The sequence below is a fragment of the Streptomyces sp. NPDC014623 genome (assembly GCF_043088245.1).
In the GTDB taxonomy this organism is placed as follows: Bacteria; Actinomycetota; Actinomycetes; order Streptomycetales; family Streptomycetaceae; genus Streptomyces.
On sequence record NZ_JBIBZU010000005.1, the window covers coordinates 1 to 115343 of the forward strand.

At 71.6% G+C, this 115343-nt stretch carries 71 protein-coding genes, 1 tRNA gene, 4 pseudogenes and 1 other annotated feature; of the genes and pseudogenes, 37 read left to right on the plus strand and 39 right to left on the minus strand.

Going from position 1 to position 115343, the window contains the following annotated elements:
• The 6 genes from ACF1FZ_RS10615 to ACF1FZ_RS10640 all read right to left on the minus strand — a co-directional run.
• On the minus strand, positions 1-8645 hold an 8645-nt coding region (locus tag ACF1FZ_RS10615), incomplete at its 3' end, for an amino acid adenylation domain-containing protein (protein ID WP_391772991.1).
• On the minus strand, positions 8645-15043 hold the full coding sequence (locus ACF1FZ_RS10620; protein WP_391772992.1) for an amino acid adenylation domain-containing protein: 6399 nt from the start codon (positions 15041-15043) through the stop codon (positions 8645-8647). The genes ACF1FZ_RS10615 and ACF1FZ_RS10620, both read right to left, overlap by 1 nt.
• Positions 15040-33843 carry an amino acid adenylation domain-containing protein gene (locus tag ACF1FZ_RS10625; protein ID WP_391772993.1) on the minus strand — a complete coding sequence of 6268 codons (18804 nt, stop codon included), beginning with the start codon at positions 33841-33843 and terminating at the stop codon, positions 15040-15042. The genes ACF1FZ_RS10620 and ACF1FZ_RS10625 overlap by 4 nt, the downstream gene beginning before the upstream one ends.
• Before the next feature lie 117 nt (positions 33844-33960).
• Complete coding sequence (locus tag ACF1FZ_RS10630) at positions 33961-34227, minus strand: acyl carrier protein (RefSeq protein WP_391772994.1); 267 nt, start codon at positions 34225-34227, stop codon at positions 33961-33963.
• Positions 34228-34387: 160 nt separating this feature from the next.
• The gene (locus ACF1FZ_RS10635) at positions 34388-36184 is read right to left on the minus strand and encodes a fatty acyl-AMP ligase (protein ID WP_391772995.1); all 1797 of its coding nucleotides are present in this window, start codon (positions 36182-36184) and stop codon (positions 34388-34390) included.
• A 617-nt stretch (positions 36185-36801) separates the two neighbouring features.
• Positions 36802-36957, minus strand: a complete 156-nt coding sequence (locus tag ACF1FZ_RS10640; protein WP_391772996.1) for a hypothetical protein — start codon at positions 36955-36957, stop codon at positions 36802-36804.
• Between the two features lie 443 nt (positions 36958-37400).
• Between ACF1FZ_RS10640 and ACF1FZ_RS10645 the strand changes: the two genes are divergently transcribed.
• Complete coding sequence (locus tag ACF1FZ_RS10645; RefSeq protein ID WP_391772997.1) at positions 37401-37523, plus strand: transposase; 123 nt, start codon at positions 37401-37403, stop codon at positions 37521-37523.
• Between the two features lie 197 nt (positions 37524-37720).
• On the opposite strand, the pseudogene ACF1FZ_RS10650 reads toward ACF1FZ_RS10645, so the two are convergent.
• Positions 37721-38215, minus strand: a pseudogene (locus ACF1FZ_RS10650) (IS3 family transposase); the annotation flags it as partial.
• A gap of 306 nt (positions 38216-38521) precedes the next feature.
• Between ACF1FZ_RS10650 and ACF1FZ_RS10655 the strand changes: the two are divergent.
• Both ACF1FZ_RS10655 and ACF1FZ_RS10660 read left to right on the plus strand, forming a co-directional pair.
• Positions 38522-38860 carry an inner-membrane translocator gene (locus tag ACF1FZ_RS10655; protein WP_391772998.1) on the plus strand — a complete coding sequence of 113 codons (339 nt, stop codon included), beginning with the start codon at positions 38522-38524 and terminating at the stop codon, positions 38858-38860.
• Positions 38861-38979: 119 nt separating this feature from the next.
• On the plus strand, positions 38980-39759 hold the full coding sequence (locus tag ACF1FZ_RS10660) for a hypothetical protein (protein ID WP_391772999.1): 780 nt from the start codon (positions 38980-38982) through the stop codon (positions 39757-39759).
• A gap of 61 nt (positions 39760-39820) precedes the next feature.
• Here the strand turns inward: ACF1FZ_RS10660 and ACF1FZ_RS10665 are convergent, their stop codons facing one another.
• Positions 39821-40564, minus strand: coding sequence for a dienelactone hydrolase family protein (locus ACF1FZ_RS10665; protein ID WP_391773000.1), 744 nt, complete (start codon positions 40562-40564; stop codon positions 39821-39823).
• Between the two features lie 203 nt (positions 40565-40767).
• On the opposite strand from ACF1FZ_RS10665, the pseudogene ACF1FZ_RS10670 reads away from it, so the two are divergent.
• Together ACF1FZ_RS10670 and ACF1FZ_RS10675 are read left to right on the plus strand one after the other, a co-directional pair.
• Positions 40768-42012, plus strand: a pseudogene (locus ACF1FZ_RS10670) (IS3 family transposase).
• Positions 41049-41177, plus strand: a sequence feature (AL1L pseudoknot). It overlaps the preceding pseudogene by 129 nt.
• Before the next feature lie 249 nt (positions 42013-42261).
• A complete protein-coding gene (locus ACF1FZ_RS10675) occupies positions 42262-43419 on the plus strand; it encodes a YncE family protein (protein WP_391773001.1) in 1158 nt (385 codons plus the stop codon).
• Between the two features lie 112 nt (positions 43420-43531).
• On the opposite strand, the gene ACF1FZ_RS10680 is transcribed toward ACF1FZ_RS10675, so the two are convergent.
• Positions 43532-43660 carry a hypothetical protein gene (locus tag ACF1FZ_RS10680; RefSeq protein WP_391773002.1) on the minus strand — a complete coding sequence of 43 codons (129 nt, stop codon included), beginning with the start codon at positions 43658-43660 and terminating at the stop codon, positions 43532-43534.
• A 282-nt stretch (positions 43661-43942) separates the two neighbouring features.
• Between ACF1FZ_RS10680 and ACF1FZ_RS10685 the strand changes: the two genes are divergently transcribed.
• Positions 43943-44443 carry a hypothetical protein gene (locus tag ACF1FZ_RS10685; protein WP_391773003.1) on the plus strand — a complete coding sequence of 167 codons (501 nt, stop codon included), beginning with the start codon at positions 43943-43945 and terminating at the stop codon, positions 44441-44443.
• 677 nt (positions 44444-45120) lie between these two features.
• On the opposite strand, the gene ACF1FZ_RS10690 is transcribed toward ACF1FZ_RS10685, so the two are convergent.
• Entirely contained in the window at positions 45121-46188 is a 1068-nt protein-coding gene (locus ACF1FZ_RS10690) for a bacteriocin fulvocin C-related protein (protein WP_391773004.1), read from the minus strand.
• Between the two features lie 493 nt (positions 46189-46681).
• Between ACF1FZ_RS10690 and ACF1FZ_RS10695 the strand changes: the two genes are divergently transcribed.
• The 5 genes from ACF1FZ_RS10695 to ACF1FZ_RS10715 are packed head-to-tail and all read left to right on the plus strand — an operon-like array spanning position 46682 to position 59656.
• Positions 46682-47542: a DUF4132 domain-containing protein gene (locus ACF1FZ_RS10695; protein ID WP_391773005.1), complete on the plus strand. Its 861-nt coding sequence runs from the start codon at positions 46682-46684 to the stop codon at positions 47540-47542.
• Positions 47539-52713 (plus strand): hypothetical protein, encoded by a 5175-nt coding sequence (locus ACF1FZ_RS10700; protein ID WP_391773006.1) that lies wholly within the window; start codon positions 47539-47541, stop codon positions 52711-52713. Before ACF1FZ_RS10695 ends, ACF1FZ_RS10700 begins: the two co-directional genes overlap by 4 nt.
• Entirely contained in the window at positions 52713-53948 is a 1236-nt protein-coding gene (locus tag ACF1FZ_RS10705; RefSeq protein ID WP_391773007.1) for an AAA family ATPase, read from the plus strand. Before ACF1FZ_RS10700 ends, ACF1FZ_RS10705 begins: the two co-directional genes overlap by 1 nt.
• Before the next feature lie 3 nt (positions 53949-53951).
• Complete coding sequence (locus tag ACF1FZ_RS10710) at positions 53952-57788, plus strand: DUF5682 family protein (RefSeq protein ID WP_391773008.1); 3837 nt, start codon at positions 53952-53954, stop codon at positions 57786-57788.
• Positions 57785-59656 (plus strand): hypothetical protein, encoded by a 1872-nt coding sequence (locus ACF1FZ_RS10715; protein WP_391773009.1) that lies wholly within the window; start codon positions 57785-57787, stop codon positions 59654-59656. Before ACF1FZ_RS10710 ends, ACF1FZ_RS10715 begins: the two co-directional genes overlap by 4 nt.
• A 485-nt stretch (positions 59657-60141) precedes the next feature.
• On the opposite strand, the gene ACF1FZ_RS10720 is transcribed toward ACF1FZ_RS10715, so the two are convergent.
• Positions 60142-60996 carry an alpha/beta hydrolase gene (locus ACF1FZ_RS10720; protein ID WP_391773010.1) on the minus strand — a complete coding sequence of 285 codons (855 nt, stop codon included), beginning with the start codon at positions 60994-60996 and terminating at the stop codon, positions 60142-60144.
• 344 nt (positions 60997-61340) lie between these two features.
• Positions 61341-62117: an amidohydrolase family protein gene (locus tag ACF1FZ_RS10725; protein ID WP_391773011.1), complete on the minus strand. Its 777-nt coding sequence runs from the start codon at positions 62115-62117 to the stop codon at positions 61341-61343.
• Positions 62118-62203: 86 nt separating this feature from the next.
• Here ACF1FZ_RS10725 and ACF1FZ_RS10730 point away from each other — a divergent pair, with 86 nt between their 5' ends.
• Complete coding sequence (locus tag ACF1FZ_RS10730) at positions 62204-62806, plus strand: TetR/AcrR family transcriptional regulator (protein ID WP_391773012.1); 603 nt, start codon at positions 62204-62206, stop codon at positions 62804-62806.
• 1004 nt (positions 62807-63810) lie between these two features.
• Here the strand turns inward: ACF1FZ_RS10730 and ACF1FZ_RS10735 are convergent.
• The 3 genes and pseudogenes from ACF1FZ_RS10735 to ACF1FZ_RS10745 form a co-directional block, all read right to left on the minus strand.
• A complete protein-coding gene (locus tag ACF1FZ_RS10735; RefSeq protein ID WP_391773013.1) occupies positions 63811-65337 on the minus strand; it encodes a hypothetical protein in 1527 nt (508 codons plus the stop codon).
• A gap of 621 nt (positions 65338-65958) precedes the next feature.
• Positions 65959-66865, minus strand: a pseudogene (locus ACF1FZ_RS10740) (beta-galactosidase); the annotation flags it as partial.
• Positions 66866-67215: 350 nt separating this feature from the next.
• Positions 67216-67386, minus strand: coding sequence for a hypothetical protein (locus tag ACF1FZ_RS10745; RefSeq protein WP_325745611.1), 171 nt, complete (start codon positions 67384-67386; stop codon positions 67216-67218).
• A 577-nt stretch (positions 67387-67963) separates the two neighbouring features.
• Between ACF1FZ_RS10745 and ACF1FZ_RS10750 the strand changes: the two genes are divergently transcribed.
• Positions 67964-68362, plus strand: coding sequence for a VOC family protein (locus ACF1FZ_RS10750; RefSeq protein ID WP_391773014.1), 399 nt, complete (start codon positions 67964-67966; stop codon positions 68360-68362).
• Positions 68363-68468: 106 nt separating this feature from the next.
• Here ACF1FZ_RS10750 and ACF1FZ_RS10755 read toward each other — a convergent pair whose 3' ends face one another.
• The gene (locus tag ACF1FZ_RS10755; RefSeq protein WP_391773015.1) at positions 68469-69020 is read right to left on the minus strand and encodes a DoxX family protein; all 552 of its coding nucleotides are present in this window, start codon (positions 69018-69020) and stop codon (positions 68469-68471) included.
• Positions 69021-69302: 282 nt separating this feature from the next.
• Between ACF1FZ_RS10755 and ACF1FZ_RS10760 the strand changes: the two genes are divergently transcribed.
• The gene (locus ACF1FZ_RS10760; protein ID WP_391773016.1) at positions 69303-71534 is read left to right on the plus strand and encodes an FUSC family protein; all 2232 of its coding nucleotides are present in this window, start codon (positions 69303-69305) and stop codon (positions 71532-71534) included.
• Between the two features lie 169 nt (positions 71535-71703).
• On the opposite strand, the gene ACF1FZ_RS10765 is transcribed toward ACF1FZ_RS10760, so the two are convergent.
• The gene (locus ACF1FZ_RS10765) at positions 71704-72120 is read right to left on the minus strand and encodes a hypothetical protein (RefSeq protein ID WP_391773017.1); all 417 of its coding nucleotides are present in this window, start codon (positions 72118-72120) and stop codon (positions 71704-71706) included.
• Between the two features lie 483 nt (positions 72121-72603).
• Between ACF1FZ_RS10765 and thpR the strand changes: the two genes are divergently transcribed.
• The gene (gene thpR, locus ACF1FZ_RS10770) at positions 72604-73200 is read left to right on the plus strand and encodes an RNA 2',3'-cyclic phosphodiesterase (protein ID WP_391773018.1); all 597 of its coding nucleotides are present in this window, start codon (positions 72604-72606) and stop codon (positions 73198-73200) included.
• Between the two features lie 274 nt (positions 73201-73474).
• Here the strand turns inward: thpR and ACF1FZ_RS10775 are convergent, their stop codons facing one another.
• Positions 73475-73924 (minus strand): spore-associated protein, encoded by a 450-nt coding sequence (locus ACF1FZ_RS10775; protein WP_391773019.1) that lies wholly within the window; start codon positions 73922-73924, stop codon positions 73475-73477.
• 653 nt (positions 73925-74577) lie between these two features.
• On the opposite strand from ACF1FZ_RS10775, the gene ACF1FZ_RS10780 reads away from it, so the two are divergent.
• Positions 74578-75126, plus strand: coding sequence for a tellurite resistance TerB family protein (locus ACF1FZ_RS10780; RefSeq protein ID WP_391773020.1), 549 nt, complete (start codon positions 74578-74580; stop codon positions 75124-75126).
• A gap of 262 nt (positions 75127-75388) precedes the next feature.
• Here ACF1FZ_RS10780 and ACF1FZ_RS10785 read toward each other — a convergent pair whose 3' ends face one another.
• Positions 75389-75805 carry a thiol-disulfide oxidoreductase DCC family protein gene (locus tag ACF1FZ_RS10785; protein ID WP_391773021.1) on the minus strand — a complete coding sequence of 139 codons (417 nt, stop codon included), beginning with the start codon at positions 75803-75805 and terminating at the stop codon, positions 75389-75391.
• A gap of 695 nt (positions 75806-76500) precedes the next feature.
• Here ACF1FZ_RS10785 and ACF1FZ_RS10790 point away from each other — a divergent pair.
• Positions 76501-77598 (plus strand): YncE family protein, encoded by a 1098-nt coding sequence (locus tag ACF1FZ_RS10790; RefSeq protein WP_391773022.1) that lies wholly within the window; start codon positions 76501-76503, stop codon positions 77596-77598.
• 304 nt (positions 77599-77902) lie between these two features.
• Entirely contained in the window at positions 77903-78862 is a 960-nt protein-coding gene (gene bla, locus ACF1FZ_RS10795; RefSeq protein WP_391773023.1) for a class A beta-lactamase, read from the plus strand.
• On the opposite strand, the gene ACF1FZ_RS10800 is transcribed toward bla, so the two are convergent.
• Positions 78850-79236, minus strand: coding sequence for a VOC family protein (locus tag ACF1FZ_RS10800; protein ID WP_391773024.1), 387 nt, complete (start codon positions 79234-79236; stop codon positions 78850-78852). The two genes, bla and ACF1FZ_RS10800, sit on opposite strands and share 13 nt — an antisense overlap.
• A 368-nt stretch (positions 79237-79604) precedes the next feature.
• Positions 79605-80540, minus strand: a complete 936-nt coding sequence (gene hemC, locus ACF1FZ_RS10805) for a hydroxymethylbilane synthase (protein ID WP_391773025.1) — start codon at positions 80538-80540, stop codon at positions 79605-79607.
• 394 nt (positions 80541-80934) lie between these two features.
• On the opposite strand from hemC, the gene ACF1FZ_RS10810 reads away from it, so the two are divergent.
• Entirely contained in the window at positions 80935-81750 is an 816-nt protein-coding gene (locus tag ACF1FZ_RS10810; RefSeq protein ID WP_391773026.1) for an SAM-dependent methyltransferase, read from the plus strand.
• A 500-nt stretch (positions 81751-82250) separates the two neighbouring features.
• Here ACF1FZ_RS10810 and ACF1FZ_RS10815 read toward each other — a convergent pair whose 3' ends face one another.
• The gene (locus ACF1FZ_RS10815) at positions 82251-83192 is read right to left on the minus strand and encodes a helix-turn-helix domain-containing protein (protein WP_391773027.1); all 942 of its coding nucleotides are present in this window, start codon (positions 83190-83192) and stop codon (positions 82251-82253) included.
• A gap of 107 nt (positions 83193-83299) precedes the next feature.
• Positions 83300-83536, minus strand: coding sequence for a DUF397 domain-containing protein (locus ACF1FZ_RS10820; RefSeq protein ID WP_391773028.1), 237 nt, complete (start codon positions 83534-83536; stop codon positions 83300-83302).
• 201 nt (positions 83537-83737) lie between these two features.
• On the opposite strand from ACF1FZ_RS10820, the pseudogene ACF1FZ_RS10825 reads away from it, so the two are divergent.
• Positions 83738-84220, plus strand: a pseudogene (locus ACF1FZ_RS10825) (ATP-binding protein); the annotation flags it as partial.
• Between the two features lie 38 nt (positions 84221-84258).
• On the opposite strand, the gene ACF1FZ_RS10830 reads toward ACF1FZ_RS10825, so the two are convergent.
• Entirely contained in the window at positions 84259-84891 is a 633-nt protein-coding gene (locus ACF1FZ_RS10830; protein ID WP_391773029.1) for an SGNH/GDSL hydrolase family protein, read from the minus strand.
• Between the two features lie 107 nt (positions 84892-84998).
• Positions 84999-85160 carry a hypothetical protein gene (locus ACF1FZ_RS10835; protein ID WP_391773030.1) on the minus strand — a complete coding sequence of 54 codons (162 nt, stop codon included), beginning with the start codon at positions 85158-85160 and terminating at the stop codon, positions 84999-85001.
• 172 nt (positions 85161-85332) lie between these two features.
• On the opposite strand from ACF1FZ_RS10835, the gene ACF1FZ_RS10840 reads away from it, so the two are divergent.
• Positions 85333-85390, plus strand: a tRNA-Trp gene (locus ACF1FZ_RS10840).
• 49 nt (positions 85391-85439) lie between these two features.
• Here the strand turns inward: ACF1FZ_RS10840 and ACF1FZ_RS10845 are convergent.
• Positions 85440-85850 carry an organic hydroperoxide resistance protein gene (locus ACF1FZ_RS10845; RefSeq protein ID WP_391773031.1) on the minus strand — a complete coding sequence of 137 codons (411 nt, stop codon included), beginning with the start codon at positions 85848-85850 and terminating at the stop codon, positions 85440-85442.
• Positions 85851-85959: 109 nt separating this feature from the next.
• Between ACF1FZ_RS10845 and ACF1FZ_RS10850 the strand changes: the two genes are divergently transcribed.
• From ACF1FZ_RS10850 to ACF1FZ_RS10860, 3 genes are all read left to right on the plus strand, one after another.
• Positions 85960-86439 (plus strand): MarR family winged helix-turn-helix transcriptional regulator, encoded by a 480-nt coding sequence (locus ACF1FZ_RS10850; RefSeq protein ID WP_391773032.1) that lies wholly within the window; start codon positions 85960-85962, stop codon positions 86437-86439.
• A gap of 103 nt (positions 86440-86542) precedes the next feature.
• Entirely contained in the window at positions 86543-87376 is an 834-nt protein-coding gene (locus ACF1FZ_RS10855) for a PP2C family protein-serine/threonine phosphatase (protein ID WP_391773033.1), read from the plus strand.
• A 63-nt stretch (positions 87377-87439) separates the two neighbouring features.
• Positions 87440-88429 carry an MASE1 domain-containing protein gene (locus tag ACF1FZ_RS10860; RefSeq protein ID WP_391773034.1) on the plus strand — a complete coding sequence of 330 codons (990 nt, stop codon included), beginning with the start codon at positions 87440-87442 and terminating at the stop codon, positions 88427-88429.
• Positions 88430-88433: 4 nt separating this feature from the next.
• On the opposite strand, the gene ACF1FZ_RS10865 is transcribed toward ACF1FZ_RS10860, so the two are convergent.
• Positions 88434-89723: an FAD-binding protein gene (locus ACF1FZ_RS10865; protein WP_391773035.1), complete on the minus strand. Its 1290-nt coding sequence runs from the start codon at positions 89721-89723 to the stop codon at positions 88434-88436.
• Positions 89724-90144: 421 nt separating this feature from the next.
• Between ACF1FZ_RS10865 and ACF1FZ_RS10870 the strand changes: the two genes are divergently transcribed.
• The 3 genes from ACF1FZ_RS10870 to ACF1FZ_RS10880 all read left to right on the plus strand — a co-directional run bounded on the left by ACF1FZ_RS10870 (position 90145) and on the right by ACF1FZ_RS10880 (position 92936).
• Positions 90145-90339, plus strand: coding sequence for an antitoxin (locus ACF1FZ_RS10870; protein WP_391773036.1), 195 nt, complete (start codon positions 90145-90147; stop codon positions 90337-90339).
• A 202-nt stretch (positions 90340-90541) separates the two neighbouring features.
• Positions 90542-92128: a sigma-70 family RNA polymerase sigma factor gene (locus ACF1FZ_RS10875; protein WP_391773037.1), complete on the plus strand. Its 1587-nt coding sequence runs from the start codon at positions 90542-90544 to the stop codon at positions 92126-92128.
• A 421-nt stretch (positions 92129-92549) separates the two neighbouring features.
• A complete protein-coding gene (locus ACF1FZ_RS10880; RefSeq protein ID WP_391773038.1) occupies positions 92550-92936 on the plus strand; it encodes a VOC family protein in 387 nt (128 codons plus the stop codon).
• Positions 92937-92975: 39 nt separating this feature from the next.
• Here the strand turns inward: ACF1FZ_RS10880 and ACF1FZ_RS10885 are convergent, their stop codons facing one another.
• The 3 genes from ACF1FZ_RS10885 to ACF1FZ_RS10895 form a co-directional block, all read right to left on the minus strand.
• A complete protein-coding gene (locus ACF1FZ_RS10885) occupies positions 92976-93317 on the minus strand; it encodes a hypothetical protein (RefSeq protein WP_391773039.1) in 342 nt (113 codons plus the stop codon).
• Positions 93318-93352: 35 nt separating this feature from the next.
• Positions 93353-94057, minus strand: a complete 705-nt coding sequence (locus tag ACF1FZ_RS10890) for a cbb3-type cytochrome c oxidase subunit I (RefSeq protein WP_391773040.1) — start codon at positions 94055-94057, stop codon at positions 93353-93355.
• A gap of 182 nt (positions 94058-94239) precedes the next feature.
• Positions 94240-94791 (minus strand): GH25 family lysozyme, encoded by a 552-nt coding sequence (locus tag ACF1FZ_RS10895; protein WP_391773041.1) that lies wholly within the window; start codon positions 94789-94791, stop codon positions 94240-94242.
• 135 nt (positions 94792-94926) lie between these two features.
• Here ACF1FZ_RS10895 and ACF1FZ_RS10900 point away from each other — a divergent pair, with 135 nt between their 5' ends.
• The 7 genes from ACF1FZ_RS10900 (at position 94927) to ACF1FZ_RS10930 (ending at position 103869) form a co-directional block, all read left to right on the plus strand.
• On the plus strand, positions 94927-95637 hold the full coding sequence (locus ACF1FZ_RS10900) for an NADPH-dependent F420 reductase (protein WP_391773042.1): 711 nt from the start codon (positions 94927-94929) through the stop codon (positions 95635-95637).
• Positions 95638-95887: 250 nt separating this feature from the next.
• On the plus strand, positions 95888-96433 hold the full coding sequence (locus ACF1FZ_RS10905) for an SRPBCC family protein (RefSeq protein ID WP_391773043.1): 546 nt from the start codon (positions 95888-95890) through the stop codon (positions 96431-96433).
• Between the two features lie 818 nt (positions 96434-97251).
• On the plus strand, positions 97252-97731 hold the full coding sequence (locus ACF1FZ_RS10910) for a hypothetical protein (protein WP_391773044.1): 480 nt from the start codon (positions 97252-97254) through the stop codon (positions 97729-97731).
• Between the two features lie 85 nt (positions 97732-97816).
• A complete protein-coding gene (locus ACF1FZ_RS10915; RefSeq protein WP_391773045.1) occupies positions 97817-98044 on the plus strand; it encodes a hypothetical protein in 228 nt (75 codons plus the stop codon).
• 976 nt (positions 98045-99020) lie between these two features.
• The gene (gene rhaI / locus ACF1FZ_RS10920; protein ID WP_391773046.1) at positions 99021-100187 is read left to right on the plus strand and encodes an L-rhamnose isomerase; all 1167 of its coding nucleotides are present in this window, start codon (positions 99021-99023) and stop codon (positions 100185-100187) included.
• A gap of 69 nt (positions 100188-100256) precedes the next feature.
• Complete coding sequence (locus tag ACF1FZ_RS10925) at positions 100257-102302, plus strand: bifunctional aldolase/short-chain dehydrogenase (protein WP_391773047.1); 2046 nt, start codon at positions 100257-100259, stop codon at positions 102300-102302.
• Between the two features lie 85 nt (positions 102303-102387).
• A complete protein-coding gene (locus ACF1FZ_RS10930; protein WP_391773048.1) occupies positions 102388-103869 on the plus strand; it encodes a rhamnulokinase family protein in 1482 nt (493 codons plus the stop codon).
• Between the two features lie 63 nt (positions 103870-103932).
• On the opposite strand, the gene ACF1FZ_RS10935 is transcribed toward ACF1FZ_RS10930, so the two are convergent.
• A complete protein-coding gene (locus ACF1FZ_RS10935) occupies positions 103933-104991 on the minus strand; it encodes an enoyl-CoA hydratase/isomerase family protein (RefSeq protein ID WP_391773049.1) in 1059 nt (352 codons plus the stop codon).
• 179 nt (positions 104992-105170) lie between these two features.
• On the opposite strand from ACF1FZ_RS10935, the gene ACF1FZ_RS10940 reads away from it, so the two are divergent.
• Positions 105171-107264 (plus strand): SpoIIE family protein phosphatase, encoded by a 2094-nt coding sequence (locus ACF1FZ_RS10940; RefSeq protein WP_391773050.1) that lies wholly within the window; start codon positions 105171-105173, stop codon positions 107262-107264.
• Positions 107265-107395: 131 nt separating this feature from the next.
• On the opposite strand, the gene ACF1FZ_RS10945 is transcribed toward ACF1FZ_RS10940, so the two are convergent.
• The 4 genes from ACF1FZ_RS10945 to ACF1FZ_RS10960 form a co-directional block, all read right to left on the minus strand.
• Entirely contained in the window at positions 107396-108028 is a 633-nt protein-coding gene (locus tag ACF1FZ_RS10945) for an LAETG motif-containing sortase-dependent surface protein (protein WP_391773051.1), read from the minus strand.
• Between the two features lie 198 nt (positions 108029-108226).
• A complete protein-coding gene (locus ACF1FZ_RS10950) occupies positions 108227-108721 on the minus strand; it encodes a GNAT family N-acetyltransferase (protein ID WP_391773052.1) in 495 nt (164 codons plus the stop codon).
• A gap of 41 nt (positions 108722-108762) precedes the next feature.
• Positions 108763-109734: a DUF6397 family protein gene (locus ACF1FZ_RS10955; RefSeq protein ID WP_391773053.1), complete on the minus strand. Its 972-nt coding sequence runs from the start codon at positions 109732-109734 to the stop codon at positions 108763-108765.
• Positions 109735-109841: 107 nt separating this feature from the next.
• Positions 109842-110252 carry a roadblock/LC7 domain-containing protein gene (locus ACF1FZ_RS10960; protein ID WP_391773054.1) on the minus strand — a complete coding sequence of 137 codons (411 nt, stop codon included), beginning with the start codon at positions 110250-110252 and terminating at the stop codon, positions 109842-109844.
• Between the two features lie 328 nt (positions 110253-110580).
• Between ACF1FZ_RS10960 and ACF1FZ_RS10965 the strand changes: the two genes are divergently transcribed.
• Positions 110581-111180, plus strand: a complete 600-nt coding sequence (locus ACF1FZ_RS10965) for a class I SAM-dependent methyltransferase (RefSeq protein ID WP_391773055.1) — start codon at positions 110581-110583, stop codon at positions 111178-111180.
• 52 nt (positions 111181-111232) lie between these two features.
• On the opposite strand, the gene ACF1FZ_RS10970 is transcribed toward ACF1FZ_RS10965, so the two are convergent.
• The gene (locus tag ACF1FZ_RS10970) at positions 111233-112156 is read right to left on the minus strand and encodes an oxygenase MpaB family protein (RefSeq protein ID WP_391773257.1); all 924 of its coding nucleotides are present in this window, start codon (positions 112154-112156) and stop codon (positions 111233-111235) included.
• Positions 112157-112361: 205 nt separating this feature from the next.
• Between ACF1FZ_RS10970 and ACF1FZ_RS10975 the strand changes: the two genes are divergently transcribed.
• Positions 112362-113249: a hypothetical protein gene (locus ACF1FZ_RS10975; RefSeq protein ID WP_391773056.1), complete on the plus strand. Its 888-nt coding sequence runs from the start codon at positions 112362-112364 to the stop codon at positions 113247-113249.
• A 53-nt stretch (positions 113250-113302) separates the two neighbouring features.
• On the opposite strand, the gene ACF1FZ_RS10980 is transcribed toward ACF1FZ_RS10975, so the two are convergent.
• From ACF1FZ_RS10980 to ACF1FZ_RS10990, 3 genes are all read right to left on the minus strand, one after another.
• Positions 113303-113845, minus strand: coding sequence for an MOSC domain-containing protein (locus ACF1FZ_RS10980; RefSeq protein ID WP_391773057.1), 543 nt, complete (start codon positions 113843-113845; stop codon positions 113303-113305).
• Positions 113842-114024, minus strand: coding sequence for a hypothetical protein (locus tag ACF1FZ_RS10985; protein ID WP_028442276.1), 183 nt, complete (start codon positions 114022-114024; stop codon positions 113842-113844). Before ACF1FZ_RS10985 ends, ACF1FZ_RS10980 begins: the two co-directional genes overlap by 4 nt.
• A 96-nt stretch (positions 114025-114120) precedes the next feature.
• Entirely contained in the window at positions 114121-115185 is a 1065-nt protein-coding gene (locus ACF1FZ_RS10990) for a fatty acid desaturase family protein (protein ID WP_391773058.1), read from the minus strand.
• Between the last annotated feature and the right edge of the window lie 158 nt (positions 115186-115343).

Here is a 115343-nt window from a genome sequence, read left to right on the forward strand (position 1 = left end):
GTCAGCAGCGCCGCCAACGCCGCGTGCACCACCATGAACGGCGTCGCCCGGAACTCCCGCGCCAACTCCACCACCCGCCCGTGCAACCACGGCGGAACGGTGAAGGCGACGCGGCCGCCCCGGTACGAGGGGACGGCGGGTCGGGGCCGGTCGGCGGCCGGCGCCGACTCCTGCGGCAGTCCGCCCAGGGTCTGGCGCCAGTACCGCAGTTGCGCGGCGATGGGACTGTCCGGGTCGTCCTCGGAGCCCAGCTCCTCGTGCTGCCACAGGGTGTAGTCGGCGTACTGGACGGGCAGTTCGGGCAGGTCGGGGGAGTTTCCGCAGCGGCGGGCCGCGTAGGCGGACGCCAGGTCGCGCACCAGGGGGCGAACCGACCAGCCGTCCATCGCGATGTGGTGGACCGCCAGCAGCAGGACGTGGGTGTGTTCGCCGAGGACGAAGAGGCGGGCGTGCACCGGCGGCGCCTGGCCGAGGTCGAAGGGGCGGGCGGCCTCGGCCTCCAGGTCGGCCCTGAGGCGGTCCTCCGTGGTGGGGACCGCCTTCAGGCCGGGCTCGGTGTACCGGGGTGCGAGGACGATCTGGTGCGGGCCGTGCTCGTCCTCGGCGAAGACGGTACGCAGGCTCTCGTGCCGGGCGACCACGTCCCCCAGCGCGGCCCGCAGCGCGGCCACGTCCAGCGGACCGGTCAGGCGCAGCGCCAGCGGGATGGTGTAGGTGGCGCTCGGCCCCTCGATCTGGTGGAGGAACCACAGGCGGCGCTGGGCGTAGGAGAGCGGGAGGCGTCCGGGGCGTGGCACCGCCGGACGCACCGCGCCGTGGCCGCGTCCGGGCCCGTCGAGCTGGGCGGCCAGCCGGGCCACCGTGGGGGCCTCGAAGAGCGCGTCGATGGCCACGTCCACGTCGAGCAGGGCCCTGATCCGGCTGATCACGACGATGGCCAGCAGGGAGTGGCCGCCCAGGGCGAAGAAGTCGTCGTCCACGCCGACCGCGGGCACGCCCAGCACGTCGGCGAAGAGCCCGCACAGGATCTCCTCGCGCGGGCCGCGCGGCGCCCGGACCGCGGGGCGGGCCGGCTCCGCCGCCGGCGCCGGCAGCGCGCTTCGGTCGACCTTGCCGTTGACCGTCAGCGGCAGTCCTTCCTCCAGCACCACCAGCGCCGAGGGGACCATGTACTCGGGCAGCACCGTCCGCACCGCGTCCGACACCGCCTCCTTGTCGAGTGCGCCGCTTCCGGCGGCCGGTACGAGGTAGCCGACCAGGCGCTGGTCGCCCGGCTGGTCCTCGCGCAGCACCACCACCGCGCCGCCGACGGAGGGACAGGCCTCCAGGGCGCGGGCGACCTCCGCGGTCTCGATGCGGAATCCGCGCAGTTTGACCTGGTCGTCGCTTCGGCCGACGTACTCCAGTTGGCCGTCGGACCGCCAGCGGACGAGGTCGCCGGTGCGGTACATCCGCTCCCCCGGCTCCCCGAAGGGGCAGGCCACGAACCGCTCGGCGGTCAGCCCCGGCCGGCCCAGATAGCCCCGGGCCACCCCCGTGCCGGAGACGTACAGTTCGCCGACCGCGCCCCCGGCGGGGACCGGACGCAGGCCGGGGCCGAGCACGTGGACCCGTACCCCGGTGAACGGGCGGCCGATGGGCACCGGTCCTTCGCCGGCCGGTTCTCCCTTCGGCAGCCGGTACTCGGTGCAGTTGACCGTGAGTTCCGTCGGCCCGTAGGCGTTGACGACCTGGGTGTCGGGGTGCAGTTCGAGCCAGGGGCGCAGCCGCCCGCCGGTCAGCGCCTCGCCGCCGAGGATCAGGGTGCCCCCGTCCTTCAGGACCCCGGGCAGCTCGCTCAGCAGGGGCAGGTGGGAGGGCGTCGCCTTGACCAGGGTGGCCCCGGCGGCTCGGGCGGACTCGTCCAGTTCGCCCAGGCGCACGGCGCCGCCTGCGGTGAGCGGGGTGAGCAGGGTGGTGACGGTGAGGTCGAAGGCGAGCGAAGTGTGGGCCAGCGAGGTCCCGGCCGCGTCGGGGTAGCGGCGGCGCGCGCCGCCGACGTACGCGCCCAGGGCGCTGTGGTCGATCACCACGCCCTTGGGGCGGCCGGTGGACCCTGAGGTGTAGAGGGCGTACGCGGCTCCGCCGGGCGTCAGGGGGCGTATCCGCTCGGCGTCGGCCGGGGCCTGGGCACCGTGTGCGGCGAGGGCGGCCGGGTCCACGGGGAGCACCGTCGTGCCGGTCTCCCGCGCGGCACCGCTCCTGGCGCCCGTCGGGGCCACCACGAGCGCGGGGCGGCAGTCCTCCAGGACCGTGCGGAGGCGTTCGGTCGGCCACTGCTCGTCCAGGGGGACGTAGGCGGCCCCCGACTTGAGGACACCGAGCAGGACGGCGAGCACTTCGGGGCGGCGGGGGGCGAGCACGCCGACGTAGGTCTCGGCGCCGCCGACGGATTCGGCGCGGTCGGCCAGCCACCGGGCGACGCCGTTCGCCTGCCGGTCCAGCTCGGCGTAGGTGAGGACGCCGTCGGGCGAGATGACCGCCGGGGCGTCGGGGGTACGGGTGGCCTGCTCCTCGAACAGCTCGACGCAGGTGCGCGGGGCGTCCTCCGGTTCGGCGCCGGTGCCCCACTCCAGCAGTCGGGCGCGCTCCTCGGTCCCGAGCAGGTCGAGCGTGCCGGCGGGGGCGAAGGGGCGGTCGACGGCCTCGGTCAGGGCGGCGATCACCCTCTCGCCCAGGGAGCGGGCCCAGTCCTCGCCGAAGAGGTCGGGGCGGTAGTCGATACGGACGGTCAGTTCGGTCCCGCGCATGGCTCCGACCAGGGTGAGCGGGTAGTGGTTGCGGCTGTAACCGGCCGTGCCCGACGCGCGGAAGGGCGCCTGCCGGGCGGTGATCTCCGCCGGGTAGTTCTCGAACACCATGGTGGTGTCGAAGAGTTCGGGCAGGCCGCTCCAGCGGTGCAGGGTGGTGAGCGGGACGTGCTGGTGCTCCAGGAGTTCGAGCTGTTCCTTCTCCAGCCGCCGGATCAGTTCCATGAGGGGTTCGGCCGGGCGGAGACGGACGCGCAGCGGGATCTTGTTCACCAGCATGCCGACGAGGTCCTCGGTCCCGGAGAGTTCCGCCGGGCGGCCCGAGACCGTGATGCCGAACGTGACGTCCGAGCGGCCGGTCTCCTGGGCGAGGACGAGCGCCCAGACGGCCTGGACCACGGAGTTGAGGGTGATCCCGGCCTCGCGGGCGCGGGTCCTCAGCCGTGCGGAGACCTCCTCGGGCAGGTTCAGCCGCACCGACTCGGGGACTTCTCCGACGCGCGGCGCGCCGGGGGCGAGCAGGGTCGGCCCGTCCGTGTCCGCCAGCGCCCGCGTCCATGCCTCGCGCGCCGCCACGAGGTCGCGTGCGGCCAGCCAGTCGGCGTGGAGGCGGTGGCCGGGGGCCGGGGGCAGCGGGTCTCCGCTGTAGAGCGCGAGCAGTTCGCGCAGCAGGATGGGGATGGACCAGCCGTCCACGATCGTGTGGTGGGTGGTGATCACGAACTGGTACTGCTCGGGGGCGGTGCGGACCAGGAGGAAGCGGACGAGCGGCGGGCTGGTGAGGTCGAACCGCTCGGTGCGTTCGGCCGCGGCCAGCTCCTCCAGCCGCCGCGCGGACCCGGCGTCCGCGGGGCCGCCGTACGGGTCGAGCAGGTCGTGGAAGCGCCACGGCAGCTCCACCGACCGGGCCACGGCCTGCACCCACTGGCCCGATTCCCGTTGGTGGAAGCCCGTCCGCAGGCTGGTGTGGCGGGCGAGCAGCGCGGCCGCGGCCGTCCGCAGGGCGTCCGGGTCGATCTCTCCGTCCAGGCGGAAGGCGAGCTGCCCGACGTAGACGTCCAGGGCGCGCCGGTCGTACACGCTGTGGAAGAGCAGGCCCTCCTGGAGGGGGGCGGCCGGCAGGATGTCCTCCAGGGCGGTGCCGGAGCGGCGTTCGAGCTGTTCGATCTCGGCCTGGCCGAGGGCGGGGACGGCCACGTCGGAGGGGGTGAGGCCGCCCGCTCCGGCGGCGGTGGCGTGGTCGACGACGGCGTGCAGCGCCAGCGACCAGGACCGTGTGAGGCGGCGCACCTCCTCCTCGGTGAGCAGGCCGGTGGCGTAGGTCCACCGGGTGATCAGCCGGGGCCCGTCCGGGCCCTCGGCCGTGACGACGTTGACCTCGATCTCGTGGTCGAGCGGGGTGTTCGGGTGGTGGCCCGCGGGGCCGCTGCCGAGCAGCGGCCAGCCGTCCTCGCCCGCGCCCTGCTCGGCGGCGAACCGGCCGAGGTAGTTGAAGCCGAAGCGCGCGCGGGCGAGGCCGTGGAGGCGGGGGGCGGTGTCGGGGTTCAGGTGGCGCAGCAGGCCGTATCCCAGCCCTCCGTCGGGGACGGCGCGCAGTTGCTCCTTGATCCGCTTGATCGCGTCGCCAACGGCCGGGGCGCGCTCGGCGAGGTCGGCGGCGGTGACCCTCCCGGCGGCGAGCCGCACCGGGTGGACGGTGGTCAACCAGCCGACGGTTCGGGACAGGTCGGCCCCCGGAACCAGTTCCTCGGTCCGGCCGTGGCCCTCCAGGTCCACCAGGACCGGTCCGTCCTCCTCGCCCCGCCAGTGGGCGACGGCGAGGGCGAAGGCGGTCAGCAGCAGGTCGTTCACCCCGGCGCGGAAGGCCGCCGGGGCGGGGCCGAGCAGGGCGCTGGTGAGGGAGGCGGGCAGTTCGCCGCTGAGGACGGCGGAGGTGGCCACGGTGTCCCGGGCCCCGTCCAGCGGGCGGCTGCCCGGTGCGGGGCCGTCGTCGGCGAGCGTGGCCGTCCAGTGGTCCAGTTGGGCGGTGACGGCCGGGTCGGTGGCCCGTTCGGTGAGCCGGGTGGCCCAGGTGCGCAGCGAGGTGCCCGTACGGGGGAGTTCGGGGCGGCGGCCGGCGCGCAGCGCCCGCCATGCCTCGCGGAGGTCGCCGAGCAGGATGCGCCAGGAGACGCCGTCGACGGCGAGGTGGTGGATCACCAGTACGAGCCGGCCCGGCTGGTCGCCCCGGTCGAACCAGACAGCGGCGACGAGGGCCCCGGCGAGGGGGTCGAGGGACGCGCGCGCGGTGACGGCCTCGGCGGCCCCGGCCTGCGCCAGTTCCTCGTCGGACATCCCGGTCGCGTCGATCCGGCGCAGGCACCGCTCGGCCGCGACCGTGCCGGCCCCCTCCACCCGCAGGTCCCAGAGGCGGCCGGGGTCGGCCGCCGGGGCGGCGTGGACGCGCAGCCCGTCGTGCCGGTCGAGGAGGGCCTGGAGCGCGTCGCGTACGTCGTCGGGTGCGGCGTCCGGCGGGGACGCGAGGACGACCGACTGGTTGTACGCGTGGACCGGCCCGCCGGCCGCGAGGGTCTCGACGACCACGGGGAGCGGCGGCAGCGGTCCGACTGCGAGGGCGGGTTCCTCGTCGCGTGCGGCGTCGGTCCTGCGGGCGGCGGCGGCCAGGGCCGCGGGGGTCCGCAGCTCGAAGACCTGCCGGACGGTGAACTCCAGGCCCGCCCGGCGGGCGCTGCCCACCAGCTGGATGGAGAGGATGCTGTCGCCGCCCCGGCCGAAGAAGTCGTCGTCGATGCCGACGCTCCCGGCGCCGAGGACGTCCGCGAACAGCGCGCACAGCTCCCGTTCCAGGGCGGTGCGCGGTCGCCGGCCGGCAGGGAAGTCCGCGGGGTCGGGGGCCGGGAGCGCGGCCCGGTCCAGTTTGCCGCTGGCGTTGACGGGCAGTTCGCCGATGCGTACGAACGCCGACGGCACCAGGTGGTCGGGCAGTCGGTCGCGCAGGCGTGCCAGCACCTCGGCGGGCCGGAGGAGGTCGTCGTCGGCGTCGGGGGCCCCGACGACGTACCCCACCAGTCTGCGCGTTCCGGGGATGTCCTCGCGGACGGTCACGGCGGCCGCCGTGACACCCTCCAGCTCCCGCAGGGCGGCCTCCACCTCGCCGGGCTCAATGCGGAACCCTCGGATCTTGACCTGTTCGTCGCCGCGTCCGACGCAGACCAGGTGGCCGTCTGGGAGCCACCGCGCCAGGTCTCCGGTGCGGTACATCCGCTCCCCCGGCCCTCCGAACGGGCAGGCCACGAACCGCTCGGCGGTCAGGGCGCGCTGCCCCAGGTAGCCGCGGGCGACCCCGGGTCCGGCGATGTACAGCTCGCCCAGCACGCCGGGCGGGACCGGCTGCAGTCCCGCGTCGAGGACGTAGGCCCGCCAGCGGGGCACGGGCCGGCCGATCGTGCCCGGGGGCAGGTCGCCCAGTACGGTCACCACGGCGTCGACGGCGGTCTCGGTGGGGCCGTAGGTGTTCATCGCGGTCACGCGGGGGGCGGCCGCCCGCAGCCGCTCCCACAGCTCGCCGTCCATCGCCTCGCCGCCCAGCGCGAGCAGCGACGGGCAGGGGGCGCCCTCCTCCAGCAGCCCGGCGTCGAGCAGGCTGCGGAAGTAGGTGGGGGTGAGGTCGACGTAGTCGATGCGGCGGTCGCGGAAGTAGGCCACCACGCCCGGCGGGTCGAACCTCAGGTCCTCGTCGATCATGTGCAGTTCGTGGCCTGCGACCATCGCGAGCAGCGGGTCCCACGAGGCGTCGAAGGAGAAGGAGGAGACGTGGGCGGCGCGGCCGGGGCCGCCGGCGGAGGGACGGATGCGGGAGAAGGTGACCCGGCGGTGCGCCTGGAGCAGCCGCGTCAGGCCCTGGTGGTCCACCACGACCCCCTTGGGCCGGCCGGTGGAGCCCGAGGTGTGGATGACGTACGCCGCGTGCCCGGGCAGGAGGGGGGCGGTGCGGTCGGCGTCGGTGACCGGGCCCGGTTCCCGGGCGTCGATCGCGGCTTGGGTGCTCGGGTCGTCCAGGACGAGGACGGGGGCGGCGAGTTCGGCGACCGCGGCCTCGGTGGCGTGTTCGGCGAGGACGAGGAGGGGGGCGACGCCGCGTTCGACGGCGGCCAGGCGCTCATGCGGGGAGCGCGGGTCCAGCGGTACGTAGACCGCGCCGCTGCGCAGCACCGCCAGTACGGTCGTCGGCCACAGGGCGCCGCGGTCCAGGCAGACGGCGACGCGGACCTCGGGGCCGGCGCCTCGGGAGATCAGCAGCCGGGCCAGCCGGGAGACGCGAGCGTCGGCCTCGGCGAAGGTGAGTGCGACCGGACCGCCGACGAGGGCCAGGGCCTCGGGGGTGGCTGCCGCCTGGCGGGCGAAGGTGTCGCACACCGCCTCCAGCCCCTCGTCGGCCGCGCCGGCCGGGAGCTCACCGGCTGCGGCTTCAACGGCTGCGGGTCCGGTGGCGAACTCCTGCAGCACGCGCCGCCGTTCGTCGGCGGAGAGCAGGTCGATCGAGAGCAGCCGCGCCTCGGGGTCGGCGGTCCCGGCCTCCAGGAGGCGGACGAGGCGTTCCCCGAGCCCGCGGACAGTGGCGGCGTCGAAGACGTCGGTGGAGTACTCGACGGTGCCGGCGATGCCGCCCGGGCGGCCGTCGGGGCCGCGCTTCTCCAGGAGGTCCAGGGACAGGTCGAACTTGGCCGCCCGCCATCCCGTGTCCAGGGGGGCGATCTCCAAGCCGTCCAGGAGGGTGGTGTGGTCGGTGGCGTGCTGAAGGCTCAGGCTCACCTGGAAGAGGGGGTGGCGGGCCAGGGAGCGCTCGGGAGCGAGTGCCTCCACCAGCCGCTCGAACGGCACGTCCTGGTGGGCGTAGGCGTCCAGAGCGCATGCGCGGGCCCGTTCGACCAGTTCGTCGAAGGTGGGGTTCCCCGAGGTGTCCGTGCGCAGCACCAGGGTGTTGACGAAGAAGCCGATCAGCCCCTCCAGCGCTTCGTCGGTGCGTCCGGCCACCGGGGTGCCCAGGGGGATGTCGGTGCCCGCGCCGAGCCGGGACAGCAGGCCGGCCAGGGCCGCCTGCACCACCATGAAGGTGCTCGCGCCGTGGCGGGCGGCGAGCGCGGCGACCCGCTCGTGGGTCCGGGGCGGGAGGGTGAAGGGGACGGTGTCGCCGCGGTGGCCGGCGATCGGCGGGCGGGGACGGTCCAAGGGCAGTTCGATGGCGTCCGGCAGGCCCGCGAGCCGTTGCTTCCAGTACGCCGTCTGGCGGCTGAGCAGGCTCTCGGAGTCGTCCTCTGAGCCGAGGAGTTCGCGCTGCCAGAGGGTGTAGTCGCCGTACTGGACGGGGAGTTCCTCCCACCCCGGGGCGTGCCCGGCGCTGCGGGCGGCGTAGGCGGTGGCGAGGTCGCGGGCGAGCGGGGTGCGCGACCAGCCGTCGCTGGCGATGTGGTGGATCACCAGGCAGAGCACGTGCTCCTGCTCGGCGAGTGTGAACAGCTTCGCTCTGATGGGGACTTCGCGGGCCAGGTCGAAGGCGTGGCCGGCCTCGTGGGCCAGGGCGGCGGGCAGCTCGTCCTCGGTGGACCGGGTGACGGCCAGCTCGACGACGGTCCCGGCGGCGGGCAGGACGTGCTGCCGGGCACCGTCGCCGGTGTCGGGGAAGACGGTGCGGAGCGTCTCGTGGCGCCGTACGACGTCGCGCAGGGCCTCGCCCAGCGCGGCGACGTCCAGCGCGCCGGTCATCCGCAGCGCCGTGGGGATGTTGTACGTGGAGCTGGGGCCGTCCATCGTGTGGAGGAACCACAGCCGCTGCTGGGCGAGGGAGAGGGGAAGCATCACAAGTCCTCCGACCGCGACATCCGTCGCAACGCGGGGCGGGTGTCAGGGCGGCCGGTCCGCAGCCGGGCCGCCAGCGCGGCGACCGTTCGGGCTTCGAACACGGTCCGTACGTCCAGTTCTTCGGCGCGTTCGGCCCGGATGCGGTTGACCAGCCGGGTGGCGAGCAGAGAGTGGCCGCCGAGTGCGAAGAAGTCGTCCTCGGTACCGACCTCGGGCAGGCCCAGCACGTCGGCGTAGATCCGGCACAGGTCCCGCTCGCGCTCGTCGCGCGGCGGGCGGCCGCCCCGCGAGCGGTGGGCTGGGGTGGGGAGCGCGCGCCGGTCGAGCTTTCCGTGGGGCGTGGTGGGCAGTTCGTCGAGGACCACGACGGCGGAGGGCACCATGTAGTCGGGCAGGGTGCGGGCCACCGCGCCGCGCAGTTCGTCCTCGTACGGGCGGGCTCCCGCCGCCGGGACCACGTAGCCGGTCAGCCGCCGGTCGCCCGGACGGTCCTCCCGTACGACGGCGACCGCGCGGGCGACCGACTCCTCGGCGGCCAGGGCGCGCGCCACCTCGGACAGTTCTATCCGGAAGCCCCGCAGCTTCACCTGCTCGTCCGTTCGGCCCACGTACTCCAGTTCGCCACCGGGAAGGCGGCGGACGAGGTCGCCGGTGCGGTACATCCGCTCCCCCGGCTCCCCGAACGGGCAGGCCACGAACCGCTCGGCGGTCAGGGCGCGCTGCCCCAGGTAGCCGCGGGCCACTCCGGGCCCGGCAACGTACAGCTCCCCGGCCACGCCCGGGGGCGCGGGGGCCAGTCCCGTGTCGAGCACCATCGCGCGGACACCGGCGAACGGACGGCCGATCGGCACCGGCCCGTCCGGCACCGGGTCGCCGGGGGCGATGCGGTGCTCGGCGCAGTTGACGGTCAGCTCCGTGGGCCCGTAGGCGTTGATGACCTCGGCGTGCGGGTGGGCGGCCCGCCAGTCGCGCAGAGCCCGTCCGTCGAGCGCTTCACCGCCCAGTACGAGGGTGCCGTTCTCCCCGAGCAGTCCGGGACGCCGTTCCAGCAGCGGCAGGTGGGACGGCGTCGCCTTGACGAAGCCCACCAGGTGGGCCTCCGCCGCACGGTCCACCTCCCCCAGTACGACGCAGCCGCCCGAGGCGAGTGGGGTGAACAGGGCGGTGGCGCTGAGGTCGAAGGTCAGCGGCGAGTGGAGCAGGGCCGTCGCCGCCGCGTCCTGGTAGCGATGCACGGCCCCTTCCACGTAGTGCGCCAGTGCCCGGCGCTCCACGCCCACGCCCTTGGGGCGCCCGGTGGAGCCGGAGGTGTAGATGACGTACGCCAGTGAACGCGGGTGGCCCCGCCCGGCCGGAAGGGCCGGACCGCCGGTGGCGTGGAAGGCCGGGTCCATGAGGCCGAGGACTTCGGTGTCCGGGCCGCAGGAGGGACCGAAGGCGGTCCGGGCGGTGCCGGTGTCCCCTGCCGCCAGGAGCAGGCGCGCCCCGGCGTCGGCGGTCACCTGCCGACGCCGTTCGAGCGGCCACGCCTCGTCGATCGGGAGGTACACGGCGCCGGACTTGAGCACCCCGAGGAGTGCGGCCACCACGTCCGGGTCGCGCGGGGCGACGACCGCGACCACGTCCTCGGGCCCGATGGAGCGCCCGATGAGCACGCGGGCCACCGCGTCCGCCTTCCGGTCCAGCTCGGCGTAGGTCAGCCGGCCGCCGTCCCACCGCAGGGCGGGGGCGTCGGGGGCGGTCGCCGCCCACTTCTCGAAGCGTGCCAGCGGTTCGTCCGCGTCTCCCGCCGCGCCCGGTCCGCGGCTGTGCTCCAGCTCGCGCCGCGCCTCGCCGGGCAGGAGCACGTCCACCCGCCCCACGGGGGTGGCGGGGGCGGCGAGCACCTGGTCCAGCACCCGCAGCAGCCGGTCCACGAGCCCCTGCGCGGTCGCGCGGTCGAAGAGGTCGGCGCTGTAGGTGAGGACTCCGGGCATGTCGCCGCCCTCCGGTCCGCTCGGGGCCAGCACGAAGGACAGGTCGACCTTCGCGCCGTCGCGCCGGGTACGGACCGCCTCGGCGCGCAGCCCGGGCAGTCCGTCCACCGGCGCCGCCGCCTCGTCGAGGTTCTGCAGGACGAGGGAGACCTGGAAGAGGGGGTGGCGGGCCAGGGAGCGCTCGGGGGCGAGCACCTCGACCAGCCGCTCGAAGGGCACGTCCTGGTGGGCATAGGCGTCCAGGGCGGTGGCGCGGACCCGGCCCAGGAGTTGGGCGAAGGTGGGCGAGCCACTCAGGTCCGTGCGCAGGACCAGGGTGTTGACGAAGAGTCCGACGACCCCCTCGACCGCGCTGTCGGTGCGCCCGGCGACCGGGGTGCCCAACGGGATGTCGGCCCCCGCCCCCATGCGGTGCAGCAGTACCGCCAGCGCGGCCTGGAGGACCATGAAGGGCGTGGCGCCGGTGGTTCCCGCCAGCTCCCTGATCCGTGCGGTCACGGCGGCGGGGACGGTGAAGTCCACGTCCTCACCCCGGTGGGAGGAGGCGGCCGGGCGCGGCCGGTCGGCCGGCAGCGCGATCTCCTGCGGCAGGCCGGCCAACTTCCGCTGCCAGTGGGCGAGCTGGGCGCCGAGCGGGCCGTCCTCCGCGTCGGGGCCGCCGAGCACCCGGTGCTGCCACAGGGTGTGGTCGACGTAGTCGACGGGGGTCGGGGCGGGCGCGAAGTCCTCGCCGCGCACACGGGCGGTGTACGCGGCGGCCACGTCCCGCGCGATGATCCGCAGCGACCATCCGTCGGCCGCGATGTGGTGCACCACCAGCAGGAACAGATGTTCTTCCGGCTCCTGACCCGCGCGCGGGTCCGCCGGGTCCACGGACCGGGTGAACAGCCTGCACCGCAGGGGTGGTCCAGCCGTCAGGTCGAAGGGCTCGGCCACCGCCTCCTCCGCCGCCCGCAGCGGGTCCTCGACCGGCTCCGGGACCAGGGTGATCAGCCGGGCGGCAGCCGAGGCGTCCTGAACGACCTGGCGGACGCCTTCGGCGTCCTCGTCGAAGACGGTGCGCAGGCTCCCGTGCCGGGCGACCGCGTCGGCGATCGCGCCGCGCAGCGCGGCCGTGTCGAGGCATCCGGTGAGGCGGAGCGCGAGCGGGACGTGGTAGGCGGCGCTGTGGCCCTGGAGGCGGTGGAGGAACCACAGCCGCCGCTGGGCGAACGAGAGGGGGACGCGGTCGGGCCGCTCGTGGACGCGGGAGACCGGCGGCCGGGCCGCCCCAGCACGGGCGATCCTCGCGTACAGAGCGGCCACCGTGGGGTGTTCGAAGAGGTCCCGCACCGCCAGTTCGGCTCCGAGGGTGGTGCGCACCCGGCTGACCAGGCGGGTGGCGAGCAGCGAGTGGCCGCCCAGTGCGAAGAAGTCGTCGTCGATGCCGGCCGGGCGTACGCCGAGCACTTCGGCGAACAGGCCGAGCAGGATCGTCTCGTGCGGGCCTCGGGGGGCGCGCGCCCGCGTGGTGTCGCTCCGGTCGGGCGGAGGCGGCAGCGCGGCGCGGTCCCGTTTGCCGTTGACGGTCAGCGGCAGCTCGTCCAGCACCACGAGCGCCGAGGGCACCATGTAGGGGGGCACCTCGCCTCGCACGTGGTCCAGGACCGCGGCCGTGCCGGGCGTCGTGCCGCTGGGGACGACGTAGCCCACCAAGCGCGGTCCGGCGGGTCCGCCGTCGTGCACGGCGGCGGCCGCCTGCAGGACGTCCGGGTGGGAGGCCAGCGCGGCCTCCACCTCTCCCAGCTCGACCCGGTGGCCGCGCACCTTCACCTGGCCGTCGGCCCGGCCGGCCAGGTCGATCTCCCCGTCGGGGCGGAGCCGCCCGAGGTCGCCGCTGCGGTACATGCGGGTGCCGGGTGCGCCAAAGGGGTCGGCGACGTAGCGTTCGGCCGTCGTGTCCGGGCGCTGCCAGTAGCCGCGGGTGACGTGGTCCCCGGCGATGTACAGCTCCCCCACGACTCCGTCCGGCACGGGGCGGAGCCAGGGGTCGAGGATGTGGATGCGCACGCCGGGCAGCGGGCGGCCGATGGGGGGCGCGCCGTCGTCGGTTTCGTCCAGGAACCGGGCGGTGACGAAGACGGTCGTCTCGGTCGGGCCGTAGAGGTTGGCCACGCGGGCCCGCGGGAACGCGGCGCGCAGGGCTTGGGCCAGCGGGGCGGGGAAGGGTTCGCCGGCGCAGAGGAAGGTGTGGACGGCGAGCGGCTCGCCGCGCTCCAGCAGCGCCTGCAGGGCCGAGGGGACGGCGTTCAGGAGGGAGGGTTCGCCGCCGGCCCGGTCGGCGACGGCCAGGGTGTTCTCCACGATCTCGATGCGGCCGCCGGTGAGCAGCGGGACGAGGGTGTCGAAGACCGACACGTCGAAGCTCTCCGAGGTGGAGGTCACGGTCCGGTGCAGCCGGTCGGCTCCGACGCCGGTGACGGCCCAGGACAGCAGGGCGGTCACCTGGGCGTGTTCGACCGCGACCCCCTTGGGCCGGCCGCTGGAGCCGGAGGTGTGGAGGATGTAGGCGAGGTGGCCGGGGAGCAGCGGCCCGGCCCGTTCGGCGTCGGTCGGTGCGGCCGGGTCGTACGGGGCCAGGAGTGTTCCGGACAAGACGACGCGCTCGACGCCGCCAGGCACGGTCTCGGGTCGGTCGTACCCCGTGGGGGCGGTGCGCCGGGCCCGGACGGCCTCGGCGTCGGGGTCGGTGAGCAGGCAGACCGGTGCGGTCTCGCGGAGGATGCGGGCGGCGCGCTCCTGCGGCAGCGCTGCGCCCACGGGGACGTAGCAGCCGCCCGCCTTGAGGATGCCGAGGACGGCGACGGGCAGCCAGGCGTTCCGGGAGACGGTGAGGGCGACCCGGCTCTCGGGTCCGACCCCTCGCTCCAGAAGCAGGCGCGCCAGCCGGTTCGCGCGGGCGTCGAGTTCGGCGTAGGTCAGCTCCTCACCACAGGCGAGGACGGCGGGGGCCTCGGGGGTCGCACGCGCCCGCGCCTCGAACGCGTCCACGATCGTGACCGGGGCGCTCGGCGGGGCGGCGCGGGGTGCCGGCGGGCGTGCCGCCCGTGCCGTCGCGGGGGTGGCGGCGAGCGCGACGGTCGGGGTGGCGGGGGCGCTGTGGACGGCGGTCAGGGCGCGTTCCATCAGGTCCGCCGCGTGGCGTGCGGTGACGCCGTCCACGGCGTCGGGGCGGTGGTCCAGGCGCAGGCGGAGCGCCGGGCCGGGGAGCGCGTAGAGGGAGAGGGGAAAGTGGTTGGTGGTGCGGCCGGTGCCTCCCTCGATGCGCAGGCCCGCGTGGTCGGCGGAGCTGACGGCGGACAGGTCGTCGGCGGGGTAGTTCTCGAACGCGGTGGAGGTGTCGAAGAGCACGGTCCGGTCGGACCAGCGCTGGACGTCGGAGAGCCTGACGTGCTGGTGCTCCATGAGGGCGGTCTGCTCGCGCTGGATCCGGACGACGAGGTCGCCGACCGGCTCGGCCGGCCGCATCCGCACGCGCGTCGGCACGGTGTTGATGAAGAACCCGACCATCCCCTCGGCGCCGGGCAGCTCCGGCGGCCGCCCCGAGACGGTCGTCCCGAAGACGACGTCGTCGCGGCCGGTGAGGCGGCCGATCACGGTCGCCCAGGCGGCCTGCACCGCCGAGTTCACCGTCACGCCGCGGGCACGCGCCCACGCACTGAGGGCGCGGGTGTCCCGCTCGCCGAGCCGGGTCCACACCGACCTGGGGGGCGGGCCGTTGCGGTCGGCGTCCGGGGCGATCAGGGTGGGGCCGGGCAGTCCCGCCAGCGCCTGCCGCCAGGCGCGGGCGCTCTGCTCGGGCGGGCGGCGGGCCAGCCAGTCGAGGTGGTCGCGGTGCGGGCGGACGGGCGGGAGCGCGGAGGGGTCGCCGCCGCTGCCGTAAAGCGCGGCCAGTTCCCGCATCAGGATGGGCATGGACCAGCCGTCGAGGACGAGGTGGTGGTAGGTCACGGCCAACTGGTGGCGGTCCTCGCCGGTCCTGGCCAGCAGGAAGCGCAGCAGGGGCGGTCGGCCGAGGTCGAATCCGGTGCGGTGGTGCTCGTCCAGGAGCGCCTCCAGGTGCTTGTCCGCCTCCGCCGGGCTCCCCACGGGCCGCAGGTCCAGCTCCTGCCAGGGCACCGCGGGGCGGGTGGCGACCAGTTGGAACCACTCCCCCGAGCGCCGCTGGCGGAAGGCCGAGCGCAGCGCCGGGTGGCGTGCCACCAGCGCCTGGGCGGCCCGTCGCAGCCGGTCGGCGTCCAGCTCTCCGGAGAGGGCCAGGACCAGTCGGCTGACGTAGGCGTCGGGGACGTTCTCGTCGAAGACCGCGTGGAAGAGCAACCCCTCCTGGAGCGGGGTGACCGCGAGGACCTCCTCAACCATGCGCTGCGGACCGCTCACTGCATCTCCTCCCAGTCCGCGCCGAGCTCGTCCTCCAGCTCGGCGAGTTCATCGACGCTGATGGGCTGCGGGGCGGTGGCGCCGGGGCCCGGCGGGCCGCCGGTCGGTTCGCCCTCCGGTTCCCTGCCCTCCAGGGCCGCCGCGAGCGAGGCCGCAGTGTGGTGCTCGAAGACGTCGCGGGTGGTCAGCGGCAGCCCGTGTTCGCGGGCGCGGCTGACGAGGCGGACTGACAGGACGCTGTCACCCCCCAGGCCGAAGAAGCTGTCCTGGACTCCGACCCGGCCCAGGCCCAGCAGGTCGGCGAAGAGCGTGCAGAGCAGCTTCTCCCGAGGCGTGTGCGGCGGGCGGCCGGCGCCCGTGCCCGCCGGGTCGGGGTCGGGCAGCGCGTTCCGGTCCACCTTCCCGTTGGCGGTCAGCGGGAGGGCGTCGAGGACGACGACGGCCGAGGGGACCATGTAGTCCGGCAGCCGTTCGGCCAGGTGGGACCGGAGGCGGGCAGCCAGTTCGCGGTGGTGCGACCCGGCGGACGGGTCGTTCGTCTCCGGCCGGTCCGCGTCCGGTTCGCCAGGCCACAGCTCGGCCGGCGGCGCCACCGGCGCCGCGCCGTCCCCACCCGCCGGGGCCAGCACGAGGTCCACGGTGTCCGGCAGGCCCTCGGCCGACCATGTCACCCAGGCGGTGCGTCCGGCGGCGGCCGCGGCGCCGTACAGGTCCTCCGGATCCACTCCGTCGGCGGATCCCTCCAGCAGCCGCCGCACCTCGGTGACCGGTCGCCCGTCCACCAGGGCGGCGAGTGCGGCGGTCTCGCGCCGCACTCGGGCGTTGGGGATCGCGGTGACGCGCAGCGCGCCGGGGTGCGCCTCGCAGATCTCGGCCAGCCGCCCGGCGTCGCCGACCTCCCGCGTCCAGCGCAGTTCGGTGGCCGGGGGCATGGCGGGAGGCGCGGTTCCGGTCTCCTGTTTGGCCAGCAGGACGTCGTAGCGGTAGCGCGTCAGCTCGTTGTACGGCCTTCCACGCCGGACGCGCACGTCCAGGAGGAGCGGTTCGCCGGCTTCCCGCCGCAGCCGCGCGAAGTAGTCGGGGGCGATGACGAGTTCGTTCTCCGCGGCCGTCCTGCGGTCGGCGGCGGCCAGCACCGCGGCGGGGGTTTCGGAGACGGCGCTGTTGCCGGTCTCCACCGAGGCGCGGAAGGCGCGCAGCAGTGCCAGGCTGCGGACGTCGCCGACGAAGAGCCGCCCGCCGGGGGCTAGCAGGTCGAGCGCGCCGCGCAGCACGCGGGTGAGGTAGTCGGCGTCGGGGAAATACTGGACGACGGAGTTGAGCACGACGGTGTCGTAGAAGCCCCGGCGCAGGCCGCTGAAGTCGTGTGCCGGGCGGACGTGCAGCTCGACCTTCTCCTTCAGCGCGGGTTCCGCGCCGACCTGTTCGCGCAGCGTCTCGATCGCCCGTGCGGACAGGTCGGTCCCGTGGTACGCGGTGCAGTCCTCCGCCAGCTCCGAGAGCAGCAGCCCGGTGCCGACCCCGATCTCCAGCAGCCGCGCGGGCCGCAGCGCCCGGACGCGGTCCACCGTGGCCGCCCGCCACTGGAGCATCTCGTCCAGGGGGAGGGGCTGCCCGTCGTGACTGCTCCGCCAGATCCCGAAGTCGTGGCCGAGGGGGGCGGGCGCGGAACCGCCGTAGAGGGTGTCGTACGCCTCCCGCCACTCGTCGAGCCGGTTCTGCTCCCGGCTGTCGTCGGGGGCGGCGTGGTGGGGCTCGGGGACCACGTAGGCCACCAGTCGCCGCGGGGCCGGGTCGTCCGGCACGGGGGCCGCGCCGGACGCCGCGCGAGCGACCACGACCGCCCCGGCGACGTGCGGGTGCGCGCCGAGGGCCGTCTCGATCTCGCCCAGCTCGATGCGGAAGCCCCGTACCTTGACCTGGTGGTCGGTGCGTCCGAGGAATTCCAGCTCCCCGTCCGCGCGGCGGCGGGCCAGGTCGCCCGTGCGGTACATGCGGCTGCCCGGCGCGCCGAAGGGGTCGGCGGTGAAGCGCTCCGCGGTCAGGCCGCCGCGCCCCAGGTAGCCGCGGGCCACGCCGGCGCCGGCCAGGTACAGCTCGCCGGGTACGCCTTCGGGGCGCGGGTTCAGCCACTCGTCCAGCACGTAGGCGCGGGTGCCGCGCAGCGCCCGGCCGATGGGCGGGGCGCTCCCGGTGACCCGGTCGAGGTGGGCGGCGGTGGACCAGATGGTGGTCTCGGTGGGCCCGTAGACGTTGACGAGTTCGCCGCCCAGGTCGCGCAGTCGGGAGGCCAGGGAAGCGGGGAGGGCTTCGCCGCCGACCAGCTTGCGCAGCCCGCGCAGGACGTCGGGGGCTGTGTCGGCCAGCAACTGCCAGGTGGTCGGGGTGGCCTGGAGGATGGTGGCACCGCTCGCGGTGAGCAGCGCGGCCAGTGCCTCGGGGTCCCGTGCGGCGCCGCGGTCGGCCAGGACCAGTCCGGCGCCGCTGACCAGCGGGAGGAAGAGTTCCAGCGCGGCGATGTCGAAGCTGACCGTGGTGACGGCGACCAACCGGTCGTCGGCGCTGGGGCGCAGCCGGTCCCGCATGTCGGCCAGGAGGTTGGCGAGGTTGCCCCGGCTGACGACGACGCCCTTGGGGCGTCCGGTGGAGCCCGAGGTGTGCAGGACGTACGCGGCCTGGCCGGGCAGCGCGGCGGGGGCCTCGGGCACGGGTCCCGCGCCGTGTGCGGCGTCGGCCGCGAGGAGAACGGCTCCGCCGGCGGCGGTCGCGGCCCCGGTGATCGCGGGGCGGCAGTCCGCCGTGGTGAGCAGCGCCGCCGGGCGGGTGTCGGCCAGGATCGCGGCGATGCGCTCGTCCGGGTACCCCGGGTCCAGCGGTACGTAGGCGGCGCCGGCCCGCAGGACGCCGAGCAGCCCGACCACCAGGTCGGCGGTGCGCGGCAGGCACACCGCGACCCGGCTCTCGGGGCCGGCGCCGTGCCCGGCGAGGGCCGCCGCGACCCGTCCGGCCCGCTCGTCGAGCTGGGCGTAGGTAAGGCTGTCCCCGGCGCTGCGGACCGCCACCGCGTCGGGCGTCTCGGCGGCGCGGGCGCGGAAGAGGCCGACCAGGTCCTCGGCCGGGGCCGCGGCGGCGGCGTCCCATTCGGCCGTGAGTCCGACGCGTTCCGCCGCGTTGAGCACGGGCATCCGGCTGAGCCGTGTCGTGGGCTCCTCGACGGCGGCCAGGAGCAGGTCGTGGTAGCGCTCGGTCAGTCGGGCGACGGTGCGGGCGTCGAAGAGGTCGGTGGCGTACTCGACCGCGCCCTCGACGGCGGTCACTCCGTCGTCCTCGTTCCGGGACTCCACGAGGTTGACGAAGAGGTCGTACTTGGCCGCCGCCTGGGCGGGGCGTTCGACGGTGACCTCCAGGCCCGGCATGACGGCTTCACCGCGCTCGTTGTTCTGGAGGGCCAGCAGCACCTGGAAGACGGGGTGCCTGGAGAGGGAGCGGGTGGGGTTGAGCGCCTCCACCAGTTGCTCGAACGGGATGTCCTGGTGGGCGAAGGCTGACAGGTCGGCGTCCCTGACGCGGTCGAGCAGTTCCTCGAAGGTGGGGTCGCCGCCGAGGTCGGTGCGGAGTGCCAGGGTGTTGACGAAGAAGCCGACGAGGTCGTCGGCCGCCTCGTCGCCGCGGCCGGCGACCGGGGTGCCGAGGACGATGTCCCGTCCGGCCCCCAGTGTGGCGAACAGCGCGGCGAGTCCGGCCTGCAGGGCCATGAAGAGGGTCGCTCGCCGGGAGTGCGCCAGGGCACGCAACCGGTCGCGCAGCGGGGCGGGGAGGGTGAAGCGGTGGATCGCGCCGTGGTGGCTCTCCATCGCGGGGCGCGGCCGGTCTGTGGGCAGCTCGATCTGTTCCGGCGCGCCCTCCAGCGCTTCGCGCCAGAAGGCGAGTTGGCGGGCGGAGAGGCTGTCGGGGTCGTCCGCCGCGCCGAGCAGCTCCTGCTTCCAGAGGGTGTAGTCGGCGTACTGCACCGGCAGGGGCCGCCACTGCGGGGCCCGGCCCTCCCGCCGTGCGGTGTAGGCGGTGCTCAGGTCGCGGGCGAGCGGGGCCAGCGACCAGCCGTCGCCTGCGATGTGGTGGAGGACGAGGGAGAGCACGTGGTCGGCGGGCCCGGTGCGCAGCAGTGCGGCCCGCAGCGGAAGGTCCTCGGTGAGTGTGAACGCGTATCCGCAGGCCTCGGCGAGGGCGGCGGGCAGCTCCTTCTCGGTGACGTCCACGACGTCGAGGGCGGGCGCGGCCTGTCCGGGCGCGACCACGTGCTGGTGGGGGGCGCCGTTCTCGGCCGGGAAGACGGTGCGCAGGGCCTCGTGCCGGCCGACCACGTCGGCCAGGGCGGTGCGCAGGGCGTCGACGTCGAGAGGGCCGCGCAGGCGCAGGGCGAGCGGGATGTTGTAGGTGGCGCTCGGTCCTTCCAGCTCTCCGAGGAACCACAGCCGGCGCTGGGCGGAGGAGAGCGGGACGCGGTCCGGTCGCCGGCGCGGGAGGAGGCGGGGCCGTCCGGTCCCGGCCGTGTCCAGCCGCCGGGACAGCGCGGCGGGCGTGGGCGCCTCGAAGAGCGTGCGGATGCCGATCTCCACGCCGAGCGCCGACCTGATCCGGCTGATGAGCCGGACCGCCGAAAGGGAGTGGCCGCCCAGGGTGAAGAAGTCGGCGTCGCGGCTGACCTCCTGGACGCCGAGGACCTCGGCGAAGGCGGCGCAGAGCGCTTCCTCGCGCGGTCCGGCCGGGGCGCCGCCCGTGGCCCACTCCGCCCGGTCGGGGGCGGGCAGCGCCGCTCGGTCCAGCTTGCCGTTGGGGGTCAGCGGCAGGGCGGTCAGCAGCACCACGGCGGCGGGGACCATGTACGGCGGCAGGGCGGCCGCCAGGTGGGCGCGCACCTCGTGCGGGTCGGGGTCGGCGTCGGCCGTCGGCACCGCGTAGCAGACCAGGTACCGGTCGTCCGGTCCTTCGCCGTGCACGGCGGCGGCCGCCTGGGCGATGTCCGGGTGGCGGCGGGCGGCGGCCTCGATCTCGCCGGGCTCGATGCGGTAGCCGCGCAGCTTCACCTGGGAGTCGGACCGGCCGACGTAGTGGAGGCCGCCGTCCCGGGTGCGCCGGACGAGGTCGCCGGTCCGGTACATCCGGCCGCCGGCGTCGAACGGGTCGGCGACGAAACGGGTGGCGCTCAGGCCGGGGCGGCGGCGGTAGCCGCGGGCCAGGCCGGGGCCGGCGACGTACAGCTCGCCCACGACGCCCACCGGCACGGGAAGCAGCCCCTGGTCGAGCACGTGGGCGCGCAGGTCGTTCAGGGGCGTGCCGATCGGGCTGCCACCGCGCTCCACGGCGGCGTCGTCCAGCTCCAGGTGGGTGACGTGGACGGTCGTCTCGGTGATCCCGTACATGTTGACCAGGCGGACCGGGCGGCCCCGCCAGGGGGCGAGTTGGGCGGTGTCCAGCGCTTCCCCGCCGAAGACGACGTAGCGCAGCGCGGCGGTGGTCCGCGGGGGGACGCCGAGGTCGGACTCCGCCCGCAGGAGCTGGATGAAGGCTGAGGGCGTCTGGCTGAGCACCGTGACGCGCTCGCGGCCCAGCAGCCCCAGGAGGTCGCCGGGTGATCTGGCCACGTCGTGCGGGACGACGACCAGCCGGCCGCCGTGCGCCAGGGGCCCCCACATCTCCCACACCGAGAAGTCGAAGGCGCTGGAGTGGAAGAGCGTCCAGACGTCGTCGGGCCCGAATTCCATGGCCGCGCGGCAGGCGGCCAGCAGCCGTGAGACGTTGGCGTGGCTGACGACCACGCCCTTGGGCCGCCCGGTCGAGCCGGAGGTGTAGATGGTGTAGGCCGGGTGGTCGGGGAGCAGGGGGGCCCGGCGGTCGGCGTCGGTGACCGGCGCGGCCGAGAGGCCGGCCGCCGCGCCGCCGGTCGGGGACGCGTCGAGCAGCAGCCACGGGACCTCGCCGACCGCCTCGCCCACCGTGCCCTGCAGGGACTCGCGGACGGCGGTCGTGGAGAGCACGGCGACCGGCCGGCAGTCGTGGAGGATGTACGAGGTGCGCTCGGCCGGGTGGTCGGGGTCGACGGCGAGGTAGGCGGCGCCCGACTTCAGCACGGCGAGCACGGCCACCACCAGGTCCGCCGAGCGGGGCACCGCCAGGGCGACGAAGTCCTCCGGTCCCACGCCGAGTCCGAGCAGGACGCGGGCCAGGTGGTTGGACCGGGCGTCGAGTTCCGCGTAGTCCAAGGTCGTCGGGCCGTCGGTGAGGGCGGGGGCGGAGGGCGCGCGACCGGCGGAGGCGGCGAAGAGGGCGGGCAGGCCGGCGACAGCGGTGGTGGCCGCCCGCGCCCGTGCGGCGTCGGCCTCGGCCAGCCGTCGGCGTTCCTCGGCGGTGGTGACGTCGAGCTGCCCGAGCCGCAGGCCGGGCTCGCGCGTCACGGTGCGCAGCAGCGCCACGAACCGCTCCGCCAGAGCCCGCGCGGTCGTGTGGTCGAACAGGTCGGGGCGGTAGCGCAGGGACGCGTCGAGTCCGGTCCCGTCCGTGGCGGCCGTGCTCTCGGTGAAGGTCAGTTCGACGTCGGTGTGGGCGGTGCCCTCGGCGGTCGGCAGCAGTTCCGTACGCACACCCGGCAGGTCCAGGAGGTGGTCGAGCGCTCCGTGGGCGGCGTTGTCGAAGGTGAGCATCGTCTGGACGAGCGGGTGCCTGCTGGGCGAGCGGGCGGGGTTGACCGCCTCCACCAGCCGCTCGAAGGGCACGTCCTGGTGGGTGTAGGCCCGCAGGTCGGTCTCGCGCACCCGGTCAAGGAGTTCGGCGAAGGCCGGGTCCCCTGAGGTGTCGGTGCGCAGGACCAGGGTGTTGACCAGGAAGCCGACGAGGTCGGCGGTCTCGGGCCGGTCGCGGCCGGCGGACGGGGTGCCCACGGGGATGTCGGGGCCGGCGCCGAGCCGGTGCCACAGGGCGGCCAGGGCGGCGTGGAGGACCATGAACGGGGTGGCCCGGTGACGGGCCGCCAGCACCCTCACGTCCCGGTACAGTCCCGCGTCGACGCGGAAGGCGACCCGCTCGGCGTAGCCGGGGGGTGTCGTCGGGCGCGGCCGGTCGTAGGGCAGCGCGAGTTCGTCGGGCAGTCCGCGCAGTTCCTCGGCCCAGTGGGCGACGCGGCGGGCCACCGGGTCGCCCGCGTCGTCCCTGGCGTCGCGGTGCTGTCCAAGCAGGTGGGCGGCGGGGCTGGGGGCCGGGGTCGGCCAGTCGGGCGCGCGGTCGGCAGCGCGGGCACGGTAGGCGGCGGCCAGGTCCCGTGCCAGCGGCCCCATGGACCAGCCGTCGGCAGCGATGTGGTGGATGACCAGGAGCAGGACGTGTCCGCCTTCCGGGAGCGCGAACAGGGTGTGGCGCAGCGGGGTGTCGTCGGCCAGGTCGAAGGGGCGGCGGACGGCTTCGCGCACCAGGGCGTCGAGTTGGTGGGCGGCGGCGGGGACGACGGCCGGGGCGGGCGGGGCCCCCGGGGCCAGGACGACCTGATGCGGCCCCTGCTCGTCCTCGCGGAAGACGGTGCGCAGACTCTCGTGCCGGGCGGTCAGATCGCCCAGTGCCGCGTGCAGGGCGTCGACGTCGAGGTCACCGGTGAGCCGCAGCGCGACGCTGATGTGGTAGCCGCCGGCCTCCCTGTCGTAGCGGTTGAGGAACCACAGCCTGCGCTGGGCGGGCGACAGGGGCAGCCGCTCGGGCCGCGCCTGCGGGTCGCGGGCCGGCGCGGGCCGCGCCGGGACTCGTGTGCCGGGGGTCTCGCCGGGGGTGAGCTGTGCAGCGATCTGCGGATCGGCGAGGAGGTCCGTGACCGTGCGGTGGTCGAAGATCGTCCGGATGTCGAGCCGCAGTCCGAGTTCGGCCCGGATGCGGCCGGCGAGCCGGACGGCGAGCAGGGAGTGGCCGCCCAGGGCGAAGAAGTCGTCGTCCAGGGTGATCTCGGGCACGCCGAGCACTTCGGCGAACAGGGCGCACAGGGCGGTCTCGGCGGCGGTGCGCGGCGCGCGCCCGGCGGAGGCGGTGCCGTACGCGGGCGCGGGCAGCGCCCTGCGGTCGAGCTTGCCGTTCTCGGTACGCGGCAGCTCGGACAGGACCACGATCGCGGCCGGGACCATGTACGGCGGCAGGGCGGCCGCCAGGTCGCGCAGCGCGGCCGCCGGGTCGAAGCCCGCGTCCGGTCCGCCTTCGGGCACCACGTAGCCCGTCAGCCGCCTGTCCCCCGGCTCGTCCTCGCGCACGACGACGGTGGCGCGGGCGACGTCGGCGCGGGCGGCGAGCGCGGCTTCCACCTCGCCCAGCTCCACCCGGAAGCCACGCACCTTGACCTGGTCATCGGTACGGCCCAGGCACTCCATGATCCCGTCGGGCCGCCAGCGCCCCAGGTCCCCGGTGCGGTACATCCGGGCGCCCGGCGCGTCGAACGGGCAGGGCAGGAAGCGCTCGGCGGTCAGGCCGGGCCGCCCGTGGTAGCCGCGGGCCACGCCGACGCCGGAGACGTAGATCTCCCCGACGACGCCGACCGGCACGGGCTGGAGCAGGTGGTCGAGGACGAACATGTGGTTGCCGGGCAGCGGGCGACCGATCGGCAGCAGGCCGTCCGGTACCTCGTCACCGGGTTCGAAGAGCAGGTCGGAGCAGTTGACGCTGGTCTCCGACGGCCCGTAGTCGTTGAATACCTGGGCCCGCGGATGGTGGGCGCGCCAGCGCTCCAGCATCTCTCCGGTGAGCGGCTCGCCGCCGAGCACGAGCGTGCCGGGGCGCTCTCCGGTGGCGTCGAGGACGCCGGGCAGCTCGTCCAGGAGGGCGACATGGGAGGGCGTGCCCTTGACGAAGGTGACGCCGGAGCCCTGGGCGTGTTCGTCCAGCTCCGCGAGGAGGAGGGTCCCGCCGGAGATCAGCGTGGTGAACAGGGCGGTCACCGTCAGGTCGAACGCGACCGGGGAGTGCAGCAGCGACACCCCGGCCGCGTCCGGGTAGCGGTCGCGGGAGCGGACGGCGTGCGCGGCCAGCGAGCCCCGGCTGACCGCCACGCCCTTGGGGCGGCCGGTGGAGCCGGAGGTGTAGAGGACGTAGGCGAGGGTGTCGGCTCCGACCGGGCGCGGCCGCTCCCGGTCGGCCACCCTCCCCTCCGTGGCGCGGGCGAGCTCGTCTGCGGGACCGGGCAGGTCGACGCAGAGGATCTGCCGTCCCGGCACCTCGGGCACCAGGTGGGCGTGGGCGGAGGTGGTCAGGACGAGGGCGGGGTCCCCGTCGCCGAGAAGCAGCCCGATCCGTTCGGCCGGGTAGTCCACGTCCACCGGCAGGTAGGCCGCACCGGCCTTGAGCGCCCCCCACAGCCCGGTGAGCAGGTCGACGCCGCGCGGGAAGACCAGGCCGACCAGGTCCTCGGCCCCGAGCCCCCGGGCGATGAGGAAGCGCGCCATGCGGTTGGCGCGGGCGTCGAACTCGGCGTAGCTCAGCCTGGCACCGTCACCGCCCTCGACCAGCGCGAGGGCGCCGGGGGTGCGGTCGACCTGCTCCTCGAACAGGGCGACGGGGCACTCCCGTGCGCTCGCTGCCTCACCGCGCGCCCAGTCGCCCAGCAGCGTGTCGTGTTCGCGCGGCAGCAGGACGTCCAGTCGGCCCGCCGGGGTGTCGCCGCACGTCGCCATGGCGTCGAGCACCTGCTCGAACCGCGTTGCCAGGTCCTCCACCCACGGGGGTGCGAACAGGTCGGGGCGGTGGATGAAGCGGAGCTGGAGGCCGGGAGCGGGGCCGACGGTGATGCTGAGGGGGTAGTGGTTGCCGTCGTGGCCGCGCGCCCCGTGCAAACGGAGCCCGTCGCCGTCACCGAGGCCGTCGGCGGGGCCCAGCGGGTAGTTCTCGAAGACGAGCGTGGTGTCGAAGAGGTCACCCGCCCCGAGGCGTTGCTGCACCTGCGCCAGGGGGAGGAACTGGTGGTCCAGGAGGGCGGCCTGCTCCCGCTGCACGCGCCGGACGAGTGCTTCCAGCGGTTCGGCGGGGTCCAGGGCGACGCGCACCGGCACGGTGTTCATCAGCAGGCCGACGATCTCCCCCGCGCCGGGCAGATCGGTGGGGCGGCCGGAGGCGGCGATGCCGAAACTCACGTCGTCCCGGCCGGTGAGCCGGCCCAGGAGGAGTGCCCACGCGGTCTCGACCACCGAGTTGAGGGTGACGCCCAGGCGGCGGGCCCAGGCGGTGAGGCGGGAGACGACGTCGGGGTCCATGGTGCGGTAGTGCGCGAGCGGGGCCGCGCCATCGCGGGGGGCGTCCGGGGCTATCAGTGACGGCTGGAGCCCGGCGAGCGCCTCTTCCCAGGCGGCGTGGGCCGCGTCGGCGTCCTGGCCTGCGAGCCAGGCGAGGTAGTCGCGGTACGGCCGTACGGCGGGCAGGGCGGCGCCGTCCGTGCTGTACAGGGCCATGAGGTCGCGCACCACCAGCGGCAGCGACCAGCCGTCCAGTACCAGGTGGTGGTTGGTCACGGCCAGCACGTGCCGGTCCGCCGCCGTCCGTACGAGCAGGAAGCGCACCAGCGGTGGCCGTGCGAGGTCGAACCGGCGGGTGCGCTGCCCGGTCAGCAGCGCGTCCAGCCGCCGCTGCCGCTCCTCCCCGGACAGGGCGGACAGGTCGTGCTCCTCCCAGGGCACCGGCGTCCTGGCGGCGATCGCCTGGCTCCACTCGCCGGAGCGGCGTTGGAGGAAGGCCGCGCGCAGCACGTCGTGCCGGTCGAGGACGTGCTGGGCGGCCTCCCGCATACGGGCGCTCGACAGCTCGCCGTGGAACTCCAGCGCCAACTGGCCGAGGTACACGTCCTCCGCCGCGTCGTCGAAGGTGCTGTGGAAGAGCAGTCCCTCCTGGGCGGGCGCGAGGGCGAGCAGGTCGGCGATCTCGAAGTCCGCCGCCGCCTCGCACTCCTCGATCCCGTCCTGGTCCAGGTCGTCCGCGCCGGTCTCCGAGGGGATCAGGCCGGCGTTCCCGGCGACGCCGGCCAGGGCGGTCAGCTCGTGCAGCGCCTTCTCCCACTCCTGTGCCAGCGCGGTCAGCCGCGCTGCGGTCAGGCAGCGGGCGGAGGCGTTCCAGCGCGCCGCGAGGACCGGTCCCCGCGGGCCGTCCTCCAGGACGACGGTCAGCTCCACCTCGTGCGCGAGCGGCAGTTCGGACGGTTGCGGGGCCACGCTGTGGCCCGCGAACGCCCAGGCCCCGGCGGGCTCCGTGCTCCCGTCGGCGAGGGCTTCGGCCACGGCGAACCGGCCGAGGTAGTTGAAGCCGAACTGTGGGCGGGGCAGCTCCCGGCCGCCCTCCCCCGGGGAGGGCGCCGCGCCGCCGAGGCGGAGCAGGTCGTGGCCGAGACCGGCCTCCGGCACGGTGCGCAGCCGCTCCTTGGTCTCCTTCAGCAGCCGTGCGGCCCCTGCTCCGGGCCTCAGGCGCACTGGGTGGACGGAGGTGAACCAGCCCACGGTGCGGGTCAGGTCGATACCGGGCAGGAGGGCGTCCTGGCGGCCGTGGCTCTCGGTCTCCACCACGAACACGGGCCGGTCGCCCAGGACCCGCGACGCGGCCAGCGCGTAGGCGGCCAGCAGCAGTTCGCCGGTGTCCGCGCGGAGCGCCGCGGGCGCGGTGCGGACGAGCGCGTCGGTCAGGCCGGGCGACAGGCCGTGCACGCGCTCACGCGCCGTGCCGTGGGTGTCGGCGTCGGGGTCGAGCCGAGTCTCCAGGGTGGCCACGTCGCCATCCGGGTCCTCGATGCCCGCCAGGGTCGCGCGCCAGTGGGAGAGCCGGCCGGTCACGGCGGTCTCGGTGGCGCGTCGGGCGATCCGGGTGGCCCACTCCCGCAGGGAGGTGCCCTCCGGCGGCAGGGGCGCCGTGGTGGCGGGGACGTCGGCCGGGGTCCAGGCCTGGCGGAGGTCGTCCGCCAGGATGCGCCAGGAGACGCCGTCCACGCTGAGGTGGTGGGCCACCAGGACCAGCAGGCCGCCCCGGTCCCTCCCCCGGTCCAGCCAGGCCGCGCGCAGCACGGCTCCGGTGCTCGGGTCGAGGGCGTCGCGTGCGTGCTCGGCCTCCCGCTCCACCGCCTCCCGCAGCGCCGCGCCTTCGAGTCCGGCGGCGTCACGGCAGCGCAGCAGGCCGGCGGCGGCGACCGTCCCCGGTTCGGCGACCACCAGGCCGTCCGGCGACCCGTCCCGGTCCGCGGCGGTCCGCAGGCGCAACGCCCCGTGGTGGTCGATCAGCGTCTGGAGCACGCGCCGGACGTCGTCGGCCGCCGCGTTCGCGGGGGTGGTGAGGACCACAGACTGGTGGAAGCGGTCGGCGCCGCGGGCGCGCATCGACCCGGTCCTGGCGACGAGCCGCGCCGCGGCCGAGACGTAGGGCAGCGGCCCGCTCGGGGCGAGCGCCTCCGGCGCGGGACGGCCCGCGTCCTCGTCCGGGCCGGCGGACCGCGCGGCGGTCGCCAGCCCGGCGGCCGTGGGGTGCTCGAAGACGTCGCGCACGGTGAGGTGCAGTCCGGCTCTGCGGGCGCGGCCGACGAGCTGGATGCTGACGATGCTGTCACCCCCGAGCGTGAAGAAGCTGTCGTCCGCGCCGACCTCGGGCACTCCCAGTACGTCGGCGAAGAGCGCGCAGAGCAGTTCCTCCTTCGGCCCGTCCGGGGCGCGGCGGCCCGCGTGGCGGCCGAAGTCGGGCGCGGGCAGGGCGTGGCGGTCGAGCTTGCCGTTCGGGGTGAGCGGCAGGGCGTCGAGGTCCACGAGGGCGGCGGGCACCATGTGGTCGGGCAACCGGACGCGCAGCCTCTCGAGGAGGGCGGCCGGGCCGGCGGTGGCACCGACGACGTAGCCGACGAGGCGGGCGGGGGCGGCCGCCCGCTCGGGCGTCCCTTCCTGCCCTTCAACGAGGATGACGGCCGCCTCCCGGACGCCGGGGAGGTCCAGCAGCGCGGCCTCCACCTCGCCGGGCTCGACCCGGAAGCCGCGCACCTTCACCTGGGCGTCGGCCCGTCCCTCGTAGACCAGTTCGCCGTCGGCGGTCCAGCGCATCAGGTCGCCGGTGCGGTACATCCGCTCCCCCGGCCGTCCTTGCGGACAGGCGACGAACCGTTCGGCGGTGGCGGCCGGCCTGGCGCGGTATCCACGGGCGACGCCGGGCCCGCAGACGTACAGTTCGCCCGTGACGCCCGGAGCGACGGGGCGCAGGCGGTCGTCGAGGAGCAGCACCCGTACGCCCGCCACCGGCCGGCCCACCGGCACGGGTCCCGAGGGCGCGTGGGTGTCCGGGGCGATCCTGTGCTCCAGGCAGTTGACGGTGGTCTCGGTGGGCCCGTAGCTGTTGAAGACGGTGGTGGCGCCGTGGCGGGTCCGCCAGCGGTCCAGCCGTGCGCCGATGAGTTGCTCGCCCGCCAGAACGACCGTTCCGGGGGCCGTGGAGCCGCCGAACTCCTCCAGCAGTGCGAGGTGGGAGGGTGTGGCCTTGACGAAGGCCGGGCGCTCCCGATCCCACTGGGCGATCCCGGGCTCGTCGAGGTCGCCGACCCGGACGCGCCCGCCCGCGGCCAGCGGCCCGTAGAGGGAGACGACCGTGAGGTCGAAGGCGACCGGGGAGTGCAGCAGGACTCCTCCGCTCAGCGCGTCGCCGTAGGTGTCCAGGGCGCGTTCGACGAACGCGTCCAGCGAGTCCCGCGTCACGACGACGGCCTTGGGGCGGCCCGTCGAGCCGGAGGTGTAGATCGTGTACGCGGCGTTGTCCCCGGCCACCGGGCGTACGAGGCCGGCGCCGTCCTGCGGGAGGGGGGCGCGGTCCGCCAGTTCCCTCTCGGCCTCCTCCTCGCCCAGGACCAGCGCGGCGCACCTGGTCGCTCCGGGGAGCGTGCGCAGCCGCTCGGCGTCGGTCACCAGCAGCGCCGGGGCGGAGTCCGAGAGGGCCCAGCGGTTGCGGTCGGCGGGGTGTCCGGCGTCGAGCGGGAGGTAGGCGGCACCGGCCCGCAGGATCCCCAGCAGGGTGGCGACCAGTTCCGCTCCCCGGGGCAGGAGTACAGCGACGAGGTCCTCGGCGCCGGCGCCGCGTGCGGCCAGGGCCGCGGCCACCCGGTCTGCGCGGGCGTCGAGTTCGGCGTAGCTCCAGACCCGTCCGGGCTCGACCACCGCGGGCGCGTCCGGTGTGCGGGCGGCTTGGCCGGCGATCCTCGCGGCGACCGGTTCCGGGCGGCTGCCACGGGGGCGGGGCGTGCCGGTCCCCCACGCGTGCACGAGGCGGTGCTCGGCGGCGCTGAGGACGTCGAGGGTCCCGACGGTCCGGGCGGGGTCGTCGACCATGGCGGTCAGGACGTCGAGCAGGCGTTCGGTGAGCCGGTGCGCGGTGGCGGCGCCGAACAGGTCGGTGGCGTGGACGAGGGCTCCCTCCAGCGCCCGGTCCGGCCCGTCACGGTGGGTGAAGTGCCAGGAGAGGTCGAACTTGGTCTCCCCCGGCTCCACCGTCTCGACGCGGTCGGCCAGTCGGGGGAACCGCGCCCGGCCCCGGTCCTGCTCGCGGCCGTTGAGGATCAGCATGACCTGGAAGAGGGGGTGCCGTGCGGTGGAGCGGACGGGGTTGACCGCGTCCACGACCCGGTCGAAGGGCACGTCCTGATGGGCGAAGGCTTCCAGGTCGCCGTCGCGCGTCCGGGCCAGCAGTTCGGTTGTGGTCGGGTCGCCCGAGACGTCGGTGCGCAGGACGACGGTGTTGACGAAGCAGCCGACGAGTCCGTCGAGCGCCTCGTCCGGGCGGCCGGCGACCGGCGTGCCCAGGGGGATGTCCGATCCGGCTCCCATCCGGCTGAGCAGGACGGCTATCGCGGTCTGGAGCACCATGAACGGGGTGGCACCGACGCTTCCGGCCAGCTCCTCGAGCCTGGTGTACAGGGCGGGCGGCACCTCGAACCGGGCGACCCCGCCCCGGCGGACCGGCTCCTGCGAACGAGGGCGGTCGGCGGGGAGCCGGATGTGGTCCGGCAGCCCGGCCAGGGCCCGGCGCCAGTAGCCGATCCCCTCGGACTGCGCGGCGGAGCACTCCCGGCTCCCCCGCTCCCACAGTGCGAAGTCGGCGTACGTCACCTCGGGCGGCGGGAGGACGGGTGCGCGTCTCACGAGCCGGGCCGTGTAGGCGGTGGCCAGGTCGCCGATCAGAGGCCCCATCGACGCGCCGTCGGCGGCGACGTGATGGACAAGCAGCAGCAGTGCGTGCTCCTGCTCACCGGTGCGATAGAGCGTGGCGCGCACCGGAAGGTCCCGCGCGAGGTCGAAGACGTGGCCCGCGGCGGCGCGCAGCTCCCCGGCGAGCGCTTCGGGGGTGACGTCGAGCACCGGCAGCGGGAGCCGGTGGCCGCCGGGGGGCGCGATGTGCTGTTCGGGTGCGCCCGCCGCCGAGACGTCGTCCGCCGTGGGCCGCAGGGTTGTGCGGAGCGTCTCGTGCCGGTCCATCACGTCGCCCAGCGCGGCGTGCAGTGCGGGGACGTCCAGCGGTCCGTCCAGGTGCAGGACGGTCGGGATGTTGTAGGCGGCCGATGCGCCGTTGAGTTCGCCGATGAACCACAGCCGGCGCTGCGCGGACGAGAGCGGCACCCGCTCCGGGCGGGGCCGGACCGGGTGGACGCGGTCGCCCGTCACGACCCCGTCGCCCAGTTCCTCCACGAGGCGGGCGACGGTCGGGGACCGGAAGACCTCTCGTACGGTGACCGCCTTGCCTAACCGGCCGCGTATGCGGCTCGCCAGTCGGGCGGCCAGCAGGGAATCGCCGCCCAGGGCGAAGAAGTCGTGGTCGGCGCCGACCTCTTCGACGCCCAGCACCTCGGCGAAGAGTGCGCACAGGGCCTCTTCACGGGCGTCGCGCGGCGCCCGCCCGGCGGTCGGGGGCGGGGTTACGGGGGCCGGCAGCGCCGCGCGGTCCACCTTGCCGTTGGCGGTGCGCGGGATCTCCGCCAACTCCACCAGGAGGGAGGGGACGAGGTGGGCGGGGAGCCGGTCGGCGAGCGCGCGGCGCAGGCGCTCGAGGTCCAGTCCTCCCCGGTGCGCGGGGGCGGGCGTCAGGTAGCCGACGAGCCTGCGGTCGCCCGGCCGTTCCTCGTGCACGGTCACCAGGGCCTGGGCGACGCCGTCGAGTTCGGCGAGGACCGCCTCGACCTCGCCCGGCTCGACCCGGAAACCCCGGATCTTCACCTGGTCGTCGGCCCGGCCGACGAACCTCAGCACGGTGCGGCCGTCGCCGGGCACCCGGCGCACCAGATCCCCGGTCCTGTACATCCGCTCGCCCGTCCCGGTGTGCGGGTCGGCGACGAACCGGTCGGCGGTGAGGCCGGGGCGGCCCAGGTAGCCGCGGGCCAGGCCCCTGCCGCGCAGGTAGAGCTCTCCCGTCACCCCGTCGGGCACCGGTCGCAACGCGGCGTCCAGAACGTAGGCGTCCACCCCGGCCTCGGGGTTCCCGATATCCGGCGCCCGGTCGCCGCCGGCCGCGCACCGCCCGGAGGTGGCCTGGACGGTGGCCTCGGTCGGCCCGTAGACGTTGAACATCCGCCGGCCGGGCGCCCAGCGGGCGATCAGCGAGGGCGGGGGCTGCTCGCCTCCGGTGACCAGGTCGGTCAGGTCGGGGAGGTCGCCGGGGGGCAGGGTGGCCAGTACGGCGGCCGGGGCGAGGGCCGTGGTGACGCGCCGGTCACGCAGGAACGCGGCCAGCTCGTCGCCGGCGAGGCCGTGCGGCGGGAGGACGAGGCAGCTCCCCGACGTCAGCGCCATCACGAGTTCGGCGACCGCGACGTCGAACCCGAGGGCCGCGAGCTGCGCCACCCTGGAGCCGGGGCCCAGTCGGTAGCGTTCGATCTGCTCGGCCGCCAGGGCGGCGATGCCCGCGTGGGTGACCACGACCCCCTTGGGCCGCCCGGTCGAGCCGGAGGTGTGGACGACGTACGCCGGGAGGTCCACCGGGAGGGTCCCCGGCGGGGGCACGTCGGCCTCGGCGCTCCGCACCCCGGCGTCGAGGAGGTCCTCGGCCGGCACGCGCGGGCAGTCGGCGGCAGGGGGCTCGGTCCCGGCCCCGCCGACCAACAGGGCGGGGCGGGCGTCGCGCAGCAGGAAACCGATGCGTTCCACCGGGTGCTCCGGGTCGATGGGGAGGTAAGTCCCTCCGGCCCGCTGGACCCCGAGGATCAGTGCCACAAGCTCGACGCCCCGCGGTACCGCGAGGGCGACGATGCTCTCCGGCCCCACGCCCAGCGCGGCGAGCCGCCGGGCCACCCTCTCGGCGCGGGCGTCGAGTTGGGCGTACGTCCAGGTGGCGCGGGCCGAGGTGACAGCCGGGGCGTCGGGGGTGCGGGCGGCCTGTCGGGCGAAGAGTTCGGGCAGGGTCCGGGGGCGGAGGTCCCGCCTCGGACTCCGTCCGGAGGCAAGCACCCCGGCTTCTTCCTCCGCGCCGAGCAGGCGAGTCCGGCCGATCGGGACGTCAGGGTCTTCGCCCGTGCGCGTCAGGAAATCGGCCAGCCGCCTGGCCAGCGAAGCCACCGCGTCGGCCGTGTGGAGCTGGGGGTTGGCGGTGACAGTGATCTCCAGCTCCCGGCCGTCCCCGGGGGTGCCGAGCAGGTTGACGACCAGATCCTCGACCGGCCCGGCCGACAGCTGGTGCACCGGCGCCAGGCAGTCGCCGAAGTCGAGCACCGGGGCGAAGGCCATGACGTTGACGAGTGTCGTAGCCGGTGAGGCGCCGTGCGGGGGGAGTCCGAGCGCGCGGCCGATGTCCTCGGTACGGTGACGCTGGTGGCGCAGCGTGGTGCTGATCTCGGCCGCTGTGCGGTCCAGCAGTGCGGCGAACGGCATGCCCTGCCGTACCCGGAGCCGGAGCGGTACGACGTTGGCCAGCATCCCCGGTGTGCGCACTGCGGCGGGTGTCACCCTAGCGGTGACCGGGAGCCCGATGACGACCTCCTCCCCCGGCGCGAGACGGCTCAGGAAGGCGGCCACCGCGGCCGTGGCGAACACCGGCCAGGGACGGCCGCTCTCGTCCGCCTTCAAGCACAGTGCGGTGGTTTCGGCAGCGGACAAGCGCACCGTACGGCGCAGCTCACCGGACGTGGCGGGCCCGGCGAGCACGGTGGCGTCGGCGAGGCTGGTCGGGCGCGGAAGGTCCGCGAAGCGTGCCCGCCAGTGGTCGGCGTCCGCGCGGTGGCGGGCGGAGTGCCGGTAGGCATGGTCCTCCTCGACGAGGCGGGCCAGCGGCGCGAAGGTGCAGGGGGGCGGTTCCTGGCCGGTGCGCAGCGCGCGGTACACCTCCGCGAGCCGGTGCAGGTAGAGCGTCACGCCGTACCCGTCCAGGGCGAGGTGGTGGTAGCGCAGGTGCAGGACGGCACGGTGCCCGCCGAGCGGGATCAGGGTGTGCCGACAGGTGTCGCCGGCCGCGAGGTCCCAGGGTTGCGCCCGCTGCTGGTCCATCCAGCCCAGTGCTTCGGAGCGGGACCGGTCCTCCCCGCGCGGGCCGGCGCGGAAGAGGTGTGTCTGCGTGCTCGGCGGCCGGGCGAGCACGTGCTGTTCCAGCGTGCCCTCCGCGTCCTCTTCGAAGGCGGTACGCAGCGCCTCGGTGTCGGCGACCGCACGGCGGACCGCCTCGTTCAGCACCTCCTCCACCACGTGGCCGAGTTCGAGATAGAGGCCGCAGGCGTAGAGCCTGTCGTCCGAGCGCAGACGTTGTGCCGTCCAGATCCCGGACTGGGCCGAGGTGGCGACCACACGGTGTGCTGGCGACTCCAACATACTTCTCCGCTCTGGGACTGGAAGGGTGTCGGCATGCCCGGACGCGCGGCGGCGTTCGCACGTACGAGTGCCTGGGCACACGCGTGTGCGTGGCACGGGGACGAGGGCCGGGCGGCCTCAGCGCACGCTGTGCGAAGCCAGCCAGGAGGTGAGCCCGTCGATCGTCGGTTCCTGCCAGAGCAATTCCAGGTCGCATTCGACGTCCAGGTGCTCCTCCACCACACCGCACAGGGCGGTTCCGGTGACGGAGGTCATCCCGTAGTCGGTGAGGGGAACGTCCGTGGCGAGGGACGCCGCGGGGACTCCGAGGCAGTCGGCGCACTGCTCACGCAGCCACTGCCGCAGCGCTGCGGGATCCTGCGGAAGGGGCGGAGAGGGGGACATGCGGTAGGACCTCTGTCTTCGGTGGGCGCATCGGTCGGTCTTCGCTGTGGCGTCCCGGTCGGCCCTCGTCCAGGGTCCGGCCGGTGCCGCGGGGGTTCGCGTTGCTACGGAATCGGGGAAGCGGGCCCGCCGCTGTGAGCAGATCAGGACGGGCACCAGGTCATGCCGGGGGCGGCAGGGCACCGTGGAGGCCGTTCACCTCCCGGAGCGTCTCCAGGAGCCGGTGGGCACCGGAGTCAGCGTAGACCTGGGCAAGTTTCCCGGTGCGGAAGAGCCGGGCGGTCAGGCGGCGTTGCACCTTGCCGCTGCTGGTGCGCGGTGTACGGCCGCGGCTCACCAGAACCACGCCGGCCGGCGCGAGGCCGAACTCCCGGGCGAGTGTCGCGCGTAAGGCAGTCACCAGCCCGGGGCCCTGGTCGGCCCGGACGGACGGGTTGACCTCGTGTGTGATCACCACGGCCTCGCCTTCCTCCGTGGGGAAGGAGAAGGCTGCCCCGATCGTCCCGAGTTCGGCGTGCCGGGCGCGCAGTTCGTGCTCGATGTCGTGCGGGTAGATGTTGCGGCCGTGCACGATGATGAGTTCCTTGATCCGGCCGGTGACGTACAGCTCGCCCTCGTACAGAGCACCGAGGTCACCGGTGCGCAGCCAGGGTCCGGAGCCGTCCGCGTCCATGACGAACGTCTCGGCGGTCGCCTCCGGTTTCTGCCAGTAGCCCCTGGCCGTGCTCGCGCCCCGCACACGGATCTCACCCACCCCGTCGCCCGTGACGGGTGTTCCTTCCGCGGGGTCGACCACGCGGATCTCCAGAGCCGGGGGCCGGCCGCACGAGACGACCTCGCGGGACGGGCGCCCTGCGGCCGCCTCGACGAAGCGGTGGTTCTCCAGTTCCGCGACATCCACCCGCCGGGTGCGCAACTCCCCCGCGGACAGGGACACCAGCAGGGTCGCCTCGGCCAGTCCGTAGCAAGGGGTCATCGCGTTCGGAGGCAGCCCCGTGGGGGCCAACTCCTTGGTGAAAGCCCGAAGCGTCCCGGCCCGGACGGGCTCGGATCCGTTGGCCGCCCAACGCCAGCGCGACAGGTCGAGCCGGTCCATCTCCTCGGGCTTCACCCGCCGCACGCAGTAGTCATAGGCGAAGTCGGGTGCTGCGGAGAAGACGATACCGAAACGGTCGATCAGCGTCAGCCACAGGTACGGCCGGCGCAGGAAGGCGCTGCCGCTCATCAGGACGGCCGCCCCTCCGCTGAACAGAGCCGGGCTCAGCAGCCCGAACAGTCCCATGTCGTGGTACATCGGGAGCCAGCCGCCCAGCCGGGCTCCGGCCCCCAGGCTGAAGCCGGACAAAAAGCTACGGACGTTGTCGGCGAGCGCGCCGTGCGTGACGACGACCCCCTTGGGGCTGCCGGTGGAACCGGAAGTGTATTGCAGCACCGCCACGGTGTCGGCCCGGATCTCCGGTTGCCGCCAAGCGTCCGGGCCGGCGCCGTCGGGCAGTTCATCGACGGAGAAGAGGGGCAGACCGCCCAGCCCGGTCGCGGCTGCCCACTGCCGGACTTCCGCCTCGGTGTCGGAGACGGTGAGGACGGCGCCCGCCTCGGCGTCTCGCGCGACAGCGACGACGCGTGCGGTCTCCAGGGAGGTGCCCGTGGGCAGGGGCGCGGGGACGGCGGCCATCCCCGCGTAAAGACAGCCGGCGTAGGCCGCCGCGAACTCCGCGGACTGCGGGAAGAGCAGCAGCACGCGCGAACCCGTACCGAGCCCCGCAGCGCGGAGGAGGACGGCGATGCGGCGGGCCCTGTCGTCGAGCCAGGAGTAGCTCCGCAGAGCATTCTCGCCCTCGCGCTCCGGATGCCGGACAAAACCGACGGCCTTGCGCTCAGGGTCGGCCTCGGCCGTCGCGGAGATCGCGGTCACCAGATTGGCCCCGGCCAGCGGGTATACCGAAGGACTGCTCACAGCAGTTGCCCTCGCCTCTCGCTGCCTCGGCGGGCTTCCGCTCCGCCGGGGCGCGGCCGCACGCCCACGGCCGACGCACATGGCGCCCCCATGTGTCTTCGACCCGTCGGCCGAGTGGGGGCGCCACTGCGGACGCCTCGGGCCCGAAGCAGCGTTGACGGTGGCTTTCGGCACACCTGCCGGACGGCTATATGATGCGGATCTTCCTGCTCGTACACCCTCTGCTACCTCCCCCGTGAAGCGGCGGATTTTACAGGTCGTGCGCACATGCCGATCGCGATGGAAAACCATACGGCCCGAAAACATCCGTGCCGAGAATCGGGCTGCTCAACACGCACCATACAGGCCTGCCCCTCTTTTGAGGCGGGTTCGCTCTTTTTTATCGACGCCTCGGCGAGGCAAATGGATAGATGTCCAACCCCGGCAAAAATTCCCGCACCAAATGCTCGCGATTCAGCAAGGACCGCACCGCGGACATCGGTACCCACCCCTTTGTCCGCTTTTCATCTCCACAGCCGCCTTGAGCGTCGACACGCCGGGAACCGTATACACGGCTTCGATCCCACCACAAGAGCGCGTCAGGGAAAGCCCCTCTTGACAGAAGGTCCATATCCACTTCATCGCTGGTACAGCATGACGTCCTGAATGACATCGGACCATTCGGGACGCCAGGAAGCAACACCACGAAGAGCAGCAGGAGAGTCGGCCTTGATTCGCCGCAACAGCCGCGAACCGCGCCCGATGCCGCGTTCGGCCGCATAGGTACGAATCATTTCACCGGAATGAAGCATTCAGTTCGACTGGACGAGGATAAAAAAATCAGCTTTTACCGTCCCACCTGGCGGTCTGATGGAAATCGGGGGCGTTGTCACGTTATTGGCGTGTGGGTCTCTGGCGGCGCGTTGGGGTGTGGTGGGGCCGGGGTTCGGGCAGGCGTCCAGGCTGCGGTGGGTTGGTCGGCGGCGCCGGTGGCCTGGCCCCAGATCACGGAGCGGATGGTCATCTCGGCTCGGTAGCGGGTGACGGTCATCAGGTGACGGGGTCGGAGGCGCGGTGAGATGCCGCTGAACGCGGACGGGAACCGCTGGGCGGCGCCCACGCCACGGAAACCTTTCATGGCGTGTTCACGCTGCCGGGTGGGCCGATGACTGAAGCTTCCCCTTGATCGTGGACACCTGGAGACTGGGACGTGAGAGCCCGGAGGAGGCAGCGCCAGGTGGGAAGCAAGTACACGAAGCGGTACTCGGAGGAGTACAAGCGGGACGCGATCGAGCTCGTTCGGTCGTCGGGCCGGACGGTGGCCGAGGCCGCCCGGGAGCTCGGGATAAGCTCGGAGTGAAGTTTCCCCGTGATCCCGGACACGTGATCGTCATACCGCGAGGGTGTGCTGATGCCGCTGCCTGATCTCGGCCGGGGCGAGACAGCCGAAAGTCCGGTGCTTGCGCAGGCGGCGGTTGCAGCAGGTCTCGATGAAGGAGAAGACCTCGGTTGGGGCGGTGGCCGATCGGTCCAGATGCGGGTGCCGTTCTCCTCTTTGAGCAGGGCCCAGAAGCTCTGTGCAGCAGCATTGCCGAAGCACGATCCGGTGCGTCCCCAGCTCTGCCGCAGCCCCAGCTCCCCTGCTCTGTGCTGGAACTGGGCTGACGTGTATGCGCTGCCGCGATCGCTGTGGACCACGCAGCCGGGCTCGGGTCCGCCCCGGCCGTGGGCCATGTCGAGAGCGTCGACGACGAGTTCGGCGCGATGGTGGTCGGCCATGGCGTAGCCGATGACCTCGCGAGTGGCCAGGTCCAGCCGGCAGGCGAGGTAGAGCCAGCCTTCGGCGGTGGGCAGACAGATGATGTCACCGGCCAGCCTGGTCCCGGGCCGCTCGGCGTGGAAGTCGCGGCCGATCAGGTCCGGGGACGCCTTCGCCTTCGCGTCCGGCCGGGTCAGCGAACGTCCCTTGCGCCCGGTGACACCGCGGACGTCGCGCTCACGCATCACACGGGCGACGCACTTGCGGTTCTCCCGCCGGCCCAGGCGGCGCAGTTCAGCATGACCGGATGGACACCGAAATCGGCGGCGATCCGTCCCGGCGTGACACCGGACTCACGGCTGCGCGCGACCCGCGCGACGTCCTGGCGGAACTCCTTGGGCTACGGCTTGGACACTGCGACATCCTTCCAGGCCGCCTCTCAGCAAGCCAGGTCAGGTGTCATCCGCCCCTGCAGCAGTCCCCTCAGCGCCTGCGAGAGACCGACGCAACCGGACGGGCCCATGAAGAGTGGAGTACGCCTGGGTTGCGAGTTGACGACGGGCCGTTCGGAACGATGTATTCCGGACGATTGTTGAGCCATGCCCGAACTCGACGACAAGCAGCCTTCCGGCAGAGAGGATGCCCTCACCGCAGGTTGTCTCCTGCTTCTCGTACTGGTGGTGGACGTGGCGGCCTCACTGTTGGTCGTCATCGTGCTCGCCGTCCGGGGGCTGGGCCGGATGGACGCCGGCTCCGGACAGACAGCGACCGGCGTGCCGCCCATGGACTGGGCGCCAGTACTGGGCTTCGGCGCTCTGGCCCTGGTGGTCGGCGTAACTGCCGTCGTGCTGCTGCTGTTAGGGCACCGAACTATCGGGGCGGTACAGCTGACGCTCTGCGTCTTCCTGACGCTCCATACGCTGGGGCCTTGGCTCTGATCCATATGTCTTCACAGCCGTCGAAGGAGCCTTGGGGACAGAGGTGTAGGCCCTGAGGTCGGAAAACGCTCAGTGCCACAACGCCGTCAGCCCTCTGCACAAGCCGTGTATCTCACCTCGTGCGGCAGGACGAACTCGCGGCGCTCGGGCTGGAGCGCGAGGCCATGTCCTACTACGCGGGCCGCACTGCCCCGCTCGGTGCGATCGGCACGGGCACGGGCACGGCGACGTTCCGCAACTCCAACCATGAGCATGTGAAGCGGTACATTCCCGCCGCGTGGACGGTCACCACACCGGAAGCGGTGCTCGCGGCGCTACTGCGCGGCGTGGAGGGGATGCTGCGACGGCAGTCCGGACAGAAGGTCCTCGCGTCGAAGGAGATGGCCGAGGCGGCTGGGCCGGCGCTGCGCGCCGCCGAGCGTGTCACCGCGAGGCGCGTCCGTTGTGCGCCGCGCGCCGGCCTCCCGGTGTCCGAGCAGCCGCACCTGGCCCTGTGGTACGCCGCGACGCTTCTGTGCGAGCACCGGGGTAACGGTCACCTCGCCTCCCTGGCGGTCGCCGGCCTGTCCGGCATCGAGGCGCTGGTCCTGCACAACGCCACCGGTACGGCACCGACATCGGCACTGGCCACGCGGACCCGCGAGTGGTCCGCGCAGCAATGGGAAACCGCCCGGGGCCAGTTGCGCGAGCGCGGCCTGCTGAACGAGGCAGGGGATCTCATGGAGTCGGGCGCGCCCCTGCGCGCCGAGACCGAGGTGCTCACCGACCGCCTCGACGCCGCCCCGCACGACCACCTCGGCCCGGCCGCCACCGCACGCCTCATCGAACTGGTCAGCGGCTTCTCCGAAACCCTCAGAGCAGCGGGCGCCTTCCCCGCGGTGCACTTCGGCGAAGGCTGAGGGCCCTTGAGGGGAGAGGACTGTCAGTGCCTGGCGCCGGCCATACCCGGCGCCAGCATGCTCACCTGGGGCATGCCTCCAGATCCTCCGTCACGGGCAGGCACTCGGCGAGCAGGTCGATGACGTCGCGCCAGGCTCGCTGCGCGTGCCGCGGGTGGTAGCCGACGCCGGGCACCACGGGGTGGTCGACCGGCGGATGGTGGAAGGCGTGCAAGGCGCCGCCGTAGACCGTGAGGCGCCAGTCGACGCACGCGGCCTGCATCTCAGCAGTGAACGCGTCCCGTTGCGCGGGCGGCATGATCGGGTCCTCCGACCCGACCCCGGCCCAGACCGGGCAGCGAATGCGCGCCGCCTCACCCGGCCGGCCCGTGGTCAGTGCGTTGACTGCCCCGATCGCGCGCAGGCTGACGCCGCCGCGCCCGAGTTCCAGCCCGACGGCACCCCCGGTTCCGTAGCCGACGGCGGCGATCCGGTCGGGGTCGGTCCTCGGTTCGGCGCGCAACACGCCGAGCGCCGCATGGCCGATGCCCCGCATCCGGTCGGGATCGTCGAGCAGCGGCATGCAACGGGCCAGCATCTCCTCGGGGTCGCCCAAATAGCGCCCGCCGTGAAGGTCGAAGGCCAGCGCTACATATCCCAGCTCGGCGAGAGCATCGGCCCGGCGGCGCTCGACGTCGCTGAGCCCCATGCCCTCCGGTCCGAGCAGCACCGCAGGCCGGCGGCCGAGACCGGCCGGGAGCGCGAGGTGCCCTGTCATCGTCAAACCGTCGGCCGGATACTCGACCGTACGCGTCGTGATCGTCATGAGAGTGGACTGTAGTGATCGTCGAGCCCGGTCCGGCCGGTTTTCTGCCGTTGGCAGTACGGTGCGAGTATCCCTCTGGAATGCGGCGAGGGTTCACAAGGGCCGTCACAGACCCCGTTCCCACGGCAGCACTGTCGGATCACCTGCCAGTGAACCGCTCCGGGTCTGTTGGAGGCTCGATTCCCTGAGAGAGGATCGAGTTCATGGTCCGTCCTTCCCCTTGCCCTGCCGAGCTTCGTGAGCGTGCGGTGCGCATGGTTGCGGAGACCCGCCCGAACTACCCGACTGAGTGGGCCGCGATGAAGGCGGTCGCCGCGAAGCTGGGTATCGGTGCAGCCGAGACGGTGCGAACCTGGGTCCGCAAGGCTCAGGTAGACGCCGGCCGACGCCCTGGTGTGACGTCGGAGGAAGCTGCGGAGATCAAACGGCTGAAGGCCGAGAACGCCGAGCTGCGGAGGGCGAACGAGATCCTCAGGGCGGCCTCGGCTTTCTTCGCGGCCGAGCTCGACCGGCCGTCCAAGCGCTCATAGCGTTCATCGACGAGCACCGGCAGGTGTTCGGGGTCGAGCCGATCTGCAGAGTCCTCACCAGCCACGGACTGAAGATCGCCACGAGCACCTACTACGCCGCCAGGAACAGGGCACCCAGTGCACGGGCGGTGCGGGACGCGGAGCTGAAGACGCAGATCAGCCGGGTCCACGGCGACAACTTCAGCGTCTACGGGGTGTGGAAGGTCTGGAGACAGCTGCACCGCGAAGGCATACCGGTGGCCCGCTGCACCGTCGCCCGGCTGATGCGCGACCTCGGCCTCCAGGGCCGTCCGCCGCGGCCGCGGTATTCGCACCACCATCCGCGACGACGGCCACGATCGGGCGGAGGACCTGCTGCAACGCGACTTCACCGCCTCGCGTCCGAACGAGCGTTGGGTCGCGGACTTCACCTATGCGGCCACCTGGTCCGGGATCGTCTACGTCGCCTTCGTCGTCGACGTGTTCTCCCGGGTGATCGTCGGCTGGTCCGCGGCCACCAGCAAGCGGGCCAAGATCGTCCTGGACGCCCTCGACATGGTGTTATGGCGCCGCGGCCGAGCCGGGAACCCGGCCGGACCTGGGCTGATACATCATTCCGATGCGGGCAGTCAGTACACGTCGTTCGCCTTCACCGCCCATCTCCTCGAGGCCGGCATCGACGCCTCGGTCGGCACCGTCGGCGACGCCCTGGACAACGCACTCATGGAGTCCCAGATCGGCCTCTACAAAACCGAGCTGATCAAGCCCCGCAAGCCCTGGCGCGGCCTGCCCGACGTCGAGCTCGCGACCGCGGAATGGGTCGACTGGTTCAACAACCAGCGTCTGCATACTGCGATCGGGAGCCTCCCGCCCCACGAGCACGAGACCAACTACTACGCTCAGCACCAGCCCCAACCGGCGGCTGGAGCCAACGCATAGAGCCTCCATCGATCCCGGAGCGGTTCAGCCGCCCAGGAACCCGGTCTCACCCTCTGCTCCCGCCCTGACAGCCGGTAACCCCACGACCAGCTGCCACCGCCTCTGGCCGACCAGCCGGGGGCTTCGCACGTCCGGTAGTCGTCTCCCGCAAGGCGGTACAGCGCTGCTCGGGTTCAGCCCGCCCCTGGTGGCTCATTGTGTTCGAACGGACACGGTGAGCGCTTGTGGGTGTGTGGGTATGAGCGGATCATGGCGAATTCCTCAGTCTCGTGGAAGGACGCCCGGCTCATGGCTCACCGCAAGGTTTATCTCGCCGTCGGCAGGACCAACACCCGGATCTACCGCTTCGACCCCATCGACGGCGACACCCGCGTCGTCGAGAACGTCCCTGCCTACGAGGCCGGCTACACCGCCTTGGGTGCGCAATACCACGGTGAGGACCAGGAGCCTTTGCTGCTCGCAGTGAGCCGCGACAGGCTCATCACCATCGACGTGACGGCCGGCACTCTGAAGGACCAGGTCATCGACGGGCTGCCGAGCGGGCCCTGGTTCGACGGTGACATGGACCCCGACGGGAAGACCCTCTTCGTCGTCAGCAACCCCGACGTACACAGCTATGCCATCGATGTGGCAGCCAGGAAGGCCGTGCCCCGCAACGCACCAGGAGGCGGCCGGTGGGACGACTTCGCCTACCACCCCAAGGACGGGCGGCTGCTCTCGGTGGAGGGCGACAACGGTGACCTGTTGCTTATCGACCCGGGTCGGCAGCCCATGAAGACGGTCCTCAGGGAGGGGGTCTTCCCGCCCGCAGAAGCCAGTGCCGCGGCAGGCTCGCGCAAGTCGTACTCGGCCACCTTCTTCGACCAGGACGGCAACTTCTACGCGGTCGACTCCGCGGGCAACGTCAACCACCTCGACCTGACCACGGCCACGATCCCCGACCACTCCCAGCGCATCGGGCGTGGGAGGGTGCCTGTCGGCGCCCTCGAGATCGTCAACGGCGCCGGGCGCATCACCCCCCTTCCGGCCCCGCCCAGCTACGACGAGATCGCTGTGTCCAAGAAGTTCAACCGGACCTGGGAGAACAGCGAGCCCCGGGGCAGGGTCTACAGCTTCGAACTCACGCTCACTGCGGTCAGCACGGCCAGCGGCAGGCCCGAGGACGTCAAGAGGTTCCGGATCTCCTTCGACCTGCCCACGGTGAACGGTGCGAAAGCCGAAGCGTCCGGCGTGCAGGTCATCGCCCAGGACGGCAAGGCATACCTGGAATCGGTAGCCGACCAGTTCCTTGCCGCAGGCACATCCCGGCCGATCACCGTGCAGATCACCGTCCCAGGCGACCCGACCCACCTGCCCAGGGAGTACCCTCTCGACGGCCTGAAGGCCACACGCCTGCCCAGCCACTGATCCATTTCGCACTGGCACGCACGTCGATCGCCGGCCTGTTCGGGCATCCTCCCGCGCCCACGGCCGCCACCGCCGTAACGCGACGGGGGGCCGACCACCACCGCTCGTGCGTTCAGGTGTGACGGGTCAGGAGGCCGGTGCCGTCCGGCGAGGCCCACAGCGTACTGGCCGTCGGCTCCGCCGGAGTGGCCGGCTCGGTCTCCTTCTCGCGGCGGCCCCGGTTACGACGCGCGCCGCTCATGGTCCAGCACCAGTAGTCCTCGCCTCCCTTGAGGGGCAGAACCCGCTGTCCGCGGTGCGCCCGGGCCGCCCCGGGTCAGCCCGCCACCCTGTGGATACCTCGTCCTTCGGTGACGCCGCAGACAGGAACCGACCGTCAGCTCCTGTGACTCACGAGTTCGATCTCAGTAACTCCCCGGCTGGAAAGGCCCCATGCCGGAAAAGCGTGCCCTGCGGACGGGCTTGCTCGCGATACTTGGGGCGATCCGGTCAAGGACCGGAAATCCATGCAGAAGGAGCTTTGATGCGTAAGACCGCAATCGCCACCGCCGCAGGAGCAGCAGCTCTCGCCGCCACCCTTTTCGGCAGCACCTCGGCCGTCGCGGTAGCCGCGAGTCCGACCTGCGCCCACACCTGCATCCTTGGCGTACGAACAGCCACGCACGACGCCTACGACCGCCTCGTCATCGATCTCGGGGAAGGGGCCGTCCCCGGATGGACCGTCAGTGAGCAGACCACACCGCTCTACTGGGGCGAGGAGAGCTCTCAGACTCAGGTGCCGATCAAGGGTGACTCCTACCTGAAGGTGACCCTGATGCCGGCCGAGGCGTTCGACGGGAACTACCAGCCCACCTACACGAGCCCGAGATCCGAGTCCTTCACCTACCCGAGCCTCAAGGGGCAGGCACTCGTGTACAGCTTCGAGGACAGCAACACCTTCGGCCTCGCTCTGGGACTGCATTCCTCCTACAAGGTCTTCAAACTGACCGCTCCCAACCGGGTCGTCATAGACGTTTACCACTGACCGTGTACCCCACCGCCCGGCCGTCGGCTCATGCCCGACGGCCGGGCATTCGCGTCTTCGCCGGCAGAGGAAGACATCAACGCCCTCGTCGTAGCGGCTGACGATCACTTGGGGCCTGTAAACGATCGATGAAGCTCGAGAACACGTCGTCCGTCGCGCGTCAGCCGGCGTCGCTCATAGGCAAGGGTGTGCTTCTCCGCGGGATCCTCACCGGCCCCGTGCCCACCGGATCCGTACGCGCTGGAGCGAAGGGTCCCCCGGGGTCCCGGTGTTGGCCGTGACCCGTGTTCCGTTCGTCGGCCGGGTGGCCGTCGGCCGCCCGGTCCCCGCTGAAGAAGCGATCGAAGACGCCCTCCGACTGCCCAGGCGGCTGGTCGGTGAGGGACGCCTCTTCTCGGACCGGAGCGCCGACGGGTTCGTTCTGCCGGTCTCGAAGAGCGGGTCCAGCATGGTGTGCCCCTCGGGCGTCTGCGCGTCCCGCATGCACTCTCGTACGGGCCCCCGGCCTTTCGAATCCTGCACCGGCACCGGTGGCCGCAGCCCGTCCACGCGGGAACGGTCACCCATCCCACCGCACCCACCGGCCGTGGGCTTCCCGGCGTGCGCCGGACACACGGTCCGGCGCGCGGATGAGCGGGCCGTACCGCCGACGCGGCACGGCCGGAGCGTCGGCTTCGTCACCAGGGAATGCCGGGGCACCCTCCGTCGCAGTCGAAGGCGTAGAAGGTGCCGCAATCGTCGACGATCACCCGGCAGCGGCCGTTGCCCGCCTCGCAGCCGCCCAGCACGCAGTACGGGTCACGGACGGAACATCCGCAGTCGGGGATGGCTGCGTGGACCTCGCCCGCCCCCTGCTCCGGGGTCCCGACCGGCCCGAGGTTCGCGAGCATCGCGTACGCACTCTCGGCCCCGAACGCGTCGGCCGCGTCCCGGTGCAGTTCCAGCAGACGCCCCCTGAGCGGCTCCGCCGGACCCTCGGAGCCCCGCCTCCTGTCGAAGTTCGACGGTTCACCCGCGATCGTCCGCGCGCTCGTCAGCACGGCGCGCTGAACGGAGTTCAGCTCCTTCCGTGACGTCTCGAAGGCCGTGAGGTGGTCCGTCCAGAGCGAACTGCGCACCTGGGGCGCGGACTGCGCGTAGACGGCCTTCCGGTAGGCCGGAGGGTAGGCGGACACCTCGGTGTACGTCTGCGGCAGCCGGCCCTCTGCCGCACGCCGTGCCGCCCAGCGGTGGGCACTGGCCTGCTCCTGCTCGGCGAACGCGGGGGTCCTGCCCGTCAGGACCAGGGCGGTGGCGACCGCCGCACCGCCGGTGTAACGGAGGAACTGGGCCCTGCTGACGGCCACCCGGCCGCGTGGCGCGCCGGGGAGCGCGTCCGCCTTGCCCGCCGCCCGGCGACGCAGACGCCCGAGCGCGTGGAGCACCCGCCAGGCCGACCTGGGCCCCAGGACCCGCAGGAGTGGGGCCGCCATGCGCGGACCGGTCCAGGCGCCCAGCACGGTGGGTTCATCCGGCTCCTCCGCCTCCTGCGGGCCGGAAACCGCGGAGAGACGGAACAGTGTGGGTGCCCAGGGTGGTTCGGCGCCGAAGCGCAGTGCCCGCCACCGTTCCACTTCCGGGCTGCGCAGGGGTGCGACGTCGAGCCGCCCCTGCGATGCGTTCCGCACCACGGCCGAGATCTCGCGGCATGTACCGCAGCCGTCGTCGAATGCGAGAACCCAGCGTGATGTTCGTTCCTCTGCCACCGTCTGCTCCTCGTGGTACCTGTGTCACGACCATGCGAAAGCGTGCGTTGTAGCTGGTCAGCGAGCGTGGCAGGCCAGGGGGCGGGTGTGCAACGGTGCTCGGGGGCGTGCCAGGGGCGCTTGGCCGGAATGCAGCGGGCGGTCGGCGTGCGGCTCCGGCGGACGGGCTGTTCACGACCGGCGGCCTCTCCGCCGGCGGACCGGGCGGACGGACCAGCCTGACCGGAACGCATCCCTCCGTCCGGGTTCCGCCAGACCGTCCGCACGGCTCCAGTGCCTGCCGCACATACGCGAGACGTGCGCACCACGCGTACTGCGGGCCGTTCCCGGCCGCTGGTGGTGTGCGCCCGTACGACCAGGCGGACGGTCCTCGAACTCATTGTCACTGGGTACGCCTAGAGTCTCTCTCAGTCGTCACGGTGCGTTGCCGTCGACGGGTCTTATCAGCGTGCCGCCAGACCGGTGGCGTCCGGAGCAACGGGGAGAACAGCGCATGGGGTGGGTACCGGCGGGCGACTACGAAGTCGCGCTGGAGGCGGGCAAGGTGGTGTGCCGCAACGGGAAGGGCCGGCGGCTGAAGTCCGTCCCGGCCAAACTGAAGGATGATCCGGCGGTCGTCGGGCTCCGGCAGCTGACCGAGTGGCTGGAGCGGCACGAACGCCGGTGCCTGACCGACGTCGAGCAGTGGATGGTGCGTTCGCTGCCCGTTCCCACGGCTGTTCTCGCCCGGGTCTGGCCCGACCCGGCGTGGCAGGTGGCCCTGCGGGACGTGGTGGTGACCGGTACGGACGGCGGGGTCGCCGGGTTCCTGCGTGATGTGGACCCCGCTCGCGGCCTCGGCCTCGTCGATCTGGACGGCGACACGGTCCGCATCACTCCGGACGTCGTCAGAGTGCCTCACCCCGTCCTCCTCGAAGACCTCGACGAACTGCGGGAGTTCGCGGTCGAACTGGAGGTGCGCCAGAACGTGGAGCAGCTGTTCCGCGAGGTGTGGCGCCGACCGCGGAGCCTCGCCCCGGACACCGTCTCCATCGATACCTACGCCGGCGGAGTGTTCAAGGAACTGCGTTTCCTGCACGGCCGCGTCACTCAGCTCGGGTACCGGTCGCGCGGCGGGTACGCCGTCTGCCCGGTCGTCGAGGACGGTGCCACCACAGAGGCTCGCATCTGGATCGGCGAGCACGACGGATACGACGAGTACGGCACGGAGACGGGCTCCCTGGGCTGGACCGACCCCGCGGGGCGCGCGTTGACGGCTGCCGAGATCGGCCCTGTCACCTGGTCCGAGGGCATGCGCATGGCGGCGGCGCTCTACGCCGGCCGTGACGTGGAGGACGAGGCGCAGGCGGCATGAACACCACCAGGACGAAAACAACGAGGACGAACACCAGCGTGAACACGACTGCAGCGGGCACGGTGCCCCTCCCTGCCCAGGCCCGGAGCGAAGGCGCCTCCACCCCCGCCGCCGAGGCCCGCGCGACGGCCCTGCTGGACGCGGGCGCGGTCCTCCCCGCCGGTACCAGCGACCGGGACGACGCCGACGCGCTGACCGCCCGCACCTACACCCACACCGCCCTCGGCGACCGCCGCGTGGTCCGGCTCGTGCCCGGCACTCTCGGTGAAGCCGAGGACCTGGCCCTGGAGTTCCTCGGGCTGGCCCGGGCCGCCGAGACTCCCGTCGTGGGCCAGGTGCGCCGCGAGACGCTGGGCTTCCCGGCCTGGGCCCTGGTCAACGACCCGGCCAACGGGCACCACGCCCTGGCCCTGGTCAAGGACATCGAGCGGCTGGGCCGGCAGGCCAGGAGTCGCGCCGGAGCGGCCAAGGAGGGCTTCGACGCACTCGGCACCCGGCTCGGCCGGGCCGTACCCCACTTCCTCCCCACCTACTACGAGCAGGTGGCGCGCCTCTTCCTCCAGGCGGAGAACACCACCTACGCCGCCTCCTTCTTCGGCAAGGCACGCGAGGCCGAGCGGGTGCACGGGCTGGTTGTGGACGAGGACCGGCAGCGGGCCGTCTTCCTGGAGTTCGCCTTCGCCGGCGCGCTGACCGTCAAGGCGCTGCGGCAGTACGTGCGCGACCTGGTGGCCCGGCTCGCACCGGCGGACGCCTGGGCACAGTTCCGCCGTCTCCTGGTCGAGCGCTGTGCCGCCGGTATGCCGCCGTACGCGGCGCTGCCGCAGGACGTACGCGCGCTGGTCAAGGCCGCCGGACTGGACCGTGAGGCCGCCGAACGCGAGCTGGTGGCCGATCTGATCGGCTCCCCGGGAATCGTCCGCGCCCCCGCCTCGTTCTGGACGGCCTACCGCACCGCGCTCGTCACCCTCGCCCAGCGGGATGCGGCCGTGCGCGCCCGGCTCCTCGGCTTCTTCCCGGAGTCCTTCAGCGAGAGCGGCCGGGAGACCGACGGCGAACACGGCTGGCTCGTACTGCTGGCCGAATCCGACGCCGAGGATCTGCTGACCGCCCTCCCGGACACCACCGGTGCCGCCGCCCCCGGCGACCCGTCCGTCTCCCCGGCGGACTGGCTCGCCCGCTGGGAGGCGCACCGCCGGCGCAACCAGGCCGCCCCCGGCCGCAGCCCGCAGACCCTTGAGCTGGCCGCCCGGATGGTGAACCGGCTGCGTGCCGACGGGCGTCCCGTCGAACTGTTCCAGGGCCGCTGGCAACGCACCGCCGACCTGGACCTCCTGGACCTCTTCCTGGCTTCCGGCGTCCCCGTCGCCGAGCCGGACAGCCAGGACACGGGCACCCGGCAGGGCCCCGGCGTCCCGCTCGGCTCCTGGCTCACCGACACCGCGCCCGGAGCGCGGGATCTCACCGCCGTCGCCGACCGGCCGGTCTTCCGTGCCCTGCTGAGCCGGACCGTCGGCGGCCTCGGCAGCGGACGCGGTCAGCTCGGCGACACCGGCATGGCGACTCTGGCGGGGCATCCGGTGCTGTCCGAAATCCTGCGGGAGTGGCTGACCGCCTGCGCCGAGGAGTACACGGCCGCGCAAGGGCTTCCCGGGCTGAGGGCCGCCCTCGACAAGCTCTCGGGGTATCGCTCCGTGGTCGCAGAGGTCGCCCCGGAGGCGGTGCGGCTCCTGAAGGGCCACGACGTCGTCCCGCTGCTCGCCTCGACCCTGCGGACCGGCGTCCTCGACGAACTGGGCTGGCCCGCACTGGACGAGACCTACACCGAACTGGCCACGGAAGCGGCCGCCACGCGTCAGCGGCGTGACCGGTCGCAGGGTGTCGGCGTCACCGGCGCCTGGCCCGCGCTGATCCTGAACACCGGCGAACGCGCCGTCGTCGTCGGCCCGGAAGGCGTTCTGCTGCGGCACACCCTGCGGGTGCCCGCCCCCGTCGACCACTGGCGGCAGCCCGCCTTCCGTTACGCCGACGGCGAGTTGCTCGTCATCTGGTGGGAGGACGGCAAGCAGCGCGGCTACTGGTCGCACCGACCCGCCGAGGTGTTCACCGTCGGCGGCGAGCAGGTCCCCCGCTGGGGTGCTTCCAGCCCTTCCGACGACGTCTGCCTGCCACTGCCCGGCGGCGGCCGCGCCACCGGCGGCAAGGCCCTGCACGCGGGTGACACCTCTCTCCCGCCGCAGCGCGCCGTCCTCTCCGACGGCACCGGTCACTGGAGGGACGGCCACCAGGGCACGCGGCGGGTCTGGCTGGAGTACGACCCGGTCAGCGGCACGCACGGCCGCGCCTCCCTGCCCGCTTTCCTCCACTCCGGGGTACAGGACGGCACCCGGCTGCTCGCCGAACACTGCCAGGTGCTGCCCCTCCAGCCCGGGCTGGAAAGCACCCCGTTCGGCACGGACGGCACGGTCCTCGGTCGCTGGGTCCGCCGGACGGTCACCGAACCGGGTACGCCTGCTCCCGCGAGCGGGCACCGGATCGTCGCGGGTACCCCCGACGGCCACACGGTGAGCCTGCCGCACCCACTTCCCGGCGGCTACCCGGTGCCGCTCGGCGCCCTCACCCTTCCCGGCGGGTCACGCCCCGTCATGGCCCTTGCCGGGCGATCCGTCGAGGCCCACCCGGCGGACACGGAGGGTACCGGCGGAAGCCTGTGGTCCGTCGTCACCGGTTCCTCAGGTGGCAACAGCGCTGCGGGCACCCCCTACGTCCCTCCCGTCGCCTACTGGCACGCCATGCGCCCCAGGGACGAACGGGGCTCCACCGCCCTGCGGAACCTGGCGGACTCCCGGGCGGAAGAACTGTTCAAGGAGGTCGCTGGCGCGGTCGCCCGGCACCTGGAGGCCTTCCGGGCCGTGAAGGACTACACCGGGCCCTCGTCGCGCGAGCTGAGCAGGGAAGCCGTCGCCCGGGTGCTGCCCGAGGTGTCCGATGCGCGGCTCCTCGATGGCGTCACCGCACTCGTCCGCGACGCGGTGGACAGGGCTGTCGCGGCCGCCCGTTACCTGGAACCGCCTCAGCCCGCCGCCCCCCGGAACACCACGCACACCCAGGGCATGTTCTGCGACCACTCGCCCGAACACGGCGACGACACGACCCTGCTGCACGCCACCGCCTGGGGTTCCGAGCGGGCGTACAGGGGCTGGTGGGGTTCGGGCATCCGGTGGACCACGATCCGGCAGATCCTCGCCGTCAATCACGTCTTCGGCGGTGAGCCGGCGTTCGGCCCGCCCGTGCCGTCCAAGGTCCCGTTCGCCCCCGTGGATGGCTGGCAGCGGGACGAGTACACCGTCCCCGGTCAGGCCCTGGACTGGACTTCCCTGCTCGACAAGCTGCCCGAACTGGCTTACCGGGCCGCCTCGGCGACCACCGCGCCCGAGCACCGAGCAGGCCTCTTGATCCTGCTCGACACGCTCGCCGCGGGCCCGCTGGCGGACCCGGCGGGCACGGTCCGGCAGGTGGAGCTCGTCGAGCCGTACGGCGGAACGCCCGGGCAGGGACACCGCGAGATCGTGCACCGGCTCGGCCAGGTGCTGCGCAAGGGCGCCCGCACCGTCGTGGTCCTCGCCGAACGCGGCCGGAACTCCCGGAACGACGCGGCACGCTGGCTGGCCCTGGACCACGACCCCACCGGCGCCTTCGGCCCCGTTCCCGGCTTCACGCTGGGCCACGAACACGTCCACCGGCAGGGCATCACCCGCGCCCGGCTCACCCGGCTCACCACCTTGGTACGGGAGCAGGGCCCGGCGCCCTGGCGTCCCGAGGCCGCCGAGGCCTTTCACACGGCCACCGGGATCGGCCCCCTCCAGTCCGCCGCCCTGGTGTCGGCCGCCGTCGATGAGCCGGGCGCCGAGGCGCTCGGGCTCCTCGGGGTGAAGACCCGTGCCTACGAAGCGGCCCTGGCCAGGCTGAACGCCCTGCCCCGCGCCGACCGCCACGCCCTGCTCCAGGCGCTGCTGCCTGTCGACCCGGCCGATCTGTGGTCCACGGGCCCGGACGTCCGGACCGCCGCCGAAATCTGGCAGGTACGTCTGGCTTCCCTCGTCCGCGTCCCCGAGGAACTGGACCTCGACCTGTCGGGTACCAGCCCCGGCGCCGTCGATCTGGTCCTCAATCCGGGCTCCCGGACGTGGCTGGGCCACGGCTCCCCGGTCGAGGACGGCACCGGTCGGCCTGGCCTGCGCCGGGTGAGTGCGTACGGTTCGCTCTCCTCCGCCCTGTCCGCGCTGCGGACCCTCGCCTACACGCTGCCGTACGGGCACCCTCTGCGGGCACACCTGCCCGCCGGGCTCGCGGCCCTGCGCCGCGTCCTCGCCGACCCGGATCTGGTGCTGGACCTCGGGCTGGACTGGAGCGAGGCGGGCGGCTCGATCGGTCCCGTGGTCCGGGCCGCCCACCAGCTTCCCGAGTCCGGCGGCGCCGGGCCCGACGGCCTGGTCCGGGCCGGCGCGGCGCTGCTCCTCGCAGCCGGCCACGGCAGTCACGAGAAACTCCTGATCCGGCCGGCCGGCCTGGAAGGCCCCGAAGACCCGGCGTTCGGCCTGGTCGAGGGCACCGTCGCGCAGTACCGGGTGGGCGAACTCCACGCCCTGCGCACCCTGCTGGGCAAGGAGCCCGACGCCCTGGTCTCCGCGGGCGCCCCCGACGGCACCCCGCACCACCCTGCCCAGGACCCGACGCGCACGGTGCCGGAGCTGGTGGCCGAGGCCGCCGCGGCTCTCGGGCTGAGTGCCGACGCCGCCGCCCTGTATCTGATGCTGCTCGCCCTGCCCGACCCGACGGACCGCAACTGCGTCCGCTGGACCGGGTGGAAGCCTGCACGGATCAAGAAGGCCCGGGCGGAGCTCGCCGCCACCGACCTCGTGGTGGAGGCGAAGCGCTCCCGCGCCGGCCGTACCCTGTTCCTCCCCTGCGGCTGGCTCGAACGCGGCGCGCCCGGTCTGCCGCTGGAGACCTGGAAGGAACGGCTGTACCTCGTGGCAGGGTCCACCCGGACCCTGCCGGACGTCCCCGTGCCCGAGCTGTTCGCCACTGCTTGGGCCCGGGCCCGGGGCGGCGATGCCCCCGCCTTCGAAGAGCTGGACACCCGCACACCCCGGAAGGGCCGCCGCTGATGACGAGCGACACCACGACCACCACCGAGAGCACCGGCACGGGTGGGGCCCCGGACCGGGCGACGTCTCCTGTCGGTGTCTTCGGCCGGGAGAACCGCCAGGTCATCCCGCCGGAGGACCAGTACGGCACCGAGTTGGCCTTCCTCGCCGCCTACGACGCGGGGCCGCGCCCGCCCGGCTGGCTGCTCACCCCGCGCGCCGTCGTCACCTTCGTGATGGGCAGCGCGGGTGAGGCGCTCGGCCTGCCGAAGACCGCGCGGCCCGGTGCCGGGGTGCCACGCCGCCTGGTGATCGAGCAGAAGTTCGTCGGCGAACGAGCCCTGGTCGAACGCTGCGTGGTCACCCTCGCCGGGGAGCGCGGACTGCTGCTGGTGGGCGAACCCGGCACCGCCAAGTCCATGCTCTCCGAACTGCTGTCGGTGGCCGTCTGCGGGACCAGCGCGCTCACCGTGCAGGGCACTGCGGGCACCACCGAGGACCAGCTCAAGTACGGCTGGAACTACGCGCTGCTGCTCGCCCAGGGCCCCACCGAGCAGGCCCTGGTGCCCTCCCCGGTGCTCACTGCCATGACCCGGGGCGCCGTCGCCCGTGTCGAGGAGGTCACCCGTTGCCTGCCCGAGGTCCAGGACGCACTCGTCTCACTGCTGTCCGAACGGCGGATCGCAGTGCCCGAACTCGCGGGAGGCGAGGGCGCCCAGGTGCACGCGGCCCCCGGGTTCACCCTCATCGCCACTGCCAACCTGCGGGACAAGGGCGTCTCGGAGATGTCAGCCGCGCTGAAGCGACGCTTCAACTTCGAGACCGTGGGCCCGATCGGGGACGTGGACGCCGAGACCGCGCTCGTCCGGCGCCAGTCGCGGACGGCCGTCGAACGGGCGGGTGCCGTCTACCAGGTGGACGACGCCGTCCTCGAAGCCCTCGTCACCGCTTTTCGTGATCTGCGCGACGGCCGCTCCGTGGAAGGCTGGGAGGTCGAACGCCCTTCCACGGTGATGAGCACGGCGGAGGCTGTCTCCGTCGCAGGGTCCCTGGGCCTGGCCACCGCCTACTTCCCCGGTGACCGGGACGTGCTCTCCCTCCTGCCCGGCCATCTGCTCGGCGTCGTACGCAAGGACGACCCCGCCGACGCGGCACGGCTGCTGGGGTACTGGGACGGGCCGGTGCGCAGGCGCGCGGAGCAGGGATCGGCCACCTGGCGTGCCCTGTGGGAACTTCGCGCGGTACTGGAGAGCTGACAGATGAGCCAGTCGACCGCCCAGGACACGTCGCCCGCCGCCGAGGTGTCGCCCGCCGGTGCGCCGCAGGGCCCGGCGGCCGGGCCCACCACTCCGGAGGCCGCGGTCGCGGCCCTCGCGGCGGCCGGACCCGGGCTGCCGTTCCTGATCGGGGTACGCCACCACGCTCCCTCGCTCGCGGCCGCCCTACCGGCACTCCTGGACGCGGCGGCCCCCGACGTCCTCCTCGTCGAGCTGCCCGCCGAGTTCCAGCCCTGGCTGGGCTGGCTCGCCCACGAGGAGACCGAGGCGCCGGTGGCGCTGGCCGCCGTACCCGCCGACGGAACGTGGACGGCCGGCGGACGAGAGCCCGCCTTCTATCCGTTCGCGGACTTCTCACCCGAACTGGTCGCCCTGCGCTGGGCGGCACGGAACGGTGTGCCGGCCGTGGCCTGTGATCTGCCGCTGGCCGACCGGTCCTGGGTACGGGGCGGGCCGGACGCCACCGCCCCCGTACCCTTCCCGGTCACCAGCCCCGCACCGGTGCGGGGGGAGGGGCACGGGCTGTCCACCGCCCTCCGGTCCCGGCTCACCGGCCGCGACGGCGACGACCTGTGGGACCGGCTGGTGGAGGCACCGGCACCCGGTTCGACACCCGAGGCACTCCGTCGGGCCGCCCTCCTCACCGGCTGGGCGCTGCGGTACGAGGCCGAGGCAGGGGGTGGCGTGGACGACAGGGACCTGGTGCGTGAGGACTGTATGCGCGGACATGTCGCCGAAGCCCTGGCGAGCGGGCGGCGGCCCGCCGTGGTGGTGGGAGCTTTCCACACCCCGGCGCTGCTGCCGCGCGCCCCCGGGTCAGCCGAGGCGCCCGCCCCCCGGGAGCAGGCCACGTCCGCCGTCCCGCGCGATCCGGATGCGGACGGCCCCGCGACCGGTGTTGCTGAGCCGGGGGCGTGTACGGTCTCCCTGATCCCGTACACGTACCCGCTCCTCGACTCACGGTCCGGGTACCCGGCCGGTATCCGGGACCCGGAGTGGCAGCAGACCGTCCTGGAGGCCGCCGGTTCCCCGCCCGCCCTGCACGAGGCGCTGATCCGCACCGCGGTCCGTGTCTGTACGGCCCTGCGCGAACAGGGTCACCCCTACGGTCCGGCGGACGGCCGGGAGGTCGTCCGGGTCGCCGGGGACCTGGCGCGCCTGCGCGGACTGCCCGCCCCTGGTCGCGGCGAATTCCTGGAGGCCGTGCAGACGGTGCTCGGGCGCGGCGAGACCTACGGCACCGGCCGAGCCGTCGCCCAGGCCCTCGAACGCGTACTCGTCGGAACCCGCACGGGGCGGCCGGCTCCCACCGCTCCGCGCGGCGGCCTGGGGCCGGCCGTGGAGGCCGAGACCGCGGCGCTCTCGCTTCCCGGTCCGGGGGACGCTCATGAGAAGACGCCACGTGATCTCCGGCTCGACCCGGCCCGCTCCGTCCTCGACGGACGGCGCGAACTGCTGCTGCGCAGGCTGACGGTGTGCGGCATCCCCTACGCTCAGGAACGGGCGGTGACGGGTGCCGCGGGCTCGGAAGGACTGACGACCCGCTGGCAGGTGGCGTGGACCCCGGCGACGGCCGCGATGCTCACCGCGGCCGGGGCACGCGGCGTCACCCCGGTCCAGGCGGCCGAAGGGGTGCTGCGGCAGCGGCACGCGGCCGAGCGCGCGCAAGGCGGCCCTACGGCCGCCCAGGTCGTGAGGGGCCTCACGGAGGCCGCCGAGTGCGGACTCCCCGCCCTGGCCGACGAACGGCTCACGGAACTGGCGGTCGTGCTCCCCTCCAGCGGCACCCTTTCCGAAATCCTCACCGGACTGGACCTCCTGGACCGTATCGACGCCGGTCATCTGCCGGGCCTGGCCGCTCCCGGCTCCCCGTCAGCTTCCGGGGCCACCGAAAACCCGGCCGCCCTCGCCTCCCCCGCCGTCTCCGCCCGGGCCCCCCGCGTCGCGTACGCGGCAGAACTCCTGACCTCGGCGGCGGTCCGTCAGGTCGACGGCCTGACCGGGACCGAGGATCCCGAGGACGCCCGTGCTCTGCTCGAACTGGCCCAGCGCGCCGATCGGGTGGGCGGCATCCGGCTCACCGACGCGCTTGCCCGCCTGGCCGCCGACGGCACTCCGCTGATCGCCGCGGCTGCCGGGGCCGTCCGGGTGCTCACGGGCCACGAGGAGGCCGAGGCCTTCGGAGTGCGCGTCGCCTCCTGGGTGGACGGCGCTGTCGACAGCGCTTCCCGGACCGCGCTCACCGCACGTCTTACCGGCGTCCTGACAGCGGCGGGCCCACTCCTGACCCTGGGAGCCGGCACCCTGGATCCGCTGCTGCACCGTGTCGTCGAGCTGGACGACGCCGCGTTCCTGACACGGCTGCCCGCCCTGCGCGGCGGCTTCGACACCCTCAGCCCGGCCGCACGTGACCGGCTGCTGGAGACCGTCGAGGAGAGGCTCGGCGAACGGGTGGACAGTCTCGACGCCGGCGACCCGGCCGACCTGGCGGCCCGGACGGCCGCCGACCTCTCGGCGCGCGAGCTCCTCACCGGGCTCGGCCTGCCCGTGCCGTCCCCTGCGCACGACGACCGGTTCCCACCGCAGTCGGACCACCTCGCCACGCCCCCGGCACCCTTCACCAGTACGCCCCCCACCTGGGCGGGTGCCTCCAGCGACCCCGTGCCGGCGCAGGCCGCCCCCACCGGGGCCACCCCCGCGTGGACCCTCGCGCCCGCCGACCGGTGGCGGCTCGTGCTCGGCCGGCGGCCCGAGCAACTGCCGCCCGGTGCCGCCCGGCTGGCGACAGCACTGGACGAGCTGTACGGGCGAGGACGCGGCGAGGGATCACGTGGCGACATGCCCGGCCCCGGTCAGGGCGGCCGACGTGGCAGCCGCGAGGCACCGTTTCCCGGCGTCCGCGAGTGGTCCGGGGAACTGGCCGCGCTGTTCGGCCCCGGGATCCGCGAGGAGGTTCTCGCCGCCGCTGCCGCGACCGGCCGGCAGGACGTCCTCGCCGAAATCGACCCGGCGGCCGCCACCCCCTCCGTGGAACTGCTCCGTACGGTTCTGCGCTACGCCGGCGGTCTCCCCGAGTCGCGCCTGGCGGTGCTCCGGCCCCTGGTCCGCCGCTTGGTCGACGAACTGACCCGGCAGCTCGCCACCCGGCTGCGGCCCGCCCTCACCGGCACCACCCTGGCCCGGCCCACCCGCCGGCCGGGCGGTCGGCTGGACCTGTCGCGCACGCTGCGTGCCAATCTGGCCACCGCCCGCCGGACGGCCGACGGAACGGTCCAGGTGATTCCCGAGAAGCCGGTGTTCCGCAGCCGCGCCCGCCGGTCGGCCGACTGGCGCCTGATCCTGGTCACCGATGTCTCCGGATCCATGGAGGCGTCCACGATCTGGTCCGCGCTGACCGCCTCCGTGCTGGCCGGGGTGCCGTCCCTGAGCACTCACTTCCTCGCCTTCTCCACGGAGGTCGTCGACCTCACCGGCCATGTGCACGATCCCCTCTCCCTCCTGCTGGAGGTAAGTGTGGGCGGCGGCACACACATCGCCGCCGGGCTGCGGCACGCGCGCAGCCTGATCACGGTGCCCACCCGCACCCTCGTCGTCGTCATCAGCGACTTCGAGGAGGGCGCTCCGCTCGGCGGACTGCTGGCCGAGGTGCGGGCCCTGGTGACCACCGGGGCCCACGTCCTCGGGTGCGCGAGTCTCGACGACGCGGGCCGGCCCCGCTACTCGACGGGTGTCGCCGGCCAGCTCGTGGCCGCCGGTATGCCCGTGGCAGCACTCAGCCCACTCGAACTGGCCCGCTGGATAGGGGAGAAGACCGCATGACCGCCGCCCAGTTGCCACCTGTCGCGCCGGAGGTCACCGCCACTCTGGTGGAGGACCTCTCGCCCCGGCTGCGCAAGCGGCTGGACGCGGCGGTCACCAAGCTGGGCGCCCGCCCGGCGCACCGCGACGGGGACACGGTGACGATCGCGGTCGACGAGGAGACCGATCTGCGCCTGCACGCCCCGGGCGGCATGGTGATGACGGCGGACGCCATCACCTGTGGCTGTCTCCTCGCCCCGGCGTGCGTCCACCGCGCGGCCGCCGCATGCGCCGCCCCTGCGGCGGCCCCGGCTCCTGAGCCTGCCGGGCAGCCGGCCCCGGCTGTGGCCGAATCCGCATCGCACGCCGACGACACCGCCCCCGACGTGGCAAGCCCTGCCCAGCGTGCTGCGGCTGCCGCCGTGTGGTCGGCGGCTGCCGCCGTGCTGGAGGCCGGCGTCGACGGGGCCGGTGCCGTCGCCCAAGCAGCGCTCCTCCGAGCCGCGCACACCGCCCGTCTCCAGCACCTGCCGCGCGCCGCGGGCGCCGCACTGTCCGTCGTCACGCTGCTGCGTGCGGCCCGCGCCGGGGACCCGTCCTACCGCACCGCCGGCCTCGTCACCGCCCTGGCCGAACTCCTGGGGACCGCGCACCGGGTGGGAACCGCGTCCGGCGCGGAACTGGCCGTCGTCAGGGGCCGGGTACGCCGCCCGTACAGCCCGGACGGCTCACTGCGCCTGTACGGTCTGTTCACCGAACCCGTGGTCACTGATTCGGGGCACGGTGGCGTCCGCACCTGGGTCGCCGGACCCGGCGGTCGGCTCTGCACGGTGGGTGACGTGGCACCCGGCGGTGTCGGACGCGCCCTGGGCGTGGCCGACCGGGCCGTGCGCCTCGGGGAGAGCGCGCTCACCCACCGGGAGCTGGGCCGTGCCGGGCTGGCGGTCTCGGGGGCGACAGTCTCACCGGACGGCAGACTGGGCGCCGGGAAGGGTGTCAAGGCCGTCACCGCCCGGGGCGTGGCGTGGACGGAGCCGCCGCTCGCCGCCCTGTGGGAGCCTCCACCGTTTCAGCAGGCCACCCGGGCTCTGCGGTCCATATCCCGCTACGCGGACCCGGACGGTGGTGGCAGCGACCTGCTCTTCCTGGACGTCGAACTTCGCGGCGCCGTAAGGGAGCCGGGCGGCATCTGTCTGCTCGCGTTGTGCGACGGGGGCGTCCCTGTCCGGCTCACGGTCGCCGGCGACGACCCCGCGCTGGCTCATCGGGACAACCTGATGCTCCTGGCCACGGCGCAGGGAACACGGCTGCGGATCATCGGCCGTCTGGTACCCGCGCTCCACCCCAGGCTCGCCCTTCTCGCCTGCTCGCACCCCACCGGTGAGGGCACGATCGACCTCGGCTTCGACCGTCTGCGCCGCGCCGACCTTCCTGTCCCGGACGCGCGTGTGCGTCCCGTCCTGCCTGAACCCGGCGACTCCGGCGCACACTCACCTCTGCACCTCCTGGAACGACGCGTCGAACAGGCGGTCCCGGCGGGCCGTGCCGCCCTCGGCATGCTCGGTGATGTCTCCGCCGAGACCCGCCGCCTCCGCCGGGCGGGCCTTCCCACGGCCGCCGGTCTTCTCGCCGCCCTGTGCGCCTCGGCGGCCCAACGCGAACGCGACCCCTTCGGCCGCCTCCTCCCCGCCGACACCGACGGCTTCGCCCTCCACTGGCTCTCCGCCGCCCGTTACACATCCGCCGTATCCGAGTCCTTGTGTGCGGCCGCCTGGGAGCCGGCGCAGGAGGGCCCGGCCGCCCCGAACGAGCTACCGGCCCCCGAGGGGCTGGCCCGGACCCGGTCGTCCTCAGCGTCAGATGACGACGGTGGCGTCTCCGCCCGCTGAGACAGCGGTGAACCCACTCGTCCGTCAGAGCGAAAGCCGGTCTCGGCGGATGAGCGGCGAGGAAGTGGGCCCTTGTCCTGTCTGTGTCGGCTGCGACCTGCTTGGTACCCGTGTGCGTCGAGGCACAGGAAGCCGCCGTCGAAGAGACCGGTCGCCGGGCTGATCGGCGGCTCGGGAGCGAGGCGGAGGCGGTCGCCACCCGCACACCTCCAGAGAAGTTGACTCAAGCATGAATGCAACATAGAGGGCACCACGCCGCCGGGCAGCCGGTTCATGGACGATATGCATGAAAGACCGATGGAAGTCCTGGGGTGCTTCTCGCTCCGTCCCTTCCCCTGGGTGGCGCGTTCCCCGGCGCGACCGGATCGGGCTCGAAACGCGTACCGGTCGGGTGCGGCGAGTGGTGCCAGGCACCCGGGGCGGCGGCACCGGCCAGGAGCGCCGCCGCCCAGCGCGGCGGTCAGGCAGAACCGCGGCGTCCGGGCTTACCGGACACGACAGGTCCTGAGGTAGCTGAGGAACGAGGCCTGCAGCCCGGTCACATGCGTTTCGTGCATGAGTGCGCTGGTGACGGATCCGCCGCGTGAGGTGAGGCGGTGAAGGAACGTGGCCGCGTTCTTCGCGAGATTCTGGTAGACCGCCATGTCTCCGAGGATCTCTCGGTCGTTGAAGGTCACGTGAAGCTTGGTAGCAGGCAGGGTGTCACCCATTGCTTGAAGACGAGCGAAGACCTGACTGTCTGCATTGACAATGCCGGGGCTGCCCGCGCCGATGCTCTCGAAGAAGGTGCTATCGGTGAGCCAGGCGTAGAGACTGAAGAGTCCGCCGTAGGAATAGCCGAAGAGGCCGTGCCCGCTCGGGGCTGTGCCGTAGTCGCGTTCGATCCGCGGGTGCAGGTCGTCGGTAAGGAAGTTCAGGAACATATCCCCGCGGCTGTCACTCAATTCAGCGAGGTAGGCGTCGGCTTGCTCACGAGTCATCGTGCCCGCTTCGACCCCCGTCTCCACCGCATCGATGTACTCCTTCGCGATGGGTTCGCCCGGGGGCACGAGGTCGCGGTTGCGCAACCGCTCCCAGTGCTCTGCTTCCTCGCCTGCGTAACCCACGCTGACTTGGACGTAGGGCTGAATCGACTGCATGGGGTCCAGTTGCGTGACGATCAGTGGGGCGGTCATGCCCACGGCCCAGTTGCCGTCGAGCACGTACACGACAGGCGCTTGCGCCGCGGCAGGGTCGTAGCGCGGTGGCGTGGTGACCCAGACGCCGTAGTCGTGCCCACCGCTGGAGCGCATCTCGAAGTAGTCGGTATGGGCGAGGCAGCCCTGCCACATGGCACTCATCTGAGGTCCTTTACGATTTGGCCGGCCTGGATCACGAGGACGGCGTCGGTGGGGTAGGAGAACAGTTCCGGGTCTTCGAGCGGGTTGCCGTTCCAAAGAACGAGGTCTGCCTGCGCGCAGGCTGAGTTCTTTGCCGCGACGGTCCTGGGCCGGACCGATGAGATCGGAACCCGGCCCGATCCGTACTCCTGCGCGCTTGGCGACAGCGAGCACCTTCGTCATCCGCCCGCGTGCGCCCTTGGCACGGTCGCGGGTCGACTCGGCGAGACCGGCTCCGGCGGTGTCGTTCAGCAACTGCTCGACGACGGCGAACGCGGGCACGAGGGCAGCCTCACGAGCGGCCATCAGGGTCGCTGTGGATTCGTCGAGGCCGGTGCCGTGCTCGACACAGCGCGCCCCGGCCTCGACCGCATTTCGTATGTCTCGTTGTGGTGGGCGTGAACCGTCACACAGGTGTTCCGTGCCGCAGTTCCTTGAAGCGCAACAGCGATCTCTTCAACGGTGAACCGGGTGCCGGTCAGCCGATCATGTGCACCCACCACTCCGCCGGTCACGCAGAGCCTCAGGACGGTGGCTCCGCGACGGAAGGCTTCGCGGACGTTGTGTCGCAGATCGTCCGCGTTGCCCGCCCTCATGGAGAGGGCGCACAGACCCGCGATGTGGTGGCTGCTCCACAGCTCGGTGGGTTCCCCTTCGGCTCCGCAGTGGCCGTGCCCGCCGGTCCGGCACTGAGCAGGGCCGCACGAGAGGGCGCGCGGCCCTCTGGCCTTGCCCTTCGCGATCGCGGTGACGACACCGCCATCGATCCCGCCGGCGTCGCGAACGGTGGTGAAGCCGGCGCCGAGCGTCGCGCTGGCCGTGGCGAAGATGTCCGCCGTGATCCTGGCGGCGCTCATCCGAAACGAGAAATTCGGCCGGATCGGGCTCGACAGGCCCAGGTGGACGTGAGCGTCGATCAGACCGGGCGCCATCGTCGGCCCCTTGGCATCGGGACGCTCGCCGTGCGCACCGGAGGCACCGAGTCGGGTGATGTGGCCGTTCTCGACAGTGATGTCGAGGTTGTTGGGAGCGCGCCCCGATCCGTCGATGACCGCCGCGCCGACCACATGAGCAGGTCCCATAGCCGATCCTCCGCTGTTGCGAGCTGACTGCGACCATGTGCGAAGCAACACGGAACCGCCAATCTTTCTTTTCCAATGGATAAACTGTGGGAGTGATCCTGTCAACCTCGGAACGCAAGGGCAGCGCGCGTGAGCGACTCCTGGCACGGCTTCTCGACACCTTCGGCGAGGCCCTCCCCCCGCCGGAGATGTCGCTCCGTGAGATCGCCGCCCGGATCGAGACCAGCCACGCCCTGTTGCGATACCACTTCGGGTCACTCCCGGGCGTCTTGGCCGCCATGCTCAAGACGCAGCGATCCCGTGACAACCAGGCGCTTTTGGAGGCCGCCCGGCAGGGCACCTTCGACGACTTCGTCGTGGCGATCTGGCGTACTTACACCCGGCCAGAGCAGTTGTCACGCGCCCGCGGCTTCTTCTACGTCGTCGGACTGGCCGCGCACGGCCCTGAGGACTTCCGTGAGTTCGTGGAGTCGCTCGGCGACCTGACCGTGATGCTGTCCTCACTCGCGGAACGCGAAGGGCTCGGCACGAAGGAAGCGTGGGATGTGGCCACCGTCACCATTGCCACGATTCGCGGCCTCCTCCTGCAGGAAGTCCTGGCTCCCGGCACCCGCCCGGAGGACGTGGTCACCTTGATCCTGCGCATGAGGGAGGACCGGTCCGTTCCACGATCACGTCCGGAGCGTTGATGCTCCAGTCGGATTTCCGCCGCGACCAGGGGGAAGCGAGCCTGCAGACGCCGCGGACCCGGTTCAAGCTGGAGAAGCAGGCGTGCGACCTCGCCTGAGCCAGCGGTTTGACCCGGCTCGGCGCAAGCGAATGCGGCGCCGGACAGGGCCCACTGCCTGTGGCCGGTCCTGTGGCGCAGCCTGTCCAGCCCGCGGACGTTCCGCGTCGACGTGCTCGCCGGCGTCACCCGTGAGCTGGTCGTGGAGGCCCTCGGCGAGCTGAAGCCGGACGCGATCGCCCGTGAACCGGTACACGCCCGCCTGCTCAGCTCGGGCAAGCGTCTCCTGGTCCACTGCAACTGCCCCTCGGCCCGGCCCCCGGAGGTGACCGACCTGGCCCTCAGGCAAAGGGAACAGTTCGCCAGGACGAGTGGTCCACGGGCGGAGCCCTCGAGAGCCGAGCAGCGCCCCCCGTCCCCGCGGGTTCCGGCAGGGCTCTCCCTTGCCAGGACCCGGCATCCGCGGAAGGCGTACCGATGCGTGAGGCCACAGGACTGACACGGTGCCTTGAAGCCGTCCGGTTTTCACGGCCTCGTTCCGGGGCCGCGCCTGAACTTGTGTAGCGCGTCTTCCTCGTACCCCTGCACGTCGCAGCACTCCGCCCGCCCATGCCCGCCTGGCTCCGTCATGTGCACGTACCACGCCTTGCCCCGAGCTGAGGGTTCTGCCGCCGACGGACAGGGAGCCCGCGTGCGTGCTGGCCTTGAGCCGGATGTCCTTGTGGGCGCGCCTGGTCCCGCTGCTGCCACCCGCTTCCGGACAGCGCCGTCGCCACACCGGGCGGCTGTGCGTTCCTGACCGAGTGGCACACGCCGGCGCGGTGTACGCGCTGCGGGCCGGTATCACCTGGCGCGAACGCGCCGTCGGCGTGGGGGGACGGTGCACACCGGGGGTGCGGTACGTACGCCTGGGCCACCGGTGTGCACCGTCAGGGTGGGCCGATAGGCTCGGCCCACCCTTGCACGTCACCCCAAGGGGGCCGTGCACTTAGTCGTCGTACCGTCGCTGAGGCACGCCCGGACCGAACGGCCGTTCGTCGCCTTCATCGTGTCGGCGTCGGCGACCTTCTCGTACGAACCGCCGGGCGACTTGTCCTCCAGCCATGCCGTGACGCCCTGGGCGTCGGTGTGGGCCCAGGCGTAATAGTCGGTGACCGACCATTGCGGCCGGGAGCCGGCCAGGGCGACCCGGGCGCCACTCGGCAACGTCGCCGTGGTCCAGTCGGTCGCCACCGAGGCCCATGTGGTGACGCTGCCCGGGGCGACGCCCTCGCACGCCTGCCCCGGTGCGCACGGGCCGATCGGACCCTCGGTGGACGTCTGGTAGATGTTGTCGTCCTGGTGGGTGGCGAACGCCCACTTCTTGCCGTCCACGACCAGTCCGGCGATCTCGGCGTCCGACAGCGGGTCCAGCGCGACCATCTTCGTGGTGCCCGACGCCGTCAGACGGGCTCCGGGCAGGGGCTCCGGCCGGGTCTTGCGTGAGTCGGCGCCGCCGGACGCGTGTTTCATGAGAGTGGCGGACGCATCGTCACGACCGGGCGGGAGTTCGGCCTCACCCCAGTAGTACATGTGGTGCGGATCCCAGGCCGGGCGCCCCTGGTAGATCTTGAGCCGCCCGCCCAGGTAGATACGGGCGTCCTCCACCACGTCCGGTTCGTAATTCGGCATCCACTCGGTGACGCTCGCCGGATCGATGTCCGTGCACGGCAGCGTCGCACACGGCGCCTGGGTGGGTTCGGTGGCCGAGGTGTCCTCGTCCTTGGTGCACTGCGTGCCTGTCGTGTCACTGACGCAGGCACGCAGTTCCGGAAGCCAGGAGTACGCGCGGGTGGAGCCCGTGGACGTACGCGAGGCGCCTGCCGGGGTGAACTCGGTGTACACCTGTCCCCAGCGGCCCTCGCCCTGCCAGGCCTCCAGCCACATACGGCCGCCTGCGGGCAGCTCGCCCTCGGCCCAGCCCAGGTAGGTGCCCTGCTTCAGTCGTCCGTCGACCTTCTGTACGAACGCGCCCGAGGGCAGCTCGGCCCTGTCGTAGTCGGGACGGTCGACGTAGGACCAGTCGGACGCCGGGATCGCGTCCGGATCGGCGTCCGAACACCAGCCCTCGCACGGTCCGACCGGGGCCACCTCGGCACCGTACGAGGCGACGCACCCGCGCTCGACGCCGTCGGTCACGCAGGCGCTGTTGGCGTACGCGCCCCGGGGAGCCATGGTCGAGTACTGGAACATGCCGGTGGTGCCGGTGGTGTCACGGTAGGAACGCGGGTGCTCCAGCGTCGTCGTGATGTTGATGCCGTCCCCCCAGTTCTCCTGGGCCCGCAGCCACACACGCCCTTCAGTGACCCCGGTCCCGAACCGCACCTGTGCCCAGGCGTAGGTGCGGTTCGTGTCCCAAGCCGGCTTGCCCGTGTACAGGGTGATCCGCGTACCCGACGCGAGCGTCGTCTCCTTCAGGACCTTCGGCGCGCCACCGGACTGCCATGCCGTCACCTGGTTCGGGTCTGCTCCTTCACAGGGGAGTTGGGGGCAGGGCGCCGGTGTGGCGGCGGGGGCTGCAGCCGCCGTGGGAGCCGTCAGTATCGCGGCGGCCACGGCGAGCGCTGCCGGCCAGACGCAGCGGGCCCACCCCCGCCACACTCCGGCCCCTGCCCGTCTTCGTCCACCGCTTCCCGGTCGTCGGACTCCCCCAGCCTTGATGGCTGCCCCGCTGTCCATCGCACCTCCAGGTTCGTTGATCCCTGCCATCACGGGCACATGGGCCCAGGGCGATGGAACCGGCAGCCGCTCTCCGGCCCGTCTCGCCCATGCCTTCCGAGGCGAAATCCGGTCATTGGACGGGGCCTTGGTCTGTCGAGCCCGGCGGAGGAAAGGTGGTCCTGCGATCCCAGGTTCTCAGGGACAGGACGGTGCCTGGTGAACATCCGGCAGAGGCGGTGCGAAGCATGTCGGGTGCCTGGGACCGGTGTCGTCGGACAACGGGCTCATGGATGGCGCACCCTTGGTATCCCGCTTCCCGCGCCACAGCTTCATGAAGGTGGAGGGCTCCATCGCATCGCGCGTGGCCGCGGACTGCGCACGGCTGTTGTGGCGGGAAACAGGCTGCGACCCGGACGAGTCGTAGACGCCGGTCTCCAGGACCCGGTGGGAGCAACCGGAGGCGTCGATCACCGGTCGGGAGGTGTCCATGGCCTTGGTGGCGAGGAACACAGCCCGGATCACGTCGTCGAGCCGGGTCATGCGGTCGTGGAGCTTCTGGTAAGTCTCGTTCAGCGGGCACCACCCGACGAGCGAAGGGCGCGAGTAGTCGCGTTCCACGGCTTCGAGCCACTGGGTTACGAGGTCGGCGGCTCCGCTGGCTGTCGCCCGAGGAGCCGCCGACCTCGTAACCCCAGTCACCGAACTCGCCCCAGACCAGGTAGCCGAGCCGGTCGGCGTGGTGGAGGAAGCGTCCCTCGAAGACCTTCTGGTGCAGCCGGGCTCCGTTGAAGCCGGCCTCCATCGCCAGTTCGATGTCACGGACCGGGGCCGCGTCGGAGGGGGCGGTCATCAGACCGTCCGGATACCAGCCCTGGTCGAGTACGAGGCGCTGGAAGCGGGGGCGTCCGTTGAGGAGTACGGCCTTGCCCCGGATACCGACGGCACGCAGACCCGCGTAGCTCTCGACGGTGTCGGCTGCTTCGCCGTCCGCGCCGAGGAGGTCGATCGGCAGACCGTACAGGAAGGGGGCCTCCGGGCTCCACTCGCGACGCCGGCCCTCCAGGAAGGGCCAGGCGCAGGCGGGAGTCACACCGAGATCGGCGCGCGCCTCGGCGCGACAGGCCTCGCCCGCGCCGTCGATGAGGACGGCGCGTACGCGGTGACCGGGCCGGTTGGACGCCAGGGGCAGTTCGAGGGAAAAGGCGGCACCGGCCAGGTCAGGGGTGATGTGAGGGCGGCGCAGATGGGCCTCGGGGACCGGATCGGCCCAGACTGCCTGCCAGATGCCGGTCGTACGCGTGTAGTTGCAGTCGTGGTTGACGGCCGAGGCCTGTCCACGGCCAGGGCGTGGGTCCACCGGTCGAGCCCGGTGTATCAGCTGCTGCGCCGGGCGAGGCTGTAGACGAGGATCAGGACAGCCGCTGCCATCACCACCAGGTGTAACCACGCGGGAGCGGCTGAGGCGTCTGCAGCTGAGATCGTCATGAACGGGGTCATCGCGCTCTCTCCTTCTTCGCAGGTGTCCGGGGCGGAACCGCAGCCGGTGCGCATGTGCCGGCGCGCCGTGCAGCAGGTCCGCGCACCGAGTTCCGGTGTCTGCCGCGGCAGGACTTGGGAGGTGGCACTACCCACCGGGCTCGGTTCCAGAGGCGTCAGCTGGTCATGCGGCGGTCACCGTCGGCCTGCTCGCCGTCCGCTGCCGATGCCTGCGGCGTGCAAGGCCAACAGGCCAAGGCCGAGCAGCATCGCGTTCGCCGAGGCGAAGACCTCGTTGGCCGTTATGTCGGCAACGTTGATCAGGACAGCGATGGCGAACAGTACTGCCGCAGCTATCGCCAGCATGAGGTTGACTCCTTCGGTTCGTTGTCATGCGTGTACCCCCGTCTGCAGGAAGCAGGCACCTGAGAAAGGGCGGAGCGGCCCAGGGTGGTCTCGGCGCACCCGGGCCCGGCCTCTTCGGGAAGCAGGGAACCCGGGCCGGGCAGCCGGACAGCACCTCGGTGCGGCTCACCACGGAGCGGGGCAGTCCCGTCGTCCGCTCTGCGCAGGGGCCCTCCACGCGTTTTCTCACATCCGTCACCACTGCGGTGAAAGCCGGTTCGCCCGCTCTCGTCCATCCGGCGGCTCCAGCACCACCCGACCGGTACACGGGGCCTGGGGCCGGGCCTTTCTCTCCGGCCCGGCCCATGACCGGCACACCGGCCATTCCCGCGTGGGCAGCGCCGAGGACGGCACATCGCACCACGGGCAGTCGACGGCCCCATCACGAAGGTGCGGTCGCCGGACGGATGCGACGGCAGATCGTTCACCGCGGGCACGGCGCCGGACGGAAGCCAGTTCCTTCACATCATTCTCCCCGGCCATGGAGACCGGGCTTCGTGCCTCTTCCCTCGAGAGCGCCTCGGATAGGCTCACCGCCATGCTGAGACTCGGAATCCCTGTCATCGGCGTCACGGACATCCCCCGCGCGGTGGATTTCTGGACGGCGGCTCTGGGCCTGGTCGCCGCCCAGGAGTGGCAGAGCGAAACATGGCGGACGCTCAACCACGCCGACGGCTCCGGCCGGGCGCTCGGCCTGATACGCAGCGCGTCCCCGGCCGAGCCGCATCCCCGCCTCCACCTGGACCTCTTCACGGATTCGGCGGAGGAACAAAGGGCCGAGGTCCGGCGGTTGATCGACCTCGGTGCACAGGCCGTCACCTGGGATCTCTACCCGCCCGAACCGGACTTCGTGGTGCTCGCAGACCCGGACGGCAACATCTTCTGCGTCGTGGACCTGAGCCATGCGCCCAGCGGGGGTGGACAGCCGGCTCCCTGACAGAGGACGCGTACCTACCCCGTGACGCCCCTGACCTCCGGCAGGCCGGCGAGGTGCTCAAGCACCTCGCCGGCGGCCCGCATCCGGACCAGGAACTGTTGTGAGATCAACCCGCCGGGAGGCGGTCGCGCACGGCGTCGGCGGCCGACCGGGCTCCGTGTGCCTTATCGGCCAGAGCAGTGCCCACCGAGTGCCGGGCCTTACGGGCGCTGCGGCCGCCGGCAGCCGCAGCCGCCCGTGAGCGATAGGCCAACGAGGGCTTGCCGTGGGTGTCCGCCGCCGCGATCAGCAGGCCGCCGAACAGGGACAGGTTCTTACCGAACTGGACACGTTGCCGAGCCCGTTCATCAGGATCGTCCGTCTTCCACCAGGCGTGACCGGCCAGGGTCGTGGGCACGAGCGAGGCCGCCAGCGCGAGAGCCGAGGCGCGCGGAAAGCGGCCGGCCGCGAGGAGCACACCGGCGCCCAGTTGTACGGCACTGTTGATCCGTACGAGTCGCACCGTGTCGTCCGGCAACTGCGGGACGTGTCCCGCGAGGGGCTTCGCCACCGGATCGGCGGCGGCTTCCACGGTGTGCGGGTCCCGGAACGTGCGGAGCCCACCGGAGATGAACACGGAAGCGAGCAAAGGGCGGGCGACTGTCCTCAGAATGGCCATGCTCCGCGCATGCCCGGGTTCACCCGGAGCACGCGTCCGTCTTCCTCCGGGCGGCCCGGGAACGCGTCCCTCCCGCGCGGTCCTGGCCGGAGGAAGTCTGCTTACGTGAACGCCCCGAGGAGCGTCGCCCGCCGCGGGCGAGGGCCTTGGAACTCCGTCGGGAGCCTGACTGGTATTCGTCCTCGGGTTCCCTTCCGTGCAATGCTGAACGGCACGTGGATCAAGACGGGCAGCGGAGGAAAGTGCAGGGTGAGGGCAGTGCGGCGGCGGGGCGGGGCCATCATGCGGGATCGGTTCACGGCTTCCGATCCAGGACTGCTACGGCTGACGGCGGGGTTGCGCACCGTCTCGGCGATCGCGCTCACCCTGGGGGTCCTGGCCCCGCTCGGCACCGACGTCACGCACATGGTCGCCGGTGCGATGACAGCCATGACCGCCACCTTCGCGGTCAAGGACAAGCTGGTACGCGACCAGGCGATCACACTCGCACTCGGCCTGCCGGTCGCGCTCGTCGCGATGTCCTTGGGCGCCCTACTGGCCTCGCAGGCCGTCGCGGGCGAACTGTTCTTCATCGCCCTCATTTTCGGGATCGTCTACAGCAGGCGATTCGGTGAGCGTGCTACCGCGCTGGGCCTTGTCGGCTTCCAGATCTACTTCCTCTCCCTCTTCGTCGGGGCCTCCACGTCTCGCCTGCCGGAGCTCTGCCTGGCCTTGGCCATCGCGTTCGGCTGCAGCGCGGTGGTGCGGTTCGCCGTTGTTCCGGAAACGCCACAACGCGTCCTGACACGACTTCGCGATGCCTTCCGCACGCGAGTCGCTCAGCTCGTCGCCATACAGATCGAGCTGCTCGACGCCGGGCCGGAGCAGTTGGAGAGGGTGCTCGACGACCTGCGGCGGCGCACCGCGCGGCTGCACGAAGCCGCTCTCATGATCCAGGGCCTCCTGGAGGAAGGCACACAGGACGCGGGCAAGGCGGCGCTGCTGCAACGCCGGGTCGCGGACGCCGAAATCGCTACGGAGCGCCTGGGCATGCTGCTGCTGAACGCCCGCAGCGCCGAGCGCGCGGACACCCTCACCCTGCACCTGCCGCACGCGCCCGTGCCGCTCACCGGGAACTGGAGGCCGGCGGAGGACGATGCGACCATCGCCCTGCGACGGGACCTCAAAGCCCTGCACCTCCTGGTGGCCCGGCCGGCGTCGAGCGACGAAGGTACGGCAGTGGCCCACATTCGCAACAGGCTGCTCGGCTACCGCGAGGAGGACAAGCTTCCTCCGGCACCCGTGGGTATCCAGGACGCGTTCCGTGGTATCGGCGAGGCCGCCCGGTCCGTCCTGGGGCTGCGCCTCGCGCTGGACGGGCCCCAGGACGAGTCCGACGACTCGCCGTCGACCACCCGTTCCCGCGAGGAATTCGACGCGGAGGACCTTGCGATCGCCTCCTCCGAAAAGTCCGGGGACGAGGACCGTGCCGGTCTGCAGCGTCCCACCACCAGGGCGGCCTTCCAGGTGTCGGTCGGCTCGGTCCTGGCCATGGCCGGCGGAGAGCTGCTCTCCAGTCAGCGCTGGTACTGGGCCGTTCTCACGTGCTGGGTGGTCTTCCTCAACACCGCATCCACCGGCGAGATCCTGGTCAAGGGCTACCGGAGGCTTCTCGGCACGCTGCTGGGGGCCGTCGCCGGTGTCGCACTGGCGGGTCTGGTCGGAAACCACACATGGGCCGCTTTCGCCCTCGTCCTCGTCTTCATCTTCGCGATGTTCTACACCGCTCCGCTGTCGTACGCGGTCATGTCCTTCTTCGTCACAGCCATGCTGGGCCTGCTCTACACCCTGCTCAATTCGTACAGCTTCGACGTGTTGGTGCTGCGCATCGAGGAAACTGCGATCGGCGCCGCGTGCGGCGTCATCGCCGCCGTCCTGGTATTGCCGGTGCACACCGACCGCCGTACGGACGAACTGCTGGGTACCGTCCTGGACCGGCTGGGCGACGTCGCGTCCGCGGCGGTGGAGCAACTCAGTGGCGGGCCCCCGTCCGACCTGCTCGGCCGAGCCCGCAGCCTGGACAAGGCGCTGGACGAACTACGGGATTCCACCAGCCCGTTGACCTACCCCATAACCCCTCTGCGCGGCCGGCGGCAGACTGTTCGCTATCTGGTGGCGCTCCTGGAGACATGCGCGTACCAAGCCCGCTCACTCGCGGCGACCGCCGAGCTCGTGCCGCACAGCAAGACCGTCGCTGCCGACCCCCGCCTCCTACGGGCCGGGCAACGCATCGCTCACAACATCGGGGTGCTCGCCGCGCACGTCGAGGACGAGAGGGCTGGTGGCGAAGTCCGGTCAGGTGCCAGCATCGCCTCGACGCTGCGGGACGCCGGGCCCGGCAGCGTGCCTTCCGGCACGGTGACCTTCCGTGTACTGCGTCATCTGCAGCGCCTCGACGAAGGCGTGGTCGGGCTCGCGCGTCCGCTCGGCGTGCCGGTCGCCGACCGCGCCGCAGCGAAGACCGTACACGGCTGAGGAATGCTGCGACCGCGCACTGGTCCACGTCACCCGGCGAAGCCGGTGGTGGGACCGTTCGGGCAGGGCGCCGGGGGTTTCGGGCCGCATGGCATTCGAGCGGCATCCGCTCCGGGTGCCGTGGGCGCGGTACTTCTTCGTCCGTCGCCGGGGAGACGCGAGGCCCGGTCTAACACGAGCGGGTCCTGTCCGCGGTGTAGTCGGTGACCGTCCAGCGTCCCCCGTGGTCCCGCTCCACTCTCGCCGTGGCCGCGTAGCGCGACGGCTGACCGGCCGGTGGCGGGATCCGCCACCCGGTCGTCGTGTCGAGGATCTGCCATTTCGAACCGTCCACGCAGTCCTTCACCATCGCGGTGGGCGGCTGAGCACCGACAGCGATCGTGGACACCTCCGGTTCGTGCGCGAGATCGCCACGCATCACCGTGTGCTCTTTCCTCATGCGGGCCAGGTCTGCTTCCAACGTCTCCGATGCGCGGGAGCTCATGTACCGCTTCAGGTCCGTCCCCCTCGCCGAGGCCGCCCGGTACGCCTTCACCTTCTCCCTCCACATCAAGCCGTACACCTCCAGCACGTCAGCTCTGATCACCGGCTCAGACGTCCTCGGCGCCGAGGAAGCGGGCACGCCCGGGGACACCGGCGTGCCGGGCGGGGCGGGCGTGACCACCGATGGTGCGCCTGCTGTGGGCTTCGCATCGTCCTCACCGTCACCACCGCAGCCGGTCAGGACGAGGACGAACGCCGCAACACCGCATCGCAGCATCGCGCCCGTCCGGGGGCACTTCCGCAGAGCTGTCACCATCAGGACCCCAAACCCACCGGCCGACATCGATCACCGGCCCAACGAGGCCCGCCCTCATCAGGTCACGCCGTCTGCCGGCGCTCCTCCTCCGCCCCGCCGGGGAAGGCACCTGACCCGTGGCCGGGTCGACGCCCTCGCTCTCTCGAACAGCGAACCGGGGCCCCGTCGTGTCGCCGTCGACCGGACGCAGGTTCGCCGGCGTCGCGCATGAGGGCCTCCCCTTCGTACCCGGTCCGTTCCCCGTTCACCGGATGCGGTACGAAGTCGGTTGTGAACGAACCGACTCAGCCCACGACCGTTCGTGTGTTCATCGCCCTCGCCCCGCCCGATCACGCGAAAGAAGAGCTGGCCCGGCAGCTGCGCCCCGCCTACGGCACACACCCCCACATGCGGTGGAACCGCATCGAGGACTGGCACATCACCCTGGCCTTCCTCGGGGAACTCCCGACCGGGACCGTTCCGCTCCTGCTCCGTCCGCTCGCCGACCTCGCGGCACGTCACCGGCCACCCCGCCTGGCGCTGCGCGGCAGCGGAAGTTTTGACGACCGGGTGCTGTGGAGCGGAATCGACGGAGACATCGAGGAACTGCACGTGCTCGCCGCTGACGTGCGTACGGTGGTCAGAAATTGCGGTATCGCCTTCGAGGGCCGGCCTCTGCGCCCCCATCTGACATTGGCCCGTGCCCGCCGAGGAGACCGGTCTTCGGCGTCGGAGATCGCCGGAGGATTCGCCGGCTTCACCGGCATCCGGTGGCCTGCCGAACGTCTTCACCTGGTCGGCAGCAACACAGACCGCAGCCGTGAACCGGTCCGCTACCGCGACATCGAGGCCTGGGCCCTCGGTGGCGCGAACCGTACTGCCCTTTGACCGGGCCGTCCTGCCGCTGCGCCGCACGCTGCCGGGAGAGCGGCAGCGTCGCGGGCCAGGACGTCTCGGGCGCCACCGCTCCCGGGCAGCGGACCGGGCCCGAGGCAGCCCCTGACGGCGGGTGCCGGGAATGGTTCTCACACGTGGTGGTGGGCCCGGCAGGAAGTTCCTGCCGGGCCCACCACCTCCGAGGGCACAGGCCCGCCCCACAGCTGAAGCGGAAAGGGAAGCGCGCCTGTGAGCGCGAGAACGCGCAGCGGGTGATGAGACGGGATCAGCGGATTTCGGTGGTCCGCCGCTCCTTCAGGGCGGCGCAGTTGGAGTTCTCCACCGACACGTACACGTTGTCGATGCTGCCGCCCCAGCTCACGCAGTAGCCCTTGCCGTAGACGTAGCCCGGCCCTGCGTACGAGGTGAAGCTTCCGTCGTCCCCGGCCCACTCGTCCGTGGCGGGGACGTAGATGTACGCGGACATGTGCTTGGCCGCCCCCGGGTTGGTGCGGATGGTCGCGACGCAGTTCTTGCCGTTGGACGCGTTGTACGTCAGGTAGACGGTACCCAGCGAGCCCACGGGCACCGAGTTCACGGTCTTGTAGGCCTTGCCGCAGACGCCCTGCGGCGTGACGTTCGGCGCGGCGGAGGCCGTCGTGCCGAACGCGACCGTGCCACCCACCGCCAGTGCGGTGAATGCCCCGAGAGCAGCGATGCTACGCGGAATGCTCATATTTCCCCCTTGTGTTTCCGAGAGTGGTTACTCCCACTTGGTGTGACTCGCGAACGGTACGGATGGTTGCCCTTCGTTTACGCAGAGGTACGAATGAAGGTGAAAGTGCCACCCGAGCCGTTCGTGAGGAAGTACGCCGGCCGGCCATACGGGCGGTCCGCACAGCGGGACGGGTGCGGCGAGCCGCGTCTCCGTGTCCAACGCGGCGTAGCAGGCGGTGACCAGGTCCGCGCCGCGGCCGGCACGCAGACGCGAGATCCAGTTCGCGCCGGACTCGTCAAGCGGAGGCGTCGCCGCAGCTGTGACAGCGATCCGCCGCCAACCGGACCCGGACGCCGCCGCCGGACATCAGGTGACCGGAGCAGGGGGCGCCGGCATCGGCACAAGGCGTCGCAGACCTCAGGACGGCGAGAGGAAGAAGAGCGTCGGGCGTTGGGCGCTTCAGGAGCCCGGTTCGGGACGCCCTCAGATGGCGGATGCGATACAGGGCAGGGTTTTGCGCGGCGGACCGGACGCGGCCGACAGCCCCTCCGTGCCGAACCGGCCGGAAGGACATCGGCCACTTTGCGGAACCTTTACTCATGCTCGGGCGTTGACCGGATGAGCGCACGGGCTCGTGACCGACAACTCAGACGAACACCGAGGTGACCTCAATGGCAGTGTGGGACCGGCTCAAGGATCAGGCCAGGAATCTGCAGCAGTCCCAAGGAGCGCGTGGGCCGGCGACCGGACACAGCGGCGGGCACGGATCCGGCGGTGGCTCGCGCGCCCAGCTGGTAGGCACGCTGAAGTCACAGCTCGCCTCCCTCAAGACGGAGCTGAAGAGCGGCGCCTACCGGGACGCGAGCATGGCGATGTGCGCACTCGTGGCGGCTGCGGACGGACACGTGGACCCTGCCGAGCGTCAGCACGTGGAATCGATGATCCTGGGCAACGACGTTCTGCAGAACTTCCCGCCGGAGCAGCTGCGCACACGCTTCAACAAGCATGTGGATCAGCTGAGTATCAATTTCCAGCAGGGCAAGGCCGAGGCGATGCAGGAGATCGTCAAGGCCGCCAAGAAGCCGACGGAGGCAAGGGCCGTACTCCAGACAGGTATTGTCATCGCCGGCGCCGACGGCACCTTCTCCCAAGCCGAGCACATGATCCTTCGAGAAGCATGCACGGCGCTGGGTCTGTCCCCCGCGGAATTCCAGCTCTGATCCGAACGGGACGCAGGCCGCCCCTTTGAGGGCGGCCGATGAACGACGGTGGCGTCCGGCCGGATCGGGCGCGGCCCGGCACGTGCAGACGTGCCGGGCCGCCGTGTCGGCGGACGCCTCGCCGTGCACAGCAGGACGTACAAGCCTCCGCGTGGGCGGACGTCAGCTGTGGAACGCGAGCGGGGCACCTGCTGGTTTCCTGGACACAGGATCCACCGGCACCTGATGCCTGGGGCTTCGTCAGGCGGACTGAGCCAGGTGCTCAGCGGGCGGAGGACCGCGAAGACGCATGGGTGCGCCGCCGACCGCTTGCGGGGAGGGCGCAGGCAGGCGTACCACCTGGCATTTTTTCGCGGTTGTTCGCCACAAGCCGGTAGACGCCGTGAGCGATCCAGCGAAGTGGGGGCAGGGTGAGCATCCCGCCCAGAACGGGCCAGCCTCCGCCCGCGTGCAGGAGCAGCTTGGCGACAGCCTGCGCACCCCCGTGGATCGTTCCGGCCGGCGTGATCCACAACAGCTCGTACTCGGCCCGCTCCCGGGTGGTCCCGAACGAGTCCACATCCGCGAACTGCCACGGGGTGACCTCGCAGCGCGGGCGGATACGGCGCTCGGCGAACATCACGGAGGAGGTGCAGAATGCACAGTCTCCGTCGTAGAGGAGTACAGATCGCGTCCGCATGACTCCCATCATGCCGCACAGGGCATCCGTGGCGTCTGTGGCGCTCGCTTCCGCCGTACGAGCGGGACCGGGTGTTGCGGGCCGCTTCGCGGCGCCCCCAGGGCGGTGGCTCTCCCAGGACGGATTGAACTCCAGCGGCTGCCGCCCTGAGAGACTGCTCGTCCGTTCTGCATCGACGAGCAGCAAGTCGGGTTCGGGACGTGCGACCTGGTCATTCAGCGGTTCTTCACACCACACCCTCGCGGCCGGCCAGGAACGGCGGGCCCACAGGAGCGGGGCACCGTGCGCCGGGGTGAGCAGCTCGCACATTTCCGTAGGGCCCCCCGCGGTGTCGAATTCCTCTGGCCCCCGGGAGACCGGGCCGGTCCGATGCCGGGCATGATTCCGCGATCGCTCCCTTACTTCGTGGAGTGCGGGGGGTCACGGCCGGGCGGGCGACGACTCGTTCCCCTTCGGCCGCTGGTCCCCGATTGCCCTCTGGGCAAAAATTAGCTTAGGGTTACCTAATCTTCGCCTGGGACCTGGAGTCAGGGCGGGTATCCGCACGGCCGAGGTTCGTCACGGCGTGTGCATACCTGACCCTGGCCTCCGGGCGCCTCGGGGCACCCGACAACCCAGTGGGCACGAGGGCGCGGCCCGACCGCCCCTGATATCACGCGCCTCGACGAGGCGCACTCCCAGGGAGAACAACACACATGCCCTCGCTCAATCGCCGTGTCCGCCGCGTCGCCGCGACTACCGTGGCGCTCGCCTTCGGCAGCGCTCTCACGCTGGCCGGGACCGCGACCGCGGGTACCGGCACCCCGACCGGCTCACACGTCACGTCGGTTCCGCTCGCGCAGGGCCTCTATCAGTCCGCGTACTCCGAACGAAACGACGTGCTGTGGGCCACCGCTTCCGTGGGACAGCCGCCTGCCCCGGTCACGGGCTCCCAGTTGCTGCGGATCGATCCCGGCACCCTCGAGGTCGAAGCGGCTTTCACGCCCCCGGTCAACGGCACGGTCGAAGCCGTCTACGGCATCGATGTCGACGACGAGCACAACACCCTCTGGGTCACCAACACCCGGAACAACTCCGTCGCCGTCTACAGCCAGCGGACCGGTCGGCACCTCGCCACCCGACCTGGCGTGAACCACTCCCGTGAGATCGTCGTGGACGAGAAGCGCGACGTCGTATGGACGAGTTCCTTCAGCGATGGTGCTCTCGTGGCCTTCGACAGCCGCACGTTCAAGGAGATCAAGCGGGTCTCCATCGAAGGGACCGGGCCGACAGGGCTGGTGGTGAACGAACGTACCGGTGCTGTCTACGCTGCCGACTTCACCAACAGCCAGATCATCGAGGTCACGCCCGGTTCCAAGGCCCCGCGGCTCATCCCCACCGGTGGCGGACCGCTTTCGATCGCGCTCTCCGGCGACGGGCGCACCGCCTACACCGCCGACCAGGCCTCGGGGACACTGTCGGTCGTCGACCTGCGCAAGGGCACCGTCATCAGGTCGGTGGCGACGGGTGAAGGTGCGAAGGCCGTCGCCGTCGAACCGTGTTCAGGTCGTGTCCTGGTTGCCAACCGGCTGGCCGGGAACCTGTCGGTGGTCGACCCGGGCACGGGCACGGTCGTGGAGACCGTGCCCACCCACGCGTATCCCAACCACGTCAAGGTGGCCGGCCGCAATACCGCCTACGTCGTCGACAAGTCCGGCTCCGGGCCAGCCGGAGAGGACGGACTCACACGGATACGCCTGAGCTCCAAGACTCCTCTCCGTCATGAAGCGACGGGAGCTCGCCCGGCCTGCTGAACCTGGTGTCGCCCCACCAGTCGGAACACCGAGGCCATCCGGCTGCACGACCGGTGTGATCGCCGAGATGAAGCAGGCAGGGGGACACTCATGACGCCCCCCTGCCTCGTCGCCATTCACGGTTCCGTTCGGCTTCTCGCTACGACACGGCCGGCGCCCGGCAGGGAAGCGGGGCCTCGGCCCTACTGTGGGGAACCAGAATGCTGTCGGCCACGGCCCGACGCCCGAAGTTTCCGCTGTCCGGGGCGGGCGGGTCGCCCAGCTGTGCAGCAGGCCGCCCTCGGACTCAGGAAGTCGCCGTCTCGTGCCCCCTCCTCTCCCCCGCCGTGCTGCCTTCTCCGCGCTGGCCGGCCTCGCTGTCCTTCCGCTCGCCGGATGTGAGACGGCCCTACCGGCTGCCGCGCCCCCCAGCCCCTCCAGGCCATCGGCCTCGCCCTCCGACGAGACCGCGCACCGGACGCGGCGCGCGTTCACGGAGCTCGAGCGGAAATTCGAGGCTCGGCTGGGCGTGTACGCCGTGGACACCGGGAGCGGCCTGTCCGTCACCCACCGCCCCGACGAGCGATTCGCCTACGCGTCGACCTGCAAGGCGTTGCTGGCAGGCGCCCTGCTGGACATGTATCCACTGCAGCGGCTCGACCGGCGCGTGCGGTACAGCACGGATGATCTCGTCGCCAACTCCCCGGTCACCAGGCAGCACGTGAGCACGGGTCTCACTCTGCGCGAACTGTGCGAGGCCACCGTTCGTTACAGCGACAACACCGCGGCCAATCTCCTCTTCCACGAGATCGGCGGCCCCCGTGGCCTGCAGGAGACACTCGTGGCTCTGGGCGACCGCACCACGCGGTGCGACCGCTACGAGACCGATCTCAGCGAAGCCGCACCCGGCGACGTCCGCGACACCAGCACCCCCCGAGCCCTGGCCTTCGATCTGCGTGCCTACGTACTCGGCAAGACGCTCACGCCGGACAAGCGGGCGGTGCTGGCCGACTGGCTCACACGCAACACCACCGGCGATGCGCTCATCCGTGCGGGCGCCCCGGCCGGCTGGGTGGTGGGCGACAAGACCGGCACGGGCGGTTACGGAACCCGCAACGACATCGCTGTCGTCTGGCCGCCGGACTTCGCGCCGATCAGCATCGCCGTGCTCTCCCGCCGTGGCGTCCGCGGAGCGAAGCCGCAGGATTCAGTCGTTGCGCAGGCAGCCCACGTCGCGCTCACCGCTCTCGCCCGGCCACATCCTCGGAGCACTCAGGGGCGATAGCGGAGCGGGTGGTCGGCAGGCACCTCGGTCAGCACGATGCGGTGGCCGTCCGGGTCGGCGATCCACATCTCGATCAGACCCCAGGGTTCCTGGAGCGGCGGCCGGAGGACGACTGCTCCACGGGCCACCACCTCCTCGTGTGCCGCCGCGCAATCGGCGACCTGCATCCATAGCTGCAGCGTGTCTCCTGGCGGTGCGTCCGAGCGCCCTGAGACCTCGAGGAAGCCCCCGCCGAGGAAGTACACCGTTCCGCGGTCGGGGCCGGTCCCGAACTCCCGGTACACGGCGAGCCCGAGGATCCGCCCGTAGAAGTCGCGGGAGGCCTCCGGGTCGCCGGGCCTCAGCAATACCCTGCTGCTCAGTACATGCACCATGGCACCGACCCTACGCGCACAGGCCCCGCAGGGCGGGCCTTCCTTCACACCCCGTCAGGCGCGAGGCCGGGGTGCCTCCACCGTCACAGCCTCGGTTCGTCGCCCGAAGGCCGGGGCGGTCATGGTTCCGCGGCCGGATCCGGCCGGCGGCCGTCGATCCCGATGATCTGGTAGCGATGCCGTTCCTGTCCTCGAACAGTTCCTCGATACCGTCGGTGCGGCGGAGTCTGAGCCCGTGCGACCCCGCGGACACGGGCTTCCGCCGGGTCGCACGCCCCGGGCCCTCACCTCACTCGTGTTCTCAGCAGGCACGGCCACCGGCCGCGCCGCATCCGCCCCGGAGTTCGCGGCGCGCATCCGCCCGGGGCTCAGTGAACGATGGTATCGATCAGCTCACGGGCGCCCTGGCGCAGCAGGGCGACGGCCACCGAGGTTCCGAGGGTGGCGGGGTCGAGCGGGCCGGCCCATTCATGGGCGTTGAGGACGGTCTTGCCGTCGGGGGTGAACACGCAGGCACGCAGGGAGAGGTCCCCGTCGCGATGGGCTGTGGCATACCCGGCGATCGGGGAGTTGCAATGCCCTTGGAGAACGTGGAGGAACATGCGTTCGGCCGTGATCTCCCGGTAGGTACCGGGGTGGTTGAGTGCACTCACGGCGTCGATGGTCGCCGCATCGTCCTCTCGGCACTGCAGGGCAAGGACACCCGCGCCGATCGGGGGGCACATCGTCTCCGGGTCGAGGATGTCGCTGATCACGTCAGGGCGTCCGATGCGCTGGAGGCCCGCGACGGCCAGGACAAGCGCGTCGGCCTCTCCCGCGGCCAGTTTCGCGAGTCGGCGGTTGGCGTTGCCACGAAACGGAATGCAGTTCAGGTGCGGGTGCGAGGCGGCAAGTTGTGCGGTCCGGCGGACCGATGAGGTACCGACGCGTGCGCCGTCGTGGAGTTGGTCGAGGGTGAGACCACCAGGGTGGACGAGTGCGTCGCGAATGTCGTCACGCTCGAGAAACGCGGCGAACGTCGTACCCGCGGGCAGTGGGCGGTCGGCCGGGACGTCCTTGACGCAGTGAACGGCCAGGTCCGCCTCCCCGGCCAGCAGGACGGCGTCGACCTCCTTGGTGAAGGCTCCCTTGCCTTCGACCTTCGAGAGATCCCCCATCCACTTGTCGCCTGTGGTTCTGACCGGGACGACCTGGGTGGCGGTGCGGGGATGGAGGGCCGCGAGTTCGGCCCTGACACGCTCGACCTGGGCCAGGGCCATGGGTGAGTCGCGGGACACGATGCGGATCAGCTCAGGGGCGGGCATGGCTCCCACGATAGAGCGCCGCGCTCGAGCCGTGGTCGTCCGACGCGATCGGTCTCCTTTCCCGGACAGCTGAGTGGACGGTGAGCACGGACGGCCGCCGTCGAATTTCGGCCGCGCTCAAATATCGCTCCCTCACCCACGTCCAGGCGACGCACAGCCATGTCCGCGCGGCAGCAAGAGCTTCACCAGGCAGGTTTGCCGTGCCAACTCCCGGAAGCAATCACCTCGGCATGCACAAAACCGGCGATGCGGATATTCCAGTCCGTTCACACATGGCCGATTCGACGTCCCTGGCCCTGCCCCGCTCAGCCGAAGGCTGTCAGCCACCCTGCGGCCTCTCTAGCATGGCCTTCACGGACGCCGAATTTCCTTTCTTCGAACCGCGAGGCGCTGGATGACCGACGGGGACACCTACATTCCGAAGAACATCGATGTGAACGTGCCGAGCGTCGCGCGGATGTACGACTACTACCTGGGGGGCAAGGACAACTACCCTGCCGACCGGGTGGCATGTGAGCAGCTTCTGGAACACGTGCCGAGCACCAAGGTGCTGGCGGTGAACAACCGAAGGTTCCTGCGCCGTGTCGTGCACCACCTGGCGTCCGAGTACGGGATCCGCCAGTTCATCGACCACGGGTCCGGTCTGCCGACCCAGGACAACGTCCATCAGGTCGCTCAACTCGTGGACCCCGGGGCCCGGGTCGTCTACATCGACAACGACCCCATCGTCCTGGCGCACGGCAAGGCCATACTGGAGGAGAACGACAGGACCGCAGTCATCCAGGCGGACATGCGGGACACCGAGGGGATCTTCGGCCACCCGGAGGTGAACCGGCTCATCGACTTCGACGAGCCGGTGGCCGCCCTGTTCGTGTCCGTGCTGCACTGCATCCCTGACGAGGACGACCCCGCGGGACTGGTACGCCGGGTGGCGGCCCGCCTGGCACCAGGGAGTTTTCTGGTGGTGTGCCAGCTCGTGAGTGAGGACGCGGTCACCCGCGACTTCGTCACGGACTTCATGGCGAAGAGCACCGGTAACCAGTGGGGGCGCGTGCGACAACAGTCCGACGTACACGGTTTCCTGGAGGGCCTCGACGTCCTGGATCCGGGTCTGGTGGAGGTGTCGACATGGCGACCGGATTCTGATCTGGCGCCGAAGCAGGCGACCCGGGAGTGGATCGAGTACGGCGGTGTCGGCCGCACCTGGTGACGGGGTTACTGCCTGGCTCGTCCCACGCCCGCCTCCGGTCGCCCTGTGCCGGTGGAGCGTGCGGTCCCGGCTCGGCCGTCCGCCGGCCATGGGCGGTGTCCTGTCGGCCGGGCGGTGCGGCCGCGGAGGTCGACGGCGCATTCCGCATACCGGCCATGACCAAGCTGTCGAATACGGCGATGCGCGCTTCGGCCCGGGGCCCCTGCGGTCCGGTTTCACGGTGGCTTCCTGCTGACTGCCGGTCTCGCCTGAGCGCGGGCACCGACTTCGTCGCCCCGTCCCGGCACCGTCTCGTTCACTTCGGTGCCGGCCGGAAGCCGGGTTGTCTGCCTTCCGGCCGTGCTCGGCACGAACGAAGCCACCTGAACGCCGGGTGCGACTGGGCCTTGACCACCGTGCTGAACGCCTGCGCCTCGTAAGCCGCGGGGCGCCGCACAGGTCGCCGGGGCCCTGATCGACTGAGGGGGCGTATCAGGCACGGGACATCGAGCGAGGTCCGGTCACACAGCGGAGCCATCAGGGAGCTGACCGCCTGCGCTGTAGCGCTCGAGTGCCCGCCTCAGCAGGCCCTTGCTCTCGGCCGGGCTCGGCGACTGTGCGCTGAGCGAGTCCAGGATCCATCTGTACTCATCCGTGCTGTCCTGCTTGTTCACGGACGTGGCATTGGTGAGGTGCTCGATGTACGCGACATCGGGGAGTCCGTCCATCGCGAACCGCAGATATGTGATGCCGTTGCCCGGAGACGTGTGGGCGGTCACCTCGAAGGGTGCCACCTGCACGATCACATGCGGCAGTTCCGTCATCTCCAGCAGGTGGGCAAGCTGCTCCCTCATCACCCGGGCGCCGCCCGTAGGGCGCAGCAGCACCGCTTCGTCCAGCAGCACCCACAGCTTCGGGGCGTCGCGTCGCTGCAACAACTGCTGCCGTCTGAGCCTCAGTTCGACACGGCGCCGGGTGGTCTCCTCCGATTCGAGGGCGTGCCCTGAACGCACCACCGCATAGGCGTAGTCGGCTGTCTGCAGGAGTCCCGGGATGTAGTGGCCTTCGTACGTGCGGATGGACGCAGCGGCCTCCTCCAGGCCGACCAGGGGCTCGAACCAGTCCGGCAGCACGTCGGCGTAGTTGCGCCACCACCCCCGTCGGCCGGCCCTGCGCACCAGGTCGATGAACTCGGCCGTCATGACGGGGTCGGTCACACCGTAGAGCGCGAGGAGATCGGCGGCGTCACGCTCCTTGCACGGGGAGTGCCCCGTCTCCATCCGGCTGATCTTCGCCGTCGAGCACCGGATCCGGTCAGCCGCTACGTCGGGCGTGATGCCCGCCTCGCCACGCATCCGCCGCAGTTGCGCGCCCAGAACAAGGCGCAGCGCCGTGGGACTCGCCCCCGTGGCCGCGGCGAGCGTCGGCTTCCGTGAGGGCTGGAGCGGTTCGATGGCGGGCATGCGGGCTCCTGAGGACGGGCGTCTTGACGCCAGTGTGCCATCAGGAGCCCACGAAGGCCCGGCCGATGCGAGAGCACCGCGCCTTTTCAGCCCGTTCTGCCGCGTATTCAGCCGGTCATGGTGTCGAAATCACCGTCCCTGACACCCGCGAGGAATGCGCGTACCTCGTCTCCGGTGTACACGAGGGCAGGGCCTTCGGGGTACCTGGAGTTGCGCACGGCCACTTCACCACCGGGCAGCAGCGCCATCTCGACACAGTTCCCACTGGGGTTGCTGTGATGACTCTTCTTCCATTCCACGCCGGTCAGGGAGTTGGCGGGAACGCCGTTGTCGATGTGCTGCATGCGGTCCATTCCTTTTCGTCGCGCTGGCTCGACCTGGTGTGTCACCAGGGCCCGCGCCGGGTGAACAGGTGTCCTCCGCTCACACCCCTGGGTGCAATTCCGGATGCAATTGCACCCGATGCACGGACGGCGAGGATACTAGTGCCCATCCGGCCCTCACGACACCATGAACGGGCCTTCAGCGGAGGGTCGTCAGCGTTCATGCACGCGGAGAACACACCACGTCAAGGAGCAGCCCGCGTGCCCGGTCCGGCCGGGCACAACGCGGACCCGCACGAGGAGCTGGCGAGGGATCTCGGTATCGGGGCCCCGGGATTCACGACCCGGGGCCTGGACGCGGGTCCGGAAAGCCTGCGGCAGGCCCGGGCGTTCGTCCGCGATGCACTCGAGGGCTGGGGCCTGCACTCCTGTGCGGACGATGTCGCTCTTGTAGCAGGCGAGTTGATGAGCAACGCGGTCTGCCACGGGTTACGGCCCGCCCCCGGGCACGGCGAGCGGCCGTCGGCCCGCCTCGGCCTCGCCTGTCAGGAGGGGACGCTGGTCTGCGCGGTGAACGACCCCAGCCCCGAGGTGCCCGTCCTCCGGCCTGCGGACGAGTCCTTCGAGCGCGGCCGCGGCCTGCGTATCATCGACGCGCTGAGCAGTTCCTGGGGCTGGGCGCGGCACACCGGCACGGGCAAGACCGTCTGGGCCAGGATTCCCGTCCTCCGGCCCCCAGCGCCTCACAGCCCCACCAGAGCCGTCCAGGCCTCCGCCAGCAGCGCATGCCCCAGCGGGGTCGGGTGGACTCCGTCACCCGCGACGTGTTCGGCGCCTCCGGCGGCGCGCGCCGCCTGGTTGAGCAGGCCGTCCGCCGCCAGCAGTGCGGCGTCGAACTCCTCGGACAGCCGGCGAACCGCCTGAATCCGGGGGTCCAGGTCGTCGCGCCAGGCCCACTGTTCCTCGCGTACCGGCACCAGGAAGGGTTCGATGAGAATCAGCTGAGCGTCCAGTTCGTCCCGTACCTGCGTGAGAATGGCGCGGTAGTCGTTCTCGAAAGCACGTGCCGAGGTGACGGCGCCGGAGGAGTAGCGGCGCCAGGTGTCGTTCACGCCGATCAGGACCGAGACCACGTCCGGCTCGAGTTCCAGGGCGTCCTCACGCCAGCGGGCGCGCAGGTCCGAGACGCCGTCGCCGCTGACTCCGCGGTTGATGAACGTGATGCCGCTGTCGGGCCGGGCGGACCGCACACGCTCAGCGGCCACCCGGACGTAGCCGTTGCCCAGAGGGGCGTCCCGCTCCGCCAGTCGCCCTACATCGGTGATGCTGTCGCCTTGGAACAGAACGGTTGCTGAGCGGTGCAGGCTGATGGTCACGCTGTGCTCCGAACGGTGAGGAGTCAAAGGCAGAGATCGGTCCTGCCCACAGATGCCCGGTGTGATCCGGACCAGGCCTGCGGGGCCCGGCATGATCCGGACCAGGCTCAGCCGGCGGCGGCCGGTGCGCGCACCGCACTGAAGTCGAGCGCGCTCTCCACCTCTTGCAGGGTCTCTTCGGCCACCCTGCGCACCTCGGCCGGAACGTCACCCTGCTCCTCCACCAGACCGGCGTAGATCGGCGCGTCGGATGCCTCTGCGAAACTCACGTGAAACTGCCTATCGATCGGTTATGCCCGCCAATCAGCGGAAACGGGAGCCGAGTGTACGCGTTCCCGTCCGGCCGTCGGGGAGCGGGCCCGGAAACCGGTCGGAGCCACCGGAAAAACCGGGTGTCGGCGGTGGCGCCGTCTGCGAGGCCGGTTCCGCCGGAGACGGTGCAGCCCAGAGGCCGGAGCGCCGGTCTCCAGAACCGGACGCCGCGGGTTCGGCTCCTGCCTCCCCTGCGGGACCGGGGCCCCGTCTGTCGTCAGGCGGGGCCCCGTCCGCTACTCGATGACGAGCTCGACGTCGATGTTGCCGCGCGTGGCCTTGGAGTACGGGCAGTATGCGTGTGTCGCCTCGACCAGACGCCTGCCGGTTTCCCCTTCGAGCGCCTCAGGCAGTTCGACGCGCATGACGACCGCGAGACCGAAACCCGATCCGTCCTTGCCGATCGAGACCTCGGCTGTCACGGATACGTCCTTGGTGTCGACCTTCATCTCGCGGGCGACCGAGCTCATCGCGCTCGCGAAGCAGGCGGCGTATCCGGCGGCGAAGAGCTGCTCCGGATTGGTGCCTTCCCCGTTGCCACCGAGTGCCGGCGGCAGGGCGAGCGCGAGGTCGATCCGTCCGTCCGAGCTCACTGCTCTGCCTTCACGGCCGTTCGCGGTGGCGGCAGCGGTATACAGCGCGTCCATGGGTTGACCCTCTCTTGTACGACAGCGACCGGTCCCGGCCACCCCATGAGAGTGACACACAATTAAATTGCACACAACTAAATGATGGGCGGCAAGCTACCCTGGTCCCATGACTTCACCGCCGCCCCCGGTTCCTGACCTGAACCAGTTGCCGGACACCGAACTGCTCAAGCTCGACCACCAGGTCTGCTTCTCCCTGCAGGCGGCCTCCCGCGCGTTCGGCGGCCTCTACCGGGAAGCCCTCAGGGACCTCGGCCTCACCTATCCGCAGTACCTGGCGATGATGGTTCTGTGGGAGCACGGTCCCCTTCCGGTCAAAACGATCGGCGAGCGGCTGCACCTGGACTCCGGGACGCTGTCGCCGCTGTTGAAGAGACTGGAATCGGCCGGTCTCGTCAGGCGGGAGCGCAGTCCGCTGGACGAGCGGTCGGTCACGGTCCATCTCACCGACGCCGGAGCGGGACTGCGCGAGCGCGCACTGCCCGTCCCCCGCTCGATCCTCGGAGCGACGGGACTGTCGGTCCAGGAGGTCCTGGCCCTGCAGGAAACCCTGGGACGCCTCACTGCCTCCCTCGGCCGGACCGGCTGACCCGTCCGGCCCCACCGACGCTCACGACCGGGTACCGCGCAGCGCTCGCAGGACTTTCCCCGCCGAAATATGATGCAGGAACTATCGCAACGCGGAGCGGCCCATGAACCGGCGTCGAACTCCCCGGTCGGCGAGTGCCGAGGACCTGCTCAGCACCTTGCAGCATCTGACTGCCCGCGCCCGGCAGGAGGTGGAGCTGCATCAGGCTCGCGTCGAGCTGGCCCAAGCCCTGCAGCGCAAGATGCTGCCCGCGGCGTTGCCTGCCTTCCCTGGCCTGCAGACCGCTGCTCGCTACGCTCCCGCTCGCGACGGGCTCGACATCGGCGGAGACTGGTACGACGGCTTCGTCCTGCCGGACGGGGCACTCGGCCTGGCCATAGGCGACGTCCAGGGGCATGACGTGGAGGCGGCCGCCTTCATGGGGCAGATCCGGATCGCCATGCGCGCCATCGCCAGTTCGGCCGCCGACCCGGGTGAGGTGATGGCCCGCACGAACGATCTGATCCTGTCGATGGATTCCGCTCTCTTCGCGACCTGCTCCTTCTTCCAGCTGGATCCTCGGACCCGGGAACTGCGGAGCGCCCGCGCGGGTCATGTCGCGGCCGTGTGGGCGACCGCCGACGGACGCTCCGGCATCACCGCCGATCCGGGCGGTCTCCCACTCGGCATCGAACTGCGTCAGCACTACCCGGTCACCCGGCGCGATCTGGATGACGCCGGCGCTTTCGTGCTGCTCACCGACGGCGTCATCGAAGGACCCTCGCTGCCGATCGACGACGGTCTGGACCGGATCAGGCGTCTGGTGAGCGCTCACGCCGGCGCCGACGCCGAGGAACTGGCGGACAGGGTGCTCGAGGCCGCTGTCTTCACGGGGCACGAGGATGACGCGGCGGTCCTCGTCCTGCGCCACGGCGACGCTTCCTCGGGGCCCCGGTGAGCACGAGCCCCTGCCGCGCGTGTCATAACGGTCTGCTGTCATGAGCGGTGTCTTATGAGACGCGTGATCCGCAGCGAGGAAACCCGACGCCGGGCCGTGATCGTCATGCAGATGCTGGGCATCGCCGCGGCCTACTACGCGTCAGGACGGCTCGGTCTGCTCAGACCGGTGGGAGTGGAGAACTCCGTCGTCACACCGCTGTGGCCACCCTCCGGTATCGCCGTGGCGTCGCTGCTGTGTCTGGGCCTGCGGATCTGGCCCGGGATCGCGCTCGGCGCTCTGTCCACCGTCATCTCGATGAGCGACGGCTTCACCTTCTGGGGTCTCGCTGTCACGGCAGGCAGCACCCTCGCCCCGTTGTGCTCCTTCCTGGCCCTGCGCGCCATGGGGTTCCGCCCGGAGCTGGGCCGCCTGCGTGACGGCCTCATCCTGGTCTTTCTGGGGGCCATGGGAGGGATGCTGATCAGCGCCACGGTGGGTGTCGGGGTCCAGACGCTGAGCGGTGCGCTGCCCGCCTCCCAGTTCTGGCAGGTCTGGTCGGCCTGGTGGGCGGGGGACACCATGGGCGTACTGATGGTCACGCCCCTGCTGCTCGTCCTGCGCAAGGTGCGGATGCCCAGGCTGGACGACCGGTGGGCGGAGGCTGCGGCGCTCGCGGTCGTCGCGGTGGGAGCGACGGTCGTCGCGACCAGGAGTCAGCTGTCCGTGATCTATCTCCTCTTCCCGGTGCTCATCTGGGCCGCCCTCCGCTTTCAGTTGGCGGGCAGCGCTCCATGCGCCTTCCTGATGTCTGCCATGGCGGTCATCGCCGGGACCGACCAGGTCGGACCGTTCGCCGACCACTCGGTGCTCGAGATCATGCTCAACCTGTGCATACTCAACGGCTGTGTGGCACTTACCGCTCTTCTGCTCGCGGCGATCGTGACCGAGCACAACAACATCCGGCACGAGACGGAGGTGGCGTGCGAGGAGCTGGCCGCGCTCGTGGAGGAACTCGCACCGCGGCCGTCGGCGGAGGGCCGGCCGGACGGGCCGCGGGGCGGGCTTGGCTAGGGCCTCAGCCTGTACGGGGGAAGTGGTGTGCCAGGAAGTCGTTGCGGAACGTGCCCGAGGGATCGAACCGCTCGGTCAGCCGCTCGAAGTCGGCGTGGTGGCCGTACAGCTCCCGCAGCCTGCTCGGCTCAGTGTTGAAGACCTTGCCCCAGTGCGGTCTGGCTCCGAACGGGGCAAGGGCGTCCTCGATCACGCTGAGGACAGGCGTGACGGCCGCGGTGTCGGGCACCCAGGTGAAGTGGAACGCCACGGAGTCCCTCCCCTGGGCCGGGCTGAGCCACAGGTCGTCGGCGGCCACGGTGCGGATCTCCCCGATCTGCAGCAGCGGTGAGAACTGCTGCCGGATCCGGTCGAGGGCTTCGTAGGCGGCCACGGCGTCATGCCGGGCGACGAAGTACTCGGACTGCAGTTCCTCCCCGTTGCTCGGGGTGAATTCGAGGCGGAAGTGGGGCAGCCTGGCGTGCCAGGGGCCGGGGACACCCTGCTGCTGTGTGCAGTGCTCGGCCGCTACGCCGGGAACCGGATGCCTCGGCCCCCGCGCGAGCTTCGCGCCGTGCCACTCGTGCGGGGCGGTGCGGGGGCCGTCGCCCGAGACCCGTTGTTTGAGCCATACCTGGTCGACCGGTCCCCCGTGCCAGCCGGTGAAGAGGCTCACGCTGTAGGCCTCGGACATCACCTCGTCGAACCGGCCGAGCAGCTGCTCCTGTGGGAGCCCCTCGTACACCCACTGCTGGATCTCGAAGGCGGGTACGAGGTCCAGGGTGAGCCGGGTCACCACTCCCAGTGCGCCCAGAGAGACCACCGTACCGGCGAAGTCGGGATCCCCGCGCTCCAGTGACACGATGCGGCCGCCCGCGGTGACGAGTTCCAGCGCCCTGACGGCGCCTGGCAGGGAGCGGTTTCCCACACCTGAACCGTGGGTGCCTGTGGCACACGCTCCGGCTACGGAGATATGGGGCAGCGAACCCAGGTTGTGCAGCGCGAACCCGCTGCGGTGCAGGGGGCCGGTCAGCTCCCCGAAGCGCAGACCGGCACTCACCGTCGCGGTACGGGCTTCCCTGTCGACCTCGATGGAGCGCGGCAGTCCCGCGACGGATATGAGCACACCGGGGGTGTCGGCGACGGTGTTGAAGGAGTGGCCGGTGCCCAGCGCCCGGACGGCGGTGCCGGCGGACACCAGGTCCTGGAGTTCGGCGACCGAGGAAGGCGTGTGCACCCGCTTCGCGCCGAAGGTGATGTTGCCGGCCCAGTTCGTCTGGCGGGCGGACGGAGCGTGCGCCGAATGGTCGGTCATGCCTCCGGAGCTTACGCTGCGCCCGTCTGCGGGTTCAGGGTGCACACGACGCCACCGACGGCGTGGCTCGAGGGTGTCTGACGCCCGTTCCTGCCGGTCGGTACACCGTCCGCCTGTCCTGGCGATGCCCGGAGCGACGTCGCCGTGTCCCTCCGGGCGCGGCGGAGGAGTCAGTAAGGCAGGGGGCGGCCGGACGGTGTTCGCAGGTCCAGCGGGGGCGGCCCCGCGGGCGGCTGCGGACGTCGGACGATCTGGATGCGGCCCATGGCCACCACCCCCTTCTGGTAATCCGGTATCTGCCCATCCGGAGGCTCTTCACACGTCGAGTGCCCGTCCGACCGCCCGGCGGCGCTCGCGGATGCGGACCCGGCGATGTGCGGTGACCCTGGACAGGGGGAAGCCGAGGCGAGGAGGAGCCGTCATGTCCGCGCTGGACAAGATCAAGAAAATGCTCAAGGGCCACGAGGACCAGGCCGGTAAGGGCGTCGACAGGGCCGGTGACATGATCGACGACCGGACACAGGGCAAGTACAGCAAGCACGTCGACACCGGCCAGGACAGGCTCAAGCGGCAGTTCGGCTCGGACCGCGGCCCGGACGACCCGCCTCGCGCCTGAGTCATCCCGCACCATCGCGTCTGCACGTCGTCCGACCCTCTTCCCGGTGCCGGATCCGGTGACGGCCACGCCGTCACCGGATCCGGCACTCGACGTGTACGGATCTCGAGCACTTGACCGGATTCCTGTTATCGTCCCCGCCGCAGGGCGTCTCCCGAGTGTGGGAAGTGACAGAACAGGACCCCGGAAGAGTGAGCACAGCATGGGCGAGACACGCGAGACGGCGTTGATCAGAGCCGCGCAGAACGGCGACCCCGAGGCGCAGGACCGGCTCGTCGCGTCCTACCTGCCACTGGTCTACAACATCGTCGGCCGGGCACTGAACGGTCACGCCGATGTCGACGACGTGGTCCAGGAAAGTGTGCTGCGTATGCTCCGAGGCCTCCCTTCGCTGCGTACCCCGAAGAGTTTCCGGTCCTGGCTCGTGGCCATCACCATGAACGAGATTCGCGGGCACTGGCGCGAGCGCAGGACAGGGGAGATATCCGCGGAGCGGGTGGAGGACGCGTACGAAGTCGTCGATCCCGCCGCCGATTTCGTCGAACTGACGATCGTCCGGCTCGGCCTGACGGGCCAGCGCCGAGAGGCCGCCGAGGCTACGCGGTGGCTGGACGACGAGGACCGCGAGCTGGTGTCGCTCTGGTGGCTGGAGACTGCGGGCGAGCTGTCCCGGGCGGAGGTGGCGAGCGCCCTCGACCTGTCACCCCAGCACACCGCGGTGCGCGTCCAGCGGATGAAGGAGCGGCTGGAGGCAGCCCGGGTGGTGGTACGCGCCCTGGCGGCGGACCCGCGCTGCGTCCTGCTCGAGGATTTGACGGCCCGGTGGGACGGCGTACCGTCCGCGCTGTGGCGCAAACGCCTGGTGCGTCACGCGCGTGAGTGCACGGTGTGCGCAGGGTACCGGTCGGGCCTCGTCCCGGCGGAGGGCCTGCTGGTGGGCCTCGCTCTCGTCCCCGTGGCAGCGTCGGCAGGTGGTCCGGCGGCAGAGTTCCTGCCGACGGCGTCCCTGCCCGCGGCAGCCGCCGTGTCCGGACCTGGGCGTGCCGAGCGCCGGAGGGACGGCGTCAGGCGTCGCCGCCGCCGCACCACGGTCGTCGCCGGACTGGCGGCGGTCGCGGTGCTGGGAGGCGGCGGGACCGCCGTGCACCTCTACACGGACGGCTCGGGTGAAGAGCCTGTGACCAGCGTTGCTCCACTCACCGGCCCGTCCGTACCGGTGAGCACACCGTCGTCCTCGTCGGCCTCCCCCTCCTCACCCCCGCCCTCCCCCTCGTCGGCATCGCCTTCGCCGTCCAGGACCGCGTCCCCATCCGTTTCCAGGGCCCGGAGCACCCCTACCGAGAAGGCGCCCAGGAAGCACACGCCGTCCTCGGAACCTGCAGCCGTGCCGAAGACCTCGTCGGCCCCGTCGGTGACCGAAGAAGTCGTCGCTCTGGTCAACACCGAACGGGCCGAGGCAGGTTGCGGTCCGGTGAGCGGCGACAGCCTGCTGGCGAGGGCCGCGTCGGGTCACTCCGCGGACATGGCGAGGCGGGACTACTTCTCCCACACCTCGCCGGAAGGCACGGACCCCGGCGCGCGCATCACCGCCGCCGGGTACCGGTGGAGCACGTACGGCGAGAACATCGCGAAGGGCCAGCGGACCGCCGCGGCGGTGATGGACTCCTGGATGAACAGTGACGGCCACCGGGCGAACATCCTCAACTGCGCTTTCAAGGAGATCGGCGTCGGCAGGGAGGACTCGTCCGGCGGCCCCGTGTGGACCCAGAACTTCGCCGCCGCACTCTGACACCCGAGGCCCGGACGGGCGGCGGTGGTGCTCGGCCGTCCTTGGCGGGGCTCCGCCGGGCAGATCGGGAGGGTGCTCGTACTCCTCCCGTTACCGGCCGGGAGCGGAAAGCGGCGGGACGCGTGTACGGTCTCCGGGTCTCGGTGGACTGCGCGAGGACACGGTCGTGGCTCAGAGACTGCATCCCGGCCACTGGCACCGGGCTGCCCACCGCCGTCGTGTTCCTCGTCGAGCCCGGTCCCGGGCCGCCGGCCTCACGGCTGGTGTGCCGGGCCGCGGGTACCACTGCGGGCGAGGCAGTCCCCGGCGTCGTCGTCATGCAGGTGCCCGGGCCGTTCCGGCCGACCGCGACGGGGGGCGTGCTGCGGCGCGCTCCTTCCGGGCGTCGCCCGCGACTTCGCGGTGAGCGCCCGCTTCCGTGATGCGGCGCGTGATCACCGAATCGCAGTGTGCGGTGCCGGGCTGCCCCGGTCCGGCGCGGCCGACCGGGTTCTACGCCACCGTGGCCGGAAGGGAGGCGGACCGGACTGACAAATGGTGGACTCCGGACGAGGCCCGGGCGGCGGTGCACGCTCCGGCCGGATCGGTGCTCCGCCTCCGGCGGGTCGAGCAGTACCTGCCTCCCCGAGGGCCGGCCTCTGCCCGCCCCGACAGTTCCACCCGGACTTCGGTGCGCCGGATCCGGGACGGCGAAGTCCGGGATCAGGTGCTCACGCTCGGGGCGAGCGTGCTGAACGGGGAATCTGTGCGCGCGGCCGGCGTGTGTGCGCAGCCGGCGGGGCATCCCTCCTGTCCGGCGCTCCGCTGACACCGGGTGCCTGGGGTACCCCCGGGCACCCGGGCCGGGTCAGCGACTGATCATGGTCAGGGCGGCGCAGGTGCCGCACACCGTGCCGACGGTCAGAACGGAGACCGCCACGCAGCGGGACCTCAAGCGGCCGTAACGGGCGGTGTACTCGCCCCGGAGTTCCACGGCGCGGTCGGCGATCCTTGTGAGCGTCTCCCGGCAGGCCTCCACCCTGTCCGCCACATAGACGCGTTCGACGTCCTCACGCTGGGCGATGGTGAGCCAGGGCAACGCTTCGGTGAAGCGGCGGGCATCTCGGCGGGCCTTCTCGATCTCGGCGGTCAGGAGCAGGTAGCCCTCCACCTGAGCCAGGCCCCGGGCGGTCTCCTTGTCCGGCTCCACACGGTCCTCCTCTCATCGAGCCGTCGCCTCGGTTCCTATACCTGCTTGTCCCCGGGAGCCACCGTGACGGGTTCGCCGGGGTGGGTCATCGCATCCTCCAGGGCGCGGACCGAGGGGTGGCGCAGATCGAACACCGGTGATTCGGAGCGGATCCTGGGAAGGGCCAGGAAGTCGCGCCGAGGAGGTGGGCAAGATGCCACCCATTCGAGCGAACGTCCGTAATCCCAGGGGGCCTCGGCCTCCTTGCCGTACTCGGCGGTCCTCCGCACGTTGTGGAGGAAGGGCAGCATCGACAGCCCCAGCAGGAACGATGCGCTCGTCGAGATCGTTTTCAGGCCGGTGAAGCCCTCGGCGGCGAGGCAGTCCGCGTAACGACGCGGCATGTCTTCGGCACCGAGCCAGTGCTGCACCGGGAAAGTGCCGTGCAAACCGGCGGACAGCGGCGTCGCGAACATCAGCAGCATGACCGTGCCGTGCATCGTGAACGCATGGTGGTGCTGCTCGTTCGACATGGTCTGCGCATCCGGCCGGGCCGGCTCGGCGCGCATGACGAGTGCCATGATCCCGCCGATGGCGAAGAAGGCGAACGAGGTGCTCAGGTACAGCGTGCCGATCGTCTTGTGGCCCGCGGTGGCCAGCCACCGGATGACCGCGTTCCCTGGCTGCCGACGGCGTACAGACAGTTCGTCCTGACAGGCGGCACCGGATTCCACCGATACTGAGGGACCCCTTGTCGTCACTGCGGCACTCCTTCGGTCGACGGCCGGTCGTGGGCTCGGCGACCAGGATGGACGACCTATGGTGGTGACGCAGGTCGCCTCCGTGCGCACTGCACCGGTGGCTGGTAAAGGACACTCCACTGGCCGATGGTCAGGACGCCCGTGTTGACGAACGAGCCGCGCCTTCGGAAACGCACTCCGCCTCAGACCGTGGCCCAGTCGCGCATCGCCTGCCGCGAGGGGAAGTCGGCCACGTTCTTGTCGAGCGGGTCATCGGTGTACTGATGGATGCGCCACGCCGCGTCGATCCTTGGGTCGGCCGCCTTTCCGTAGTCGGCGACCCAGAGCCCGTCGCCGGTGTAGGAGCTCGTGTCGTGGTTGATCCAGAAGGAGCGGTTGCAGTAGAGCAGGACGCGGTGACGGGGCCTCAGCCGTTTCACCTCCCGGATGAAGCGGTCCTTGTCCGCACTGCTCGCGCGCGTTCCTTCGCCCGTCTGCTCCCAGTCGACGGCGAGGAGATCGCCCTCGCGCTCGGGTGTTCTGCCGAGGAAGTACTCCGCCTGCTCCTTCGCGTGCCCGGGCCAGAGGAAGTGGTAGAAGCCGACCACGCAATCGGCGTCCCTGGCGCGTTTCACCTGGCTCTTCAGTCTCGGATTGACGTAGGAGCGGCCTTCGGTCGACTTGACGATGACGAAGTCCAAGCCGTCCGTTGCGAAGTCCGTCTGGAAGGCACTGACGTCGACGCCGTGCAGCACAGGCCACCTCCACGTGGGGCATTTGCTTCCGGTTCCCCCTCCCCTACGTGCCCACCAGGAGCTGCCCCATCCGCCGTCCCGGCGCTGAACCGATTCGCCGCGCCAGGAATAGTGCACGTTTCCCGAAGGTTGGGGATGCGGCAAGAGCTTTTCGCTCCAGGCACCCCGCATCGGAAGGTCGGATTCATGAAGATCGGCATCATCGGCGCAGGCAATATCGGCGGGAATCTGGTCCGGCGGCTCACCGCGCTGGGGCACGACGTGTCCGTCGCCAACTCCCGGGGGCCCGAGACGCTGAGGGCACTCGCCGAGGAGACGGGCGCCACGCCGGTCGTGTCCACGGAAGCGGCGCGGGAAGCACGGATCGTCGTGGTGACCGTCCCGCTCAAGGCGGTCCCGGACCTGCCCTCGGGCATCCTCGAGGGAGCGGCGGACGATGTCGCCGTCATCGACACGGGCAACTACTACCCGCAGCAACGTGACGGGCGCATTTCCGCCATCGAGGAAGGACTGACGGAGAGCCGGTGGACCGAACAGCAGATCGGCCACCCGGTGATCAAGGCTTTCAACGGCACCTACGCCCAGGACATTCTGGACAAGGGGCTCCCCCACGGCACACCCGGCCGACAGGCCCTTCCGGTGGCCGGCGACGACCCGGCGGCCAAGCAGGCGGTCCGGGACCTCATCGACGAGCTGGGCTTCGACACCGTGGACGCGGGTGGCCTCGACGAGTCCTGGCGCCAGCAGCCTGGTACGCCCGTCTACGGGAACCGGGGCGACGCCGAAACCATCGTGAAGGCCCTGGCCGATGCCTCCCCGGAGCGCACCCCCGAGTGGCGCGCCTGACCGAGCGGCACGCGGCCTCCGCGGCGGGCGTACCGCTCCCGCACCGGAGCCCGTCCGGCCGCCGGTGGGACGCGGTGCGGGCGGGGCCGGGTTCGCCGCCCGGCATGTGCGGACTTCTCGGGGTCCTGTGCCCCGGGCACTCCTACGTGTACGCAACACTGTTTCGACGGACCAGCACTGCCGGCCGTTCGCACATGCTCCGCCCGGCTCGGATGTGAAGCCCTGGCCGGCCGAGGACGAGGAGTACCGTATGCCCCGCACGATGTCCGTATCGGACAGCATCCTGATCCGGGCGACACCGTCAGCCGTGTACGAGAGGTTGAGCGATCCCACGGCCATGGGACGCTGGAGTCCGGAGAACCAGGGCGCGAGGATAATCGGGGAACAGCGGAGGGCTCATGTCGGCATGGTCTTCGAGGGGCGCAACAGACGCGGCTCCTTCCGCTGGACGACCAGGTGCACGGTGACGGCCGCCGATCCGGGCGAACGGTTCGCCTTTCGCGTGCACGCGATCGGGGTACGGCGACCGCGACTGCCGGGTGCTGTCGCACTGTGGGAATACCGCTTCGAGGCGGTCGACGGCTCCACCCGTGTCACGGAGACCTGGACGGACGACCGGCGGGCATGGCCCGACTTTCTCGCCAACGCCTTCGACCGGGTCGCGACGCGTGGGCACACGTTCGCGGAGTTCCAGCGCGGCAACATCCGCACGACACTCGAACGCCTCAAGACCGCGATGGAGCAGGACGGCCCGGAGAAGGCCGGAGCGCCGGAGGACGGTCCGCGTCGCGGGTGAGCTGCGGGCCGGACTGGAGCTGGACGTACAGGGCTTCGACACGGTCTCGCCGGACTCCGAGCCCTGCCGGGTCTCGGTGTACGGCTGACCACGTTCGTGGAGCGCGTCGTCAGCCCGTCACACCACCGTCGGCTGCGCGGCCCCGGCAGGGAGTACTCCTCCGGCATCCCGGGTGGGGCCGCTCCACTCGTTCGAGCAGTACGTACGCGAACGCCCCGCTGTGCCGTCATTCGATCCGTCCAGGGGCGTCCTTGCGCCGGCCGGCGAGCAGTGGGGCGTTGTGGCCACCCCCTCCGGTCGCCGTGAAAGAGGGTGCGTGTTCCGTGGGATACCGAGGTGCGGCGTGCGCACCGGGGCCCGGGAGCGGCCGTCGCCGTGAAGCTCCACGGCATGGGCTTCGTCGCTCCCGCCGTCCTGCACGGGGTGCACCGGGCAAGCAGCGTTCGTCACCCCGCGAACGGAAAGATGATCCATATGAACCGCATGCTCGGCCATGTGGGTAGCGACCGGGACGAATCCGAATCGGTGCCTCCGAATCGGGGCAGGGGCCCCCTCATCCTTGTCGATCGCGAAGTCCGCCGGCGCGGTCGGCGGCAGCGCCGCACAACAGAGTCCGAAGCAGTTCATGCGGTCGGCGTGCGGGGCGGCCCGCTCGATGACGGGTGCGGTGTCCGGGTCGCCATCGGGACGTGCCCGGTTCCTTCGGTGTGTGATATCCGCCGGCCTTACGGGTGTGCACGGAGCCGGCGGAACGGCCTCTGTCAGTGAGCGGGCGCACACTTGTCCGCAGAACTCGGCACGGGTGTGGAGGGCAGGGCATGAGCACGTCTCAGGACAGAGGCTTCGAACCCGCGACCGGTGACGGCTCAGCGGCACCGGACGACGCGGCCGGGCGCGCCCAGGAGGTGCGGACCGCTTTCGAAGGCATGCTTCAGATCAGGCGGCTGTCCTGTGCGGGGCGGGCGGACCCCGAGAGCGAACCGGCCCCGTGGGAGCTGCACCGGCCGCTCCGTGCCGTGGCGCTGGCCTTGGAGGCCACCGGGATACCCGCGTCGGCGGTCGGCCCGTCCGGAGAGCGGACCGTCACAGGCTATCGCGTGTGCCTGGGGGAGGTGCCCGGCACGGTGCGAGTGGAGTGGGCCGGTCCGCCGGGCGGTGGAGCAGCACACAACGAGGAGGAGGCACTGGCCGGGTGCGCCACGGCACTGCGTCGACTGGGCTGGACGGTGCTGCTGTACCGCGGTCCGCGCCGACGGCGCTTCCTGGAGGTCGAACCGCCGCCCGCGCCCCGCCCTTGAAGGGTGTTCCGCAGCGGTAGAAGGGCGTTGTCAGACCCATGAGGGATGCTTGACGGTCCGACACCTCTGACCGGGAGATGCTGAGATGCAAGAAGCCGAAATCGCTGCGGCCCGGGCGTACGTCCGTTTGCTGGCCGCTACGCGCGCCGCGCTCTCCGACCCGGCCGAAGCTCCTCTGTACATGCCGCTGCTCTCCTCTCCGATCGAGGAGGCGGACGAGGCCCTGCGGAGCGCCGGCCTCGCGGGGAACGAGGGCAGGCTCTTCGCTCTCGTGCGGAAGCTTCAGCCGAGCCTGACGGGTTCCGGTCACTGACAGGTCCCGGTCGCAGTGGGTGCTCCACCGGCAGGGCCCGGCAACGGGCGTCGGACCGGGCACTTCGCCGGGGCGTCCACCGCGGCGGGCCGTCACTCACCGACCGCCGTACAGGAGTGAGCCGGCGGTGGTGAGGTGTCCCTCCGGTCCCCAGCCAGATCTTCAGCCCGGAGAGGAGCATCGGCCAGCCACCGTGGAGTTCCTCGCCGGCGCCTCACGAAGTTCGTCGCGGGTGACGGCCGGCCGGGCAGGATTCGCGGGCGGACCCGGTTTTCCAGGTGACTCGGCCGGGTCCTCACCTTGTCGCTCCGGAGCACGACCATGCGCCGGGCCGGCTTGCACGACGGGTCGGCCTCCGGAGCACGGCCCTCCCCGGCCGACCAGGAGCGTTCGGCGCATCCGTCTCGAGGCGCACACCCTGGGTCCGGTCCGAGATGACGCGGGCGCCGGAGCCGTGTCCGCTCCTGGCCTCAGGGCCGGTGAGCGCCTCCCGGAGACGCGCGGGGCTCCGGCTCACTCGTCCGCCCACCGGTTGCGGACGAAGCGGACAGGTGCCGGGGCCAAGAAGTGCGGCTTCTCCGGCCCCGCCGTCGCGCGACGGCCCGGTCCGCTGCTTCCGACAGCTTCAGGCCTTCATCACCGTGAACCGCGTGCTCTCGAAGCGGGACGCCGACGCACCGCGTGTCTGCTCCTCGTCGTGGACCACCTCCTCGGACAGGCCGTGTCGCGTCGGACCGGCCGGTGCTTCGCGCACGGAGTCCGCACAGCCAGGGCAGATGGCCTTCTGGTCACACACCGGTGCACGGCAGTTGAGGGGGACCCTCCGTGCCGAACTCGATGAATTGATTCAAACCGAGAAGAAACTTGGCTGGTCGCTTGACTAGCAACAGTGCCCAAATCTAGCGTACGTTCCGGATGAAACGATTCACATCCCGCTCCTGCCAGGTCACTGGATGACTCTGCTTACGAGGTGTTCATGTCTGATGTGCCGGCCGTCAAGGCAGCTCTGAAGTCTCAGGTCATCGAGACGCCCTCCTGGGGTTACGGCAACTCCGGAACCCGCTTCAAGGTCTTCGCACAGCCCGGTGTCCCGCGTGACCCGTTCGAGAAGCTCGCGGACGCGGCACAGGTCCATGCCCATACCGGGGTCGCCCCGAAGGTGTCGCTGCACATTCCGTGGGACAGGGTCGAGGACTACACGGCGCTGAACCGGTATGCCGGAGAACTCGGCCTGCGAATCGGAGCGATCAACTCCAATGTCTTCCAGGACGACGACTTCAAGCTGGGGTCGGTCACCCACCCGGACCCGAAGGTCCGCCGCAAGGCGACCGATCACCTGCTCGAGTGCGTGGACATCATGGACGCCACCGGTTCGCCCGACCTCAAACTGTGGTTCTCGGACGGCACCAACTATCCCGGCCAGGACGACATAGCAGGCCGCCAGGACCGTCTGGCCGAGGCACTCACGGAGGTCTACGAGCGCCTCGGCGACGACCAGCGGATGCTGCTGGAGTACAAGCTCTTCGAGCCCGCCTTCTACACCACCGACGTCCCGGACTGGGGCACCTCGTACGCGCACTGCCTCAAGCTCGGCCCGAAGGCGCAGGTCGTCGTCGACACCGGTCACCACGCACCGGGCACCAACATCGAGTTCATCGTGGCTTTCCTGCTGCGCGAGGGGAAGCTCGGCGCGTTCGACTTCAACTCCCGTTTCTACGCGGACGACGACCTGATGGCGGGCGCCGCCGATCCGTTCCAGCTGTTCCGGATCATGCATGAGGTGGTCAAGAACGGTGGTCTCGAGGCTGAGGCCAACGTCAACTTCATGCTCGACCAGTGCCACAACATCGAGGCCAAGATCCCGGCGGTCATCCGCTCGGTCACCAATGTCCAGGAAGCGACCGCGAAGGCACTGCTGATCGACATCGAGGCACTGGCCGAGGCGCAGCGCTCAGGTGATGTCCTGGCCTCGAACGGAGTGCTGATGGACGCGTTCAACACCGATGTGCGGCCGCTGCTCGCCGAGGTCCGCGAGGAGCTCGGACTGGCACGCGATCCCTTCGCGGCATACCTCGCCTCCGGCAACCAGGAACGCATCGCCGCCGACCGTGTCGGTGGCGAGCAGGCGGGCTGGGGCGCCTGATCCCCGCTCTTCCGCCCCCGGCCGTCCGGCAGCAACCCGCCCCCTCCCCTCTCTTCCCGAAGGAACCTCATGACGTCCGCGACGCACGCCGAAGTCGCCGCGCTCCTGGAGCGCGCACACCGGATCGGCTCCGACCCCCGTAACACCAACTACGCCGGCGGCAATGCCTCGGCCAAGGCGACGGAAACCGATCCGGTCACCGGCGGCCCGGCCGAACTGCTTTGGGTCAAGGGCTCGGGCGGTGACCTCGGCACGCTGACCGAGGCCGGTCTCGCCGTGCTCCGGCTGGACCGTGTGCGAGCACTCAAGGCCGTGTATCCGGGGGTGGAGCGCGAGGACGAGATGGTCCCGGCGTTCGACTACTGCCTGCACGGCAAGGGGGGCGCCGCCCCGTCGATCGACACCGCCATGCACGCACTGGTCGAGGCGGCGCATGTCGATCATCTGCACCCGGACTCCGGGATCGCACTGGCGTGCGCGGCCGACGGTGAGAAGCTGACCGCCGAGTGCTTCGGTGACAAGGTCGCCTGGGTAGGCTGGCGCCGGCCGGGGTTCCAGCTGGGGCTCGACATCGCGGCCGTGAAGGAGGCCAATCCGCAGGCGGTCGGTGTGATCCTGGGCGGTCACGGCATCACGGCCTGGGGTGACACCTCGGAGGAGTGCGAGCGCAACGCCCTCTGGATGATCCGTACCGCCGAGACGTTCCTCGAGGAGCACGGCAGGGAAGAGCCCTTCGGTCCCGTCCTCCCGGGCAGGGAAGCCCTGGAGGAGGAGGCGCGCCGGGAACGGGCAGCGGCCCTCGCTCCGGTGATCCGCGGTCTGGCGTCCACGGACCGGTCCCAGGTGGGGCACTTCACCGACGCGGCGCCCGTACTGGATTTCCTCTCGCGTGCCGAGCACCCCCGTCTCGCCGCCCTCGGCACGTCCTGCCCGGACCACTTCCTCCGCACGAAGGTGAGCCCGCTGGTCCTCGATCTGCCGGCCGACGCGCCGCTGGAGGAGGCGGTGGCCCGGCTCGGGGCGCTCCACGAGGAGTACCGGGCCGCGTACCGTGCGTACTACGAGCGCCATGCGGCGCCCGGCTCGCCCGCGATGCGCGGAGCGGACCCGGCGATCGTGCTGGTGCCCGGTGTCGGCATGTTCTCCTTCGGCAAGGACAAGCAGACCGCGCGGGTCGCCGGGGAGTTCTACCTCAACGCCGTCAATGTGATGCGCGGCGCCGAAGCCGTCTCCACGTATGCGCCGATCGAGGAGTCCGAGAAGTTCCGCATCGAGTACTGGGAACTGGAGGAGGCCAAGCTCCGCAGGATGCCGAAGGCGAAGGCCCTGGCCACGCGGGTCGCACTGGTCACCGGAGCCGGGTCCGGCATCGGCAAGGCCATTGCGCACCGGCTCGTCGCGGAGGGAGCGTGTGTCGTCGTCGCGGATCTGGACTCCGTGAACGCGGCGGCTGTCGCAGAGGAGCTCGGCGGCCCGGACAAGGCTGTCGCGGTGACGGCCGATGTCACGTCCGAGGAACAGATCGCTGATGCGTTCAAGGCCGCCGCGCTGGCCTTCGGCGGTGTGGACCTGGTGGTGAACAACGCCGGAATCTCCATCTCCAAGCCGCTGCTGGAGACCACGGCCCGGGACTGGGACCTGCAGCACGACATCATGGCCCGTGGTTCGTTCCTGGTGTCCCGGGAGGCCGCGCGGATGATGCGGGCCCAGGGTCTCGGTGGTGACCTCGTCTACATCGTGTCGAAGAACGCCGTGTTCGCGGGCCCGAACAACATCGCGTACTCGGCCACCAAGGCCGATCAGGCGCACCAGGTGCGTCTGCTGGCGGCTGAGCTGGGCGAGCACGGCATCAGGGTCAACGGGATCAATCCGGACGGCGTCGTGCGCGGTTCGGGAATCTTCGCGGCGGGTTGGGGCGCTCAGCGCGCGGCCACCTACGGCATCGAGGAGGAGAAGCTGGGCGAGTTCTACGCCCAGCGCACGATCCTGAAGCGCGAGGTGCTTCCGGAGCATGTGGCCGACGCCGTATTCGCGCTGACCGCCGGGGACCTCACCCACACCACCGGTCTCCATATCCCCGTCGACGCCGGTGTGGCGGCGGCATTCCTGCGCTGACCATGCGCCACTCCGCGGCGCCCCGGATACTGTTCGTCCGTGAACACCCTGGGCGCCGCTCCGCCCGGATCGGATGAGATTCTCCATGTCTGCGACTTCACGACACGGCCCGGTGTTCGCCGCGGTGGACCTGGGCGCCACGAGCGGGCGGGTGATCACCGGCAGAGTGGGCCCCGACGAGCTCGTGCTGAGCGAGGTGCACCGCTTCCCCAACACGCCCGCCCGGCTTCCTGACGGGCTCCACTGGGATGTTCTCGGCCTGTACCAGAGCATGCTGGACGGGTTGCGCGCGGCGGCGCGCGGCGGCCACGTCGTCTCGGTGGGCATCGACACCTGGGCCGTGGACTACGGTCTCCTGGATGCCGACGGATCGCTCCTCGGCCTGCCGTTTCACTATCGCGACGGGCGTAACACCGTGGCTGCGGAGGAGGTACTGACCCACTTCGATGCGCAGGAGCTGTACGGCATCGGCGGGTTGCAGCATCTGCCGTTCAACACCGTCTTCCAACTGGCCGCCCACCGGCCGACGGCTCAGTGGCCGGCGGCACGGACGCTGCTGCTGATGCCTGATCTGCTGGTGTACTGGCTGACGGGATCGGTGGGTGCGGAAGTGACCAACGCGTCCACGACCGGCCTGCTCGACGCCCGCACCGGCGATTGGTCCGATGCGTTGATCGGGCGTCTGGGTCTGGAGCGCTCGTTGTTCCCCCCGCTGCGCGAACCGGGCGAGCGAGCGGGCATCCTGCTTCCGCACGTGACCGGGTCCACCGGTCTGCCGGCGGGGACACCGGTGACGACCGTAGCCTCGCACGACACCGCTTCGGCCGTGGCCGCGGTTCCCGCGACCGAGCCGGGATTCGCGTACGTGTCGTGCGGCACCTGGTCGTTGGCCGGTCTCGAACTGGACGCGCCGGTGCTGACCGAGGAGTCGAGAGCCGCGAATTTCACCAACGAACGCGGGGTGGACGGCACGGTGCGCTACCTCCGCAACATCATGGGGATGTGGCTGCTGGAGGAATGCCGTCGTACGTGGGCGCGCGAGGGTAAGGCGACGGGCCTCGCGGGTCTCCTTGCGGACGCGGCGCGAGCAAAGCCGTTCGCCGCCGTGATCGACCCGGATGATCCGGAGTTCCTGGCGCCGGGTGACATGCCCTCACGGATCGACGCCGCTCTCACCCGCACCGGGCAGACGACGCCGGCCGGCCCCGGAGCATACGTGCGCTGTGTGCTGGAGAGCCTGGCACTGGCCCATCGCAGGACGCTGCTCGCGGCCGCCCGTCTGGCCGGCCGCGAGCTGACACGGATCCATCTGGTGGGCGGCGGGTCACGGAACGAGTTGCTGTGCCAGTGGACCGCCGACGCGACCGGGCTGCCGGTCACCGCGGGACCCGCCGAAGCCACCGCGCTCGGCAATGTCCTGCTCCAGGCTCGGGCCGGCGGGCTGGCGGGCGGGCTGACGGACATGCGCAGGCTCGTCGCACGCACCCAGGAACTGCGCCACTACGCCCCGCAAGGGGACACCCGGGCCTGGGAGCGGGCCGCGGGCCGGCTGACGGCACGCCCGTGAGGAGCTCTCCGGATCCCGCCGACGGGCATGGGGGACCGAAGGGCGGGCGCGGGGCGGGGAGCATCAGTCCGAGGCGAGACCCAACTCCTGTTCCCCCAGCGGCTCGAAGTGCCGGGTGACCTCGGCGGCGGTGACATCGGCGAGCTCGGCAGGGTCCCATCGGGGGGTGTGGTCCTTGTCGATGATCCGGGCACGTACCCCCTCCACCAGATCATGCCCGGTGAAGGCCCGGCAGGAGACACGGAATTCCTGATCGAGGACGGATTCGAGACCGCCGAGCCGTCCGGCACGGCGCACGGCGGCCAGGGTGACCTTGAGAGCGGTGGGTGACAGGGAGAGGAGTGTGGCGGCAGCCTCCTTCGCCGCGGGCTCCCCACTGTTCATCAGCCTGTCGATGATCTCCTCGACGGTGTCGGCGGCGTAGCAGTCGTCGATCCACTCGCGGTGCGCGGCGAGTTCCCCCTCCGGGGCGCCGGTCGCATATCGCCGCACGGTGTCCGCCACGTCTGCGGGCGTGGTGCTCCGGGAGAGCGCGGCGGTGAGGCCGGCGAGATGCTGCGACGGGACGAAGTGGTCGGCCAGCCCGCACAGGATGGCGTCCGCCGCGTGGACGGCCCGGCCGGTCAGTGCGAGGTGGGTGCCGAGCTCACCCGGTGCTGCGGCCAGCAGGTGGGTGCCCCCCACGTCGGGCACGAAGCCGATCCCGGTCTCGGGCATCGCGACGCGTGATCTCTCGGTCACGATGCGCACATCGCCGTGAGCCGACACGCCCACGCCACCGCCCATGACGATGCCGTCCATGAGCGCCACGTACGGTTTCGGGAACCTGGCGATCTGGGCGTTGAGCCGGTATTCGTCGCGCCAGAAGTCCACGGAGCCTCGACGGCCCGCACGGGCGTCCTCGTAGATCGACCGGATGTCGCCCCCCGCGCAGAGGCCCCGCTCGCCGGCCCCGCCGATCACGACGGCGGTGACCGTGTCGTCCTCGGCAGCCAGGGCGAGCGCTTCGCCGATGCCTCGCACCATGGTGTGCGTGAGCGCGTTCAGGGCCCGGGGGCGGTTGAGGGTGATGCGCATGACGCGACCCTCGGTGTGCAACAGGACGGGCTCGTCTTCGTTCATAGGTGCGACTCCGGTCATCCGTGGACGATCTCTGCGTGCCATTCTGCGACGGCCGCCGCGGGACTCCGGCGCCGGGTCTCCCATGGGACCGCTGTGGCACTCCCGCATCGTGGGCTCGACAATTGAGTCCTACGGGCCGCGACGTTCAGCAGCCCCGCCGGACGACCTCCGGAGGAGGCATGACCGATCCTTCACGGCGACCAGACGACGAAGCAGCCTCGCGGCTCCGGATCGAACAGCGACGCGCCGGTGAGACCGGGACCGACGAACGACTCGCCCTGAACCGGACCGGTAGCTTCGAGTGGGATCTGGACGCCCGGACCGTCGACGTCGACGAAGCGGGGCTGATGGTCTTCGGCCTGGACGCCGCGAGTTTCGAGGCGTCGCCGTCCGCTGTGATCGACCGGCTGGACGCGACGGATCGAGCACGCCTCGAGACCACCATCGACGAGGCGATCACCGGCGGGAGCAGCTCGTACAGCATCCACTTCCAGGTGCCCATGGCGGACGGGGCCCGCCAGTGGACGCACGTCCAGGCCCGGATCCTGCGCTCCGAGGACGGCCGGGCGCACCGCGTCATCGGTATGGTGCGGGACGCGACGGCCGAGGTCACCCATTCGGCCTTCGCTCTGGATCTGGAAAAGCGGCTCCGGCGCCAGACGAGCATCGTCGAACGCACCACCGCCGCGATGTCACGTGCGGTGACCGTGGACGATGTCACCGCCGCGCTCACCGGCCCGGGCGGCCTGGTCGGAATCGGTGCGGACGGGCTGGCGCTCGGCCTGGTGGAGGATTCCGCGCTCAAGATCATCGCGCTGAGCGGTGACTCGGTGGAGGTACTCGAAGGCCTGGGCTCCGGGCAGCTCGATGCGACGCTTCCCCTCGGGGACACGATCCTCAGTGGGCGCCCGCGGTTCATCACCTCACTCGGTTCGCTGATCCGGCGCTATCCGGTGCTCGAACCGCACATCGGCGAGCTGAACTTCCGCGCTGTCGCCTACCTCCCGCTGATAGCCCAGGCCCGCCCTCTGGGCGGGCTCGCGCTCTTCTACCGTGAACGCACGGCGTTCAGTGCGGACCAGAGGATTCTGTGTCTGGGGCTGGCCGCCATCGTGGCGCAGTCGCTGCAGCGGGCGATCCTCTTCGACGAGGAACGCGAATTCGCCACGGGGCTCCAGTCGGCCATGCTCCCGCGCCGGATCCAGGAGATCGAAGGCGGTGAGATAGCGGTCCGCTATCACGCGGCGTGGAGCGGACGGGAGGTCGGTGGTGACTGGTACGACGTGATAACGCTTCCCAGAGGCCGTGTCGGTGTGGTGGTGGGCGATGTTCAGGGGCACGACACGCATGCCGCGGCGATCATGGGCCAGCTGCGTATAGCGCTGCGCGCGTACGCCGCCGAGGGGCACCCACCGGCGACCGTACTGGCGCGGGCCTCCCGGTTCCTCGCCGAGCTCGACACCGAGCGGTTCGCGACGTCGACGTACGCACAGGTGGACCTCACGACGGGGACGGTGCGCGTGGCGCGTGCAGGCCACTTCGGACCACTGATCAGACACGCCGGCGGGCGGGTGGGGGTCCCTCAGGTGCGTGGGGGGCTGCCACTGGGAATCTCCACGGATTTCCGGGACGAGGAGTACCCGGAGACCCGCCTCGACCTGGTGCCCGGCGAGACCTTCGTGCTGTACACCGATGGGCTGGTCGAGGAACCGGGAGCCGATGTCGATGCGGGTGTCGCGGCACTGATCCATGAGGTGAGCGACGGGCCCGACGGCGCCGAGGCGCTGGCCGATCACCTGTCGGACCGGCTGTGGGAGCGGTGGGGGTCGGGCGACGACGTGGCGCTGCTGGTCCTTCGGCGCAGTCCGGATCCCGGGTCGCCGCGTGCTCCCCGGCTGCACCAGTACATCCACCAGGCGGACCCTCAGGGGCTGTCGGAGGCCCGGTCGATCGTCCGCCAGGCGGTGGCGGACTGGGGCCTCGCCGGGTTGGCGGACGACGCGGAGCTGGTGACGGGAGAGCTGCTGGTGAATGTGCTGCTGCATACGGAGGGCGGGGCGGTACTGACGCTGGAGGTGCTGCCGGAGCCCGTACGGCGCATCAGGCTGTCGGTCCAGGACCGCTCGAGTGTCTGGCCGCGGCGTCGGTCACCGGGCGAGACGTCGGCTTCCGGACGCGGTCTGCTGCTTCTCGACGCGGTCGCCGAACGCTGGGGCGTCGAGCCCCGGGGAGAGGGCAAGGCCGTGTGGTGCGAGATCGGTCCCACCTCCTGATCCTGCTCCCGGCAGCTGCTGTGGCTACGGCTGGGACGCGAAAGGGGCGTACCGCATCGCAGTTGATGCGGTACGCCCCCACCAGGCACACCGGTGATCAGCCACCACCGTGCCGGGGCGTCGAGAACGCGTCAGTGCTGCGCGCTGCGGCGCTTACGCACGGACCACAGGATGCCGCCGCCTGCGAGCAGAACCGCGAGGGCGGCTCCGCCGATGACGGGTGTGGCGGACGACGAACCGGTCTCGGCCAGGTCCGGCGCGCTGCTGCTCGGCTCCGCGGGGGCCGGCGCGGCTTCCGTGGCGGTCTCGCTCGGCTCGGGGGTCTCCGAGGCCGGCGGCTCCGTGCTCGGGGCCTCCGAAGGCGTCGCCTCGGTCGGAGTGGGTGACGGGGTGTCGTCCTCGCACACCGGAGCGGTCTTCGTGTCCTCGACGGAGTACCTGTCGTCGTCCCCGGCCTTGACGACGAGGCGGACGGTCAGCTCCTTGTCGTGCTCCGGGAGCTGAAGCGGGGTCTTCGTGCTGAAGTTCCGGCCGAACTGCGTCGTGGCAAGCAGATCTGCGCCGCCCACGACGGAGACCGTCACCTCGTTGGTGGCTTCGGCCGAGTAGGCCGTGAGGTTGAGCGTCACCTCGGAGCAGGTCACGGCCCAGGTGGGGGTGTGGGCTGCGGCCGGACCGGCGGTGATGACCCCGCCTGCCAGGCCGACTATCGCAGCGGCCGCGAATGTTCCCGCGCCACGCCACGATCTCCTGGGTATGGTCATGGATTCTTCCTCCATATGAGTTCACCGCTGGGATGGCGGTGGGGCGCACAGTACTGCCCCCCGTCCTGGGGTACGCACTCGCCCCCGGTCTCAGCGAAGCGCCAACCATGCGCAGATCACCGCCACTTGTGACATGACGGACACGTCAGGATGGCCGGAAGCCATTGTGTTCACAGACTCTCCGGCGGGCTGTGAGGGTCATTCCCAGAGGGGCTTGTGCATGATGTGCAGCCCCACGTAGCCCTGCACGGGATGCTTGAATCCCTCCGGCAGGGTCCCGATGACCTCGAAACCGAGAGAACGGTACAGCCGTACGGCGTGGATGTTCGTCTCCACCACCGCGTTGAACTGCATGGCACGAAATCCCGCCGTACGCGCCCAGTCCACGGTGTATTCACACAGCGCCCTGCCCACGCCTCGGCCCGAGTGCTCCGAAGCAACCATGTAACTGGCACTGGCGATGTGCGAGCCGTTACCCATATGGTTCTTGTTCATCTTGGCTGTGCCGAGGACGGCCCCCGCGTCGTCGACCGCGACAACCGTGCGGTCCGGGTCCGAGAGGAGCCACCAGTCCCGGGCGGTGTCCTCGTTAAGATCCACAGGGTAGGTGAAGGTCTCGCCCGCGGCGACGATTGCGTGGAAGAACGGCCAGACCGCGGGCCAGTCCCTGTACGTGGCTTCTCTGATCATCATGAGGGCCAAGATGCCTGGCCGGACAGTCTCACGCAATCGGTTCAGCGGTCAGTGCGCGCGGGCCTGCGCAGTCCGATCCGGGCGAGAAGCCCTCGTCCGGCACCTGAGCGCCGCACATCAGGACGACCGGGCGCCCGACCGGTCAGCCGCCCCGGACCGTGCAGCACCGGCCGTCCGGGAGCCGGTCGGTCCGGAGCCGGACGCAACACGGGGTCGTATCCGGGACGCGGGGCAGGCCGGAGCTCACGTGCCCGCTCCAACTCCAGCGTCAGATTCACCCGGCGCCAGAGGATCTCGTCCGGGTCGTCCGCCAGCATCAGCCTCGTCATGGCCTCCCTCCCTGATACGGAGCCCGGGCGTCCGAGGGCGGCCTCCGGCTGCATCCGAGCCAGGTAGGCGCGCTCGTAGGGATCCTCCACCACCTCCGCGAGCTGGACCGGGTCCAGAGCGGATGCCTGCAGAGCCGCGCGTGCCCACGGGTCTTGCGCACGGCCCAGCAACCGGTCGATCCTGCGTGAACGCCAGTTACGCGCGCGCCAGTCGGTGCCGGCCTCCAGCATGGTCCGCATTCCCACCGGGCTCTTCCCCGCGATCAGATCAGGTTCCCTCGCGGCGAAGCCGATGAGCTCGTCCACCAGATAGAGCCAGACCACCGCACGGTATCGGTTCAGATAGAACGCCACCGGTGAGACGCACCCGATGCGGGCCAGACCGGTGAAGCGCACAGGGCTGACTCCGAGCAGCGTGGCGCCTTCCGCCGTCCCTGCTGTCCGCACCTGTTCACGAAGCGACTCGGGGAACCCCGGCAGTGCGCGCAGCCGGTCGATCTCCTCCTGCCGTACCCTCGGCCTCGTCCCGCCCTTCGCCGGCTCGGTCCCGATCAGACCCAGATGAAGGGCGAGATCGAACTCGCCGCGCTTCAACGTCAGTTCCTGAGCTGCGCGCCCCGCGGACACGCACACAGTTGCCGTCGTGCCACCAGTACGCGGGCGAGCGGCTTCCGAAACGGTCATGGCTTCCTCCCCCATGAGGTCGAATACTCCGTGTGACCACGGTAGACCGGGGAGGAAGCACTCGCCGAGCCTGTGGACAACTCCTTCGCACCCACAGAAGCTGCAGGTCAGATAGGGTCGGCGCTCTCCACGCCCTGTCGCGCCGTCACGCCGAGGTGTTCGCCCACCCGGTTCACCAACAAGGTCATCTCGTAGGCGACCTGACCCACGTCGGCTTCGGCGGCAGTGAGCACGCACAGGCAGCTGCCGTCCCCCGCCGCGGTCACGAAGAGCAACGCCTCGTCGAATTCCACCATGGTCTGGCGTGCTCTTCCCGCTCCGAAGTGGCGCCCCGATCCGCGGGCCAGGCTCTGGAGGCCTGACGAGACCGCCGCCAGATGCTCCGCATCCTCCCGGACCAGGCTTGTGCTGGCGCCGGTCACCAGTCCGTCGTTCGACAGCACCAGCGCGTGCTGGATGTGCTCCACCCGGCTGGTGAGATCGTCAAGAAGCCAGTCAAGTCCCCGGTCCAGCGCCATGTGCTCGTCCTCCCCGTTCATCCGGTCCCCGCTCCCGTGCTTCCCCGCAAGCCTTACGCACGGCTCTCCTGCGGGCAAGCGCCTCCCTGCTCCGGGGGCGCGGCTTCGCGCCATGGGACCACCCCTCGCGGAACACCGGCTTCCGGGACATGGCAGGAATATGGACGGCGTCGCCCGGGCCCTCACCTCACTCAGGGCCGTGCGTCGGCCGACCGGGTCGAGAAGGATGAGCAGTACGTGAAATTTTCTCTAACGATCGAAGACAGTCGAACTATGCGCATTACTTCATATTGTTTCGCTTGAATACGGACTGCGCGATCATGTCGGTATGGCCGACGACCACACACACGTCCAGGACTTCTTCTCCGTGCGGGCGGCGGAGTGGGACAGCCGTTTCCCTGATGACGGCCCCGCCCATGCCGCCGCTGTCGGCAAGCTCGGTCTGCGTCCCGGTGGCGCCGTGCTCGACGCGGGCTGCGGTACGGGCCGGGCACTGCCGGCGCTGCGCACAGCGGTCGGGCCCGGTGGAACGGTGCTCGGGGCCGACCTGACTCCCGCGATGCTGCATGCGGCCCTGCGGGCGGGAAGAGGAGCGAGTGGCGCCCTGCTGCTGGCGGATGCCGCACGTCTTCCGCTGCGCACCGGGGCGCTCGACGCCGTTTTCGCCGCAGGGCTGATCTCGCACCTCCCGCATCCGGGGCAGGGTCTGGCGGAACTGGCTCGGGTGGTGCGCCCGGGTGGGCGGCTTGCCCTGTTCCACCCTGTCGGACGGGCAGCACTGGCTGCACGGCAGGGCAGGTCGCTCTCGGGCGGCGATCTGCGTGCCGAGCCCCGTCTCACGGCCCTGCTGGCAGAGACAGGCTGGCGGCTGGACACCTACACCGACGAGGACAGCCGCTTCCTGGTACTGGCCGAACGGACCGGTTGAGCAGCGTCCGTCGCTCCGGGCCGCATGATCTCCACCGAGCGGCCACCGCTGGTCAGCCGGACGTCCCGGTACCCCCAGCCGGTATGTCCGAAGGCCGGCCGTGCGGCACGGGGCAGCCGCGCATGCCCGGAGTGGGGAACGTGCCGAGCCGGACGACCTCGTAACCGTCCGGGTAACTCCTGATCTCGGGGTTCTGGCGGGCGTAGTGGGGGGTCGAGCGCGGCGGCAGGAGCCGCACGGCACGAGCCCTCAGGCGCAGGGCGCCGTGGACCAGCCCGCGGGTGAGAGGGCCCGGCCGCTCGTAGCGGAACGCCCGCAGCAGCGAGTCGTCGAGCAGGGCGAGGCCGGCTGCGCGGACCGCGGGGGCCAGCGGGCGCGGATACCAGGATCCCATCAGGGCCAGTGTGGCGTCGGAGACCGTGCGTGCGCCCTCGTCCCAGCCGAAGTGCTCCTCCTCGTAGGAGGTGAGGGTCCGTTCGAAGTCCTCGTACGTCTGTGGCACGTCCTGGATGCCCATGCGGGCGCCGAGGGTGCGGTAGTACGCGGCGAAGGCACGCACCTCGTGGCCGGACAGCTTTCGCCATCCATACGCGTCCAGCCAGCGTTTGGGGGCGACGACGAACGTGCACAGCACGTAGCGCATGTCGTCGTTGCTGATGTCGTAGCTGCGGTGCATCCGGTTGATCCGCCGGACCGCCGTGCGGCCCGCCTCACTGTCGAAGCCGTGCTCGACGACGGTGTCGAGAAGAAGCGCGGTGTCGTCGTACCTCTTCTGTGAACGCTCCGTCAGTTCCCCCGTTTCCGCCAGCAGCCGGCCGATGCTGGGGACGGCATAGGTGCGGTAGAGGGCGAGTTCGAGTGCACGGGTGATGTCCCAGGGGAATTCGTACGACACGGTGAGCCGGTAGATCTCCAGGAAGTCCCGCTCCGGGTCCAGGCGCTGGATCTCCTTCAGGCGGTCGTACCGCTTGACCATGCTGTCCCTCTCGTCGGCCGGAGCCACAACCCTACGGGTGCCGGTCAGGACGGCACCACGGTCCGAGAGTGTCGTGAACACGCGCCGAGGGCCGGCCGTGCCCCCGGGCAGGTGCCCTTTGACGCCCGTCAGGGTCTCGACGAGACGGTTACCGGATAGTAAGGTGCGCCGACGGTACAAGCGGCCAGGGATAAGGGTGGGTGCTGTGGCAGGGACGGACGACACCGCCGCCGACGAGGACGCACTGTTCGTGCTGACCGCGGTGCTGCTGACCCCCGCACGGTTCCCCGGTGTGCTCGGCGACGACTACGTGGCCGCGTGCGCCGCGCTTGGCCTCGCCCCGTACGCCGAGGGGTACGGTCTGGTGCTCGGCCAGGACAGTGGCGGCGCCCGCTGGACAGTGGTCGTCGAGGACGTCTCTCTGGTGGCTGTCGCCATCGCCTCGTGGGACTGCGGGATGGAGTACGACCTCTCTCCCGACGACCGCGCGGTGGTCTGCGCACTGCCGGGGTGGCCGCTCGCCCTGGCGGTCGCCGCGCCCGGCGTTCCCGAGCCGCACGACCCGTTGCCCGGCCCTGACGGTGAGGGCCCGGCGCCCCTGTCGCCGCCGGACACCGAGGCATGGGGGCCTCCCCAGCGGCGTCTAGGGGCGGATGAGATAGCCCTGCAATGGGCCGAGTGGCGCGAGCAGATCGACGACAGGACCGCGTTCGGCCGGCCCGGGGGGCCCTCGTCGGCCGAGAGGGCCCCGACCACCGGGGCCCTTGCCGGAGAGGCTGGTGCCGGGGAACAGGAGAGCCCGGCGGCACCCACCGGCTCCGGGCAGCACCCCGGCGTCCGCAAGGCGCTCGAAGCAGCCCGGGCGTACGTCAGCTCTCCGCCCCCGCCCGGCCGGATCCGCTCCTCGTTCGCCCCTGGTGGAGCGCGGATGCTGCGCGCCGACGGCCCCGGCTGGTCCCTCGTGGCCAGGACCGACGACATCGCGTTCATCTTGCTGGACGAAGAACCGGGCGAGATCATGACGGTCGGTCGCGGCCCCGAACTGCCGGGGCTGCTGAAGTCGCTCGACGAACTGGCCGTACGGCCGTCCTGACTCCGCGCGGCGCGCACGGGCCGGCCGCTTCCTGCCGGCGCGCCCCGTGTGAGCTACACCCGCTCCAGGGGACGGTGCGGCTCGGCCGGCAGCTCGGCCTTGACCGCGTCACCGGGCCGTACGACTCCACCCGCCGTGACGACGCCCATGATCCCGGCCTTGCGGACCACGGTGCCGTCCTCCGCGAGGCCGACCACCTGCTTGAGCAGACCGCCCTGGAAGTTGTCGATCTGCAGGCACGGGTTCCGCAGGCCGGTCACCTCGACCACGGCCTCTTCGCCGAGGTGGAGCAACGTGCCCACGGGAAGGGCGAGGAGCTCGATACCACTGGTGGTGATGTTCTCGCCCAGGCTCCCCGGGCCGACCTCGAATCCCGCGTCCCCGAGCTCGGCGAAGAGCTCCTGGTGGATGAGGTGGACCTGACGCAGATTGGGCTGCGTCGGGTCCTGGGCGATCCGGGACCGGTGCTTCACCGTGACACCGGCGTGGACGTCGCCCTCCACACCGAGTCCGGCCAGCAGCGTGACAGCGTCCCTGTTCGGCTTGGAGAAGGAATACACGCCGTTGCTGTTCACCGCGGCGACCGTGCCGTTCACCGCCCTATCTCCTTACGGCTGATCCTGCGGAGCCTGCGCCTCTGCGACGGGTCGAGCATCAGGTATCCCACCGTGGGTACGCCGATGAGGACCAGCAGCGACCACCAGAACCCGATGAACGGAATCAGGACGACTGCCGCGACGACTCCCCCGATGGCGATCTTTGCACCGTTCGACATGATCCGTGCCTCCTCCGCGGCCGGAGCCGCTTCTGCTGGGAGAACGCCTGTGCGCCCCCGTCGGTTCCTGCTGTGCGCAACAGGCTCCGCAGCGGTCTACCGGAGCGGCTCGCCGACCTCGTGCATGTGCTGCAGCGCCTGCCGGTAGGACTCGATGACGCCTGTCTCCGCGTACGGCATCCCGATCGATGCGCAGTGCGCCTTCACCAGCGGCTGTGCCAGCCGCAGGTGGGGCCGGGGCATGTTCGGGAAGAGGTGGTGCTCGATCTGGTAGTTGAGGCCGCCCAGGAACCAGTCGGTGAGCACGGCGCCCCGCACGTTGCGCGAGGTGAGGACCTGACGCTGCAGATGCCCCCAGCGGTCACCGTCGGGGTCGGGCATCTCCATGCCCTTGTGGTTCGGGGCGAAGGCCATGCCCAGGTGAAGACCGAACAGCGCATGGTGCACGAAGGCGAAGACGACGGCCTTGCCCGGGGACATGACGGTCAGGAGCAGCATGGTGTACAGCGCGAGGTGGCCGGCCAGCAGGAACCCGGAGAACGCGCGTTCACGGGTGGGCTGTCGCCGCAGGAACTGGAAGCCGTAGATCTTGAGGGCGATGCCTTCGAGGAGCAGCATCGGGAAGAAGAGCCGTGCCTGGTTACGGGTGAGCCAGCGGGCGAAACCCTCGCGCTGAGCGGCCTGTTTCTGGGTCCACACCAGGGCGCCCACCCCGACATCCGGATCCTTGTCTATGTGATTCGGGTTGGCGTGGTGACGCACGTGCTTGTCGTTCCACCAGGCCTCGTTCATACCGAGCAGCAGATTGGCGTGCACGAAGCCGATGACCCTGCCGGCCCTGCGGCCGCCGGTTATCTGGGCGTGGCCCGCGTCGTGTCCGTAGAAGGCCGTACGGGTCCACAGAACGGCCAGCGGCAGGGTGAGGAACAAGTTCCACCAGGTGTCACCCAGGAGCGCCATGCCGGTGACCACGATCCCCAGTGCGGCCAGATTGGCGGCGATCCCCGCCGCGTACCAGCCCGTACGCCGTTCCAGGAGCCCCTGGTCCCTGACGTCCTTCAGGAGCGGTGCGAAATCACTGCCGGGGGCCTGGCGGCCCGCCGGCCTCTCCGATCCGTCGCGGGGATGTGGGGCGACGGTGGCTGTTACCGCCTGGGGCATGGCGTCTCCGGTTTCTGGGCATCTGCGCTGACCTCGTCAAACGTACGGAGAGCGAGCCTGCGACAGCCATGGCGCCATCACCCCGGCCGTGCGGGGGGAATCCCCCGTGTCCGGTGGTGGTGCGGGCTGCACCCCAGGCTTCAGAAGACAGAAACGAG

What these genes read in the sequence shown, in the direction of transcription:
- ACF1FZ_RS10990 (WP_391773058.1), bottom strand. Translation starts at nt 115,185, where the DNA reads ATGCCCCAGGCGGTAACAGCCACCGTCGCCCCACATCCCCGCGACGGA.
- ACF1FZ_RS10820 (WP_391773028.1), bottom strand. Translation starts at nt 83,536, where the DNA reads ATGCAGCACATCGACAACGGCGTTCCCGCCAACTCCCTGACCGGCGTG.
- ACF1FZ_RS10755 (WP_391773015.1), bottom strand. Translation starts at nt 69,020, where the DNA reads ATGGCCATTCTGAGGACAGTCGCCCGCCCTTTGCTCGCTTCCGTGTTC.
- ACF1FZ_RS10945 (WP_391773051.1), bottom strand. Translation starts at nt 108,028, where the DNA reads ATGACCATACCCAGGAGATCGTGGCGTGGCGCGGGAACATTCGCGGCC.
- ACF1FZ_RS10625 (WP_391772993.1), bottom strand. Translation starts at nt 33,843, where the DNA reads ATGTTGGAGTCGCCAGCACACCGTGTGGTCGCCACCTCGGCCCAGTCC.
- ACF1FZ_RS10680 (WP_391773002.1), bottom strand. Translation starts at nt 43,660, where the DNA reads ATGAGCGGCGCGCGTCGTAACCGGGGCCGCCGCGAGAAGGAGACCGAG.
- ACF1FZ_RS10760 (WP_391773016.1), top strand. Translation starts at nt 69,303, where the DNA reads ATGCGGGATCGGTTCACGGCTTCCGATCCAGGACTGCTACGGCTGACG.
- ACF1FZ_RS10965 (WP_391773055.1), top strand. Translation starts at nt 110,581, where the DNA reads ATGGCCGACGACCACACACACGTCCAGGACTTCTTCTCCGTGCGGGCG.
- ACF1FZ_RS10630 (WP_391772994.1), bottom strand. Translation starts at nt 34,227, where the DNA reads ATGTCCCCCTCTCCGCCCCTTCCGCAGGATCCCGCAGCGCTGCGGCAG.
- ACF1FZ_RS10710 (WP_391773008.1), top strand. Translation starts at nt 53,952, where the DNA reads ATGAGCCAGTCGACCGCCCAGGACACGTCGCCCGCCGCCGAGGTGTCG.
- ACF1FZ_RS10720 (WP_391773010.1), bottom strand. Translation starts at nt 60,996, where the DNA reads ATGAGTGCCATGTGGCAGGGCTGCCTCGCCCATACCGACTACTTCGAG.
- ACF1FZ_RS10750 (WP_391773014.1), top strand. Translation starts at nt 67,964, where the DNA reads ATGCTGAGACTCGGAATCCCTGTCATCGGCGTCACGGACATCCCCCGC.
- ACF1FZ_RS10925 (WP_391773047.1), top strand. Translation starts at nt 100,257, where the DNA reads ATGACGTCCGCGACGCACGCCGAAGTCGCCGCGCTCCTGGAGCGCGCA.
- ACF1FZ_RS10930 (WP_391773048.1), top strand. Translation starts at nt 102,388, where the DNA reads ATGTCTGCGACTTCACGACACGGCCCGGTGTTCGCCGCGGTGGACCTG.
- ACF1FZ_RS10725 (WP_391773011.1), bottom strand. Translation starts at nt 62,117, where the DNA reads ATGGGACCTGCTCATGTGGTCGGCGCGGCGGTCATCGACGGATCGGGG.
- ACF1FZ_RS10640 (WP_391772996.1), bottom strand. Translation starts at nt 36,957, where the DNA reads ATGATTCGTACCTATGCGGCCGAACGCGGCATCGGGCGCGGTTCGCGG.
- ACF1FZ_RS10850 (WP_391773032.1), top strand. Translation starts at nt 85,960, where the DNA reads ATGACTTCACCGCCGCCCCCGGTTCCTGACCTGAACCAGTTGCCGGAC.
- ACF1FZ_RS10785 (WP_391773021.1), bottom strand. Translation starts at nt 75,805, where the DNA reads ATGCGGACGCGATCTGTACTCCTCTACGACGGAGACTGTGCATTCTGC.
- ACF1FZ_RS10855 (WP_391773033.1), top strand. Translation starts at nt 86,543, where the DNA reads ATGAACCGGCGTCGAACTCCCCGGTCGGCGAGTGCCGAGGACCTGCTC.
- ACF1FZ_RS10665 (WP_391773000.1), bottom strand. Translation starts at nt 40,564, where the DNA reads ATGACGATCACGACGCGTACGGTCGAGTATCCGGCCGACGGTTTGACG.
- ACF1FZ_RS10935 (WP_391773049.1), bottom strand. Translation starts at nt 104,991, where the DNA reads ATGAACGAAGACGAGCCCGTCCTGTTGCACACCGAGGGTCGCGTCATG.
- rhaI (WP_391773046.1), top strand. Translation starts at nt 99,021, where the DNA reads ATGTCTGATGTGCCGGCCGTCAAGGCAGCTCTGAAGTCTCAGGTCATC.
- ACF1FZ_RS10880 (WP_391773038.1), top strand. Translation starts at nt 92,550, where the DNA reads ATGCGGCGCGTGATCACCGAATCGCAGTGTGCGGTGCCGGGCTGCCCC.
- ACF1FZ_RS10700 (WP_391773006.1), top strand. Translation starts at nt 47,539, where the DNA reads ATGAACACCACCAGGACGAAAACAACGAGGACGAACACCAGCGTGAAC.
- ACF1FZ_RS10775 (WP_391773019.1), bottom strand. Translation starts at nt 73,924, where the DNA reads ATGAGCATTCCGCGTAGCATCGCTGCTCTCGGGGCATTCACCGCACTG.
- ACF1FZ_RS10715 (WP_391773009.1), top strand. Translation starts at nt 57,785, where the DNA reads ATGACCGCCGCCCAGTTGCCACCTGTCGCGCCGGAGGTCACCGCCACT.
- ACF1FZ_RS10985 (WP_028442276.1), bottom strand. Translation starts at nt 114,024, where the DNA reads ATGTCGAACGGTGCAAAGATCGCCATCGGGGGAGTCGTCGCGGCAGTC.
- ACF1FZ_RS10865 (WP_391773035.1), bottom strand. Translation starts at nt 89,723, where the DNA reads ATGACCGACCATTCGGCGCACGCTCCGTCCGCCCGCCAGACGAACTGG.
- ACF1FZ_RS10950 (WP_391773052.1), bottom strand. Translation starts at nt 108,721, where the DNA reads ATGATGATCAGAGAAGCCACGTACAGGGACTGGCCCGCGGTCTGGCCG.
- ACF1FZ_RS10970 (WP_391773257.1), bottom strand. Translation starts at nt 112,156, where the DNA reads ATGGTCAAGCGGTACGACCGCCTGAAGGAGATCCAGCGCCTGGACCCG.
- ACF1FZ_RS10790 (WP_391773022.1), top strand. Translation starts at nt 76,501, where the DNA reads ATGCCCTCGCTCAATCGCCGTGTCCGCCGCGTCGCCGCGACTACCGTG.
- ACF1FZ_RS10745 (WP_325745611.1), bottom strand. Translation starts at nt 67,386, where the DNA reads ATGCTGGCGATAGCTGCGGCAGTACTGTTCGCCATCGCTGTCCTGATC.
- ACF1FZ_RS10955 (WP_391773053.1), bottom strand. Translation starts at nt 109,734, where the DNA reads ATGACCGTTTCGGAAGCCGCTCGCCCGCGTACTGGTGGCACGACGGCA.
- ACF1FZ_RS10910 (WP_391773044.1), top strand. Translation starts at nt 97,252, where the DNA reads ATGAGCACGTCTCAGGACAGAGGCTTCGAACCCGCGACCGGTGACGGC.
- ACF1FZ_RS10940 (WP_391773050.1), top strand. Translation starts at nt 105,171, where the DNA reads ATGACCGATCCTTCACGGCGACCAGACGACGAAGCAGCCTCGCGGCTC.
- ACF1FZ_RS10675 (WP_391773001.1), top strand. Translation starts at nt 42,262, where the DNA reads ATGGCGAATTCCTCAGTCTCGTGGAAGGACGCCCGGCTCATGGCTCAC.
- ACF1FZ_RS10915 (WP_391773045.1), top strand. Translation starts at nt 97,817, where the DNA reads ATGCAAGAAGCCGAAATCGCTGCGGCCCGGGCGTACGTCCGTTTGCTG.
- ACF1FZ_RS10905 (WP_391773043.1), top strand. Translation starts at nt 95,888, where the DNA reads ATGCCCCGCACGATGTCCGTATCGGACAGCATCCTGATCCGGGCGACA.
- ACF1FZ_RS10845 (WP_391773031.1), bottom strand. Translation starts at nt 85,850, where the DNA reads ATGGACGCGCTGTATACCGCTGCCGCCACCGCGAACGGCCGTGAAGGC.
- ACF1FZ_RS10655 (WP_391772998.1), top strand. Translation starts at nt 38,522, where the DNA reads ATGCCCGAACTCGACGACAAGCAGCCTTCCGGCAGAGAGGATGCCCTC.
- ACF1FZ_RS10875 (WP_391773037.1), top strand. Translation starts at nt 90,542, where the DNA reads ATGGGCGAGACACGCGAGACGGCGTTGATCAGAGCCGCGCAGAACGGC.
- ACF1FZ_RS10685 (WP_391773003.1), top strand. Translation starts at nt 43,943, where the DNA reads ATGCGTAAGACCGCAATCGCCACCGCCGCAGGAGCAGCAGCTCTCGCC.
- ACF1FZ_RS10800 (WP_391773024.1), bottom strand. Translation starts at nt 79,236, where the DNA reads ATGGTGCATGTACTGAGCAGCAGGGTATTGCTGAGGCCCGGCGACCCG.
- hemC (WP_391773025.1), bottom strand. Translation starts at nt 80,540, where the DNA reads ATGCCCGCCCCTGAGCTGATCCGCATCGTGTCCCGCGACTCACCCATG.
- ACF1FZ_RS10815 (WP_391773027.1), bottom strand. Translation starts at nt 83,192, where the DNA reads ATGCCCGCCATCGAACCGCTCCAGCCCTCACGGAAGCCGACGCTCGCC.
- ACF1FZ_RS10870 (WP_391773036.1), top strand. Translation starts at nt 90,145, where the DNA reads ATGTCCGCGCTGGACAAGATCAAGAAAATGCTCAAGGGCCACGAGGAC.
- ACF1FZ_RS10960 (WP_391773054.1), bottom strand. Translation starts at nt 110,252, where the DNA reads ATGGCGCTGGACCGGGGACTTGACTGGCTTCTTGACGATCTCACCAGC.
- ACF1FZ_RS10900 (WP_391773042.1), top strand. Translation starts at nt 94,927, where the DNA reads ATGCGGCAAGAGCTTTTCGCTCCAGGCACCCCGCATCGGAAGGTCGGA.
- ACF1FZ_RS10810 (WP_391773026.1), top strand. Translation starts at nt 80,935, where the DNA reads ATGACCGACGGGGACACCTACATTCCGAAGAACATCGATGTGAACGTG.
- ACF1FZ_RS10705 (WP_391773007.1), top strand. Translation starts at nt 52,713, where the DNA reads ATGACGAGCGACACCACGACCACCACCGAGAGCACCGGCACGGGTGGG.
- ACF1FZ_RS10780 (WP_391773020.1), top strand. Translation starts at nt 74,578, where the DNA reads ATGGCAGTGTGGGACCGGCTCAAGGATCAGGCCAGGAATCTGCAGCAG.
- ACF1FZ_RS10695 (WP_391773005.1), top strand. Translation starts at nt 46,682, where the DNA reads ATGGGGTGGGTACCGGCGGGCGACTACGAAGTCGCGCTGGAGGCGGGC.